This window comes from Halobacteriovorax sp. HLS, from assembly GCF_004006665.1.
GTDB lineage: Bacteria > Bdellovibrionota > Bacteriovoracia > Bacteriovoracales > Bacteriovoracaceae > Halobacteriovorax.
This window is the reverse complement of record NZ_QOCL01000016.1, coordinates 55,923-171,265: the sequence shown is the minus strand read 5'-3', so window position 1 is coordinate 171,265 and position 115,343 is coordinate 55,923. Positions and strand designations below refer to the sequence as shown.

Genomic DNA, 115,343 nt, shown 5'->3' with positions numbered 1-115,343 from the left:
TCCTACTCATATTTTAAAGAATGGAAATTTCGACTCTAACGGATTTCTTATACACCTAGAGATGTTACTCTATTCCATTAAAATTATGAAATGCGAAGTTTCTCAAGTTCCGTTCAAATTAGAAAAGAGAGCTTCAGGTGATTCCAAAGCTCTCAGTTTTAAAAATATTTTAGATATTTGTATAGGCCTGATAATTCTCAAAAAAAAATACTAAAACTATCTCGCATCTCTAGCGCAACCAATTGTCCCACCACGTCCCAGAGCAACTACGTTCTGTCCAGTACTACATCTCTTAGTTGTAAATGTAGTTCTACAATTAGAACTAATGCAAATCTTAGAGCCAGAAACACTTCCTGAACCGTTATTTAGTGAACTATTTCTCCCATATGCTGTGATGTATGAACCTTTTATCCATGCATTTGAATAAACATTTGCACAAAGACCATTTTGTGAACAATCCTTTAACTGATAAGTCGCAGAATAAGACGGATTAATCTGTGTTAATGTAATTCTATTCGTACTTTGTGTATACGCTGTAGATAGTTGAGCAACACCTGTTATTGTACAAGTCTGAGGCATATTTACACCGTTTACAAAAACAGCATTACAAACAGCTTTCTTAATGGAGTCATAAGTATCACCTGTCGATGACAACGAATCAATATAGCCAGCGATCGCAGATGCAGTATCTTCAGAGTTTGCCATTGTCGAAGCAATTGCCCAGTTAACCCACTCTTTTGTTACAAATTCCGTGCTAGTTAAGGCTCCAGCTAAAGCTAATGAATTATATCTCTTTGTCGTATTAATCTTACCTTCAAATATTCTTACCGTTTGACCTGAGCTAACTGATCTAATTTCTCCAGCTGCAGATGTATTTCCATTGGCACCAACACTTAAACCACTCTTAACCGCGAGAAAACCATCTCCCGGCTGGGGAGCGTAGGCTTGACCGATAGAGGCAGAATTTTTAATTTGGGCATGTCCATCAGCGGACATAGGAGCAATTCCAGAACCTACTGAGATACTATTATTAACTCTAAGTGTCCCTGCTGGTCCCATATTAGCTGTAGTTGTGCCTATTACAGCAGCTCTTTCTATAGTTATATCTCCACTATTTACTGAGGGAGTCGTTGCTGGACCATTTCCTATTGCCACAGAAGTCTTAACTCTTACTGTACCATCTCCAGCTGGCTGGGCTATTCCATCACCTACCGCGATTGAAGTTTTAACACCTAGTTCCCCGTCATTAGGCGGAACAGGGGCTCCATCACCAATAGCGGCACTATTTTTCACACTCAACTCTCCAGGCAACCCTGTTGCAAGAACACCGATACCAACAGATCCTTCCACAGAAAGGTTATTTGTACCTGGAACACCATTTAAATCAGCAAGAGCAAAAGGTGCTGTACCACTAATAATTCCCACACTACCATTTGAGGCCGCTCCAGCACCTGCTACATTCTTAATGTAAAGAGAACCACCTACAGTTAGGGCCGGTTCAGTTGAATTATCCCCAGTATAAGCGGGCATATTTGGAGGCCTAACGACAGCTGCCGTAGGTTCTGCAAATCTTCTTGTAATAGAAGCATTTCTACAGTGGGTCCCTTCGAAAGACCCTCCCATAGAAGTACAACTCTCTATAAGGTAAGAAGATTGATCTGACTTACAATCATCAACTGCATTACCTGCAGCATTCATTTGAACTGTTACTAGAACACGTTTACGAAGAGAGTTCCCACCATAGGTAACAACCTTGGCCTTGGTATCATCAGCTGCTGTTCCAGCAGTATTTGTTACTCTAATTATATATAAATCAACAACGGCTTGCCCAATATTTCTCGTTACACCATTTTCATCTACAGTTGTTTGAGTTGGCGCTGCACCATCAGTATATTGGCCAGGGTTACCTGGATCAGGAGCAACATATCCAACAAGCTGCATTCTATCTAATAGAAAGCTAGATGAACCAGTTCCATACTTTGACCCTGCTACGAAAGCATCATTTCCGTTATTTCTCTTTATAGAAGGAATTGCATCACCAAAACTATAACCACCTAGAGTTTGCTGACAAGATGCTTGATCCTGTAAAATTCTTCTTATGTGACCTAAAGCTTCATTTACCTCAGCATCCTGCTGAATCTTCTTAGATCCCTTGGTTGCTGTATTCATTACTTGCATTAAGCCAAGCGAAATCACACTCAACATACCTGCTGCGACCATGACTTCAACTAAGGTAAAACCTTTTGAACCGAGTAACTTTCTCATTTTCATAATTTATCCTTCAGGGATTTAAAATTTATCTCATAATTATAACTCAATTCTTTCTATTTCTACTTTTGGGAACATTTTTCTCTTTCAACACATTGAAACTACTTAATAATTCAAAAGAGCATAAAGCACCTTAATAACTCGATAGTGACTTAAAAATTTGCCGATTTGGGTATAAGTCAAAATTCATGTAGAATTTCAACCATATGATGATCAATAAATATTTCGCTATTTACATATTCTTAGTATTTTCCAGTGCTCCCATTTTGGCAAACTCTGCTACGAAAGTTAAGCTCCAAGCATGTGACCTATGGCTAGATGAACCCAACCAAAGGTTCTTAGAGGCCATGAAGATAAAAGACGATAGTCTAAACAAACTGGCAAATATGCGAGTCTTCTATAAGGTCTCTGATCAGCTTCTCGCTAAGCTTAATGAAAAAGGTATCAAAGAAGGTGGTGGAGCGATTGATCAATGGGCAACGGAATCTGATGTCAACGAAAGCAATCAAAAAGAAATTCTAGAGAAGTGGAGAAAACAGTTTTTCTTTTCAACTCTTCTACCGAGTTACTCTACACTTGGGGAAGTGCAAAAGGCCCTTATTAATAACTCACTAGTTGAAATAAACAATAAGGTCTTTCCACAAGAAATAAAAAGACAGTATGAGAAATACTTCTTACAAGCAAAAGATCTGAGCTACTCACTCATAGATTCTCAAAAATTTGACGAAAGTACATCAAAAATTTTGAAAGGAAGAATTGCCCTTGTTCAACTTAATTGGTTCACCCAAGTATCAGGAACACAGTACGAACAAGACCCTTCTCTTTATCTAAATACAGACATTCAGTTTAACCCCAAATACAATATCGTCTCTATAGGACTTTCTAGTGCTAGACATATTGATGGTGACACAATAATTGGAAAGTTTATTCAACAACTTGCTCAAGCGATTGATCCTTGCAGATGGTCTATATACTATGGAGATAGAAAATACCCATACGAGAAAGTCCTTTCTTGTTTGCGTGGTAAAGACTCTATCCAAGCTGCAAAGAGAGACGACTCCCAAATAGAGAAATTTCTAAAAGAAAAAAAGATTACAAAGGAACAAGTGAATACATTAAAAAAGTACCCGCTTTGTAATTCTGCCTTCTATCCTCAAGGAACTTTACAAAGAGAGCAAGTAAATATTGCTTTTTCAGACTGGTTCAGTGCGGAAGCTGTTGCACAGGCCAGCGGAATATCCAAACACTTCAGAGAAGATTTATGTATCGTTGAAACAAATAAACTCTACCATGCTTTTCCTCAAAACTTTGAACGACTTGTAAGGATTTATTTTGCAAACCCTAAGGTTAGTGAGCTTGTAGGTATTAAGGAAAATAAGAAAATAAAATATTGTAAACTATAACCTGAGACCTTTAAATAAAGTTGACGTGCTCAGGTGGCTTTTTTAATTCCCATAAAAACTTATTAACAGAGTCAGGTCTACAAAAAGGCATACATTTACAAACGTTCAACTCATTTTGAATATAGCTTAGAACTTTTTTCTTTCTCTCACTATTCCACATTGTTTCAAAACTATCTGCTAGAACATTCCCATAGCAATGCCTCTTATCTCCAATAAAGGGCCCACAAGAGTAAACATCACCTCTTGCATCTATTTCCAGCATGAACTCTCCAGACAAGCACTGCTTATAATCTCTTTTAAATGTGTTTGAAAAGTTTGTCATTCTTAGAATGAACATAAAATCATCGTCATTCAGAGATTCTAGCTTTTGCAGTCTTGCTAGAACTTTATCCCTATCTTGAATAACATCATTAAACTTTGTTCCAGGATGTTTTAAAAATGGCTTTATAGACAAATATGATACTCCAATTTCTTTTAATCTCTTTGCTAAGAGCTCTATTTCATTTTTATTTTGATCTAGGAGAACACACTGCACACCAATAGTAATAGAAGATTTCAATTCTTCTTTAGTATCAACTAAAAGTTGTAGATTATTCATAACGACTTCGAAATCTTTTTTAGAAGTTCCATGGATATCTCCATAAGAATCTTCTGAACCCGCATTTAAACTAATTCTAATCCAGCTTAAGTTAGTTACTAAAGACTTAACATTCGACTTTGATATTAATCTACCATTTGTATTCATCGCGATATCTATACCACTTGCGCGAGTGTACTCTATCATCTCAACACTATCTTTATTAAGCAGGGGCTCTCCATCTCCTGCAAAGAAAATAGATTTCACCCTATGCTCTTTCCATTCATCTACCAATGATAAATACTGGAGTTTAGGAAAGTATATTGGTTCAAACTCTTTATAGTGATAGACACAAAAGTTACACTTATGATTGCAAAGGCTCGATGGAGAAAAAGCTATATAGATAGGGAAGATATCTTCACCCAATTGCCATTCTTGCACTCTATCAAGATGGTGCAACATTTTATTACCATCTAACTGTAAATTAGAAGTTTTACTCACAACTCTCCCTCAAACTAAAAAAATTAACTCAACTTAACTCTATCATAGATTTACCATAGTCAAGGAGACATCAAAAAAAATCAGTGGTTACATGAATGGGTAAGGAACTACTGGCAATAACTTGATTTATAAATAGTGTTGCCTAAAAAGGCGGTAATCTCACCTCTATTATCTACTTCACTAATCCTAAGGTCGTGTTTCTCGCCAGTACTAAACTCCAACATTAGTGATGAATCTAGGATTTTATAGGTTCCAATATTACTTGGTTTCAATGAAACAGTTTCCTGTATACTTCTGCTTGATTTGTCCCATATCGTCATTCGCCCTTCAAGAAGTCGAATAACATCTCTAGAGGAGTGAAGACTGCAGTAGAATGTAGCGACTTTTAACTTCCCCCTAAATTTCTCGAGGTTGCTCAGACTTTGGCTCGATTCAAGAGCTTCTTTACTAGATAGTTGACGATAAAGGTAAACATTAGCAATTAAGCTAACTTGTAATAGTATTAGTAGTATAACTTTGCTCATAAGTTATATTGTATATGTGAAGTGATTTATTACCAACTATTTAAATTCAATTATGCACGATTCGAAAAAGTGGTGTAAAATACAGCTTAATACAAAGACTAAAAAGAGAAAAACAATGACTGTCAAAAAGAGTAAGAAAACACAATCGTCATCTATTTTATACTTTTTCCTAATCGCAATGATTTTTGGTAATTTTGCGATGCTCTACCTACTTCATAAGAAATTCTTAGTTTTAGAAGATACTCTTGTCACTCATGAAGAAACGATAGACTTTCTAAAAAATAAGAAGGTAGACACTTATGAAGTCCCTTCTAATTCTGAAACTCCTGATAATCGTAAATTAGATGAGGCTAACTATACGACCATCCCTCTTAAAGAAAGACTTAAGTTTTCAAACTTTTTCTTCTGTTCAGAAGAAGAGGAAAAAACTGTAATGAAATTCTCTCCGGCTGGATTTATTAAGATATGGCCAAATACTCTAAAAGATCCGATGATAGCGATTCATAAGCCTAATAGCGATTCAGGGTATTTTTCAATTCGTGGAAATGAAGTAAAAATCCAACACATGGAAGACGGTGTTTCTAAAGAGTTCACTGCGAAAGAAATTGAAGTTGATAAAAATAAAATGATTGTAGCGCTTACAATTGAAAATCAAAATTTTTCAATACTAAAGTGTCCGCCAATTTACAATGGCCTAGACTAACGAAGTAATTCTTTCACATTTTCTTCGATAGAGGACGATAACTCTATCGAAGAGCAATTAGATTTCATTATTAGTATAATAGCATTTCGAATTCTGGATATTAAAATCCTAAAATTTAGTAGATAGTCTTTAATATTATTTTCTATAAAGTACTCTATAATCATTGGAAGCCCTACTCCAATAATCATGTGATACCACATAAATTGAAATGCTTTTACTTTGGAAATTTTATACTTTTTAGGTTTTTCAAAACTCCCCCTAAAGCCAAAAATAACCTTCGTGTTCGAGGCAACTGAAATATTATTTCTAAGAGCGCTTATCGGAAGAAGATACTTCTTAGAATAGTGCTGTCTTGTAAAATCATATATTGCATCTTTGTCTAATCCAAAAAGACCATCGTAATCTTGTCGTTTTTCAACTCCTAACCTTAGAGGGTATGGATATAGACCCCCCTTGCTATCTACAATCGGAGAATCGTCTGAGATAATATCAACGTCATACTTTTTCAACAAATGAAGCAAGGTCGTGCTCTTCCCTCCCTTAGAGGGTAGAATTAAAATATAATTCGTCTTATCATATACAAATGCACATGCATGAATTTTATGAAAACCAATACTATCTAGATACTTTCCTGAACGAGACTGAATAATTAAGAATATTAATTCATAAACCAAATCTTGATTTTTAGAAAATAAAGTAAAAGTTCTATTCTTATAATCCAAAACCGTTGTGGCCTTAGAATAATAATCATTATACCTAATCCCATCCGAATCATAAGTCATAGAATTGGCAGATTGTTTTACAGGATAGAGATTCTTGGGAATTTTTCCATGTGGCTCCTCTTCAATCCAGCTAATAGCAAGGCCCTGACTTCCCTCCAGTCTATCAACCAGAAAATAGCTAAAGTCACTTCTAACTTTTTTATAAAGCTCTTCGTTTAAGCCTTCGACGGAAATATTAAAGCCATGAATATTTATTAAAATCTTAGTTCTTTCTTGCATTAGGTAGAATTATACCTGAAATCATGCCTAAGGAGAAACCCAAATGAATAACAACTATAACTAAGCAAGAATACACACATTCACTTAAATTTCTAACTTCTTTTAATTTTAAAAGTGTAAAAATACTTAATAAGAAATGTAAGACAACCAATAGAGAAAAACTTATTGGAGAATAGACTAACGTAACAGGAGTGATTAATCCGCATAAAATAGGTATTAGAAAAAAGAAGTGATAATTTCGCCTACTCTTTAAAATAATTTTCGTTCGTGCACATCCGGCCCTTAAGTGCAGCTTAAACAACTCCCACACCTTGACCCTTCGATAGTGAAAAACATAGAGATCAGGGAAATAGTAAAGAGATTGTCCAGAAACAGCTAATCTATTTAACAAGTCACATTCTTCTGCCCTCATTATCTTTTCATCGAAGTAATATTGCAAAGGACCAAGAGCGGCTCGTTTTACCCACAAGTTACAAAGAGTCAAATCAAGCTCTGTTGCTTTTAGGTTCATACTTGTATTTCTATTATGGCGTCTATAGGTTGCGCCTGTGACAAAGGGTGAACTCAATACAGAACTTACTAACTCCTGAGCTCTCCCCTCTTCTGAACGAGGTTGATCTGGTCCACCAAAGACATCAGGACAGTGCTCTTGAATAATCTCCTGTGAGTAACTAAAGTAATCTTTATTTGGAATGATGTCGTCATCTAAGAACAACACATACTCTGCTTCTGAATGAGAAATCAAAAGATTACGGCTCACTCCTGGCATTAGTTTAGTAGCTACTTCAACTATCTTTATAGGTAGTTTTCTTTGGAAGGACCTAACGAGTTCCATTGTTTCATGATCTTCAGAATGAACAATGATATAAATATTTTTAAGATTTTGCAGAGGGGCTATATTATCAAAATAACTTAATAGCTTGCTAAATAGCTCGTGTCTAAAGTAGGAAGCACAAAGTATATCGTATTGTGGATTAATCATTTTTTATAAAATCCAAGACAACCGTTTCTAGATTCTTAAGCTCTTCAGTATTTCTATAGTAAAAAACCATTCTTTCATTAGGATAAATACTCTTTTCACAAGGGGTAGGACCATAGAGAGCAATCGTTCTCTTGCCAAGAATATTAGCAACATGAAGACCAAGGCTATCTAACGTAATGATAGTTTCACATTTTGCAATCCAAGAAATATATTCATTTATGCTATCAAACCCTTCTTGCCAAGAGACAGAGGAAGATTCATTAATTGCATCATACCAACTAGTCCAATACTCTTTTGGTAGAATCTTTTGAGGCCACTTAGGTCCTGCCTTCCAATTGAGCCCATATTTATAAATTGGGGACGTCTTAAGTTTTGAATTAATTCTAAGTTCGCTCAACTCAGTTTTTATATTAAAGTATTCATAAAACTTCTGCTCAATGGAATAATCATCAAGAATTGGAAATTGAACTACGCTACTACTGTCATGCCCAATTTTTCGAATCGTACTGCTCGAAGTAAATCCGTATACATTGCCACCTTCTATTGAGTAACCTTTTTCAAGATTTAAAACTATGTCGTACGAAGACTTGTCAATAATATCCTGTCCAATTATCTTCAAACCAATTTCTTTATCAAAGACATCAAAAAGCTCGAGTGCTTTATGATCAGTTAACCAATCAATGCTCCACATATTGGAAGGAAATCCACTGCAAACAATTGGAATAGTCCTTAAAACGTCTCCAAGACTACAAATTTCTCCACTAACTTGCTCAGCAAATGTTTCACTATGACCTGTTTTGATAATTAATATTTTTTCCACACCTAATTATAGTTGAATAGTCTAACGGTTGCATTAAGATTTATAGCGTTGATCTTTGACACAAGTTGTCCAGAATCTTATAATGCTTAAATGCTACAACAAGTTACTCTTCCAGAAAATTACAACTATATTGGAGTCTTCCTCACACTAGGTTGCAACTTGAGCTGTAGCTACTGTATTAATCATACTGTAGGACTTAATCAGAGAAGAAAACACCTTACTGGTGAGCAATGGTCTGAAGCCTTAAATAGATTAAGCTCTAGAGAAGATCTTCCTATCTCCCTTCAGGGCGGAGAACCTACAATACATCGAGACTTTTATAAAATTATTAATTCTATTTCTCCTAGCACTCGGATTGATCTTCTAACCAACATTCAATTTGATCCACAGACTTTCATGAACAATATTTCTAAAGATAAGTTCGATAGAGATCTTCCATATCCGGCAATTAGAGTTAGTTACCATCCAGAGACGATGGATTTAGACGAGACAATTAACAAAGTAAAAATCCTTCATGACTCAGGTTATTCAATAGGTCTTTTTTGTGTTGATCACCCAGAATCTTCGGCCGATATTTCTCTGGCACAGGATCAATGTAGTAAAAACGGCCTCTTTTTTAAACTTAAAGAGTTTCTAGGTACACACAATGGAAAAGAATATGGTCAATATCATTACCCAAATGGTGTTTTTAAAGATGAAAATAATTTACAGACAGTAAGTTGTAAAACTTCTGAGCTTCTTATTTCTCCAGAAGGATATGTCTTCAGATGTCATCATGATCTTTACAATAAGAAGTCTCCAATTGGTGATATACTCTCGGATAGATTTCAAATTAAAAACGACTTTTCAGTCTGTAATTACTTCGGTCAATGCAATCCATGCGATGTAAAGCTCAAAAACAACAGGTTTCAAAGCTTTGGTCATTGCTCAGTTGAGATTAAGAATATTTAACACTGTTTCATTTACTCGGACACTTAAACCCCAAATATTAAGAGTTACTAAAAGGTAACCTTAATTTATTTTTTTCACTAAACTCATACCAATATTTTGTCGATTTACTAATATAACCCTTAATTGGTAACAAAATGCTCTACCTTTATGAAGAACTAGAAAAAACAACAAATACTGGATGCTGGCAAGTTGATCTAGTAACCAATGAGCTTTTTTGGTCCCCTCAAACTTATAGAATACATGGAATTGAAATTGGCGAGAAAATGGATGTTGACTCAGCAATAAATCACTACCATCCGGAAGATAGAAGTAAAATAACCGAATTATTCAATAATCTAGTTCAAAACCTTGAAGAATTTAGAGCTATCCTTAGAATTATTGATAATAATGGAAATGTAAAATACGTTGAATCTTATGGAAAACCTCTATTCACAGATAATAAATTAACTGCTGTTTTTGGTACGTTCAAAGATGTAACAAAAGAAGTTTCAATCGTAAGCTCAAAAAGAAGTATTTCCAATGAGTTTTTTAAATATAAGCAATCTCTTGAGAATTTTTTCATTGTGGCCCATACCGACAAGAGCGGTGTCATTACTCATGTAAATGATAAGTTCTGTGAAATATCCAAATATTCGAGAGAAGAAATCATAGGAAAAACTCACCGTTTAATCTCTTCAGGACTTCATCCTAAATCATTTTATCATGAGCTATGGAAAAAGATCCTAAAGGGAGAGATTTGGACAGGACAATTTTGTAATAAGGCAAAAGATGGTAAGCTCTACTGGGTCGAAACCTTTATCTTCCCTAAATTGGATATTCATAAAAATATAACAGGATTCACTGCTCTTCGTTACGATATCACTGAAGAGAAAGAAATAGAAAAAGAGCTTGCGGCCGAAAAAGAAAGAGCTTCATTTTCCGCACAACTGGCGGCAGTCGGAGAAATTTCAGCGGGAATTGCTCATGAAATAGCAAACCCACTCTCTATCATTTCAGGTCAAACAAAAATAATTCCTAGAATTATGGAAAATCCTCAAAAGTTTCAAAAATCTCTTGATTCAATTGATAAGGCATCTAAGAGAATTGAAAAAATCATTAAGGGACTTCATCACTTATCTCAAAAATCTAGAGATAACGGATTTTATAATACAAACTTATCAACAATTGTAAGTAATACTCTCGAGTTCTGTGAAGAAGCCATGAGAAGTATGCAAATTAAATTAATCTATGAGCTACCAAAAAATCAAATCGAAATTTTTTGTAATGAAACTCAAATCTCTCAAGTCTTATTAAATCTTATTAATAATGCTAAAGATGCGATCAAGGAATCTACAGTAAAAGAGAATTGGATAAAGATAGATTTTGTAGAAGATTATGAGCATGTAAAAATACACGTTATTGACTCTGGTCCTGGTATTGCGCCAGAAAATAGAGAGAAATTAACACAATCATTCTTTACAACAAAGCCAATTGGAAAAGGTACAGGCCTAGGTCTCTCATTAGTAAACCGATTTGTTAAAGAGCATAATGGAGAATTTTATTTAAATGATTCTTTTAACAATACATGCTTTACAATTATTCTTCCAAAGGCCAAAGCACAAGCAGCCTAGTTTCAGATAGTTACTCAGCTCTGTTTCATTGCCAATCCAGTTTCCCTTGGGTACTATTTTTCACATAATTTTTAGGGAGAGAAAATGAAGCTACTATTAATGCTAGCACTAATATTTAATATCAGTGCCTTCGCAAAAGAAATTAAAATATTAGACGTTTATAATAACTATGATTCAGAAACAAATGAATTTCTAATAGATGTTGACCAAGACCTAGTAATTAAAAAATTTCACAAAGATACCTATAGTGGTTCTAATTTGATTGAAAGAGAAAGCTTTGAAGTTTCAAAAGTTCTTGAAGGTGGTTTGGTTCTTGAAAGACGACAAGGTCTTGAGGCCATTAAGCTGTATGCAAAAGAATTTTCAGTACAAAATGGAGCTAAATTAGAAGTTCAGTACTTAATCAATGGAGCGACAGGAAGAAGAAACTCTCTTCATATTAAACTTGAGAAAGATTATACAGGAAATTGGATGTTATTTTCTGAAGCACAAGAAGAAATTTCTCAAATGAACGTTATAGTAAACAGGCAATTTGGGATGCTTATTGGCATAAGAGAAATCATTTTCAATTAGACAAAAGTAACTTTAAGCTTCCTTCAACTAAAGAAAAGAAGGAAGCCTGATCAATCGCTTTTTCTGTGTTATTTCTAGATGCGATAAAACACTCCCACTCTTTATTTCTTTCTATTAAGTACGCCATATATATAACGCCAGGCTCAGAACCCCCTTTATAACCTGCATACTCAACCTTATTCTTATCAATAAAAGGTGTATTATAAGAAAGTATCTTCTCTATTTCAGAACTATTCTGTTCTTTTAAAGATTTATATAAAGTACAAATCTCTTCTGCCGAGGAGAACCATTCTATCTCATTTGTATAAAGTGGTGTATCTCCCCATTTTGTAATTCCTTTAATTAACTCTTCATGACTCTTAGACTTCAGTCCTTCGAGAATTTTTAATCTCTCTGAGCGAGAACTTTTAGAGTAGTTTGCAACATCCACTTTAGAAAGAAATGCCCGAGTTCTGAACATTTCCATCGTCGAGAGAAAAGGAAAATTCTTTGGATTAGAAATATTTAGGCGACGAAGTAACTTCTCCACTTCCAATTTTCCAAGATATGCTAACAAGTGATCAGTAGCAGTATTATCTGATATTTCTATCATTTTTCTTGCAAACTGATAAAGTGTTCTCTTTTGACCACTTGGTATATTTTGCATATCACCTGATGGTAAAGATTTGAACTCATCTTTAATTTCAAGTTCATCGTCCCAGCTTGCACTAGTATTTTTAATCTTCTCACTTAAGGCCAATAGTATATAGAGCTTAAAAGTAGAGCCTAATGGAAGTTGAATATCTTCATTAAAAGAAAAAATAGAACTCTTACCCAGCTTTTTAAAAAGCATTGCATTTATTCCATCAGATTTCTCTAAAATACTCTTTAGCTCTTCTTTCGTATTTAACTCAATAGGTGGAGCAATTTCCCCCTTAAACAAAAGTCCCACTATAAGTCCTGAGTCGCTTGAAGTTGAAATACTAAATTTTAGCTTCTTTGAATGATTCGTTATTAACTGGGCCGAATGACTATCTAACAAATTTATCTCAAGTCCATTGCAGCTACCATAGCTTGTTACAATATAATCAACAACAGACTGAAACTTTTCTAGAGATATCTCTTCGATAAAAGATTTATCAAAATGTTTTTCGTAATCGAGCTTAGAATCTTTCTTTAAAATACTACATAGATATTTTGACTCTCTTTCAATATTTCCAGAAAGACTTTCTAGCCCACTAGTCCATAGACCACTTATTTTTTTTTCTGAGTCGTAGTGCAGAGTGAATTTATTATAGAAGTTCTTTGTCTTAACACTGACTTGTAATGAATCATCCTCATTCTTTTTACTTGAAACCGAAACACATTTACCGTAGCTATCCAATTGTTTATTAAAAAATGAAGTATATTTAGAAAACGGAAACCCCGCTATAAAGTCCTCACTAAAACTATTGTGATAAAACTCTTTTGTAATACTTTGATTAAAACTATCACAGACAATTTTCTCAAAGTGAGCCGATTGTGCAAATACGGATATATTTAAAAGAAAAAGCAACATAAGTTTCATAGTATTTTTCCTATCGATTCGTGAAGTCTGAGCAGTGCTACCGGCATTGGAAGTTTATCCCAATCCAAAGAGAGAATAGACTTTAAATATACATTTGCTCTTTGTTCGTTATTTTCAAATATATCTTCTCGCTGCTTTAAGACTTCAATATTTGAAGTGCAGTTTTCTCCGGCACTAACACCCTTTCCTAATGCATTAAATGCTAAACATCCAAAAGGTTTAGACTCAGGTGAGATTGAACAGCCCTTAGGGCCACTATTATAAAAAGGGCACGTATAAGTTCTTCGAAAAGAACTACCCTGACCTGTGGATATTTCATAATCGAGTCTATTATTTTTGATAACTTCATTTAGTCTAGATATGAGAGAATCATTCCACATCTCTTTATCATGTAAGTATATGTAGAGCTCAAGCGTTTGCACACCATCAGTTTGCATTGAGTTAGAAATAAACGTACAGCAACAACCTGTACATGATTGGCAATTAACACCAGAAGCTTCAAGCTCTCGCATAGAATCTATTAACACTTTTCTGCGAGTTGAATTATCAACAAGCTCTTGAGCATGTATTAATTGTGCATATAAATCTTTTGCTTTTTCAATCATTTCACTTAATTATCTTAAAAATATCAATTAGTTAAGCTCATTGGAACTTATTACAGAGTGACAAAATCTATAAATTTAAGGTAGATAGGTATGTAAAGGAGTTACAAAATGGGAATTAAAGCGATAGCGATAAGTATGGTCATAGTAATGGCACTTGTATTCATCCTCTACCGTCCAGTTAGAAATAAAGAAAAAATAAGAACAAAGCTTGAAGTTGACTACTTTGAAGCACTCAAATCTAAGTCAGAAAATGTAAAAGATGTTGGTATTTTATACTACGAGAATCTCGGGCTTAACCGCGATAGCGCTTTAGTTGAAATAGAAAAAGATTTATTAGCATAATAAAAAAGTGGCCTTAGTTAAAAAGGCCACAGGATAGATTACTTTGTTGTAAGTTTTACTTTAAGCTTAACATCATCGTGAATCAACTTATCTCCAAGTCCTTGAAAGAAACTTCCTGACTTATATTTGATATCATAATGAGTTCTATTAAATTTAATCTCAGCATCAGCAGTTACGACCTTTCCATCCTTAGAAACATTTGCTCTAAAGATCACAGGCTTTTTAATTCCTTTAATAGTTAAATCAGCAAAAACATCATAGTGTCCACCTTTTCCAAGTCTTGAATTAGTAATAACTAATTTTGCTGTTTTAAATTTGCTTGTTGAAAAGAAATCATCAGAGTGAAGGTGATTTACAAACTTTGTATTATACTCTTTCGATTCGATATCATCACAAGTGATTTTAGTCATATCAATTACAAACTCTCCTCCCTCAAGAGAATTACCATTCATAATTAAATTTCCGCTTTTAATTTCAACTTTACCGTTATGAGCTCCTGTCACCTTTGTTGCAAACCATTCAACTTTAGACTTTGAAGAGTCTACTGATAATGATGTTGCGGCAAATGATGTTGAAACAAATAAAGATAAGGCCAGTGTTTTTATGATAGTTTTCATTTTGATCTCCTTTTTAATCCACTAAAGCTTAGAATAGTAATAGATCTGATACAACTAAAATTGCCAAAGTTTACAAAGAACTGACAATTGTCTAAAGGATTCAGTTCTTTTAATATAAAACAACATGGAAAAACTACTAACTAAATTCATTTACCTTATTTTACAAGTTCTAAGGCTTACGTACAGGTTTGAATATAGAAATAGTGACGCTATAGGCCTATCGAGAAATAAGTCCGAATATAATTCTTTTATTCTTGCATCCTGGCATCAAAATATACTCTCTCTCTTACTTGGTCACACTCAGAACAAATTCGCCATGATCGTTAGTCATTCAAAAGACGGAGAATACGTCTCCAATATATGTCACTCATTTGGGCATACTCCTGTCAGAGGAAGCTCTTCGAGAGGAGCTATTAAGTCACTTATAGAGGCAATACAAAAGGTTAAAGACGGCCTGCCACTCGCAATTACAGTCGATGGACCAAGAGGTCCCATCTTTGATGTAAAACTGGGAGTTTTTGAAATTGCCAAGAAATCTCAAACCCCTATCATCCCTGTGTGCATAGTCCCTACTTCATTTTGGTCGATTAATAGTGCATGGGACAAATTCAGAATACCAAGGCCATTTAGCAAAATTATTATTCAATACGGCGAGACTATCTCCGTTGAGGAGAATACTGATAAGAACCAATACCCTCTAATGGCCGAAAAATTAAAACACTCTCTGATCGAACAAGAAGAGAAAATTGCCTCAAGCTTTACATAAATCCAGTACTTAAGTATTCTTACTACATGGAAAACTTAAAAGAAAAACTATCTTCTGAAAAAGAAGCTGCCTCGTGGAAAATCCTTGAAGAGCATCATGAAAGAGAAGCTCTTCTAATAGTAGACAAAGAACTTGACCTAATTGAAGTTGGTATTTCTATTGCCAATGATGAAGTTGCTAAAGTTAAAGATTGGCTAACCTCCCAGCAATTAATGAGACCCGATGAACAAATGGTTTTAGATTTTGCAGAAGACGATAGCATGTCCTTCGAATTTATTATTATTCAACCCTACGTTCTTGCTCAAAAGAAAGAGGAATAAAATGAAATATTTTTTTGTTATAATCTCACTACTCACTCTAACTTCATGCATGGATACAAGCGAGCCTAAAGGCCTAGGACTTAGTGTTCAAAAACTTGGAAAAATTAGTGGGTTTGCCCTAAAGCCATGTACAAAAGGAAACTGTGTGGTTTCTTTTAAAGAAAACTCTCCTGAAAAACAATATATTGAGCCCATCAAATATATCGAACCGAAGGCTAAATCTTATGAGAAGGTTATGGCCATTGTTCTAAAAGATAAGTCTTTAAATGTAATTGAAACAAAAGATAATTACATTAGAGCTAAGCAAGTTCTTTATGGAAAATTAATCTCTGACATTGAGTTTTACTTTGGCCTTAATAAATATGTTCACATGAGAATGGAAATGAGAGGAGTACCTCACGACCTTGGCAACGGAAGAAGGCTTCTTGAGAAGCTACGCTTTAAGTATCAGCAAAATGATTACTAAAGTTGTTCAAAATCTGAATTGTTTAAGTACTCGTTAGAATACTTCTTATAGCTAAGGTAGTGCTGTCCATACTGCTTTAGCTCTTTATCACTTAACTGTCTTTTCACTACCGCAGGACTTCCAACTATAAAACTTCCGGCAGGAAATACTTTTCCAGGAGGAACAAGTGAGCCAGCAGCAACGAGAGAGTTCTTTCCAATTACAGCTCCATCTAAAATAGTTGCCCCCATTCCAATCAAACAATTATCTTCAATCGTACAGGCATGCAAAGTTACACTATGGCCAACGCTCACTCCACTTCCAATATTCAAAGGCAGTTGCTCAACTACATGAAGCATACAAAGGTCCTGAATATTAGTTCCTTCACCAATAGTAATTTTATTAACGTCACCTCTAACAACAGTTCTAAACCAGAGGCTAGAACCTCTACCTAACTCAACTTGCCCAATAACGTCACAAGATGGTGCTATGAAAACATCTTTATCAATAATAGGAATGTAGTTTTTAAATCGATATAGAGGCACAATTTCTCTCGTGTTTAGATAAAAAAAAAGCTCCTTTCGGAGCTAAGTTATTACCAAGGTAATTTTGAAATATAAGCAGCAAGATCTTTAAAATCATTACCTTCTAATTTCTTTAGATATGGCATCATCACTTTATTAACACGTGCTTCACTTTTCATATCTACTAGTTGTTTTTCAATATACCAGGCCATCTGCCCACCAATCTTAGGAGCATTCTGTGATTTTTTTCCGTCACCTTTCTTTCCATGACAAACAACACACGCCTTATAAAGTTCACTTCCGTGAACTAGCTGTGGTGTATCAAGTACAACAAGCGGTCCTTCTTCAACAGCAGCTTCTTCTTCTTTAACAGGATTAAGCAGTGCCAATCTTTTTTCTTCAAGCTCTTTTAGTTCTTGAAGATGGGCCTTGTGAGAAGCTTCTTTCTTTATAATATCAAACTGCTCGTTAGAAACTGGCACATTTTTATATTTATCGAAGCTAATAGCAATTACTAGTGCAATTAAAACTACACCAAAAGTTACCAACCTAGTCATGAGATCTCCTGACTCAAAATTATCATTTACGTATGTATAAGTGAGCAAAGTATATATTATCACATCACTATTGGCAATTTGTATGCAAAGCGTAAACTACTTTTTCATCTCTTTCTCAAGTTCAGAGATACTTGAAACAACCGTCAAAAGTTTAAGATGGTCATCCGATAGAAAACCTTCTTTATTTATAAGCTTAAAGTGAGCAATCAAGTGATCAAAAAAACTGTTGTAATTAAGCAGGTAGCAAGGCTTTTTGTGGTATTTTAGCTGTGCCCAAGTCAGTATTTCACACAACTCATCCAGAGTTCCAAACCCTCCCGGAATAGCCACAAACGCATCTGACCATTCATACATAATCTCTTTTCTTCGATGCATCGAATCAACAATTTCAAACTTAGTTAGTCCATCATGGGCCACTTCCCAGTCTACTAGAGATTGTGGCATTACTCCCCAGACCTCAGATTTATTCTCAAGCATTTGATTGGCAATTGCTCCCATTACACCAATAGATGCTCCCCCATACACAAGGTTCATATCCATTGAACTTAAAGAATTTCCAAGCTCTTTGGCCATTTCTACATAATGAGCTTCTTTTCCTGCGCTAGAACCACAAAATACACAAATATTTTTCATCATCTTCCTATATTTAAATTAATTTTAATTTTTCTTTATTTATATAATGCTTAGTTAGTTTTTTATCAAAGAAGAAAAAATATTCCGTATTACCAGTTTTCCCTTTAATAGGTGAGATAATCGCATCTTTAATAAAGAGACCATTATCTAAACACCAATCGTATAGTGATTCTAATGAATCGAGTCTGGCCTTATTATCTTTAACAATTCCGCCTTTTCCAATATTCTCTTTGCCCACTTCAAATTGGGGCTTCACTAAAGCAATGATTAGTCCATCATCCTTAACAAGATTTTTAATATTAATAAGAGTCAGCTTTAAAGAAATGTAAGACAAGTCAACAACAGCAAGATCTACAAGCTCCTCAAGCTCTAGAGGAAACTTAATATTCACTCCCTCTAAATTTGTAACTCTTTTGTCCTCTCGAAGTGACTTAGCAAGCTGATCATGACCTACATCAATTGCAACAACACTGGACGCACCTTTTTTAAGTACATAATCAGTAAATCCACCTGTACATGCTCCAACATCGGCCACGGAGAGATTTTCGACATCCACACCAAACTGTATCAATGCTCCTTCAATTTTGTGAGCACCTCTTCCTACAAAGAGAACTTCTTTGCGTACTTCAAGGTCATCTTGTGAAACTAAGAATGAAGCTTTCGTTACTAATTTATTCTGGTAAAAAACCACTCCCTCTTTAACTAACTGAGCGGCCTGCGATCTAGTAGAAACAAGATTTAATTGTACTAAGACTTTATCAACTCTTTCTTTCATTTAATTTAGTGATGGAGCAATTCGAATAAGAACTTCTTGACCAGTTTTATCATCAAAGACTAGTTCCTTTTCAGTGTTAAGCTTAATTGTAAAATCATTTTGATTAATACTTTTAATAATATTCCCCCTAGAGTTGTAGATATTTCCAGTCAGGGCTATTAAGGGACTTGGACCAAAGTCATTCAAGTTTTGAACGAAGAATGCCTTAAACTCGACACCCACTCCATTTTTCATAGAGATTAAAAACTTCTCTCCATTTTCCAATCGCTTTATTTCATGAACTTCACTAACAAGGATATGTCCCTCACCAGCATCTAATGCCTTCTTATATATGATTCCTAAATTTAGAATAATCATTGAGTAGGCGCTCGACTGAACCAAAAATAGTAAGGTAAGTATAAATAGCTTTAGAATTCTTTTATTTTGCATAGAGCTAGTCTATTATCTTTCTATTGAAAACTCAAAAAGATTAAATATGAAAAAGCTAAACTTGAAGATATTGTGGCTAGGACTCGGGATAACTTATATTATCGCCATGTTTTACTTTTCTTTAAGGTATGAAAAGCCTGGAAAACCACCTTTTGAGCATTTTGATAAGATACTCCACTTTAATGCCTATCTCTTACTTATGGGTTATTTCTCACTAACCCATGAGAAAAAGAATCACTTTAAGCTTCTAATTACTTTTGTACTTATGGGTATTTCCATTGAATTTCTTCAACTAGCTTCAGGATACCGATCATTTGAACTACTTGATGTTGTAGCAAATACTGCAGGCCTAATCTGTGGCGGAATAATATCTAGAACTTATTTTCCAAATCTTATTACAAAGCTAGACTCTTTACTCTATGTTGATAACACCTGAAAATATTTTCTGAGCTTTTCCACAAAGAAAGACATTCCCCTCTTCAAACAAGACCCTAAGCTCTCCACCCATGACTTTAATACCTATCGAATCTATTTCTTTAAAGAGCTTTCTATAGGCAATCGCACTTGCTACGGCACCAGTTCCACAGGCTAAAGTCTCACCCTCAACCCCTCTTTCATAGGTTCTTAAAGCAAGCGAGCCCTCACCCTGCACTTGAACAAAGTTCGCATTACAACCATCGACAAACCTTTCATCATATCTAACACGACTTCCAAGCTTAGAGATATCAAGCTCCTTAACCGAATCAACAAAGAATACACTATGAGCAACACCTGTGTTTACAAAGAAACTAGCATTACTCTCAAGAAGATCAGAGACTTCATATCTAGACTCATCGTAAAGCTCAGTCATCTGCAACTTAACTTCTCCGGACTTTAAAACCTCACTTTCATAAACACCATTTCTTGTTTTAAAAGAAAAGCTTCTCTTGTCGAATTGAATTTTGCTAGCAAAGGTAGTTAAGGCCCTTGCGCCATTTCCGCACATTCCAACCTCTCCACCATCAGCATTTAGATAGACCATTTCAAAATCATACTTACTGCTGTCGTTAAAAAATAAAACTCCGTCAGCACCAACACCAAAGCGTCGATCACAAACCTTCTGCCACAATTGCTTATTCTTAGGATCAAAAGAATTTGTCCTATTATCCACTACAACGAAGTCGTTACCTGTTGCGCAATACTTTTCAAATGATATCTTGCTGCTCATAGTCACCTTTTTTAGAAAATTCCCAATTTACATTATAACCAGAACATTTTATATTATGAAGTCAAACCAGCAATATATGGAGCATTAGCTCAGTTGGTTAGAGCCCCCGGCTCATAACCGGGTGGTCGCAAGTTCAAATCTTGCATGCTCCACCATTTTACATTGAACGAACTAAGCTTCCTCAATGTTTGAAAAGCCTCCTCTTTAGGGGGCTTTTTCATACCTAAATCAAAGAAAGTGGTATCATAAAAAATAATATTCTAAGAATTAAAATGAATTTTCTAATTCTTTGTTTTTTACATTATTGACCACCGCTTCTAACATTTTCAAAAGAGGCATAAATTTAAAGCTAAAATAATACTTTTATTGTTTAACCTCCCTTATCAACTCTCCTAGAAACTATGTTAAAATAGCAATATGTATGAGTATTATGAACAATTCTTAGCCTTCTATAAGTCATTGGCTCCAAAATCGATTTCAACCAATAAGTTTGCTATTATCTGTTTTCTGATTATTGCTCAGCTTCTTGTGGCAATTACCGTTAAGATTGCACAATTACTAATTATGAAAGAAAAAGACCTTGAGAAACGGATTAAATACCTTTGTTGGTTTTCAACAAGTTTTATAATTGGATTAATAATTCTATTTAGTGAAAACAAATCAATAGAATTAAAAACTCTTCCTCTCTACTCGTTCATTGCTATCTTTTTCTTTGCTCTCCAAAAGGTATCAATTTACTTTTTACGTAAAAAAAAAGATATGAGTAATTAATATGTCTGATAACAAAAAAATTTTAATTCTAGAACGAACTCATGAGCAATATAAACCTCTTTGGCTTTCTGTAGTACTTTACTTCATTACCTTTAGTGTTCCTTTTCTTGCATATAATGAGAGCCTTAGGAATCAAATAGCCTTATTTATTTTTTTATTCATTATTAGTACAATTGTTTCTTTCATATTCAGTAGAAAAGTTGTTTCGATTATGTTCTGTATAGACCGAGTCCTAATTACAAATAACTGCTTCGGAAAGATCCTCAACTACGAATGTGAATATAGAGATTTTTACTTCGCAGGTAGCTACTTACTCCCAAATTATATTACTCAATTTAAAATCAAGGGAAAAAGACTTTTCTTAGCAACTCATATTTTGAAACGAACAAAAACAGGAAATGAATTAGTTTATTCATTAAAAGTAACTCAGGACAATTCCACTTTAAAATTTGATTTAAAAAGTTTTCAATCAAGGGACTTATTTCTAGCTGAGTTATCAGATTGGTTAAGAAGAAATAAGATCAAACCATCTGTAGTAAAGACTTCAGTCTCTTGAGGATGAAATAAAGAAATTAAAGAAGATAGTTAAAAAATAGAGTTTAACTCAATACTTTAAACCCAAGTCTTCGGATTGGACCTATTTATGTCTAATTCAGAAATGGTTCCTGGAGACTTTTCTTAAAATAGAAGTTAATACTTAAGGATAAGAAAATAATTTATAAGTAGCTAAGTTGAAATCGCAGAACTTTTTTACATCTGATTCTTCTACAAATCTTGAAATGTACAAGTCTTCATCGAAAGCATCATGCCACTCAAGTAAAACTGTATCATCCTTGTAAACATGTATATGAATTCCTATTTCTGGCTCAGCTAGATTCATAGCTAATTCTGATAACTTCATACACATATCATTAGTTACTGATAGGTGAACACCATCTGAGTATGGCCAAATCGTACCTGGGGCAACCTTAGTGATCTTTGTAGATTTATATTCTTCAAAGAAAGACTCTAAATGCTCGGGAGCCGCACCACCTTCAAGTAATAATACAGAGCCTTCTGGTACAAGATCATAAATGGAGCGAAATAGCTTTACGGAATCTTCAACTCCTGTCACTCTCCAGTTTTCCCCTTTCAAAAGAGATATCCCTTTTAAGTCTTCTTTTTCCGGTATTCCAAATAATCTCTTCAATAATTTCATATATAACCATAACCTCAGTTGTTTCCTCACTAAATTATTCCAAGCTTTTAACTTATTGAAAACTCATTTAAGCACTACAACTTATTCAGATAATAATCACTGAGGAAAACAACCAACTCAAGGAAAAAACAGAATTATATTAATACCTTACGACTGAGGAAGAAAAGTTCGTATAAGCGATCATATGGACCACCATTTTACATTGAACGAACTAAGCTTCCTCAATGATTGAAAAGCCTCCTTTCTAGGGGGCTTTTTTGTTTCTCAAATGAATTTCCCACTCTTTTCTTTTGTTAATCACACTAAGTTCCAGTCATTCGTTGCTATACGTTTTCATTACTAAAATATGTGAGGAGAATTAATGAGTGACTTTAGAATTGATAAACCTTTTGAAACAAGACCACCAAGACTTAAGGATCTAGTAAATGAACATATCATGGGAGATGTTTGGATCAGGGATACACCGTTTGGTCCTGTCACTGATTCACTTAAAATTGCTGAGCATTTTGATATAGAACATAAAAATATCTTAAGGGCCCTAGATAAGTGTATTGACGAACTATCCATTCAGCTCAAATTTGAGCTGAATAAAAACTTCATAGAAAACATATACTTAGGTGGCGCAAAAGGTAGAGAAAGAAAAACTAGAAAAGTTGATATTACGGAGTTTGGACTTATGCTACTTCTTTTATACATCAATACTCCAAAGGCCAGAATGATCTCAGCAGAAATACTATATCGTTTCTTTATTTTAAAAAGCTACATGACTGGCTTAAGTGAAAATCAAATTGGAGCTCTCAAAGGTTATTATCGAAAAAGGATGGAAGAATAATGCCAGCAATATATTGATCAGATAAAGTTTTTTTAATTGAAGGCTTTTTTATTTCTACTAATATTTATTCGTTACAGAATTTCGAATATAGAGGGTTGCCCCTAAGCTGCTTTTGTCGATTAGTGTAATTTATTTGATCCAAGTAGGCAGTCCAGACCTTATAGCCTCTGTCGAACTCTCCTAGAGGAGTTTTTAGAAACTCTAACATTTTCGGAATATCTTCCTTTAGTACTAAGTCCATATCTAAGTTATCTAGTTTCGTTAATACCTCTAAAGACACGGAGTTTTGTTTTTCACCTTCGTAATCTTCATAATACATTTTATCTACACTAATCAGGTCATGAAATTTACTAGCCCACACCAGAACTTCCAGCGCATTAATTTTACCATCTGACCATAGAACTAATACTTCAACAATCGCTTTCCTTTCTAGCAAAGGTACATTTTCAAATTCACTATCCATACCCATAACCTATTTTGTTTCCTCACTAAATTATCACAACATTTTAAGTTATTGAAAACTTATTTAAACAACTCGAAATTAACAGACAAATATCACTGAGGAAAATAACCTTCGTTCCAAAAAAGTAGAATTATTTTAAGTACTTATGATTGAGGAAGAAAAGTTCGTGTCAGCAACTGAATGGACCACCATTCTTCCACTACACGAACTCGTGACCAGTGGTTATAAAAAAAGCCTATTCTTCAGAGTAGGCTTTTTTGTTTCAAAAAAGAAAAACTTCCACTCAGTAGCTAACAATCTAATTACCACTTCCATGAATCCTGATACCTCATAAGTTTACTCTCTCAAGGAGAAAGCATGAGTAGCTTTAGAATAGATAAACCATTTGAATCAAGACCACCGAGACTTAAGGATTTAGTTAATCAGCATGTCATGGGAGATGTCTGGATTCGTGATACTCCCTTTGGTCCAGTTACAGATTCGCTTAAAATTGCAGAGCACTTTGATATGAAACATCACAATGTTCTTAGGGCTATTGATAAGTGTAATAAAGAACTGGGAACAGAAATCAAATTTGATTTGTGTAAAAACCTTATTGAAAACAATCACTTATCAGGTCCTAAAGGAAGAGAAAGAGAATATAGAAAGGTTGATATAACGGAGTTTGGACTCACCCTACTTCTACTCTATATCAATACACCTAAAGCAAGAAAGATCTCTGCTGAGATTCTTTATAGGTTCTTTGTTCTAAAAACATACGTTGAAGGCCTTAATGAAAGGCAAATTGGAGCCTTGAAAGGATACTATCGAAAACAAATGAAAGACTAAATATAGCAACCCCTCCTTTTGGAGGTTTTTAATTGAAGACTTTTTTATTTCTGTTAATTTTACTACTTGTTATAAGTTAAAAACTTCACTAGACACACATTCAATGACATATTTTTTATCCATAACCATAACCATAACCTATTTTGTTTCCTCAGCTCATTTAACTACTATTCTAAGTGACTAAAAACTCATTGAACATACTTAAATAGATAAGGTGAAATTGACTGAGGAAAATAACCAAAACAAAGAAAAAGTAGAATTATGTTAAGAGTTTACGAGTGAGGAAAAAAAGTTCGCGTAAGCAACGTGATGGACCACCAAAAAAAATTCCCTGTTTAATCGCAGGGGCTTTTTTGTTTTAATAGATTATAACTCTAAAGTTAAGCAAGTAGATCTACTCAACTTACCAAAAAAGACATAGCTTAATTTTAACTCCTTTAATTTAAATCAATTACTAATTTTTAAATCAGCATTACCTTGCACTGTATTTTACAGGAGGGTTTTATGGTTAAAAAAGACAAAGAGTTATTAGAAATTACAAACAACATTCACATTTTTAGGAATCAAAAAGTTATGTTTGATCGTGATCTAGCTGAACTGTACGGTGTGGAGATTAGAGCGATTAATCAAGCCGTCAAAAGAAACCAGGATCGATTTCCATCTGATTTTTGTTTCAAACTAAATTTCAGTGAGTTAGCTGAGTACAAATCACAATCTGTGATTAGTGAAGTCATAAGTACCCGAAAAGGCGTCACACCAACAGTATTTACCGAGCAAGGAGCTTATGCCCTGTCATTCGTCTTGAGATCTCCAAAAGCCGTAGAAATGGGCTTATTCATTGCGAGAGCCTTCACTTACTTAAGAAGATTCATTCTCAAAAATGAAAATTTGATGATGGAATTAAAGAATAATGATCACCTTTCAAAAACTTTTTCTAGCTTTGAGAAGCGAATTGAACAGGACCTTGTAGTCCTATATAAAAATACATCCAAGTTTGAGAAGAGATTTAATTCTCTCGAAGTTGAAATTAAGCAACTAAAGAAATTGATCAAGAAGTAGCTTTTAATGGAATATATAAAAGCCTCTATTTAAACGTAGAGGATTTTTGATATGTCTCATGCACATTTACTCAGAGCAATAGATAAATGTAATACATCTATAAAATGATTTTTATGCGCCAATTAAAGACTTCATCCGACTTTTCTTTGTGATACTACTTTCTATTTATCAATGTCTGAAATTAATACTTAGTACCATTTCCTTAAAAAAACTTAACATTAGAATTCTTTAACATACACCTCTAAAATGAAATAATAAAACCCTCTTTAAACAGGTACAAAATGAAAGTGAATAATAAGCACAAACCACTTAATAGATTCTCATTATTCTAAACATATAGGCAAAAGCGATGCCAAAATTTCATTTTAAAGACCATTTATAGCAGTATATAGTTTGCAAAACATGGAATTAACGTCAAACTAATAAGACTAGAGGTCAATAACTAGAGAGCGATATTAATTAACTCATTAAAAAACATTCTAACTATTTTTGTTTCAATATTCTTAACAATATATATCCTAACAGCAAAGGAGTCTCTAACTGCACAGTTAGTAAATTGCCTAACCATATCCAAGGATAACGAATGCTCAATAGCGCCCTCCAAAACTTCTAAATTAGACATAAAGGTTTCCCAACTAAAAGATGGTCGAATTATCAAACATAAACTCTCTAATAATAACAAAGTCATTTTTGACGTCGAATATAAAGTTGATAATGAGATGCTTAGAGAGTGTAACCACAAATTGGGAAATATAGATAAGAGCTTAGCTATATTTGGTTGCTCAGATGTTTTTGGACATGGTCTTGATCCAGAACATACCATTAGTCATCTACTAAGTGAGAAATTAAATTACTCTAAAGTTACTAATTACGGAAGACCAGGAAGTGGAACAAACTTTTTTCTTTATAAACTTGAGAAATTGATTGAAAAGGGAATTATATCTACACAAGAACAAGGGCATATATTGTATGTACTTGCTGAAGGTCACGTGTCTCGAGCTAATAATGATTTTAAGTTATATCCTTTATTTAATGCTCCTGTTTACGATTTCAATCCAAGCACTCCTAAATTTGACGGCTTCATTCAAGATAAATTCTTTTATCGAGTAATTAAGAGAGTATATAGCTCTAGAGCAATGGAGCTCATAAATTATGACCCTCTTGATTATAATCTTGAGAAAAAAGTTAAAAATACATGCAAACTACTTAATAGAGCGAAAGTACTAATTGAGCAAAACCTTAAAAATCAGAAATTCTTAGTAATCATTCACCCAAACACTGGCTATAAAGTTAGAGATAAAATCATAAACTGTATGAGTAGTATGAATATAGCTTACTTAAATCTTAATTATTCAAATTCATCTAACTTATATGAATATGAGTTCGAAATGGACGAGCATCCTACACTAGAGGCAAATCAATATATCTCTAAAGAGATATTAAAGGCTATTTCTCAATAACCAAATTCCCAATTACTAATATATCAATTCCAGTATTCATAAAGCATCTATAACTATCTTGATAACTATTTACGATTGGTTCTCCCCTGACATTAAAGGAAGTATTAATTAAAATGGGGCATTCTGTAAGTTTATAAAAAGATTCTAAAAGTTTATACAGCCTAAGGTTTTGACTGTAAGAAACAGTTTGAACTCTTGCACTACCATCAACATGAGTAACAGAGGGAATAGATTCCCTCTTACATTCTTTCACCGAAGAAACTATTTGCATATATTGGCTTGTACTATTACCTGAAAACCAATTTGAGAACTCAGTTTCAATAACGACAGGAGCAAAGGGACGAAAGGACTCTCTCTTTTTTATTTTTGAGTTCATGATTTCTTTCATTTTTGGATTTCTAGGATCACCAAGAATACTTCTATTTCCTAATGCCCTTGGGCCAAACTCTGCTCTTCCTTGTTGCCAACCGATAACCTTTGCTTGGGACAATCTTGTGGAAACAAATGCAAATAAATCTGCGTCCTCTAGCCTTCTATAGGTTACTCCTTTACCTATCAGAAATTTTTCAACTTCCTCTTCTGCATCCTGCGGACCTAACAGCGAAGACTCCATCAAGTCTGTTTTTCCTTTAGGAGTTAATTCATTATTCAGATGCATATAGTAAGCACAATATGCAGACCCAAGGCTTCCACCAGCATCACCTGGTGCAGGTTGTATCCAAAGTTCTTTAAATAACTGGCTTGCTAATATTTTTCCATTTGCGACGCAGTTCAATGCGACGCCACCTGCAAAGCAAAGAGAATCGCAATTTGTTATTTCTTTAGCATGTTCACAAATCTTAAGGATTATCTCTTCAGTAACACATTGAATAGAAGCAGCAACATCCATATAGAATTGGGTGATCTCTTGCCCTTTAGATCTCGCACTATGCTTAAACAACTCTTCAAAGGAATTGTTTATCATGCGCTCTCCAGTCATATAATCAAAATATTTAGTATTCAATTTAAAGGAGCCATCACTATAAATCTCAATTAATTCCTCTTTAATTAAATCACTATAAATTGCTCGGCCATAAGGAGCTAGCCCCATGAGTTTATACTCACCACTATTGACCTCAAATCCACAATAGAAAGTAAACGCAGAATATAGCAACCCAACAGAGTGTGGGAATGATATCTCTTTTAATACTTTAATATTATTTCCTTCCCCAATAGATATTGAAGTGGTCGTCCACTCACCTACACCATCAATTGTTATAATTGCACTTTTATCAAAAGGAGAGGGGTAATAACTACTGGCCGCATGACTAAGGTGATGCTCACTAAAGAGCATCTTCTTACTTATCTCTTTTTTAGATAAACCAGTAGTCTTCTTTAAATTTTTAATCAGAGTATTCTTTAAGAAAAGCTTCTCTTTTACCCAAAGGGGTAATGCAATAGAAAATGATTTTAGGCCTCTAGGTGCGTTAAGTAAAAATGTCTCAATAATTCTTTCAAATTTCAAAAATGGTTTATCATAGAAGCTAATATAAGAAATATCGGACAAGTCTATACCTGCAAAATCCAAGCAGAACTTTATTGAGTTCTGTGGAAAACTAGAGTCATTCTTTATTCTTGTGAAACGCTCTTCTTGAGCCGCTGCTATAATCTTCCCATCACAAATTAGAGTTGCAGCAGAATCATGATAATAAGCAGAGATCCCTAAAATATACATAGTTAAAATAATGTGTAGATAAATGGACCTACGCTAGCGGCCGGTGCAATTATTATAAAAAATCCAAACAATAATAGAACTATAACTATTGGTAACAGCCAGAATTTTTTTCTTGTAAATATAAACTCTAGTAACTCTTTCATAATAACCTTAAAATTGCTTAGTCATGCTTTCAGGTTGATGGAGCCTTTTATTCCAATTACTCTTTGTTGTTAAGTTCTTTGATATTAGTTTCCTCTTGAATTGGAGGCACAACCCTAGAGGGACAATTACTAATACATATGAAATATAGACGAATACATACGATATGAACTTTTCAAATCGAAAGTTTCTAAATAACATCTTCAAAGAATTTTTAAACTTATCAAGTAATTTCATGGATATATATTATCATGGAACACTACTTTGTTAAAAACAATGTTATCACTTCACTTCTAAATAACGGTAATCAGTCTTATCAAATGGAGAGAGTCTATTAGCATAATCTAGCTCTTCTTTGGTAACTTCTATATAACCACGCTCGTAGCTCCACCCGTAACCCCACTTATACGTGGTATCATAATTTGGTCTTCCGCCAACTCTAACTCCAAGCAACATAAGAATTCCCATCCAATCAGAAAACTCTTCTTTGACACATTCTCTGAGGCGAATATCTGCCTGTTTTCTCTGCTCACGAGTTCCCCCAATCCAATAATCTCGATCATGCCCATAACAGCACTTTAGCCACACATTTGGCTTTTCACGAGTTCCATTGGGCCAATGAGAACAACCATCTGATGTGAATTTTTTCAGGTGCTTTTTAAAATCTTTTCTTTCAGAGGTCACTACTTCACTGCGATCGATTGGTATAGTTGAGCAAGAAGTAAATAACAACAAAATGACCAATTTCTTGAACATGCTTTAACTACTCCATTGTTTCAAAGAAGTTTCCAAACGACTTAGAAACACTATTACTATGATTTACACTTCCACCACCATGTGCTCTAAGAAACAAGTAAGAAACCATTACCATACGGTGGTCTTCAGCTGTAATAATATCCCTTTGCTCACTCAGTTTTTGAGTCGGCCCAGATATACTTAGAATATCTTTACTTTCATCATAATTATAACTTACGCCAAAAGTTTGAAAAATCTTAAATAACTCTTCTAAGCGATCACTTTCTTTAAAGCGTAAAACCTTTACATTTTTAAGAAGCGAAGTCCCTTGTGCCATTGAGCATATAAAACCTAATGTTGGAACGAGATCGGGGCAATCAGAGCAGTCATGCTGTAAAGAGTTTAAAGTAACCGGCTTCTTTGCAACAACTCCTTGATCAGTGAACTCTACTGATACACCCATTTGTTGAAGCAAATTTATAAAAACACTATCAGCTTGATAAATATCAATTTCCAGACAATTTGTGATCGTAACCTCTCCACTTACGCTCGCGAGCGCTAGAGGATAAGACAAAGAGCTAAAATCCACAGGAATTACGAAATGGTCTTCTAAATTCTTAAACCTTCCAATCAAGTTTAAAGTCATTTCCCAATAACTTTTTGAAAAGTCCATTCCCTCAGCAACAATATGAGTCCTTGGAAGAACTAGTGCCAATGCCGTAGCATGTTGAGTAGTCTGACTTGCATCGACATGAATAATCTCTGGATGGTTCTCAATTGGCCCTTGAACGGTCATCCAGGCTTCATTACTACTTTCACACGTAACACCCAGTGACTTAAGGTTTTCAACAAGACCAGATATTGGCCTATGCCTCATTCTTCCTTCTGGTTCTATAATATATCTATTTTTACCGAGTGAAAGCAGCGGTATAATAAATCGTGTTGTTGTTCCACCATCTCCAGGATGAATTGTAACTGGATACTTACTACTTACTTCGCAAGCGGGGAAAGAGTTTAAAATTTTTATTGTTCCTTCACTTTCAACAATTTCTAATCCAATAAATCTCAGAATCTTAATCATTTTCTCAACATCGTGAGAAAGCGGAATATTTTCTAAAGTTATGGGACGCTCAGCAAGCGCCGCAAGAATTAACGCTCTATTTGCAAAGGACTTAGAAGCAGGAACCTTTATTCTTTTTATAAAATCTGAAGGTCTAACTTTAAATAGAGAGTTTTCTAAGTTCATCACTTTTATCCATTAAAGTTTTTTCAATCTTTTCAAAACTAATTTTTTCAATAGTTGGAGTTCCAATTTCTTCACAGAAGATGAAGTCCATTTCCGTAGAAGAGGTGCTCTTCTTATCTTTTTTTACAAGTCTCATTATATCAGAAATAGGAAATGTCTTATTTAGCCATGGACTATCTTCTAAATCTAAAGATAATAGTTCTTTCAATTCATTTAGCTCTGATAACAGATTCTTTTTTTGAAATATCCCTAAAACAATTGCGATTCCCCAGCATACAGAGATCCCATGACTTAGTGAGTAGGTTGTTTCTATAGCATGACCTAGAGTATGTCCAAAATTTAAAATTTTTCTCTGTCCCTTTTCTTTAAAATCTTCTTTAACTATCGCTTCTTTGTATAAGACACATTTTTTAATGATCTCAAGTAAAGGCTCTTCAGTTTTAATAGAATTATTTATCTCTTTGTTTAAGAAGGCGTATTTAATAATTTCACCCAATCCACTTTGAAACTCTTCCTTCGGTAATGTTTCAAGAAATTCATGAGCTATCCATATATTTTCAGGGTGGTGAAAAGCACCTATTAAATTCTTCCCGTGAGCTGAATTTATAGCGACCTTTCCACCAATACCTGCATCTACCATTGAAAGTAAGGTCGTAGGTATAGTGGACCACTTAATTCCTCTTAACAGAATCGCAGCGACCATCCCAGAGAAGTCACTCGTTGCTCCGCCACCTAATGATATTAGATGAGCGTTTCTATGAACATTCTTCGATAAAAAGAAATTAACTGCTGAGTTCAAATTCTCAAAAGTTTTTACCTTCTCTCCATCTGGCGCTTTCCAAAAAATTACTTTTTTTCCCTTAAGTTCTAATAGCGGTACTATCTTGGAGTACATTCCCCATACATTTAGATCTGCAATTAATAAAATTTGATCTGTTTCAATCTTCTCAATAGAAGAAACTAGCTTATCTATTTCACAAAACTCAATCTTACTATCCATTAATTTCTCCATCTCCATATGCTCTTTGTCTTAAGAAGTGATCTGCTAAAACACAAGTAACCATTGCCTCTACTACTGCTACTGCTCTTGGAACAATACACGGGTCATGTCTTCCCTCTTTTGCCTTTGTCCCTATTGTAGAAGTCGGTTTAAAAGTCGTCGTTAAGAAGATATTTTCTCCATTTGAAATACCTCCCTCTATTCCTCCAAAATTTTCTTTTTTAGAGGAAACCTCGCTACCTTTCATATTGGCCATTTCTTCACCAAGCCCAAAAGAAAATGATACGCAAGCACCAATTGAAAGTAAGGCCTTAGCTAAATCTGCTTTTAATTTATCAAACGCTGGCTCTCCAAGTCCTGCTGGGCAACCTTCGACTAGAACACTAATTCGCCCACCTACTGATTCTCCATTACCTTTGAGATTTAATAGGTACTTCTTAATTTCTTCATTCTTACTCGTAATTGGATAATTGTACGGAGAAATATCATCTGCTTTCAAAAGGTCTTCAAGACTAGCTTCATATGGACCCATTTTAGAAATAAATCCTCTAACAGATATCTTGGGTATCAATAAACCTGCAAAGTAGCCCGCAATAACTCTTGCAAGAGTTTCTCTTCCACTGGATCTTCCTCCACCACGATGGTCCCTAAAACCATATTTTTGCATCGTCGTTTCATCAGCGTGACCTGGCCTATATTGCGTCTTCAATTTGTCATAATCACCACTACGTTGATTCGTATTGTGAACAGTTACACAAATCGGTGTACCAAGTGTTTTTCCCTCGAAGACCCCAGAAAGTATTTCAGCGCTATCTGGCTCTTTTCGATTTGTCGTTCCGGCCACTCTTCCAGGAGCTCTCTTATCTAGTGCTTTTTGGAGATCATCTAAAGAAATATCTAGCCCAGCTGGAACACCATCAATGACCACACCAAGTGCTTTTCCATGTGATTCTCCGAATGTTACAAATGAGAAGAGTTTGCCAAATTTATTGCCACGCATATTAACCTACTAGCATAAATAGTTGTCACAAAATAAGACAACTAGTTGATTATTTATTACCCATACTATTATGCCAGAAGCTCTTATCTTTGTGGGAAAATGTTCAACAAGGGTAGAAATTTATAACTTAGGGGCGCATCATGGCCAAGAGAAAAGCACTAGAGGACATTCTTGAGATTGCCGAGGTTTTAGAAAGTATTGGCGAGCATGGTAACCATCTTGAATTATGTCAGACAGTTGGAGATACAACTCTTAGAAGCTTATCAGTTATTAAGAATATAAACCTATTTTCAAGTGATTTGGCCATTAGACCTAAGAACAAAATTAATCAGTTCAACTTTGATCCAGAACTACCAATATTTGCTAAAAATGAATTCGACAGTGTAGTCTTTCAGTGTGAAATTAAGAAAATAAATCACAGAAATCTAATTATCGCTAATATTCCGGCCCTCATGTATCTGCTCAACACCAGAGATAGTGAAAGGTATAACTTTCAAGACCTTCATTTACCCGTGATATTCAAAAATGATTCAATTATTAATTATCAGAAGAAACATCTTTTTTTTGAAGGAACATTAATAGATATTAGTGAAAATGGAATATCATTAACTGCTTACACTGATATGATTGAAGATTACAACTTTGGAGATCTTATCGTTTTTTCTACTATAAATGGTTATTCACTTACAAAAAAAATAGCTGGTCGTATTGTATATAAGAATAAGATAAAGGATGCACATGAGCAAAGTAAGTGCAAAATTGCTGTTAAATTTGACAGACCAATACCTATCAAGCAAATTCTTAAGTATCTAGAGAATCAAATCTATATTAACGCTTGAGAGAAAATGGAACATTATAGACAGCTAATTGAAATACAAAGCTTACATGACAATATATCCAAACATAAAGAAAAAATTCAATCAGAGCTATCGAGATTAGATTTTGTTTCTAAACAAAGAGATAAGAAAATATCAGAGCTTAGTTCTATCAAGAAAAGACAAGATGAAATTCACTCCCTCATTAATAGTTCAGAAAAAGATCTCTTTAAACATGAAACAGAGCTAGAAAAGGCAAAGAGTCACCTAGACCTTGCTCAAAGTGCATCTCAAATCCAGGCCCTAGAAAAAGAAATTGAATTTCAAACTCCCCTTGTAAATAGCTTACAAGAAAAGATACTCGAATTCATGCAAGAGAGTGAGGACTTAGAGGTACAAGTTATTGAGTTTGAACAATTTATAGATGGATCTCTAAACACTCTAAAAGAGTTGGAAGTTGAAGTTCAGACGGCCAATAAAATGGAAGAAAAAGAAATCAACAATTACAACGAAAGAATAAGTCTACTCATTTCAGCGTTAGATCCAAGCCTACAAAATATTTATAATTCTACACTATCTAGAACCAAGGATAGTAAAGCCTTATCATTTTTAAGAGCTCGACAGTGCTCAGCGTGTGGAACAGAGGCACCGAGTGTTCAAGTATCCGAGATAGAAAATGGCCGCTCAACAGAGCTCTGTAGCGGCTGTAATAGAATTTTAATTCCTGCTACAATTAATGCACTCTAGACTCTTTAAAAGTAGCTACTCTAGACATACATTTGTAATAAACTAAGTAAGTACAAGGCACAAAAATTAGTGTAACAAAAGTTGCAAATAATAATCCATAAGCAAAACTAATCGCCATTGGTCTAATAAAAGGATCTCCGCCCGTTGCTTCAGCAACTGGAAGTAACCCGGCAACCGTCGTAAAAGTTGTCAGCATAACAGGTCTAAACCTCGAGACACTTGCTTTTATAATGGCCTTTGTCTTATCTATTTCCGAGGCAACCTTGAGATTAATAAAGTTTACCAATACAATTGAATCGTTAACAACAACTCCGACAAGACCTACAACACCGAGCATGGCCATAAAACTTAGAGCTATCCCTTTAGCTTTAAAGGCAAGGACAACACCAATCATTCCAAGAGGAATTGCTAACATAATGATTACAGGCTGAAGAAAGCTATGAAACATAATAACTAAAATGAAAAAGATACAAAGCATCGCAATACCAAAGGATTTAAATAACTCTTGCATCGATTCTTGCGTATCTTTATTTTCTCCACCAAAAGCATAATCGACACTTGGATACTTCTCTAAGACTTTATCTAAATCTGTTCTCATTGAATTAATCACAGATAACGGTGTCGCAATTTGTTTATCCAATATTGCTGAAACGGAAAAGATTCTCTTTCTATTAAGACGACGAATAACGAAGGCCCCAGGCTCTTGTTCAAATGAAACGACCTTGGACAATGGGATTCTTCTGCCTTGATTATTAGTCAAAAATAACAGATCGAGACTCTTTATATTACTTCTCCACTGATCATCTAATAACATTTTAATTTCAATGTCCTCATCTGACTCTCTAATCTCAGATATAGCGTCACCGGCCAGAACACTTCGTAACTTAGTTGCAACTTGAGCAACAGATAGACCTAGACGGCTTGCTTGAGCATCATTAACTTTTGCGACATATTGCTTCTTACCTGTTTCAAAATCAATTTCAGTAGTAGTAACTCCGGCCTGTTTTGCGAGAAGAATTTCTACTTCTTTAGAAGCATTCTTTAGAACCTCAATAGAATCATCCATAAGTTCAATTTCAACAGGTTTTCCTTTTGGTGGTCCACCTTCAATCTTCTTAACCGATACTTCATATCCAGTAACGGCCTTTTTCGATTGAGAAACTATTGAGCTGATAATTTCATCAGTTGATCTCTCTCTTTGAGTAGGATCAGTTAAGTAAACAACTAAAGATCCATAGTGAGAACCTGTTTTAATTCCATGCTCTCCAACTAATTGTCCTACCTGGGTCTTTACCTGATCATATTCAATCCCCAGTTTCAACTCGTTCATTGCTATATTTTCTATTTTCTTCATTTCTTCATCAGTAGTATCCAGTGGAGTTCCCACTTCACCTTTAATCTGAATGAAAATTGTTCTAACATCATCGCCTGGAAAGAGTTCAAACTTCATACTCTTAGCAATAAGTCCCGAACCTATTAAACAGCACAGGAAGAAGATCATAACTCCAAACGACCTCCACCCACTCTTCATTAAAACAGTTAAGTGTTTTTCATATACTCTTAAAACAGGGTCATACCAACGTTTAGAGTTCTTATTATGTTTTTTACTCAACTTAACAAAATCAGCTAAATGTGAAGGAAGAATAAAGAAACACTCAAATAATGAAGCACCTAAACAAATGATAACCACAGCAGGAACTGGCCACAGGAACTTTCCCATGATCCCACCCATAAAGAAGAGAGCTCCAAATGCAACAATAGTAGTAAGAACTGTCGCAGTTACAGGTTGAACAGTTTCAACAGCAGCTTCTAATGCGGCCTCTTTTGGCTCCATTCCATCTTCAATCTTTTGATAAAAGTGTTCCGAAACAATTATGGAATCATCGACGAGCATTCCTAGAACAAGGATGAGTCCAAACATAGAAATTAGATTAAGAGAAACTCCCATATATTGCATAACTGCAAAAGAAACCATAAAAGCGATAGGGGCCCCTAAAGAAGTAATTACAGAAGTAGAGAAATTAAGAAATAATAGAAGACATACAAATACCAAACCTAAACCAAGCAATCCATTGTCTTTTAATACATTTAAACGACGTTTTACATAGTATGAAAGATCATCTGTATATGAATAACTCAAATGCTCATATCTCTCTTTATTCGAGAAGAACTTCTCAGTTAGCTGCTTAATCGAATCAGTTGTTTTTACAATATCAGCGGTATCCCTAATTGAGACTTGTAAAAAAATAGCTTCTTTTCCCTGAGATCTTTGCAGAGCGGTCCCTTCAACAGGCGCTCTTACAACTCTAGCAATATCACTAATATGAACTTTTTGGCCTGAATCGTTGGAGCGAACAATGACTTTTTTGATATCATCTTCATTTACAAACTCGGCAACAGTTCGAATTAATATATCGCCCTTTGGAGTTTCTATCTTACCGGCAGAAAGATTTAAATTTCTATTTTTAATAGAGTTTTTAACATCATCTATAGTAACTTCGAACCGATTCATCTTAATCAGATCTAAATAGATTCTAATATCATCTATCCTATAACCTTCTAAACTTACTAAGGATATTCGACTCTCTTTTCTTTCAAGATGATCTCTTAACTTTTTAGAAATCTCTCTTAGCTCTGAGTAGTCTCCTCCAGTAAGTGCTATTTTGATGACACCCTTGCTATTATTATTCGCACTTCTCACGACGGGTTTTTCGGCCTCTGCAGGAAGATCAGAGATAGAGTTCACGGATTGATTAATGTCATCTAGAACAGTTTGCAAATCGGAGTCTGGTTCCACCTCAATATAGACGAGAGACATACCTTCAAGCGATAGCGCATTAACATTTCTAATGCCATCAACTCCTCTTATCTCTCTTTCTATTGTAATCGTTACAAGCTTTTCAACATCTTCCGAAGTTGTTCCAGGATAAATCGTACTAATAGTAATGACATCAAACTCTACTTTAGGAAACATTTCTTTTTGTAGAGTAAAAAGAGAAATTGACCCAACAATTACAATAAGAACTGTTATGAGATTAACTACCAGTGATCGATTAATGAACCATTCAATAAGAGGTCTTATCATACTTAGCCTACTTGAAAATTGCTTTATTTAGCTTACCGTACAAAAATGCCTGTGACGCGTAGTAAGTATCTCTTCTTATTAGATATCTCACATAAGAGACCTGAGTATCAATTAGATCTTCCTCGGCCCTAATAACTTGGTCTAGATTTGCTCTACCTCTTGAATATAAACGATTATATTCTTCAAGTGTTTTTTCAGATATTTTTAATCTCTTAAGCGCAGTTTCAAGTAAACTCTCTACTTCAACGACTCTTTTTAAAAGAAAGCTCTCTTGTTGTTTCAATGTTAACAACTGCTTTCTATTAATCATTTTAGCTTTATTTAATGAGATTGAACTAGACTCCCTAGCTAAACGTTCAGTAATTGAACCCATATTCCAACTTAAAGTAAGTCCAATTGTTAATTCGTCGTCCTCATTACCCAGCGTTCCGTTAGAAATTGGGTTTCCGCTACTTTGGTAGTTATTCGCAGCGTATTTACCAGTAAGATTCAAGTTTGGATAAACTGAGTTTTTCTTTTGTAAGAAAGTACTTTCTAAATAATTGATTTGCTCAAATGTACTTTTTAAACTTTGATTATCTTCAATAACACCTTCAACTTTAGAAAGCTCACTCTCTACTTGTATCTTATAGGCTTCTACTTCCTCTTTGGAAACTTTACGATGAAGCCTCTTAGAAAGACTCTCAAGACTAGATTCTAAATTTATATTTAAACTTCTTAAGTTCTCCTTCGCGGCAAGATCTCTAGTCTGTGCACTAAAGAGATCTACTTTTTCACTAAGTCCATCTCTAACTCTTCTTTTGATCAAGTCTAATCTCTTCTGAGCTCTATCAACGGTCATCTCCTGTAGGCTGAGAAGAGCTTTATTAACTTTTACCTCTAGATACTCTGTAACAAATGTATATAGGTTACTTGCGAGCAGGGCCTCATTTGCTCTTTCTTGATAGACATAAGTCTTATCAGCGATCTCTCTATCCAATTTATCATTTCTTCCCAAGAAGTTTTTCCAAAGGTCCTGCGATAAAGTAAGAGATTGAGTAAACCCAGTATTATTCGAAGTTGAACTTAGGTTATTTTCATAGTCAGAAAGTGCATTAGAAAATACTACGCTCGTTCCACTAAAAAACTGCTTAGAAACTCCAAGTTCATATAGTTGAGAACTTGAATCACTAGGAAGCTGTGTGAGTGAGCTATTTAAATTTGAATTCACATGAGAGCTTGTAGCACTTAAAACCCATGGTTTAGATTCGAACACTAGTTCCTTAGAAACTTGATTGATTTCAAGGTCCATTCTTGCACTTTCATTATCCGAACCGGAGCTAATATATTCATTTGAAAGTTTAGATAGAGATGCTTGAGCAGTTTGCGTAAAAATAAATAAGATAGAGATATTTACTAGTAGCGTTTTCATTTAAATCCTTTGCGAATATTTTTGAAAGTTCTACCATATTGCATTAGAGATTTACAATTTCACGATAAAGTATTCACATAATTAAGCTTCATTTTTACTTCCACATAATCATTAAAATTGACTTAGTGTTTAACTTAGTGCATAAATTCAGATTCCGAGATGGGTAGGCTGTCGCCGGTGAAGTTTACTTCACGGGAGGAAAGTCCGGGCTCCACATGGCAGCGTAGCGGGTAATGCCCGTCCACCGCGAGGTGAGGACAAGTGCAACAGAAAGAATGTACAGGGGTTTGAGAGAGTAAGGGTAACTTCGGTGGGCCTTACCTTGAATCATTTATGATACCTGCTGTAGTGAAAACAGGTAAACTCTACGTGGTGCAAGCCTAAATAGGCCTGTGTTAAGGGCGGCCAGTCCATGCAGGCGGGTAAGGTGCTTGAGCCATAGAGTAATTTATGGCCTAGACGAATGACAGTTCACGACAGGACCCGGCTTATCGCCCATCTCGGTTTTTTCTATCCAATTGAATTTGCTTAAAGTTCAGTTCACCGTCTATAATCAAAGTGTGAATAGAAAAACTCCAAATAACGCCTTTTGTATTGCCGCTTGGGCACATACTTTTATTAGTCCACAAAGTGAGCGTAGGCTTTGCTGTGCAAGTAAAGAAGAGATGAATTTTGCTGGACAATATCTAGGCAAAGACTCACAAAGCACTCCAGAACTGACAAAGGAATATTCTCCAATTAGTCTTGAACAACATTGGAACTCTGATTTCTTAAAATCTATTCGCTTAAAAATGTTGGCCGGCGAAATTCCTAAAGAATGTTCTGCTTGTCATGAGAATGTAATTGGAAGCTCTAGCTATAGGGACTATTTCAACGAAGAGGTTTTTCCTGACTTAATCGACATCGCTCTTAAAAACACTGCAGAAGATGGATCAACAAATCTAAGTCCTGTTTCATTTGATTATAGATTTAACAATAAGTGCAACTTTAGTTGTCGCATGTGCGGTAACCAACTCTCCTCGAAGTGGGAAAAAGAGGTTATCGAGAATCACTTATGGTCTAGAGAAAATGAACCTTGGCTCATTCCAGAAATAAAAGAAAAGATAAAAAACTTTCAACTCCAAGTTGTTGAAAAAGAGTTTATGACGGCCATTGATAATTCTCTAATTCGAGAACTTTATTGGGCAGGAGGCGAGCCCCTCTTATGGGAAATACACTGGCAAGGAATGCAAAAACTCATCGATTCAGGACAGGCAAAAGACATTATTGTTCGCTACAACACTAATTTGTCATTAACACAATTTAAATCTCAAGATCTATTTTCAAACTTCTTGTCTCACTTTAAGAAAGTTACCATTGCGGCCAGTATTGATGCTACAGGAGAGATTGGAGAATATATTAGAACAGGACTCAATTGGAAGAAATGGCTTGAGAATTTAAAAAGAGCTAAGAGCTTTTGTGATAATAATGAAAATACTGAATTAATCATTGATCTAACTCTAACACTTCCCGGTCTCTTTGATTTAAAGTCATTGATTCTACTTAGTACAGAGTTAAGAATAAAAATCTTATCTAAACTAATCATTACCTATGATGCGAGTGTAGTACTCTCTCCTTTAGCTCTTCCTAGAAAAAGCTTTAATCAATTAATAAATGATCTTATCAAGTTTAATATTCTTCATTTAAGTGAATATAATAAAGAGCTTCTAGATTCACTAGTTGAACTAAAAAAGTGTAAAACCTATGAAGAGCAATGTCCCATAACATATAAAAAAGACTTTTATGAAGGAAGACAAAAGCAATTAAGAACAGAAAAGATAAGAAACGATAAATTCACCCTCGCTGATATATATAAGAGTAGACAAGATATCTACGACTGGTGGACCTCTTAGAAATCTAGTAAATCTCTTGCGAGATGCCGTAAAGATGGAAAGTAATAACCTAGTCCGATAGATCCTTGCGACCAATTTCTCACTTTATAGTTTCCAATCCCGAAACCTTCTTGCTTAGGCTCAAATGCATCTATCGCCAATTTAAGATAAATTGACCTCGTTAAAAACGCTACGTAATTCAGATTAATATTGAAAAGAGTCAGAACTTTATCCTCACTAGAACCAAGGGAATCATTCATATAGTTAAGAGAGTAACCATATCCTGCTCCCGCAGAGAGTGCACCTATCGGAGTATGAACAGTCAACTCTCCATTAAATAGAAAATAGTAGCTTGCTATCCATGCACTATACGTACCACCATCTCCTAGTCCTTCGCTCATCCAAGATGAAGCAGAAACAGTTGGAAAGATCGAGCCAGTAATATCCCACATTTTGTAGTCTTGTGGATGTAAAATACTTTCTAAATTAATAGAGGAAATAAATTTTGGGAAGGCCTTAGGATGTCTCTTTGTTATCATTGCTTCTTTTTCAACAACTTGACCATTTAAATTATACGAATAAGTTACCTTTGGATCTATTGATTGACTTAAACGAAACCCATTTGGAATAATATTAAAGAAAACCCCAAAACTCTTTAACCAGTTGTTATCATGATTTTCTGGAACTTCTATTTCATACTTTCTATTAAAAGATCCTTCTACAATTTTTAATGTATAGGCGTCATATAATTGTGTATTAATAATATACTTCTGCTTATTCTTTTGAATTGAAGTGTAGTAAAAATGAGTAGCTCCGTGTTTTGAAGCTATCTGGTTTAAAAAGTATCTTTGTATTTTACTAGGGTGATTATCTTTAAAATGGTTAATTCCATATTCAAACAAATCAGTCCAAATCAATTCATCATCTAGAAATTCAATTTCTAGATTTTCTCTTTTATAGCGCTCTAACATTTCTTTGGAAAAGACTTGAAATTCATTTTCAATAGGAAGCATGATAACTTTTTTCTTTTTTTCCGTATTTTCAAATTTAAAGGAGGTATAAGCAAACAAAGGTGAATGACATTTATAAAGTCCTCCAGAAATCCCATCTAAAGAAAGTCCTACTCCTCCAAAAATAGTTCCTGCTGGATATAGTAGCATTATAAGAGATGTGGGTAATATAGATTGGTCCCAATTTAAAGAGCATTTATACTCTTTAGAGATAATTTTTTTATTATAACGAAACTCTATTTTATGTGTCTTAGCTCTTTTCGCTTCATAGAAAAAAGGGGTTACACCAATAAGTTTCTCGTCATTGTAGACCTGAACCCCTCGAGGAGATGAGTCAATGGGAATAACATTCTTTGGAGATCGTAGAGTGCCGCAACTTACTAAGAAGAAAAGAACTAAATAGAAAGAAAGTTTCTTCATTCAATAAATGCCCTTACACCAAAGTGATCGGACAGATTTTCTTTTTTATTGTTTATAAGAATCTTATTCTCTCTTGTTATCCCATGATAACGAATGTCTACATTCTTACTAAAGATATGATCAATTAAAATATCTTTTGTCGTTACAGGGTTATGTGAATTAGAAGAGCAATAAGTACATGCAGGGTCTTCATCTATAAACGTATTTTCAAATTGACTATCAAGAATTTGCTGACAATTTTCTTCCCAGTCTGGCTCAAGGCTTCCCGTAGCAAAGGCACAGTTAAAGTCACCCATCAAAATTCTCTTTCCCTCACTCGATGAGGTATTATTTATTAACCTCTCAATTTGCTTGCTATTTTCTTCTTGCCAGCTCTCAAACTTTCCAGCGTATGCAACCGAGTCTGCAAGATTAGCGCTTAAGTGAGTACAATTTAATTCAACAGACTCAATAGTTGCCACAAGAGCGGCCCTTTTATTCAATGTCGATATATCTGATAAATCAATAATTGATTTATTATTCATTTTCTTTCTCGATAGCAACAGAAGTCCATCTCCACCTCCATAAGCAAACATAGAAGCTCCTTTAAATGGATTTAATACTTGTGTGATTGCTCCTAAGCTAGACTTACCTACTTGGGCCAATAAAGCATTTGCACATACTCTATTATCATTCTTTAATTTTTCCATTGATTCTCCACAAGTGTTTAAAACACATTGTGTGAAATCATCCCCATCTTTACCTTTACATTCTTTCAAAGTGCATGAAACAAACTTCCCTTTGCCAAAGAGGTTTTTTATTTTACAAGTTGGTTTACGCTTAGAGCGAACTTGTTTAATTTCAGAGAAATGAGAGTAAGGGTACACAGATTTTAACTCTTTAATTATTCTATCTCTATCTTCTTGTGTCCATACTTCTTGCAAACAAAGAACGTCGCTCTTATTAACTTTTAAGTCATTTATTATCAGAGGTAGCCTCTCTTCAGCGAGCGGTACATATGTATGAGCAAGTCCAGTATTAAATGTTTCAATGCTCAATTGTGCATAAGAACTAAAAGAGAGAAGAATTAAAATAAGAAGTTTCATAGTTTTCCTAATTGGATATGCGTAATGCTTTAATTGACGCCGTTGAGAAATTTGTTTTATTTATATCTGAAGATCTAAAAGTATAATCATCTAAATTAATCCCTAAATCACCAAGACGATCTTTAGAAAGTTCGAGAATATAGTTTTTAATTTTATATTTAGTAATTGTCGTCTTAAATGATTTCAATTCCTTTGTAGATATACTCATCTTTTTTACAGGATATTGTTTCAAAGTCTTATCTTCGCTACTAAGAATAAAAGTTGGTAGCTCAACCTGACCTTGCAACCACTCTTTATCGCTCTTTACATAACCTAAGATTTTCTTTCTATCTTTTACAATTATTCGTAGCAACTCTAGTTCGAATTTTTCTTTTGCAACACTTTCCTTAACAGGAATGATATGTGCTAAGTTTTGATTATAAGAAATACAGTCTTTAGAAATTGGACAAAGTAGGCAGTCGGCTTTGCGAGCTTGGCAATAGACACGTCCTAAGTCCATCAAAGCTTCGTTTATCTTTCTTGCATTACCATTACGCATTTGCGGAAGGATCTCTTTATTCGAAAATCTTTCATAAATATCTTTTTGAAGTTTTACGCCTTTAATAGTTTTGATCCCATAAAAACGAGCAATTACTCTCTCTAAATTCGCATCTAAGGCGAGCGCTCTTTTATTGCCACCAATTGCAAGGATTGCATTTGCTGTATAATCTCCTATTCCTTTAATCTTTTTTAGTTCATTAAAATCAAGAGGAATCTCACCATTGAAATTTGTCTGAATCTCTTTTGCCGCGTTTAAAAGGTTTCTTGCTCTTCTATAGTAGCCCAGGCCTTTCCATGCGATACAAACTTCGTCTTCAGAAGCTTTCGAGAGGGTTTTTAAGTCAGGAAATTTCTTTAAAAAACTTTCTATATGATTACTAACAGTCGAAACAGTTGTTTGTTGCAACATAATTTCTGAGACGAGAGTAAGGTACAGAGACCTATTCTTTCTCCAGATCAAATGAGAATGTTGGGATTGCGACCATTTCTGTAGTTTTGTAAGCATAGTCATACTTACTAAAAACAATCATTATTTGCAATATTGACCTATAGCATTATCAACAAAACCATGCATACTTTTCATAGTATAGGTCCCTGAATCACCGCCATAGATTTTCGCAGATATAGAGTGTAAAAAATCTCTAAGCTCAATAGAGAATTCATCTTTATCAGTAAGAATATAAACAGACTTCGCTCTTGAGTCCTGAATCCACTGCATCAGCTTTTTTTGGTTATTTAATCCATAGTTTTGGCAAACACTATCAAGAGAACCTGCCTGCTTCTTCGATGTGTCGAAAATATGTATATCTACCTTTGTTCCACAACTTGTTCGAATTTTAGATGCAAGAGACCTACGTTCACAGTAGGCAGGGTCTGCATTAAAGTCAATCGAGCGCATGCTAGAACTTGTATCTATCCAAAACTCTACTCCTGATGGCTTCCCCTCTTTCATTGCTTTTCCGCAATAAATATCGAAATAATTATCTTTATCACAATTAATTAGGTTCACATCTTCTGCATTAATCATTTTCATAGGGTTTGGTTGTGCTGATTCTTTTCCAGCTCCAGAATCGCCTTCAATAAAACCAACTTGAGGATTAAAACATCCATCACCCATTGGTACGCACTCTGTTTCTAGTGCAGTCTGCGAAAGAAGTTGTTTTGAAAAAGAAATATCTGTAGATAATTTTTTAATAATAAGAGCTGAGCTCTCTGGGGAAATAAAAAAGAAATGGACTTCCTTAGGAATGGCCCACGCAACATTGATTGAAAATAATAATACAAGAATAAACTTTATCAAATAGTCATTCCTTTTTGACGGAAAAATCTAAAGAGGTCATTACCAAGATCTACGATCAAATCTCTACCTTCCATATCTAAATTTAAGAAGTCGCTCATGTATGCTCTCTGTCTCGGAGAAAGTTGTTCTAGCTTTTCTTTTATTGTTAACTCTCTACCACCCTCAGTTTCAAATGGTATATTTTGAGTTCTTCCACCTACTTTTATCTTGGCAGTCACATTCTTTTTCGCACTTCCTGCGCCTAAAGCATCAGAAAATGTTTCTTCAAACGAACCTTCAGTAGCGTTAGTAGAAACTGGGCCAGAAGCTTCACTAGCAGGGACTGGATCACTTGGACCAACATCAGCAAGGCCACCTTCTTCTTTGTAGAACTTTACCAATCTAATGAAATGATCGGAGTAATCCTCTTCTACGAAGTCAATTATCTCATGCAGCGGTATATTTAGCTTTGCGGTAATCTTTGCAATTAATTGTGGGTTTAAATCAGATGTTTTCTGGGCCAAGAACCTACTCATTGTAGAAACACCAACTCCCGTTAGTTCGGCCAATTCTTTTTGCGACAAGGCCCCACGTACTTGCATATACTTACGGACCACACCTAGGTATTCTGCAATTTTGTCTTTATTGAAATTGTCCATCTTGATCTCCAAGCTACTGATTATACGTTTTCTCGTATTAATTTTACTCTCGCGAGTTGTTGTAATTACTATCGGTCGTGCAAATAAATTCCTTAATGCAATTTTATTACTTGACGCAAATAGTCAATTGCACTACTATTGATTTATGCAACGCAACAACGTTGCAAACAACACAGGCTCAGGGGAACGTAACATGAAAACTCTAACTCAATTTTTTAATCCTTTAATGAATGAGGCCCAAGAAGACGCACAGTATGAAGTTATTGAAAATATGACTCTAGATACTAAAGAATTCAAGGGGTTGAGTATTTCAGGTTCTCTCTTCTCTCTCACTACCTTTAAGAATGTTTCCTTTGAGTCCTGTGTCTTTTATGGGTCAAAAATTGAGAATTGCAAGTTCATCAACTGTAAATTCATCAATTGCGACTTCCAATTTTCAAGTGTTTCGCACAGCAATTTTACTGGGACTCACTTTGTTAATTGCAATTGGGACTTTAGTCCAATTAGAAAGAGTGAGTTTAACTTCTCTCATCTTGACGCAAAAACAGTATATTACGCATCAAATGAGGACAATTTTTTAAGTTCTTGTATTAGCAACGTAGATCAAAGCTGGGAGCAAGCAATTGCAGCAGAGGAAGCTGTAGTACCACTAAAACAAGAGCAAACTGCAACCTTTACTGAACTTTTGGAGAACTTTCTCTTCGGTAAACAAGCAGCTTAATAAAATTAATTACTTAGCAACGAATATTCTTCAAAATGCCTCAAGGATATATTCGCTAAAAACATATCATTTAAAGATCGAGGCAATTTTCTAATCTAGTCACTGATAGATGGACCTATCAACTAGACAAATCTTTGGCCTACCGACTGATCTGGCACTCTCCGGAGTGCCAGAGCACATCTAAGAATAGGTCCTTCATTATATAAAGGAAACTGAGATGAAAGAACTTATAGCATCACTACTACTCTCATTCTTTATAGCTGAAACAGCACAAGCAGTTATTGTTGAATATATCGAACTCGACAATATACAATCACACCTTAAATCTATTGAATCTGACCTAGAATAATGGCTCTTTTAACTTAACTATCTAATTACACGTCAGGCCCTAAATATTCTCTTTAATTCGCAAAGTAGAGATAACTCCCTAAATAAATTAGATAACACCTATTTCCCACCTCGGGATAAATTTATCCCACTAAAATAATTTGATAGCACGTTAACGGAGGAAGAGTTGATGAGCAAACAAGATCAATTAGAAATTTTGTTTGATCAATATAGAGATGAACTAGATCAAGTCTATAATGATTGCATGCAAACAGGTCAGTTTTACGCTGGCGAATTCAATAACCACCTGGCCGTCATTTGGAAATCTGCAAAAGAAGATGGAATGGAACAATATGACTTTGAAGAGATTGTTCAAGATGTCGTGAACGAATATATCGATCACATCTTCTACCCCTTTCCAACATCAATGGCAGCGTAATAGAAAAATTATTACCACTTCGCTTGAATGAGCGAGTGGTTTTTTTTAGTTCTTTCTGTAGAAACAACCTACTGATTCATTATTTCTTCTTGAAGAGTTTAAAACCATGTAACCAACTTCGACTGCATTTCTAAGTCCGATTAAACTATCTCTTAATTCAGCATTTTTATAAAAGCGCTGAATCTCATCATACAACTCACTAAACATAGCATCAGCTCTTTTAAGTCGATGAGAAGTTCTAGTTAATCCAACATAGTTCCACATAGTTTGCTTAAGAGTTAGCCAATCTTGGGCAACAAGTGCAACGTCGGCTTCGAGATGTCCTTTTCGCCAATCTTGGATTTTATACCCATCATAGTGATTAAAAGTATCGATTCTTTTTAAAATATCTTCTGCAGCTATATATCCCCAAGTCAGTCCTTCAAGTAAAGAAGTCGAAGCTAGCCTATTTGCTCCATGAAGACCTGTACAGGCAACTTCTCCAACAGCATATAAACCTTCTAAATTAGTCCTTCCTTTCAAGTCAGTCTTAACTCCACCACATGTATAATGAGCGGCGGGAACAACCGGGATAGGCTCTTTAGTTATATCAACATTCTTTTCAAGACAGTGCTTATAAATTGTAGGGAACCTCTCTTTTATCCATTCGCTATCTTTATGTGTGATATCTAAATAAACGCAGTCGTGCCTTGTTTCAATTATTTCATCTGCAATCGCTCTAGAAACGACATCTCTTGGCGCAAGCTCTCGATCTGGATGATACTTCTCCATAAACGCGACGCCATTTGAATTAACAAGAATTCCTCCCTCACCTCTAACGGCTTCAGAGATTAGAAATCTTCTATGTGAAGAGGAATCAAAGAATGTTGTTGGATGAAATTGAATAAACTCCATATTAGTAAGAACCGCTCCTGCCCTCTTGGCCATTGCATGTCCATCACCTCTTGCGCCTTCCGAGTTCGAATGATGTAGGTATAAACCACCAACACCACCAGTTGCCAAGATTGTAAATTTCGATATGATTTTTGCAACTTCTCTAGTTTCTTGATTAAGAGCATACAGTCCAACAACATTATTATCTTCATATCTTTGCTGAAGCGTGACACCGTGATGCATTGGAGTCAAGAGATCTATCGCAGTATGTTTTGTAAGGATATGAACATTAGGAAATCTATTCTTATCTTTTAACATATTAATAAGAGAGATCTGAATTGACTTCCCTGTGAAATCTCCTTGATACAAAATTCGATCAATAGAGTGCGCGGCTTCTCTAGTATACAAGAGTTCACCAGAATCATCTCGAGCAAATTCAGTATTTGCTTCTTCTAATAAAACTTCTTTTAGAATATCTCCAGAACGATCTTTTAATATTTCGGCGGCCAATAAATTAGATGTATAAGCAGATGCTTTAGAAATATCATTAATTAAATCTTTATCTTGAGTATCAGAATAAATAATTCCACCCTGGGCCCAATATGTATTAGATAAATTCGGGTCTGCCTCACGTGTAAGTATTCCTACCTTCATTCCAGTCTTTGCCAACTTAGCAGCGGCAGTAAGTCCAGAAATTCCACAACCAATTATTGTGACATCGAATTTATATTCCATAATTAATCTCTTTGATATTTAAGTGACAAGTCTACACTTGGAGCACCATATGTGATTGACCCAACACTAATTGCATCTAGTCCTTCTATTAAATAACTTTCAAGAGAACTAAGATTAATTCCTCCGGATGCTTCATAAGTGACACCATTTTTCTTTAGAGAGATAGCTTCTTTAATTTGTTCAGGAGTAAAGTTATCTAACATTAAATGATTTACGCCTAAATCAAATGCGATTTTCAGCTCATCAATATCATGAATTTCAACTTCGATTGGTGTGTAGAACCCATTCATATTTCTAAAATATTCAACGGCTTGTTTAACTCCCCCAAAGAAAGATTTATGATTATCTTTAACCATCCAGACATCACTTTGTCCTAGACGATGATTAAAGCCACCACCTTGCTTAACAGAGTATTTCTCAAGACCTCTTAAGCCTGGAGTTGTTTTTCTCGTGTCGAGAATTTTTATTCCCCGCTTTGCCGCAAGGGTTGCAAATTTATTTGTAAAGGTTGCTATTGAAGAAGATCTTTGTAAAAGATTTAAAGCTATTCTTTCACCAGTTAGAGCGAGTGAAAACGGAAGTGTAAAGTTAATCTGAGAAAGATCTGACTTAGAAAATTGCTTACCTTCATACTCTTTAAATATATTCCAATCTAATTGTGCTCCGAGGTAGTTAAAGGCCGCGACAAAGTATGGGAGACCACTGAGGATCATATCATCTTTAATTTTTAGAGAACAACTAACAAGTTCATCTGGTAGTTGCGAAATATAAGAATGATTTCGTGAGAGATCGTCTTCACTGAAAAAATATTCCATATCTTTAAGAATTGATTTTTCAAATAAGTTTTGACTCATAAATACTCCTTAAGTTCTATCTTCATATCTCTTAAGAAACAATAAGTTAAGCCTAATACTCAATTTTGAGATGAGGGAAACCAAGCCTACGTAATTTCTATAACTTAGCCTTAAGCTTTAACGAGTAGCTTTGCTCTTTAACTAAGAATGAAGACCTTTAGACTAACGTTTATCATTCTCACTTCCAGTCTGCTGTTTGCTTTAAACCTGTCACAAACTCGTCATTATACACCTCAAAGAATTTCCCCCTTTATTAAGTCTCATCTTTTTGAAATGAAGAAGATTCAAACTCAAGAAAACTTTTCACTTACAAGGGCGTTCATAATTGGAGATAAGAGGAGCTTAAAAAAGAAACAAAAACAAAACTTTTCAATTTTACAAATTAACCATCTCTTTACTCCAAGTGGAATACATTTTAGTTCATTTTTTATTTTCTTCATTCCTCTAATTAGATTACTAAAAAGAAAGAATAAGATATTTCTCTCAGCACTTTTAGAGCTTTCCCTATGCTTAATGCCCTTTGGACTCAATCAACTGTATTCTTTAAAAAGAATTTCCCTATTAAGAATTTCGAACTTCTTTCTAAAAAGAACAAACTTAGAAATAGACTTTTTCTATATATTTCTTGTCTCTTTTTTTTTTGATTTTCTATTTGGAACCTATAGATACTCTCCATTGAGCTTTACCTTTAGTTTCTTATTTATTGGAGTACTACTCTCTACTCCCAAATCGAGCTTTATACTTATATCCTTCTTTATCGCAAACTTAATCATCACCTTTTTCTTTCACACCCAATTAAATATTTTAGGATTTATCCTAGGCTTTCTTATTACAACCGTATTTTCTCTAATTTTTCCATTTATGTTTCTAAGCTATTGGCCAAGTGCCCTAGTCGGAATAGATCTTTGCTCTCCATTCTTATGGATGATAAAATTTTTTGTTAATATCTCATCGATCGTTTCGAGATACTCTCCTAGCGTAGAGCTCGATTTTTTTGGATTTATATTACTGCTCATATTTTCAATAAATAGAAAGTTTTCAATTTTAATTCTTACAATTTTAATTTCAAGTAGCAGGATTTATAACGTCCCAGAAAATAGGATTAGAACAAAAGCAACAGTAGATACTAAAGATCATAGAAGGTGGACTTTTTACAAAGATAAACAAATTTTTAAAGATAAAGAGCAAACATGCTATAGGAAGATTATTCTCGATGGTCACAAGATTACTTGCCGACAAGTTAAGAAATAAAAAAGGGCACTTAATGTGCCCTTTCTCTAGTATGAAAGTAATTTTTTGAGTTGATTATAGACATCATCGATCTGAGGAAGAACATAGTCTTCAGAAGTAGGACAATAAGGAACATGAGTATCTTTAGCAGCGACTCTTAAAACAGGCGCATCTAAAGCCTCAAAACACTCTTCATTAACTCTTGCTGTAATTTCTCCAGCAAACCCAGAGGTCTTAGTTTCTTCGTGAGCAATAAGAAGCCTATTCGTTTTAGAAAGAGATTCTTTAATTGCATCCATATCAAAAGGAGCAAGAGTTCTTAAATCGATAACCTCAACAGAGAACCCTTCACTGTCTAGTCTTTTTGCAGCTTCGATAGATTTTTGAACCAGAGCTCCCCAAGCGACTACAGTTGCATCTGTTCCTTCTCGAGCTATTCTAGCCTTACCAAATGGAATCATATACTCAGAACCTGTATCAGCAGTTCTATTGTACCCTTGATAGTAAAGGTGCTTATGTTCTAAGAACATAACTGGATCATCTGCACGAATTGCAGTTCTTAATAATCCTGCCGCATCGGCTGCATTTGATGGGTATGCAACACAAATACCTGGAATATGAGTAAAGAGAGATTCTCCACATTGTGAGTGGTACATAGCACCACCTCTTAAGTATCCACCAATTGGGACTCTAACAACCATTGGACACTTGAAGTCTCCACCAGAGCGGTAACGAGTTGTCGCCATTTCATTTTTTAATTGCATATATGCAGTCCAGATATAATCGAAGAACTGAATTTCAACAACCGGCTTAATACCTCTCATGGCCATACCAATAGCACGACCAATGATATTTGCTTCAGCTAGTGCCGAGTTAAATACCTGTCCTTCTTTAGAAGCTCTTTGAACTCCTGAAGAAACCTTAAAAACACCACCCTTACCTTTTAGATCTGGGTTATCGAGTTTTTCTAATTGTGAGAAATCTGCCACGTCTTCACCAAACATTCTAAGTAGAGGGTTTGATGAGAACTCGCTCTTTAGAACAGCGTTTATTGCTCCGGCCATTGGAATATCGTCATTACCTTCAAGTAAAGGCGTAGTATCAAACTCAGATGAAGCAATATTTACGTCTTCAGAAAATAGATGCTTTAAAGAGTCTTCAGGCTTCGGCCACTCTGTTGCAATTGCCTTTGTCATCGCTTCTCTAACTTCTGCAGAAACTTCTTTTAAAAGTGCATCGATCTCTTCTCTTGTCATCATTCCTGTTTTAATTAAAGTCTCAGGGTAAGAAACAAAACAATCGATTTTCTTTTCCTCTTCAAGCTCTTCAGTCGTTCTATACATTGATTGATCATCAGACAAAGAATGAGAGTAAGGTCTTGTTACATGAGAGTGAACAAGTGCTGGACCTTTTTTCTTTCTAATATGCTCTACTGCTTCAACGAAAGCAGCGTAAGATTCAATTGGACAGTTACCGTTACATTCAATAACTTTTAGACTTGGAAAGTCTTTCATTGCCTTAGAGATTGATCCACCCGGAGTTTGAACAAAAGTAGGCGTCGAAATTGCGTAACCATTGTCTTCAACATGAAATAAAACTGGTAGCTTATTAACACACGCAGTTGTCATTCCTTCCCAAAACTCTCCTTGAGAAGTTGTTCCATCACCACAAGATGTGTAGACAACTTCATCATCATGAAAGTCCATCCCTTCTAAAGTCTCACCACTAGCCGCAAGATTAGTGAGGTACTCTCCAGCTTCTGCGACACCACATGCCTGTAGAAACTGAGTTCCAGTACAAGATGATTTTGTAACAATATTTAAATTAACATTTCCCCAATGAGCAGGCATTTGTCTTCCATGAGAAGCTGTATCACCAACATTTCCATTTGCCTGACAAAGCATTTCATATGGAGTTACACCTAGACCCGTACAAAGAGCTCTATCTCTGTAATAAGGAATAAACCAATCGTACTTAGGCTTCATTGCTTTGGCCGCAGCAGAAAGAACCGCTTCGTGTCCAGCACCAGAAATTTGAAAGAATGCCTTAGACTGTTTTTTCATTGAAATTTCTGCATCATCTAATTTTCTAGATACAAAAATATTTCTTAAAAGAGCGACTAGATCTTCTTTTTTTAACTTATATTTTTTCGCTAATTTTAATTTTTCTTCACCAGAAAGTACTTTTAATTTCTTAGAACTCATTTCTTTTGGTCCCTTTGTTTTATCGAGCATTACAACTCCTCACTGGGTCTCCCAGCAATATTAAAAAATTCTAGCAAACACTACCTAAAAGAAGATAGAATGTCTAAAATAACGCGACATTAAGTTTTGTAAGTATTTGATTTTATGAATAGTTAGAAGCCGTAACTAGCACTGAGTGCAAAGCGCCTATCTTCTTTTCCTCGAAATTCGTTAGTGGTTGTATCAACAGCATATGTTGTGAGGTCAAACTCTAGAGTCTGTGACTTTATTCCTAGTCCTCCAGATCCCCAACCATCTCCATATCCGAACCTAAAAAAGAACTTTCTTGCGATATCAAACTCTGCCCCAAAGGTAATTTTCCTATTAGTTGAAACTCCGCTATGAAGACCGGTTATATCCTTATAATTTGTCTCCAAATGAAGCCTAACTACTTTTCCAATTTGTGGCGTAATTGAAAAACCAACATCTACAGAATTCACAACATCTGTTGGCGCTCCATTAGTACTTCCGACAGAAAATTTTTGTTGAAAAGCATTATTCATCTTAGCAGAGAATGTAGGAAGAAATTTGATCGGTAAAGTTAATTTCGTTCCCGCTACTACAATTAGGGCCGATCCCTTTTTTGTATCATCATCTCTAATAGCAAATTCAATATTTGCATCTCTTTCACCTTGAACTTCATTTCGATTTAAGTAAGTGGCCGAAGCTCCTACTTTAAAGACTCCTCCAAATAAAGAAAGGTTTAAAGCGGCATATGGTCCGTGGTCTCTTCTATCTGCATACTCAAAAAGAGCATCCTCTGCTGTTCCAATTGTCGATCTTGTTCTCTTAGAAAAAAGGTAACCTAAACTGAAATAGCGTGTCGTAAAATTTGGTAAGAAATTAAATCTCTGATGATTGATAGAGCCTTTATTCTCAAGCAGCATCTTTCTTTGACCGTTTAAGGAAAATGCATCCATTGCATTTCCCATAATCTTAGTCATATTACCGCCTGTCGCATTTGAAATAAGACCCTTATTAACTTCAAAATGAAAATTACTAATGTGAAAGTGAGTCTTTCTAACTGTTCCTAAACCTGCCGGATTATAGTAAACAGCTGAAGCATCGTCGGCCTTTGAAACATATGCATTACCGATTGCGAGTGCTCGTGCGGAAGTTGCCAATTCAGGAAATATGGCGTCTTCAAAATCTATCGAAAAGACATTCAAGCTCAAAGTCATTGCCGATAAAGTAAATAGAGTCTTTAGACATCTTATACTATTCATCAACTTATTTTAGCAGAGGCGATGCGGCATTCGAATGGGGAAAGAAGTGTGCCCTAAAGTGAATTACTTTCAAGAGTAATTTACTCAAGTTCTATAATTTATCGAATTTATATATCCTCCCAAAGGAATTTGGGAGGATTTTAGAAGGTATAATTATCTAGTTTTTCTACCTGGGAATCTGTGACCAAGATTACCAAGGTATTTTCCATTGATATTCTTAATGGCCTCAATTCTGCTTTCAGCAAGTACATCTGTTGCCTTATTTACAGGAATATTCTGTTCTTGAGAAATTGCAAAAACCTGAAGAGTAGTATCGTAAATTGTATCTACCATTCTTGAAGACTTATCATCAGACCAGCCTTCAAATTCAATAGAAACGTTCATTAATCCACCAGCATTGATTAAATAATCAGGAGCATAAAGAATTCCTTTTTCTTTTAGGATTTCACCATGGCGATCTTCAGCTAATTGGTTATTAGCAGCACCTGCTACAACCTTGCACTTTAATCTATTGATTGTATCGTCATTAATTGTTGCACCTAGAGCACATGGAGCATAGATATCGCAATCAACATCATAAATATCATTCACGCCAACAACTTCAATCGATGGAACAGTTTCTTTTAAAAGCTCTAAGTTTGATTCACTGATGTCACACACTTTAACATGTGCACCCGCTTCTACAAGATAGCTTGCTAAGTATCTTCCAACAGAACCAGCTCCTTGAATTGCAACAGTCTTACCTTTTGGAGATCTATCTCCCCACACCTGCATACAACATGCTTCAATTCCTCTGAATACACCTTTAGCTGTATACGGAGATGGGTTACCTGATCCACCATGAACCTGAGCAACACCACAAACATTACTTGTTTCAGTAAATACGTGTTCAATATCTTCAACTCCAATATTCACATCTTCTGCTGTGATATATCTTCCGTTTAATGATTCTAAAAATCTACCGTATGATCTAAATAGAGCTTCAGACTTATCTGTTTTTGGATCTCCAATAATAACAGCTTTACCACCACCTAGATTTAATCCAGATACAGCTGCTTTATAAGTCATTCCCTTAGACAGTCTTAGTACATCATTTATAGCTTCTTCTTCAGATGCATAAGGCCACATTCTCGTACCACCTAATGCTGGTCCAAGTGTAGTATTATGGATTGCAACAATTGCCTTTAGATTACAGCTTGGATCGCTAAAGAAAATTACCTCTTCGTGTCCGTCTTTATATAATCTTTCAAAGCTCATCATTTTTTGGCTCCCTTGTGTGAGATCTAAGTATTTCATTTCATGAACCGATATGGTTCACATACATGTTAAAATTTGACGAAACTATAGTCATTAAAGGATGAAATTCGTATGCACACTGTGTCACTCGTAGAACTTGCTGAGGACGGGGAAACTCTATCAGAAAATGTATTAACTTTTGAAGTTGCTGAGGGTCAAGTCCTCTGGGAATCTCTTGAATTACAAGGACATGAGCTACCTAGTGGTTGTCTCGCAGGCTCTTGTGGCTCTTGTAGAATCAATGTCATTGAGGGGGAAGAAAACCTATCAAAACTAAGTGTTATTGAAAAAGATACTATTGACCACTTAAACGAATCATATTTAGAGACCCATGGTAAAGACTGGATTGAAGGCAAAAACTTAAGACTATCGTGCCGCTCTAAAGTATTTGGGGATATAAAAATTCACGTACTAAAGAAGTAAACTCTAGAGTTCTAGAGTTTTCATCTTTGATTCAATAGTGAGAAAATCTTCTTCGTCTTTCCAAGATTCAGTGAAAAGAATTTCACCATCTAAAATATTCAAAGAAAGTTTATATACACCATCAAGGTAACTTATCTCTATTTTATCCTTTGTTATGGTTCCCACTCTTTGATTACGATAAAATAATTCACTATCCACAATATCAAAACTTGATGGTGGATAACTTGCTTGAATATCTGCGCAAATATAGCCGCCATCTAAAATCATAAATCGACTATTCGTTTTCTTTAGCTGTAGGAAAACCTCTTGGCACTTCCCACTGTTTCGGTCCGATTCATAAAAACCCGTTGCGCTCCACTTTCCAGTGAATCCCGCAACGGTTGATATTGAAAAAAGTATTGTTAAAAAGATTTTCATTATTGGTTTCTCTTAAATCTTCTTATACGGGCATTAATATCATCGGCACTATCAACAGCGGTGTCCCAAGCAGTATAGATTTGTTTTTTTACACCTGCTCTCAAATCCCCTGCAACATATAATCGATCAATATTAGTCTCACCCTTTTCATTAGTTATTACAAAACCTCTATTATCGACTTCTGCACCTAGAGACTTCGCCAACTCGTTGTAAACAATCATTCCAAGAGAGACAAAGCTCATTTGAACATCAATTACTCCGTCTCCCATAACTTCGAAAGACTCAAGCTTTCCTGCCTTAGTATCGCCATTAATTCCAAGAATTTCTCCCTCGTAAACTTCGATACCATACTTTTCAATTAGGGCACTCACTTCTTCATCAAACTCTGGAGTCTCACCATTTGTAAATATTTTCATTGCCGGTGGTTGATACCTCTCATACAACATCGCTGCAACCCAACCAGCACCATTTCCGTGACCTATAATTCCAGTTTCTTTTCCATAAATATGATGTCCATCACATCTAAGGCAGTAGTCTATGGACTGATTATTTGCATATGGAAATACTGGTGCCATCTCACCTTGAATCATAGGCTGAACGTCCATAACTCCAGTAGCAATAATGACGTAATTGGCCTTATATAGTTCCTCTTTATTATCTTTTAGAATAAAGAGATCTCCTTCCTTTTTAATTTCAGTAATTCCCTTATTCTTCATCCAATGAAACTTATCTTTAAGTTCACTTTCTTCAGACAACCAAGTTAATGATTCTCTATTAGGTTGTTCAATACCTTTTTTATACTCTAAGTGCCCAGGCATGTTCTCGACCTTAGTCACCCACATTGCTCTAGATTTTTTCTTATCTTTTCCCGTTCCTGGAAATAGAATAGTTTCATCATTATTTAAAACAGATCTTAAGGCGGCCATTGTTCCCGCTGAACCTCCTCCAATAATTGCTACGTCATATATTTTTTCACTCATAATTAGCTCCTTAAAAACATAATAGATTATAGCTCAAAATCTAGGAAATAGATTTGAGCTATATCATTATAATAACAATTTATCGGTAGTTTTGCTTATACAGCAGGAGTCTTTGAGGTACTAGATTGGTCAGAAATAGCTTCACCAGCATCCTCATCATGAGCATTTGCGGCGTCACGTCTAGAAAAGAAGTGCTTCTCGCCGTCTACATCTTGAATTCGAACTTCTCTAATCTCATAGTCTTGAACTTTTTTCAGCTCAAAAGAGAGACCTTCCCAAACAATAATTTGTCCTTCTTCAGGAAAATTATTACCCAGCATATCTAAAATGAATCCCGATACGGTTGAATAGTTGTCATTTAAAGGAATCTTTATACTAAATTCATTATAGAGATCTCTTAAAGAAAGGGAGCCTTCAATATAAATTCCAGACTCAAGATCACTTTCTTGATATTCTTTATTGATTGAATCTTCTTCCTCATCGTGCTCATCTTGAATCTCTCCAAAAATTTCTTCAACGATATCTTCAAGAGTGATAATTCCAACAACAAGTCCATTCTCATCTTTAACTAGAGCAAGGTGAACTTTCTTTCTATTCATATGATCAAAGACTGCTTGAATCTTCATATGCTCATATACGAAAAAAGGTGTTTTTAAATGATTTTCAATTTTAAATGAATCCCTATGATCAGGGTCAAGGAAAACAAGTTCTTTTACATGAAGAAAGCCTTTCATATTTTCAAGCTCATCTTCACAAACGGGGAATCTCGAGTGGGCATCGGCTTCGACGACACTTAAGACTTCTTTATAGTTCATTGTCGTTTTAAGATACTTGATTTTTTGCCTAGGAATCATAATATCTTTAACTTTAATTTTAGGGAAATCTAAAACAGAGTGAAGAAGGTCAACCTGTTTAGAGTCTATCGTATTTTCTTTTTCTGCTTTTTGAACCATGTACTCAATATCTAATTTCGTAATTAGTCGACCTGTTAATTCAGCATTCTCACCCAAGAATGTTGTAATGAACCAAACGATACTTTTAATAATTGGAAAGAGAACAATATACCAACTTTGAAGAAATCTAATTGTAGGTACAGCTAAAGTTTCAGCATGAGTTCTGGCAAAAGTTTTTGGAATAATTTCACCAAAAATTAGAATTACAAAAGTTGTAATACCAACGGCAATACCAATTGAATCACTAGAGAAAACACGGGCCGTGATAGTTGTCATCAGTGACGAAGCAAAAATATTAACAACGTTATTTCCAACTAAGATAGTAGTCAGTAGCTCATTAGGCCTTTCAACCATAAAGTTTAAAGCATTGGCCTTTGCTCCACCGGCCTCAATTATTTGTCGCGCTCTATCAATATTAATGGACATTAAAACAGCTTCTGAACCAGAGAAAATACCGGAAAAAAGAAAGCAGGCCACAAGAGCGACTATTTCATAGGTCTCAATCATGACAACGGTCCTGTTAATAAATGAAAGGGTAAAGGGTCTGTGGAGTCGTTCGGACTGGCCTCAATACTATGGCCGCGAAATGGAGGTTCTATTTCATAGTTCCTGGTTAAGTTAATATCTCTATGCATTATCAATTAAATGCCTTTATATAATACAATGCATTGTTATTAAAGTCTATAATGCATGTAAAATCAATCTTTTATTAGTGGTGTTCTAATTGCTCTCCGCCAAAATCGTGGTCAGAGTAGACAATTCTATCGTTCATCTCATGATTAAAGCCATACAACTCTTCCATATTGGTCAAATTTCTAAAAATCGTATTACATTTATAACAAATCGCTACCTTAGCAAGTTTTCTAAAGAGAAATAAGTCCAGTGCGTAAAGAACAATAAAAGAGATTCCGTAGGTCCAAATAGATAGAATTGCGGCTATCACAAAGAGGGCCACACCAATCTTTCTATTAAAGTCCTTTTGAGAGTAAAAGTCTTTTCTTTGACAACAAGGACAATCCTTAAGAATCCCCTTAGCGTGATTCTCATCAAAAGTGACATTCATCTCATTTGAGCAAACATCGCAAATTGCCTTATGGGCATCAACATCTGGGTGAATATGGATTCCTGATCCACATTCTGAACATGTTAAAGTGACTTCCATCATATCAGTAATCCGTATTTAAATAATAAGTATGCCGAAACTAACTCTCCGACAAAAACAAAGATTGTCATAGCGTATAGAACACCTGTCGCGCTTTGAGTAGATCTAATCACTACTAATTTCCACGTAAAAATGCTCATTACAAGGATGACAACATAGCCCCAAACAACACGCATCGTCAACATCATCCAGTTAAAGGCGTAGCCTCCACCTAGCTGAGTAAACTCTTGAAAGAATGCCCAATTTTTAGAGATCTCAAGCCCCGACCACGTAATTTTAATAGCAAGTATAGTCCAAAGAACTAGCACCGCAACCTTAAGTGGGTTTTCACTTAGCCTTGGAACTACTAAGTAATAATGCCCTAGCGTCATCGCATAAACGATAATTCCAAGAATCACAGATGAGGAAACTCCAAAGAGAAACATTGGCCCCCATCCATTTTGGAACTTTAAAAGAAGGAGTAATAAGGTCGCATTATGAATAATAAAGAGCACCCACATAAAAAGAGATTTCTCATCCTTATGAAAGAGTCGTATGAGTAGAAAGCAAATGGCCGCAATATAGTACTTTATTGAAAAGGGATCGCTAAATGTTCCATATGTTAAGTGGATAATTGTGGCGACTAAAGTAGAGCCCAGACAAACGCTATTAATCAAACCCTGAAACCCAGCACCTGTCATTTTAGAGTCAGCAACCCAAGTAAATAGTCCTACACCTAAGGCAAGAGTTAAAAAAAAGAACTCGGCGACATTTACTATTTCTGCACCCATATTTTCTCCAAGAAACCAGCATCTAAATGCTTCTTTAAATAATCAAGTAAATCATCAATTATCTCGTAATTTACCGCAGGCAACCGATCTTTGTAAGCTAAACTTTTTGACTTAAAAGTAAAATCAAACCAATCACCATTAAGTGGCACTAATTCTTGTCCATTAGCAAAGTGGACAAACAGACACACAGATCTATCTTTATACTCATAGCTTACAATCTTAAATTGCTCAAGATGAGTAATATCAATCTGTGACTCTTCTTTAAGCTCTCTTTTACACGCACTTATTGGAAGTTCACCATCCTCAATCTTTCCTCCAGGAAACTCTAAAAGACCATTTAGAGGTCCATTTTCACTTCTTTGTTGCATCCACAGCTTGCAGCCAAGCTCAGATACATCTTTAACAAGAATAATTATTGAAACAGGTATAATCACTTCGATTCCTAGAATAAATTACGTGATCTTTTCTAGCAAAAATAGAAAGTGACTACAAGTCTTGAGAATTTGACACGAATGGTCTATAAGCAACCCATGAGAAAGCTTCCTTTTAAAGAAAGATCCCTATTGTTTGCACCTATGGAAGGCGTTACCGACGAGCCTTATCGAATTGCCATTGATCGTGCTTTTCCTGAGTGGGATTACCTGTGTACGGATTTTCTTAGAGTACCGACAGTAGGAAAGTTTTCAAATGAAAAAATACTATCTCACTATGGCCATAAAGTTTTGGCCAACTCTCAGCTGAGAAAAAAGACAGGATTTCAAATTCTGACGAGCTATAGGGCCCAAACTGAAGACACTGTAAAAAAGATTGAAGCTATTAATGAAATAACTCACCTTGACCTCAACCTAGGTTGTCCATCTAAAAAAGTTAATGCTCATAAAGGTGGAGCCTACTTATTAAGTGAAATGAAAGAGCTCAGAGAGATCATTCAAATTATTAGAAAGAACTATTCTAAAACATTTACTGTAAAAATTAGAATTGGATATAAGAATACTGATAAGTTCTTTGACTCCTTAAAACTTTTTGAAGATGAAGGTGTCGATGCCATAACAATTCATGGACGAACTCGTGATGAGCTATATCGTGGAATAGCAAACTGGGACTACATAAAGAAGGCGGTCCAAAGTGTTTCAATTCCAGTCATAGGCAACGGTGATGTTTGGACATTAAGGGATATTGATAGAATGTTTACTCAAGTTGGATGCGACTCTATCATGCTTGGTAGAGGAGCTTTAAAAACACCTTGGTTAGCAACTTTATATAATCAGTATCGTGATAACTATGATGAGCTAGATGACGATTTCTTGCTTGAAGAAAGAAAGAAGTATTTACAAAATTATTTTGATGAACTTGAACGAGAATATAAGAAAGTGCAAACAAAGCAGGTTAATGTTCTTAATCGCTTTAAGTCTTTTTCAAGATACTTATTTGATGATTTTCAAAATGGCGATGCAGTCAGATCAAGCTTTCAAAGAGCAGAGTCGTTAGACCATTTTAAAGATCTACTCTACGGAATCTAGCTTTTTTTCAAGCTGTCTTAATCTTAAGTAATAAATCAGTTCGAAATATGCAGACCCTGCAAGAGTTAAGATAAACCATCCTTTTGAACTAAGAAAATAAGAGAAGAAACTAATCAGAATCGGAGGCAAAGAGCGAAGAAAAACATTTTTCCAATAGCTCTCACTAAATGATCCCAGAAAGTCATCTAACCTAAAAATGAATTTCAAAAAACTAAACTTATACTTTTTAAGAAGAATTCTTTCTCTGAGTGTTGGGGCCTTTATAGTAAAGTTCCAACAAAATCCCAAAATAATAAAGTTTAAAGAAGAATAATTTAGACTCACTCCCCAAAGCAAAGTAGTCAGAATAATAAGAGCAATCAAGTAGGTTAATAAGTATTTATTGTTTTCATTTAAAGTCATTGAAATCATTATAACAGAGAAATTCTTGCTATCTCTCATTTTTTTTTACTCCCCCTTATAATCTAAGAATCAATCCATTGGAGGAATAATGAAGAAACTAATCGCCCTAGGCGTAATCGTTCTATCTATGAACGCAAATGCAGCGTGTACTGAAGACTTTAATAAAGGACTCAGCGAATTTGACTTCGCAATGACATATTTCAACACTGGAGCAAGCTCTTACCAGCTAGCTGTAGATGAATCTCGTGGACAGGGAAGAAGATCAGTAATCTGCTCTCATCTACTAAAGTCTACAACAGGTTTTGATGTAGCAAAGAGCTCTTTCACAAACTGTGGTTCCGCTTTTAATTCTGCCATCAGTAGCTGTTCTGGACAATCAAGTGATATCGCTAGAGAAAATGCTGGTGTTTGCGCTGAAAACACTGAAGTTGCGACTAATAATTATCAACAAGTCGCTCTAACTTTAAAAAGAACATGTTTTATTGCAGCTGAGTCGGGAAATATTATACTCCCAAAAATTCAAGAAATATAAGAGTGATACTTAGAGCTTACTCACAAGGTACGCTCTAAGTTAATTTAACTCACACGCTTCGCTATCTTTATATTTAGTATTAATCAGGTTAAACCTATTTTCTATTGTTGGATGCGTACTAAACAACTCTAAAGCTTCCGAATTATCGACCTTTAAATCTTTGTATTTTTCAATTTCTTTCACATAAAACTCAAATGACTTTATAAAGCACTTAGGACTAATTTTATTTTCAACAAGTCTATCTATTGCATACAAATCAGCTTCTACCTCAAGCTCTCTTGATAACTTTAAAGATACTAGCGTAAATGCAATATTACTCATAGACTCTGCAATCCCTGTCATATCACCTATTAATAACAGTGAAAAAATATTTAATGATATTGCTGATGTTATAGATGCTGCTAAATGTCTCTTTTCCAAATGTCCTAATTCATGAAAAAATATAGGTAATAAGAGCTTAGTACTATCTACCTTTTCTACAAGTTCATCTGTAAAGACCATAGTGTTACCCGCTAAAGCAAAAGCATTAGCTCCAAGCTTATTTCCTTTCCTAAAGCGAATGCGTATTCCTGAAGGACCATACTTATAGAAGTACTTGCTAATTTCTTCTTTTCTTTGTTCACTCAAATTACTTTTTGAAAGTTCTGATTCGTCTAGTTTTTTTAGAATAAAGTCATCAGCATCTGCAAGTACGTGAGGAGGAAGAGAGTCAGCTACTTTTTGACTATAAAAAGGAGCTCCAAACCTAACAAATAAGAACAAGAATAAAATAGATAAAATGGCTAAAATTGTAACGATGTACTTGTTAGATTCGATCCAATAGATAAAATGAGATGTTTGACTCACCAAAGTCTTTAAATCTTCTGCGGCCATCACTTGTGAAGACACTTCAACAATAGCACCATCATCAAGCTCTATTCTAATAGGCAGCTTTCCCATCGGAGCTTCACATAGGTACTCACTTTTGGCGTAGTCTTTCTTATAATTATTTCCAATGAGTGTTAATCGCTCTTCAAAGATTTCAATTTGAATAGCTTCACTCTTAGAGACTTGTCCTCTAAAAAGCTTTCCCTCATAAGTACTCATAGGCCAATTTCAAAATCAAAATCTAAAACATCGCCTAATTCTTCCCCAAGCGCACTTTCTTTATCTGAAGCAACGGCTTGTACGTCATCGAGAGGACCTATTTTAATAGATTTGGATTCAGTCTTTATTCTTAACATTCTTATAACAGTCCACGGATAGAAAATACCGAATGTGACTGCAGTTACGATTGCATTAACAAAAACTGTTATAGCAAAGGTAGAGTGTTTCAAATCATTTTTCATTTCTCCTCCCTCTAAAGAGAGTCTATTCCAAACAAATGAGAAAATTAAAAATGGAAACTTTGTAAAAATATAAAAGAAAGAAAAATAGAGTAGAATCGCTGCTAAAACTATAAATAATGATGCTGCTCCCCCAATACCAGAAAGCATGGCAATACCTATAGGTATTGAAAGGGCCACAAGACTACTCAGTACGAATGGTATTATTACTCCCTTAGTAACTTGTTTACGTGAAGTATCTAGAACTACTTTTGATCCGCCATAGTAAATATTATTATAAAAGAAATTTAAATAAGCATTTAAGATACTAGAGCTCATTATGATTAAGTATAAAAAGTTTAATAGATAGAGTCCTCCAACAACTGCTGAAGTAAAACTGTCATTTTCATCAATCTTTAAACCTTTGTTTGTTAAATTTCCTGATAGGTATAAGAAAATTAATGCCCCAATTGAAACGATCATTGGAAAGGAAAAGTATTTTATAAAGAGCTTATAGCCTTCAGATACCTTGGCCCTAAGATGGAACTTTATATTGTTATAACTTGTGTTATTCACATTAAATTTTAATGACTTAATAATAATAAATGGAACAAGAAGGAAGACTATAAGAGCATCAAATATAGCAACAACAGGATGTATGGCCCAAGAAATAACGTAACTACCAAAGATCAATAGAGCTATAATACGACCAAGTAGTATTGACTTTGCTTTAGCATGATAATCAAAGCGAGAACCTCGAAACCCAGTTGAGTTAAATAGGTACTTTCTCGCTCTCACCTTTGCCCATGGGCCATAAATACCAAGAGTGATAATTGTAAGAACTAAATTCACAATCCATATTTTAAAGAATGAGACACCATCACCATCAAAAGTCATTCTCTCAAATTCAATTTCATTAATACGAGTACTCTCATCCAAAGTTTCTGTAGATTCCATAATTACCTTTAAAAATAAATTTCAATTATAATCGGAATATGTTTACAAAACTTTACTATAGAAATCTTTAGTCAAAACTAAGTGGGCATCAACTTTAGGCACAATTAGCATAACTAATAAAAAAGGCCCACAAAGTGGGCCTTAGTATTATAAGAATTTTACTTAGTATTACTTTGCAACACCAATTGCCTTAGTCTCACGAACAACAGTTATTTTAATTGTTCCAGGATATGACATTTCTTCTTCAATTTTCTTAGCGATATCTCTAGAGAGCATTACAGTTTGCTCATCGCTTACAGAGTTATTTTCAACAATAACCCTAACTTCTCTACCACCAGAAATCGCGTACGACTTAGAAACACCTTCAAAGCTATTTACGATATCTTCAATATCAGTAAGACGAGATACATAAGACTCCATCATAGCTTTTCTAGCACCTGGTCTCGCTCCTGAAAGCGCGTCACCTGCTGCTACAATATGAGCTAAAACTGACTCTGGTTTTTCGTCATCGTGATGCGCTCTAATTGCATGTACAATATCTGGAGACTCTCCAAATTTCTTCGCAAAGTCAGCACCAGTTACAGCGTGAGATCCTTCTGCAGAAGCATCTAGAACTTTACCGATATCATGTAATAGTCCCGCTCTTCTTGCTTGTTTTACATTCATTCCCATTTCAGCGGCCATAGCTCCACAAATAAATGCAGCTTCAATAGCATGTTGATATTGGTTTTGAGTATATGAAGTTCTCCAGTTTAGAGCACCTACAAGCTTTAAAATTTCAGGGTGAATTCCGTGAACTCCAATTTCCATTTGAGCTTTTTCACCAAGAGATAGAAGTTGTTTTTCCATTTCAGCTTTTGACTTATCATGGAACTCTTCGATTTTCGCTGGGTGAATACGCCCATCTGAAATTAGCTTTAAAATTGTTTGACGTGCAATTTCTCTTCTTACAACGTTAAAAGAAGAAATAACTACAACCTCAGGAGTATCATCAATAATTAAATCAACGCCACAGATTTGCTCAAAGGCACGAATATTACGACCTTCTCTACCAATTAGCCTTCCTTTTACATCATCAGAAGGAAGTTCAACTGTAGATATTGTTTTCTCAGCAACATGCTCTCCAGCAAATCTTTGAATAGCAATTCCCACAATTCTCTTAGCCTTCTCTTCCGCAGTATCCTTCGCCTCTTCTTCTAAACGTACTAATCGTTTAGAGAAATCAACTTTAGCATCTTCTTCCATAATAGAGAGAAGCTCTTCTTTAGCTTGCTCTTCAGTAAGCTTAGCAACTTCAGATAGCTTTACAGCAATCTCTTCTTGCTTGGCCTTAAAACGACCTCTTTCTTCATCGGCCGCTCTTCTTGCCTTTTCAATCTCAGCTTCTTTATCAGCAAGACGCGCTTTTTCTTTATCGATATTTTCGATTTTTGTATCAAGCTTTGCTTCTTTTTGAGCAACTTCTTTTTCTTGCTCTTTCATTTCTCTTTGTCTAGCGCTGATTTCTTTATCTAGATTTTGCTTTTCTTCTCTAGCGATATCTTTAGCTTCTTTTCTAGCCTTATAAGCTATATCTTTTGCCTTTTCTTTCGCTTCTTCGATGATTTCATCACCCTTTGCTTTTCTCTCATTCGCTTCTTTAGTTGCTTGAGCGTTTCTTATTACAAAACCAACTCCAGCCCCAATAATCAGAAAAAGAACGGATGCAAGAACAACTTCCATACCCATCTTACTATCTCCTTATGTATGTTAAATCTCAATAATCTCTTCATCAGTAACTATCCAATTCATAAAGCAATCATGCTCGCTCATTGGTAACTCACTAAAAATTTGATCACTAAGGCCTAAACCAATTGTTAAAATATTTTTTCTTTCTAAATACTTATCGTAGTAACCCTTACCACGACCTAATCTTTCCCCCTTGGTGCCAAAAGCTAATCCAGGTACTAGTATTAGATCAGGTATAACTTCCAAGGCGTTCTTATTCGGACCAAGGATATCAACTCCAAAATATCTAGAATTCTCTAGCTCTTGAAACGATGACATTTTAAAAACCATTTCTCCTGCATCATTGACACAAGGAAATGCCGATCTATCTTTGTATTCACTCAATGACGAGATGATATTTACTTCATCACTCATCGGAGCAAATAAACCAATTACTTTTTTACTGGAAGAGAATTTAAGGGATTCCAAAAGAGATATAAAATGTCGAGCACAGCGCTCTTCTTTTAATATTTTAAGATCATTATCAATATTTGCTAATGACTGCTTAATCTTTTTTCTTAGCTGTGACTTTTTCAAAAGTCTCACCACACCTTCAAACGAGAAGAGTCGAATTACATCATCGAGGGAGAAACTTCTTCTATAAATTGAAGTGCATCACGAGCTGTCGTATGCAATTTATTTATATTCGCTTCAAAATCTCTCTCATTAGATAGTTTTTCATTAGCAATCTGTAGTGCTGTTAATGTGGCAATTTGGCCATTATCTAGATGAGGAGCTTTCTGTCTTATCTGTTCCGCCAAAGCGCGTACAAATTGCACAGTTTCAAGAGCGCTAACACTCTCTTCCTCTTCATTAGGAGTAAACTTAATTCTATATCCTAATACTTCGAATTCTTTATCTTCTCTTATTCTTTCCATTGTTTAAATCTTAACCTTAAAGGGTATGCCAGTCAATCGCCAAGCGCCTTACTCAAGATTTAAAAGAGCATTTAAATACTCATCTAGGTTGAAAATATTTAAATCTTCAACATGCTCACCAACGCCAATGTACGTAATTGGTACTTTTAATTTATCCACAATGCCAATTGCTGAACCAGCTTTTGAAGAACCATCACACTTTGTAAAAATCAATCCATTCAGACTAAGCGCATTATTAAACTCTTCGGCCTGGCGGATTGCATTTTGACCCGTTATGGCATCAATCACTAAGAGAGTTTGATGTGGAGCATTTTCATCCAGCTTCTTCAGGACTTCCTTGCTCTTTGTAAGCTCTTCCATAAGGTTTCCCTTAGTGTGAAGTCTTCCTGCTGTATCTAAAATACAGTAATCTGCACCAGAATTAAGGGCCTGTTGTAGCGCATCGTATCCAACTCCACTTGGGTTAGCACCCTCTTTGGCGCGAATCATCTGGGCACCGGCCCTCTCACACCAAACCTGTAACTGATCAACGGCTGCGGCCCTAAACGTATCACAAGCACCAACAACAACCTTGGCACCCTGTCCAGTCAGCTTTGTGGCAAGCTTTCCAATTGTAGTTGTCTTACCTGCTCCATTGACGCCTACAATCATTATAACTTTCGTCTTGCCGCGCTTACTTTCATCAAATTGATAAAGGTCTGTATCTACATCGTTTTGGACATTACTCATTTTCGAAGAAAGAAAGCTTTTCAAAAATAATTTAAATTCCGACTCTCCAAAGCCTTCTTTTTTTGACTCAGACTCTAGGGCCTCAATAAGCTCTGCGGCAATAGTTGGCCCAATATCTGCTCCATAAAGAAGCTCTTCGACTTCCTCTAAAGTTTCATCATCTAGTGTCTTTCCGGTAAATATATTACCAATTTTTCCCCAAACCTCAGAGCTAGACTTTGACAGTCCTTTCTTAAGTCTATCTTTCCAACTAATAGTTGGGACCGCTTCAACAACGGGAGCAAGCTCTTCTTTTTTGCTTTCTACTGGATCAGCTTTTTGTTCAATAACTGGAGAATCAACTCTCTCTGATTCAACAGCTTTATCACTTGGCACTTTTGACTTAGTGGTTCCTAGCTGTAAAAGAGCAAGAATAAGGACAGTTAATACAAGTCCTAGGCCAAAGACATCACCTTCATTAACAGTATTAGTTAGACCAAGGCTCATATATAGAGATTGAAGTAAGTTTATAATACTATTCATCATTTTCCTCTTGTAAGTTTTGTAAGGTCATTGATATGTCATAGCTAATCGAAAATCAACTATTAACGCAGATGCTCAAGAAGAGAAAAGTAGAATGCATACGCAGGCCCGTAAAAACAAACTTTTAAATCTATTTAAACTTCAACAATATATAAGAGACTTCTTTCTAAGCGAAGAATTTCTCGATGTGTTAACACCTCCAATGGTTGAAAATCCTGGCATGGAGACTCATATCCACCCCTTTAGAGTTCACAGTGCTAGAGATAAGAAAAACTTGGACAAATACCTACACACTTCTCCAGAGTTTCATATGAAGGAATTATTAAGTGAGGGTTTTGAGAAAGTATTCACGATATCTTATTGCTTTAGAGATGAGCCAAACTCTACTCACCATAGAGCGCAATTTCTTATGTTGGAATGGTATAGAACAGAATCTTTTTACACTGACATAATGAGTGATGTCGAAAACCTTGTTAAGTATTGTGCACAACGATTTTCAAAAGAAAATCCTCTAATCAAAAATACTCTTAAAAACTTTACTCCTATTAGAATGACGATTCAGGAACTTTTTTTACAGGAGCTAGGAATCGATATTCTAAAATACTTGGATAAAGATGACCTTTCTACACTCATTCGTACAAAGTTTAAAAATGTTCCTGTTCCCAGTGAAAAAGAGCACCATCTTCTATCGTGGGATGATTACTACTTTTTACTTTTTTTAAATGAAGTTGAACCACGGCTAAAGAACATTCCATTCATACTACTTTATGAATTTCCACATCATTTAAGTGCTCTTTCTACTATTAAAGAGAATGAGCCTAGAGTATGTGAAAGATTTGAAGTTTACTGTCATGGTGTTGAATTATGTAATTGTTTTAATGAATTAACAGATCTTGCAATTCAAAAGCAGAGATTTTCTGAACAAGCCGCCTTAAAAAAAGAACTCTACGACTATTCTCTTCCAACACCAAATGAGTTCTACTCAACTTTGGATAAAGGCCTCCCTAAGGCCAGCGGAATAGCCTTAGGTGTTGAGCGACTACTTATGGCAATCACTCAAGAAGAAAACCCTTTTTACTTTTGATTATTCACATTGAAAAGTGTGTGTAGCTTTATCATCACTTCAGACTTCACATGCTGAACTGGAACATACATGGCCCACTTCTTATGTTTTTCTCTTGAAGTAGAAACTCTAACTTTGTTATCAAAAGTCGACGGATACTTTTTGGCAACCTCAGCAGAAAAGACAGCATACCAATTATAGAAGTCTTCCATCTTCTTATATGTAAGTTCATCCAAAATTTCTAAGGTTTGTTCAGTAATAATTCTCTTTAAAGTATAAAAATTACTTTTTTCAAGAGATTCTTTACTGATACTTTTATCTAAGAATGTTGAGAGATAATATTGTACAAACTCTATTGTTTCGTCAGTAATCGGAGCATCGGTATTCTCTCTCCCTGCATAAGTTCCATCTAAGACAAGAGCTCTATAAACACCTTCACGACTTCCCCCTTGAGACATAACGTTCATCCATCTTGCAACTTCATTTTCATTTGGATCAGTCATTCGAGTGGCCTTGTATATCTGATAGATGAAAGATAGATTTGCTTTTTCTAACTTTTCTTTTGATATCTTCGTCTTTGAAGTTTTTAATTCTGGTCTAATATTTTTAGCATCTTTAGATACTGTTGGTATGGCCGGAAGAAGAATAGTTTCTTCAACCTCACCAAATATTTTAACTGCAATATCTTCACCTAAATACTTTTCAACATACGGTCTTATTGAATCCGCTATACCTGCATAAGCTGTATTTGAAATCACGAGTGAAAGAAGAAGTACACTAACTGTTCTTTTCATATTTATCCTTGTTCTAATATAATATTTTTTAATTCTGTCCAATCATTAAATAATTCAATCATTTTCTTTTGGGTTAGAGGTAGCATCTTCTCGACGAGTTCTGGATTATCTTTCCAATTTTCTCCAATCAAATCTATCGCTTGAGTGACTGAAGAAATCGACGAGTTCATATCATGGACAAGTTTAGATTTATCTTTACTCATAGTGCCTTCTTGATTCTGTCTGTAATACGATAAAATGAACTATTCGAAATTTTCAGGACACTCAATGTTTGCCTAACTTTTTGATCATTCTCTTCAAAGAGAGTATTTACACAATCTTCCTCTACAGCATCCATAAAAGCTTTCAACCCATTGTGCCTTATAAATTCGAGTTGCTTATTTGTCAGAACCCCTTCTCGAATTGAGAGTTCCTCAGTTTGAGAATCCAAATCGGAACCATTAGAACCTTGAATAATTCCACTTATATGGATAGGTAGGTCCTCTTTTGAGATCACTCCATGACACTTTGATTGCAAGACCTCGATGACTTTTTTTAATTCTCGTATATTTCCTGGCCAGCTATAATTTTCCAAAATATTTTTAACTTCACTTGAGAGAACAATTCTTCTCTTTCCCTGACCAAGTAAATGTTTTATTAATAGAGGAATATCCCCTTTTCGTTCAACTAAATTAGGTAGCGTTACATTGAATCCTTCAATTCGAAAGTACAAATCTTCTCTAAAACGTCCATCTTTGACCATTTGCTCTAAGTCTTCACATGTAGCACTCATCAGTCTAAAGTTAGACTTTCTCTCTTTCTCACTTCCTAGAGGGTAAAACGTTTTTTCATCAATGGCCTTTAATAGTTTCTTTTGAGTAGAGATCGGCATTGTAGCAATTTCATCTAAAAATAAAGTGCCACCGTCTGCCAGTTCCAACTTACCCTTTTTAGAAGTTTCTGCTCCAGAGAAAGCACCTTTTTCATATCCAAAAAGTTCAGACTCTAAGAGATTTTCAGGTATTTCAGAACAATTTAAATGAATAAACTTATCCATAGATTCAAAAAGAATTTCGTGAATGAGTTTAGAGATTAGAGTTTTCCCTGTTCCCGTTTCACCTTTAATAAATATTGGTTTATCACTACCAATAATTTCATTAATTACTTGTAAGCTTTTTATAAACTTCTCATTTTGAGTTATATACTTCTTGGAAAAAAAATTTCGAAGCTTACTCTCACTTTTTAAAACCCTATATTTTCTCAAAACAAGCAGTAGAGATTCTTTATCAAATGGTTTTGAAAGATAGTCATCACAACCTAACTCATAGGCCTTCTCAATATACTCATCTTCCTCTCTTCCAGATAGAACAACAGCATAAGCATTACTGCCAGTCGCATGTTGGATAACTTTTAATCCTGCCAATTCAGTCTCTAAATCTAAATCAATCCACGCTATATCGAATTTTTCTTTAGAAAGTAAATCTATTGCCTCTTTCGAATTATTAGTTTCACGAACTAATCCATATTCTTTCAAGTGAGTAACAAGGTTGAGTCTTGCGAGATCATCATCTTCTAGCACAAGGAAGTTAAGTATTTTTTTACTCATTTAAGTCCTTAAAATTAAAATGAAATTGTAATTTAAATTGTACCAATTCAAGTAGATTTAGGAGTATAAATGTAAATCTATTCCCCATTTAAAAGAACTCTTTAGCAATACGATCAAGTTTTCAATAAGTTAACTATATAATCGCCTTTAATTGTTGGCAAAAATAGTCAATTTTTTTTTACAAAATAGGCAGATTTTTCCACTTAACACTCTGGAATTAAAGTGATTTTGAATCTTCCTAAATATCCGCCTTAAAAGTGTCGATAATAAGATCATGAAAAACTTAAGGAAAATACTCACATTTTTACTTTTATTAACCCTTACAGCTTGTATGCCGGATAGCTTAACCAAGTTTAAGGAAGCTCCAACCAAGAAGACTCAGGATACGACTTCTAGTGGTGGTAGCGGGGATACCGGAAACATTCCGCCAACCTCAACTTGTGTTCCAGGCACTGATCCTCTATGTACTTCGCCAGGACCGATATCTTATCCTCAGAATAATTATGAATTCTTGATGCCGGGAGATGTTGGTGATATTGAAACTATTACAGCGATCTTCCCTTCCAGGATTGCTGAGCAAGAAGAATATATTAGTGTAGCTGTAGATGACTCTGATTTTTCAACGAAAACAGGTTTCTTATTGGACGTGATAACAGGGGATCTACTTAGTAGTCCTTCTGTCTTCTTACCGAAAACACCATTTGTTTTTACAGCAACCTACTCAACTACAGAGCTCCTAAGTGATGAAGTATCTTCAACAACTGTTACATTTACTCAAGCTACTGATCTAGAGAAGATTTCTATTCCAACAAAAGTTGGCCAAAAACTAATTCTTGAATTAGATGACGTTTCACTATTTTCATCTCAAACAGGTTTTAATTATATTTCGACAGCAAGTGGTGCTACCGGAACAATTTCATATATAGATACTGAAAACAAAGAAGTTCATGTTGATATTGTTCTCAATGGTGGCGCTGGTACATTTGAAATTGATAATGAAGTAGATAATAGCTCTGCTTTCTTTTCTCCTCGAACTATCGTTAAAAAAGTTTACTTAGCATTTGATAGATCTAATGCTATTCAAACTGCTTTAATTCCAAAAGTAACAGGAAAGAGCCCACTCTCAACTGCTGAAGAGTTATCGTTAACATACTCAATTTTTCCTTCGCTGCCTTCTGGTTTAAGTTTTGACAAGTCAAACGGAACAATAGGAACTCTTAGAGGATATCAAATTCTTGATGACGGAACATATACTTTAGTTGAAGGTAGTCGAACAGTAACAGGTGTTGGAACGTTATTTCTTTCTCAGTTACAAGTCGGATCTGCAGTACTTATCAATGGTGAATTTCATGAAATTGAATCCATTGCATCAAATACAGAATTTAAAACATTTTCTCCACTTGGTTCTACAACTTCTGTGTCATCAATTAACAAACTCATAAAAGGAAGTCTTGTTCTTACTAACGGTAGTTCAGTAATTAATGGGTTTGGGTCTGACTTTGCAACAGAGATCGTTCCTACGAAAGGTCTTTATGTAGATGCTGTAGGAACTTTCACTGGTCTTGTAAACACCCTAGTAACAGTTGTGGATGCAACAACTCTAAATCTGCCTGCAGCATTTGCTGGAACGGCCCTAACGATTCCAGAACTTAAAGCGGCTACATATACAATTAGTGCAAAAAACATTCTAAATAAATCGATCAGTAAAAATATTGAATTTGGTCTATTAGACACGGTTCAACCTAAAACTATTGGTGATATTATTTACACATCTTCAGTTAGTGACGATCTTGTTGTTTCAATGTCTGCCACTAATAGTTTCTCAGTTGGGCAGTACATCTCTAATAAGTATGGAACAATTGCAAGAATTAAATACATTAAAGGAGATGATCTTTTTGTAACTTTAAATCAACTTGGTAGTATCTGTACAAATCCTATCTATACAACATCTGGAACATGTACAGCAAGTGGAGCCTCGTGGGTAAGTATTAGCTTCAATACGGGAGATGAAATTGACAACTCTCCTTCGTTCTTTTCTTCAGAAGCGACTGTAGCAAAGAATGTCACACGTCTTTTCCCGATAAGTTCAAATACAGTAACACTTACTCCTACTATTGTTCCTACATCACTTGGAGCAGCTGAGCTAGCTAGTCTTACTTATACAATAAGTCCTGACATATCTTCTGGACAAGGGTTCTGTTCGAACACAACTTATACAAATCAATTTGACTGTGAATCCAACGCAGGAGTTTGGTCACAAGGTCTAACTTTCAATACTTCAACAGGAGTTATTTCAGGTGTTATCTCTCAAGAAATAGCCGAGTCAACTTTCACAGTAACAGTTGAAAACTTAGTTGGTAGAGTTACTTCATCTCAAATTGTTATTGCTTCTAACGAGGCACCTTCTGGACTTGCTATTTCTAAGAATGTTCTACTACACGTTCCAAGTAACTCTGCTTTCGAGATTGGAGACGCCATCACTTCAAATAATGGTGCGCTAGGAACAATCACAGGTAAGTTTAGAATAAATAATTCAAATGCAGAAAAAGGAACGTACGAGTTTGAATTCTTAGAAGTAAGTGTTGCCAATGGAACATTTGAGCCATTTGATGATCTAGACAATCTACCTCTTTTTGGAGCTCAAAAAACTTATATCCTTGGAAGCGGTGTTTACAATTACAATGTAAAAGTGAAGGTTGCTACAAATACTGATAGCTTCAAAGATCCTGAATATACAGACTACGTTAAGCATCAAAGTTTACTACAAATAGGTGGAGTAGATAGAGCGCATATTAAGTATAACGATGAAGTAAATGATACGCTTTACCTAGTGGCCTTTGATTCCGCGACATACGCTGCTAACCTAGAGCCTCAGTATCTAACGACAGGAAATGTTTTAACAGCTCCAAATATTACAGGGACTCCTTCGGCGACAGTTTCCATTATTGAATCAAATAATATCATCTTAAACACTGATAGTGCTCCTACCGGACTTGTTTCAAACTTTTCTAAAGGTCATGACATTACTTCCACTGGAGACGCTGGCATTGGTATGCTTCACAAGTATATTTCTAGTGGTGGAAACTTCTACTCTTACGTTAGCGTAACAGAGGGTATCTTTTCTACAGGAGCAGATATCCAAGCAACATCTCCTTTTTCTGCTTCAACTGCAACAATTGGCACAGTAGCATCTGAAGCTGCTGTTTACTTCTACAGACAGGTACCAGGAACTATAGAGCTTAATCTATACAATACTGATAATGAAACACTTATCGAACTTGATAAGGCCTTGCCTGCCGGTCTAAGTGCAACACTTGAAAGTGGAAGTATTGTAAGAATATCTGGAACTCCTACGGGTCCAAGTGATAAAGAAAAATTCACCCTAACTGCGACTAATCCTTTTGGGTCAACGAAGTATGAATTCTTTATCAAGGTTTACGATCATATAAACTTAATAGATAAAACAAATTCTGTTTCATATATCCTACATAAGACAGGCAAAGGAAACGGAAGAAAACCATGCAGTGTTACTGAAGAGCAAATGCTATATGGAGATTCAGCTGTTAAAGATATTTCGTGCTTCTTAGATGCTGGAGAAGAAGAACTTCATTGGAATGGTGTTAAACTTGAATTTCAAATGGGTGAAAATCTATGTCAATTTGTAGAGGAAACCCCTCCTGCATTTTGGAGTTTCTCTCCTGGTTCTTCGAGCACAGAACTAGGGATTACAATTTATGAACACACTGGGTATGCCTCTTGTACATCTGGTGCACCTGTTGACTTATACACAACTGATGCAGGAGGAACAACAGCACTCTCAACTGTAGCAGACCCTAGAATTCTTATTCCAATAACTGAACCAAAGAATCTGTGCATGTTTAACTATGATGAGCAAAATGATGACACAGAACTTCCTAAATGTGATATTGCTGAATTTCCTAAGAGGTTAATTGGTTGGTCAGCAACAACATTTGAATGTAGAAATAGTGGTTCCACTGCAACACTTGATGCTAACGCTGTAGACTGCGTTGAAAATAACGGAACATGTGCAGGTCACGCTAGTGCACCAGCTGTAATGCTTACTCAAACAGAGTGTGTTGGAGATGGTGGAGCTTGGACATTTAATGGTTCGCATAATGATGCTACAGCTGGAGGAGTAAATGTTCCAGCAGTAGGAGCTTGTATAGCAGGATCAAACCTTGACCAAGGGACTTTTGATTGTGGTGGAGAGACAAACAAATGTCTTGCAGGGCCTAGAACATCTAGTACTACTATATCAGAGCAAGACGTACTTGATGGAGTGACTACAATCAATCACAATATGACAGGAATCCCTTTAAAGGTTTCACTACCTATTGATTATACTAACAACTACGATGGATCAACCATCGCGACTAATACGTGGTTCTCAAACTACTTTACTGCATGTGGGGCAGATGCCTACAAGCCAGACACGATAAGTATGCAAACATCAATTGATGCTTCAACTCAGACAAATAGTTATTTAGGTCTAGGGGCGAGATCTATGTATCAATTTGTTTGTAAATCTGGAACAGGTACAATTAAGGCGAGAATCAGAATGATTGTAAGAGACTTTGATAGAGACTTCAAAGTTAAATTCGGCTATTGCGCAAATTCTAGTTATACAAATAAAACGGACTGTGAAGACCCTGCTCTTGGAAATACTACTTGGACAGCATCAGGGATTGATTACTACAATCCGGACACTGTGGCAGGAGCACCAATTTCGACAGATCCAAGACACTTTCTTATCAATAGTCAGCTAGACGGCTTTGGCGTAGGCTACAATACTTATAGCAATGGTCAATCCTATATCGGTGGTGGTTATACTTGTGGAACAGTAGGAAATACGATTAACCCTACTTTTCCAAATGGTAGACCTCACCCTGAGCAAAGTCTCTAGTTTAGAGTAACGACTCGACCAACCAAATCATAGTCTAAAACTTCGGTGATCTCGACTTTAACGAGATCACCTTCTTTTAGGCCTTCTATTTCACTTTCATTAATAATTACTTTTCCGTCAATATCTGGCGCTTGTCCAACATGTCTTCCCTGAATTAACAATTCAGTTTCTTCATGCTGTCCTTCGATTAAAACATCAATAACCTTACCAAGATATTCTTGATTTAGCTCTCTAACGATTTCTCTTTGAGTCTCAAATAGTTCATCAAATCTTTCTTCAATGACTTCTTGAGGTACTTTATCTCTTAGCTTATAGGCCGGAGTCCCTTCCTCATCCGAATATCTAAAAATTCCTAAGTGGTTAAACTTTGCTTTTTTAACCCCCTCCAGTAGAGTTTGAAAGTCTTCTTCCGACTCTCCAGGGAACCCGACAATAATAGAAGTTCTTAAAACAATTCCAGGGTTTTTATCACGGAGCCTTTCTATTCTTTCCATGATTTTTTCGCCTGTAATTTTTCTATTCATTCTCTTTAAAACATTTGAAGAGAAGTGCTGAACAGGCATATCAAGATAGCTACAAATCTTCTTACTTCTTGCCATCTGTGCAATAACTTCATCAGTTAATTCATCAGGATAGAAATAAAATAAACGTATCCAATCTATTCCTTCAACATTTTCCAACCCAGTAAGAAGTTCTGCTAGGTTATTGTTTTCATCAAGATCAACACCGTAGTCAGAAAGGTCTTGAGAAATAAGATTTAACTCTCTAACTCCAGATTCCGCCAATTTCTTTGCTTCAGTAACAAGTGACTCAACACTTCTTGATCTTAATCTACCTCTGAGAGTCGGAATTATACAGAAAGTACAATTTCTATTACAGCCTTCAGAAATTTTTAGCCACGCTGTATAGAAAGGAGATGTATTTAACCTTGGATCAAACTCAGTATGAATGAACATAGGAATTTCAACAAACGACTTCTTTTCAAGCTTTCCACTTTCTAGCGCTTTTAAAAGAGGTACTATCTTATTATATTCACCAGTACCAATGAACATATCAACTTCTGGAAGAGACTGTTCAAGTTGATCAGAATACCTTTGGGCCATACAGCCGGAAACAACTAAGGCCTTACAATTTCCATGCTCAGTATCTTTATAATCAGCAAGATCCAGTATCGTATCAATTGACTCTTGTTTAGCCGCTTCAACAAATGAACAAGTATTAACTACTATTACTTCTGCTTCAACAGGTTCAGGAACAACTTTAAAACCATCAAGGCCCATATATCCAAGCATTACTTGGGAGTCTACTAGGTTTTTAGAACACCCTAGAGAAGTAAAAAATACTGTTCTATTTTCAAACTTTGTCGTTTGCATACACTTTCCTGATTATTTTAAATATTGTGGACTTTGTATTACAGTTTCATCCAAATTTCAAAGGGTTGTGTAATATTTCTCCTCTTTAATACATTGATTTTTTTTCAAGACCACCATAGACTTAACCTATGGAAAATAAAAGGTTATTGCTTAAAATTCTTCTATTACTTTTGTGCTCTTCTTGTGGAACTACATTGCTTGTACCTCCTCATGAGAACTTTCTAAACTTAACTGGCTCTAGAGAGTTAAACGAATCAGATTTACTTGCGAATAAGTACCACAGAGCAAATAGACTTCTGAGCGAAGGCTTTAAAAATGATGCCTGCGCTGACTTTGAGGAATTATCTAAAATTAAGGCCTTTCCTTTAAAAGAAATTTCATTCATAAAAGCTCTAGAGTCGTGTGACTGGACTGCTGAAAAATATATTGAAACATGGAAAACATATGAGATCTCACCGTGGTTAAAGCAACAATACCTAGAAGCATCTCTTAGAGTTTCAAAAAATAAGAATATAAAGTTTTGGGAATCAAGACATAATTATGAATTATCATTTTATCCGAAAATAAAAAATGAAAGAGAGGCCTATCTTAGAAAGGCATTAGAAATTGCAGAAAATGAACAAATTGCTGAGCTTATAGAGGAATATAATACAAGACTATTAGAAATTTCCCCTCGGTTTATAGTTGCACCAAAAAATGAAGAATTATTTTCAATCGGTAGAGATTACGAACGGGCTTCTGAATACAAGAAGGCCATCGAGACCTATGAGTCAATACTACGAAACACAGAAATATCAATAGATGTAAAAATCGATTCCTGGCATAGAATTACAAGGGCATTTAAGAACATGAGAAGAAAGGACTTGGCCCATAGTTCTACCTACTCTCTTGTTAAATGGATTGAAAAAAATAAGTCACTTTTTCAAGATAATTATAACCACTCACTTATCGAAGCGCGCACGAGATGGGCTAGATCAGCATGGACACAAGGAGAACTGAGACTTGCAACAAAGATAATCAACAATAGTATAAAGCTAAATATTTCAACTCAGGAGCAAAATGCTTTTAGTTACTACTTACTTGCAAGCATTGCAAAAGAAGAAAAGAAGCTAAAGTCCGCCCTCTACCTCCTTGAGAAGTCTAGAGAAATTGCGACAGGAGAATTAAAAGAAAAAGTTCTATGGCAAATTGCTTGGCTTCAATATAAGAATAAAAACTACTCTACCTCTTCTCAAAACTTCATAGAACTACACAAAGAAAATTCTGATATTTCTCAATACACTTATTGGGCAGCCAAGTCCCTCTCAAGGGAAAAGAAATCAAAAGAATCTCTAGAGTATTTCGAAAAAACAATAGAGATTGCCCCTCTTGGTTTTTACGGACTTATGGCCAAGAAGAAAATTGGGATCACAATACAATTTGAAAATAAACTTATTGAACCTTCTAGCGATTCTCTCTATACGTGGTTAATTCGTCTTGGTGAATACGAAAATAGTAAAAAGTATCTTGATCAATTTGTTGTATCGGCTAGAGGCAATGACAAGTTAGACCTCTTAGCGAAGATGACAGAGTCGGGTCACTACTCGGGAGCACTTAGAACATTCTTCAATATGGGATCATCTCAACGTGATGAAGTTGAACTTAATTATACAAGCTATATTTATCCAAAGCCTGTTATTAACTCAAAGTATCTGAATAAGAATATAGATATAAATTTAGTCTACTCTATAATCAGACAAGAATCTGCATTTAACAAAGATGCGAGAAGTTTTGCTGATGCATTTGGACTAATGCAAATAATCCCTCAACGGGCCAAAAGACTAGCGGCAATCCACAGACTTCCATACAAGAAGCAGGATGACCTCTACAGTGTAGAACTTAATACAGGACTTGGGAGTCATTATCTGAGTGACCTAGTGAGATTTTTTAATGAATTACCCTTCGCAATTGGGTCATATAATGCTGGGGAATCAGTTATGAAGAACTGGATAAAATCACGTTATGATGGTGATATTGAAGTATTTATTGAAGATGTACCTTACCGGGAAACTAAGAAGTATATAAAGCTAGTACTAAGAAATTTAGAAATTTATAAAGCACTACCTATTCAAGAAAGTAAGTTTATCGATTAACCTTAGTATTCTTTGGGATCTTAAAATCAAAATGAGTTTTCAAAAACTTTGGTGATTTATCAATATTCGAAAGGATAAGGTTTTTTACTTTTTTATCTGTCTGAGTCATCTCAATTTTAGTTAACTGTTCAAATAGAAAATCATTTTTACTGAAGTGAAGGTTAGCAAAAATAATTCCTAAATCCTTTTGCGCGTTTTTAGAAAAACTAACTTTGTAAGTAAGTTTATCTTTCTTTATAGTGTAGTACTTATTTGACTTGAGTCCTTTACGTAACATATCTAAGAACTTAGTAAGTCCATTTTTCGAGCTTTGCTGAATACTTACTTGCCCCGCCTCTCCCTCTATAAATGGAGGAGTGTAATACCAAGTTGTTTTGTTATTACTAACATAAATCAAACTCTCAGGGCTTTGTGTTTCGAGACGAATACTTCCTGGGTATGAATAGTCTAATGACCCTGATGATCTCTTCTCCTTGCCTGTTAGAGCACTTTTGTAAACTTGCTGAAACTTAGCACTAAATGTATCCGGTACGAATGAAGTTGCCTGAATATTTAATGAGATAAGAAAGAAAGATGTTATAAGTATTTTCATATAGATATTATACTTAATCCCTCAAAGATTTCCACTACAGAAAGCTTTGAGGGAATGAATTTTAATGTAATTGTACAGAAACTGCTTTTGAAACACCTGGCTCTTGCATAGTAACACCATAAAGAGTGTCATTAAGTTCCATTGTTTTCTTATTATGAGTAATCAAAATAAATTGAGACTCAGAGCTCATCTCTCTTAATAGCTCATTAAATCTACCAACATTGGCATCATCTAATGGTGCATCAACTTCGTCCAGGAGACAGAAAGGAGATGGTTTAACTAAGAAGATTGAGAAAATAAGAGAAACGGCAGTCATGGCCTTTTCTCCACCTGACATCAGGTTAATATTCTGCATTTTCTTACCAGGTGGTTTTGCAATAATATCAACACCACATTCAGCATCATCAATATCACCTGTTATCTTTAACATGGCCTCACCACCACCAAATATAATAGGGAATACTTTTCTAAAGCGAACATCTACTTCTTCAAAAGCAATTTTAAATCTTTCTTTTGATTTTTCATCAATATGATTAATAGCAGTTTCAAGATCATCTAGAGATTGCTTAAGCTCCACTTCTTGTACTCTTAAAAAGTCAAAACGAAGTTTTTGTCTATCATAGTCTTCAATGGCCTGCCAGTTAATCTCCCCTAATCTAGAGTAGTCCTGCTTATAATTCTTAAGCTTAACCGCACACTCTTTAAGGTCTTGACCGTATCTTCTATGGAATTCATAAGCTTGCTTTTCAACAACCTGTAGTCCAGATTCAGTTTCCATGAAGTACATTTGCTGAACATCAAGTAACTCAGAATGGTCTTCTTCACTATACTCAAGAAAACCACCAATCGCATCACGAAGATCAATTTGATACTTTTCGAAAATATTTTTTACAACTTCTACTTCTTCATTTTGCCATTGGGCCAACTTGAGTTCGTATTCAGTTATTTCCTTATCATTCTTATTAACTTTCTTAGTAAGTTCTTTAACTTCATCTTCTCTTTCTTGCATTGCAAATAGAAGCTGTGTTAAATCATCTTTCATAATATTAAGAACATCATCCTTATCAGTTAACTCTGAAGCCATATTCTGATTAGATGTTTCAAGTTCATCAATACTATTATTTGTTAACTCTATTTCTTCATTATACTTTTCAATAAGTTCTTCGTTAGACGAAATTCTATTGGTCTGTTTTTCCATCTGAAGCTTAATATCTTCAATTTGAGACTCAAAGCTATTTACTCGCTCTTTAAAAGTATTGATCTCTACTTGTTTTTCCATATAAGACTCTCTTTCAGTCTCATAGGTCGATTTAAAGTCTACTAATTCATCATTTAACTCTTCATATCTTGAAGTCTTGTCTTCAAGGTCTTCACATAGAAGGGCCTTCTTTTTAGAAATAGAGTCTTCGCTTTCAAGTAGATCAAGTCTTGCTTTAGATATTTCACTCTTTCTGTTTTGAAGAATATCAAGCCTAGCATTTCCTGTTTCCATTCCAGCAAGCTTAGACTCAAGGGCAGAATTCTTAGATGCAAAATCAGATTTAGACTCAGATAATTGATTTCTAAGAAGTTCTAACTCATCTCTTTTATCTTCAAGAGATTGAGAACTATCGTTACACTTAGACTCAAGTGCAGCCACTTCAACTTCAAGAACCTCTAAATTCTTTTCCAATTCTAAAATTTGGTTATTTCTCTCAACAATTCCCTGCCCTTCACTTGAACCAGACATTGTTAAGATCTTTCCATTACCTACATTTCTAACAAGTGTTTTTCCATTTGAAGAACTTATTGCTTTAAATTTAATAGAATCTGAAACACCATTAAATGTCTCGGCCGTTAGACTATTTGAAATAAAGTAACCATCAAAAAATGGAGTAAGCTTGGCCCTGTATTCTTCAGGTAGGTTAAGTAATTCGTGTACTGGAGTAATATCTCCACCAGTAGCAACTTTTAATCTCTCAATCGACTCCTCAGAAGTCATATCTCCATTTTTATTAGGAGATAAAAATTCAAGCGCTTTATCATCGTTGGTCTTACACCATTCTAAGATTGGAGCAAACTCATCTTCTGTGCTTACAAGAGTGTCCATAAAGTCACTAAGAAGATTTTGAACTGCTTTAGCGTGAACTTCATCACATTGAATCAGGTTTCCAAGTAATTGATATTTTTCATTATCAACACCTTCAAGAAAGTTTGCAGCACCTTCCCTAACACCATCCATTGCAGCAGATATCTCTTTTAAGGAAGATAACTTAGATTCGGTTGTGATTAATATCTTACTTTTTTCTTTTAACTCAAGTTCAAGAGATTTATTCTCAGAGATTAATTTTTCAATAACTTCTTTTAATTCTGATTCCTTTAATGAAAGCTCATCACTAAGTGCTTGAGCTGCATGAACGGCATCTCTTTCATCAGCAATTTGAGTTGAAACTCCAGAGTATTGTTTTTCTAATACCTCTATTTCTTCAGTAATATCTTCAAGGTTTCCAGCAAACTCTTCTAGTTTAGAAGAGTTTTGAAATTCAGATTGCTCAAGAGAAGTAAGCTCTGACTTCTTTTCCTCTATTGATATTTTCAGAGAATCAACTTGTTCAGCCTTAAGTTCAAGCTGCTCTTTCATCATCTCTAATTTTTCTTCTAATTCTTCAAAGTTACATGATTCTTCATTTCTTGTCTGAAGCTCTTCTAGCGAAGTCTTAAGGTTTTGAATCTTAGTCTCTCTCTCTACAAGTTCCTCTTTAAGCTCATCCATTTCTTTTTGACGAGTTTCGATAAGGGCTTCTTTATCTGTAAGATTTTTACAAAGGTTAACAAACCTTTCTTCTGAAGTTGCAAGTTGAGTAGATAGCTCATTTCTTTCTTTTTGAAGAATCTCGATCTTTTCTGCTTGCTCTTCTTTTTTAAATCTCTCCTCTTCAAGAGAGATTTCTAGACTATTCTTTCTAGTCGACCAAGTTTCAACTTCGATTACTTTTTCATTTAAAATAGTTCTACCATCTCTCAAATCCTTAAGTAGATCGTAGGCCTTATGAGCATTTACAACAATATCATTTCTTTTAATCTTCTCTTTAAGAGATCTTGCTTTTTCTGCTCTCTCAGCTTGCTTTTGCAGGGCCTTTAAATTCTTTTCTATTTCAGACTGTAAATCTTGAAGTCTATTTAAATTTAGCTGAGTTTGTTCAATTTTTTTAAGTGATTCTTTTTTTCTAAGTTTAAACTTTGTAATACCAGCAACATCTTCAATCATCGAGCGACGCTCTTCAGGCTTAGCTTGAACAAGTCTATTGATTTCACCTTGTGCGATAATCGAATATGATTTTGCTCCGGCACCTGTATCCATGAAAACTTCTTGAATATCTCTAAGTCTGGCAGGAATATTATTAATTCTATATTCAGTTTCACCATTTCTATAAAGTTTACGAGTTAGCTGTATTTCGCTAGGGCTAGAAACTTTGTTACCGATATGAATATGCTTTCCACCCTCGTTACCAAGAACTAAAGTAGCTTCAGCAAATCCACCTGGATTGTATTTAGATGAACCAGCAAAAATAAGATCTTTCATGGATTTACCACGAAGATGCTTAGCTGACTGCTCACCCATTACCCAAAACAAGGCATCAACAATATTTGATTTTCCACAACCGTTTGGTCCTACAATTCCTGTAATTCCATCATCGAAATGTATAGTCGTGCGATCTTTAAAGGATTTAAATCCCTGTATTACTAGTCTCTTCAATTTCACAAGCTGGTCCTTTGCTTGAATCTGTGTGTTTGTGTGTGCTAAATTTACCATTAATAGAGGGAATTCGTACACGATTAATTGTGAAATGTAAGATGATGTGAGGCCAGAGGACAATGAATTTTCAGGTAATTATAACTCTAATAACGAAAACTAAATGATACTACTTTTTTCGCTTAGCAAAAGAGCCTCTATGACACACTGTCAAAACCTCCGGAAGAGGTGTTCCATCGGAGAACTGGCCACTTGTCTTTTGCACTAAGTTTTTTGATGAATCAAGATACAGAGATACATTCATCTTTATCTTATCATTAAAATCAGGAAGGTCTCCCGTCATATAAAGACTAAGCTCTTCATTGATACACTTGGCTCTATATTTTAAATTAGAAACCCCATCCATGGGGGAAGAGTTAAGAGAGCGCAGCTTTCCATCAACAATCCATCGACCTTCTATTTCATTCATATCTTTAAAAATATAGCTTGTTACACCATTAGACACTTCATGCTGAAGCTCAAGCTGTGAGACTTCTCCCATACTTGTCTGACAAAAGTAGAGCCCATCTAAATTAGGACAAGCAAGTATTGTCATGCAAGAAAGCAAAAGTGTAGAAGCAATAATTAATTTCATTAGTTAAGTATAGGGAGATATATACTGATGTGACAATTACTTTTTACAAAGAGATTTATCTAGCTCACACACACGTCCAAGGTACCTTTTGTAAAAAATTGGGTTTCCTTTATTATATATTGCATACTTTTGACAAGATTCTACGATAGGAGCTTGGGCCGAATCACAACTTTCCTTATAAAAGGACATCGCCTTAGCCAAGTTCTTTACTTCTATACTTTGAGCGTATCGATAACAACCTAAAGAACTCTTTAATTCACAGGCCTTCATAAAAGAAGGAAATTCCTCTTTTCCTTCCTTTTGTTCTACTTCTCCAAGGATAAGACAACCTTTTGGGTCTTGATTCTTACAAGAGATCTCAGACCACTTTCTGGCCTCTTTAATATTTGCTAAAAAGAGATAATCTTTTGCAACCAATGCGCAATTTTGATCATTTTTTTCCGTACATAATTTAATTCTAGAAGTAATTCTAGAATTAAGTTCTTTTAAATATATTTTTTGATGTTCTAGCTCTTCTTTCTTTAGCTCTTTTTCCGAACTTCTTACTACCCTTGAAAAGTAAGACTCTTTCTCTCTTAGAAAATCACAAGATGCCTTATCTTTTAATACACATGCCTTTTTCAGCTTTTCAAGCCCCAGTAAGAACTCGGATTGTTTGAATTTCTTTTTAGATAAAGCAAGACATCCTTTAGCAAATTCATAGTCACAAGAGAAATCTAAAAACTTCTCCTCCTCCATTTTCTGCTTTAGTTTCTTATTTATTTTATAAAGAGCGTAACAAGACTTTCCATCTTTAAATTCACAACCTTTTTCAAAAAATTGAATTGGCCGAACTTGATCTCCTTTAAGTGAATATCCATAGGCGACATCAAAACAAGAATTTGCCTTCCCTTGAGAACACTGAAGTTCAAGAGTTTTAATCTCTAAAGAGAAAGTCAGATTAATGAGTATTGTAAAGATTAAACTAAGCAATTTTTGTCCTTTAATTATTGTTATATATTACAAAAAAAAAGAGCTTCTATAAAGAAGCTCTCAAAGTTAGGACATTTTTTCTTCGTTATTCAACAAAAATTGCCATCGGAACACCAAAGGCTTCTCCACCAAAGGCCTGTCTAAGAGTTCTCACATACTTTGGAATATCTTGATCCGATGTTATTTGTGGAAAAACATGCTTTTTATAAACTGAGACATTCCACTGGGTAGGTGTCCCCCATTTATAATTAGGGAATTCCTTCCCGTGCTTCTTTATCATTTTAGTCTTTGTGTCCCAGCTAGTTGGTAAGAATGCTTTTAAGTCGTTAGGAGGGTTCATATAAAAACCTTTTAGATCAACGATTACAGTATGCCCAGTGACAGCACTTCTAATTGGACATGCAGAAGGCGTACTTTCTTTTTGATCATTAGTTAAACATTCAATATGTTTAAATTGCCTTTCTATATTTTCATCCCATGCGTTTAGCTTTGCTGGATCAATTGCCAAAAATCTACTTGCACTTTCATTTCGAAGCTCTTCTCTTGCAATTCTTAGATTACGAACACCTTCTTTTAAGTGATCGTAACTAAGGGCCATATTGGCCTTATAGCCCTTTCTAAGTTTTCCAATATTCTCATATGATTTACTATTAACTTTCTTTACCCACTTATATGAAGGTACACCTTCTATCTCACCTCTAAAGAATCCATCAATCCCATAGAGCTTTCCGATGTCTTTAGAAAGCTTTAAACTTCCTTCAATGTTATAGGAAACAAGGTAGTTTAAGTAGTGCATACCAAAATGTAGAGAACTTAGAGCAATATACCTTTCGGCCTCACCTAAGTTTCTATATCTTATATCTTCAAAGTCATCTTTGAATGACTTCTTACCTGAGCTTGCTTTATTATCCCAAACCATTGGCTTTTCAGAGAAATCAATAGTCTCAATTCTATTGGCAGCAGTTGCCATTGCTTCATAGACTTCATTACCAACAAAGTCTTGAAATTTCTCTGTTCCTGATTTAGTTACTTTAAGGAAGCTCTTATCATCATCAAATTGAGTAACAATTTTTCCATTTTTAGCTAGATACGGCTCAGTCATATATTCAAATCCAGCTTCCCAATGCTCCATTGGAAGATAAACTCTCATATTTGAAGCTACTATTTTAACTTGATTTCTTAAATACGAGTGAGTAATTTTCTCTTTCTCTACAAGAGGAATCATACGATAGATTAAACCTCTAAAGGGCTTTAACATTACAAGCTGTGTACCTAGGAACTTTGCATCTGCAGGCATATCGTCTAGCTTCGGCTCTAGCTCTGATATCAACTTTGCAATCTTATCAGCACTATCAGCATTAATAATTTTCTCAACCATTCCTTTATACTCTGTGCTCATTAGAGATAAATCGATGGCATTAAAGTTAGCAACCTTTCTCGAGTTATGTCTTTTTTGAGCTTGCTTGATTAACTTTGGCATTTGCGACGATTTTTTCCACTTAAATGATGTAGACCATTTTGAGGCGTCAGGATAGTTTGCGTTTGCCGCTAAGGTCATAGAGAGAAGAGCCGCAAGGCCTACCATTTTTTTAAGATGCATTAAATTCGTCCTTGTTATACACTTATTTAAAGAGCACTAAACTAGTTTAGTTTTGCTTTCAAATTATCACCTATATTTCTAAATAAATAAATAGGGAATCATTATCTTTAAATACTAATGTACCAAAACAAAAAACGCTTTCAGATCATTTTCTCTTTATGCTTGTTCTTGATTCCATTGTTGGTCTTACTACCAAATTTAAGTGACTTAAAAGTTCTTGTTTCAATGACTGAACTAGTAGATCAAAAACTTCCTAGTTCTAAAAATTTCAGGGAATTACGTAAAGAATTTGGCTTTAAGAATTCACTATTTTACATAATAAGTCCTAAGGACGAGCAATGGAACTCTTTAGACAAGCAAAAATCTTATCAGTGGATTAACAGTCAAAAACGAAAGAACTTCGATATAGATGAAATAATCTCTCCATTTAGTTTCTACACTCCTACATTTGAAGATAAGGAATATCTTTTCTATTACAAGCTCATAAAACCCGACTTACTCGATCAAGATTATGCAAAAGAGCTCACCAGGTTTTCTTCAACACCTTGGAACAACATTATCAGTTCGAGAGACGGAGCGAACTATTCATTTGAGATTAGTTTAAAGGACGCTGATAAAGAAAATCGATTTGGTTCCTTTAAGCCCTCAGCTATTCAAAACTTAATAGAGAATGAGAATAGGGAGTTACAGCAAAGTTTCGATATTCATATGGCAGGAACTTCAATATATACATATTATGCAATTCAAGGTGTTAAACATAACTTCAAACTTAATATTCTCTTTCTATTAATTATCATTTTTTCGTTTCGATTCTTTTTTGGAACTTTTAAAAGTGGACTTCTTTTATGTGCCTCATTCATTTGGGTTGGTGTAGTTGTTCACGGAATTATGGCATCCCTTGGAATCCCGATAGAGATTCTCTCTTCTGGTCTTTTTATAATGATTGCTGTTGCTTCAATAGAAGATTACTTTTTCATTCTACATGAAAATTTAAAAGGCCTATCGCTAAAGGAGACTTTTAAGAAACTTAAAAGACCAAGCTTCTTCACTTCTTTCACAACGATACTTGGCTTTGGAAGCTTGTACTTTACAGATATAGACATTATTGCAAGATTTGGAATAATGGCGGCCACAGGTGCTCTTCTTGAATGGGTCGCCATCTTCTTCATTTTGCCAGGTTTTTTAAATTTATTTAACGTCAATTCATTGGTAGAGAGTCAAAAGTCAAAATTTATAACAAGTAAAAAATGGAATAGTTTCATCAACCTCATTACTCCTAATCGCTACTTAGGCTACTTTAGTTTTTTACTCTATCCACTTTCTTTCTATATATTAATAACACTTTCAGTTTCAGACTCGCCTCTTTCTCTTTTTCCTAAAGATCATATAATAAATAGAGATTTTGAAGTCCTAAAACAAACTCGAGGTTGGGAAGGTGAAGCATCACTTATCTTCAACAAGGAACAATCTCGCTCTACCCAACAAATGATACTCAAAGAGATTAAAAAGAACGATAACATAGCTCACATTGAAGACTATTATTCTGTAGAAGACTTTCTCGTAAAGGATATTCCGAAGTTATATCAAGCAGCAGTGATTAATGATTTCAAGCAATCCCCTTTAGCAGATCGATATCTTTCAAAAGAAGGCAACACCAGACATATAATTCTATTTAAGGAAACTCAATTTGATATCTTCAAAAAGACGAAAGAAGGTATTGAAAGAATATGTTCTGACAAATGTAAACTAGTAGGAGAAGTCGTTTCATATGTTGAGTTCATGGATAAGATTCCATTAGCATTCTTTAGAAGCCTAGCTCTGTCTCTTTTATTAGTTTGCCTAGTTATATTATTCTTCGCCTATAGGTTTCGCTTTCCAACACCACTGTCTTTTGTTCTTTCAAGTCTCTGTGGTCCGTCTCTGTTACTGATCCTTATGTGGATTTTCAATATTAAGATAAACTTTCTAAGTTGTGTCTTCATTACCATGATGGTCGGAGTAACAGGCGATAATGCTATCCAATTTCTCTTTGCTCATGAAAATGGTTCAACAGATGGAATCAGTTATCATGAAAAATGTGCTTTTCAGATGGGACTACTTCTTAGCTCTCTATGTCTAATATTCTCGTTAAGCTACTTTGCACCACCGAGACAATTCGGTCCTATTCTTTGCGTGGGATTTCTCTTTTCATTGTTTGGAGATATTTGTTTAGCTAAAGGTTTTTTGAAAAAAAAGAGTGAGGCTTAAACACTGTCGGGTGGTATCTAGTGACTACAAGCTTGAAGACAATGATTGCCAATATGTATCCTGAAACAATGTCAAAGAGATGATGTTGATGAACAAAAACTACAGACATTGATATTAGGATTAACCAGAGCCACAAGATAAAATGAAAAACTTTATTTCTGGTTTGCTCAATCATTGTCCATATGGAAATCGACGAATAAGTTATATGCAAGCTTGGAAATAAATTATGAGGTTGATCAATTTCAAACATGGCCCTATATATCGACTCATATCCTGGAACTTCTTGACGGACAAAGCCTAAATTCCCAGGAAAGAAGTAGAATATAACTCCCGCAGCGAGTGCTCCAGCAACAATTCCTAAACAGTATCCCTTAATAGCGCTAACGTCTTTAATGACAAAAGCCGAGATTAAAAATAATAAGTTGAGTGATAAATAAGGGTAGATCATCCACGGAATAAGAGGAATATCTAGTTCCCAGTCAGTGTATAATGAGTACCTAGTTACGGCCGTTGTTGCCATACTATTACAAAACCCATAAATAACAGTAAATGCGACTGTTGCAACTATTCCATAGATAGCAATATACTTGAGTCTTTTAGTATCTGGTATTGAAAAAATCTTGTCCACTTTTCTCTCTAAAATTAGTTATTTAAAATACTAGCATAGAATTAAGCTGCAAAAAAAAAGTTCTTTCTACCCTCTTTAAACGAACTAAGTTTAAATGGTATTATTATTCGAGACAGATTCTTCTTGGAGCTTCATATTAACAGAGAACTTATTTCCCAAAAACGTAGTGATGTTCCTGCAGAACTATTAAAAAGACCTGATATGAAAGTTCTTTATCTATTAGCTCTCTTTGATTGGGCAGTTATTTTTAGTTGCTCTTGGCTAATGCTCCAAACGTCATACTTTTTCTATCCTTTATGGATTCTTATTATTGCAGGAAGAATTCACGGTCTTGGAGTCATTGTACACGATCTTACACATATTAATTTTCAAAAAAAGTCCTTTGCTTTAAGGGGACTTGAACTTCTCACAGGGTACCCTATAGGTACGACAATAAATGCTATGGCCTATCATCACTTGCGCCATCATAGAAATACCCTAATGGAGAACGACCCTTACTTTAATTATAATAAGAAATGCAGCGGTTTCGAGCAATTTATCCTAACTTTTAAAAAAGGACCTCTCTTTGTTCCTTTTTGGTATGTAAGAAGTTTAATTGGTACTATGGCGTACTATATTCCTACGATGAGGACAAGCTATGCCAGAATCTTTTTACAAGATGTATCTATGAAAGACTTAAATACAAATGAAGAAGTTATCAAATGTTGTAAAGAGGATCGCTATTTATTATTATTTTTAATTGGTTTAATCTTTTTTGCTTCTCAATTTACTATTATTATATACTCATTTCTAATCGCCCTACCTGTCGCAGGAGTTCTTTGTATATATAGACTTCTTATTGAGCATGAGTATGATATTGTTGACGATAGAAGTGTTTACACAATTATTGAATGTAGCTTTGATCATCACTTAAGCTTTTTGGACAGAATCCTCTTTGGTCCTCATGGTATTGGATATCATTGCATGCATCACTTACATCCCAATGTAGGAATACATCATTTAAAAAAACTTTACCATTGGTACAAATCAAACAGTCCAAAGTATATTCAACAAAGTAATAAAAATATTTCAAACATTGAGCAAAGAAACTATGAAAAGAAATATGCTTAACAGGAAACTACATGAGTTATAAATCTACTTATCTTGGAAAAGATATATCAATACCGAACAAGCTAAATATAGTTATTGCTCTTATCTCTATTGCCGTCGTGCTCACTCTTCTATGGGGAGCCACTCATACTACACACTGGTATATTAAGATAATATGCTTTATCGCATTCGGTTTTATCGGTAACACTGTTTTTGGACTCCTACATGAAAGTGTTCATTCAAGTTTTAATACGAATAAAACTGTAAACTATGTTTTCGGAAATATATTTGCGGCACTATTTCCGACCGGATTTTCTTTTCAAAAGAGTTGCCACCTAAACCATCATAGACAAAACAGAACGGACTATGAAATGTTCGAAGCATATCACGAAAAAGACAGCTACTTTCTAAAAACTGTAATGCTCTATTTTATTCTAACTGGTGTTTACTGGATAAGCCCTCCTGTAGGAGCAATTTGGCTTATGATAAACCCCAAAAGCTTATTCAACAGTGGATGGAGCGGTAAAGACAATTATCAAAGAGGAAGAATGGGTGGTGCAGGAATGCTACGCCACTTAAAAGAACAATCGCCTAGTGATATTAGAAAAATGAGAGTAGAAGTACTATTTTCAATCATTTTTCAGGTTTCAATTTTTTATCTACTAGATCTAACAATTGTTGGTTGGATAATTTGCTACCTAGGGTTTGCGACGCAATGGTCGGCACTACAGTACGCAGATCATGCTTACTCTCCAAGAGATATTAGAAACGGAGCATGGAACCTTAGAGTCTCTAAAATTACTCAATGGTTTTATCTCAACTACCATCATCACCTAGCTCACCATCAACATCCTCATGTTCCATGGAAACATCTTGCAAAATTTGTTGATTTTGACAAAGAAAGACCAACATTCTGGTCCATCTATCTAAAAATGTGGAGAGGACTTGTAAAGATCAAAGAACAGTCCCCTAACCCTATAGACAAGAGTTTTGAGTCACTAATAGATAGTGACCCGTTTAAGAGCTAAAGCGCTAGATCAAGGACAAACCAAGCGTTAACAATATGAAGGCCATAGCAAATTATTACAGCTATGTAAGTGAGTAGGTTTACATACTTCCACTCTGGCTCATTTGAAGCAAAATAAATCTTATGCTTTTGCTCCCCTCTTATTTTCAAGAACCAGCATGCGAAAATTATTTCAAACCCAACAGAAATAATAAGTGAATACATAAACACCATGGACATTAAAGTTGGTCTCGATATTTCAATTGGCCAAAACATTTTAAATAATATTATTAGCCCCAGAAAATGAAATATATCATGAGCAATTCCATATCTTGGAGACCAGTTAAACCACTTATAGATCATTACTAATTCTAGAACACCTCTGATCCAGAAGCTTACGAGGTGAAACATATATACATATTTCATTCCAGAATCTACAGGCCAAATTAAAAATGAAATAGGAAGAAAAAACCAGGTTCCAATAGTATAAGAGAGCCACAAACTCTTAGGTAAGGAAATCTCACCACCCACTGTGTTCTTACTATTTTGTCTTTTTTTAAAATAAATTGCCAAAAAAACCAACAGAATTGGAATTATTGTAAATATTGCTAAATTCATTAAGTTTCTCCTTACTCTATAATAGTAAAGTTCCTATTGGATAATCAATTTAATAGATAGTAGAATAGTTGATAACGCAACGGTTAGGAAGGAATATATGGAATTAAGAGCTAATGAGCCTATTCAACAGGCAACTCTATCAGAAAGCTTTACTAAATGGTTAAACTCACGAGGCAATAAGATTAAGCTGATCATTCTTTTTATTCTGATCACTTACCTTGTACTTGGTGTAACTGTATTGGGCTTTAACAGATCCCCAATGCAAATCTTAATCACAACACTTTCATGCGCAATAATTGAAGTATTTCTAGGCTATGTCTTTAAAAAGAAATTCTTCTTCCCTTTGGCCGGAATAATTACAAGCTGTTCACTAAGCCTTCTATTAAATTACTCTCACGATTATTATATTTTATTAATCCCTGTTTTTTTTGCAATTGGTTCAAAATATATTTTCACATTTAATTCTAAGCATATATATAATCCGGCACAAATTGCAGTGACATTATCACTCTTATTCTTTGGTGACGTTATAACCTCTTCACCTGCCTATCAATGGAATGGTATAGCATCCATGTCCATATTTATGGGGATGTTAGGTGTTTTTATTATACTACCTGGAGTAAAAAGAACTCCTCTCGTTCTTTCATTTCTAACTGTATTTACTGCTCAAACTTTTTTAAGAGGCATGATAATGAAACATCATCTTCCTTTTGAAACTCTTTTTTTAGGAACACTTACCTCACCGGCATTTCTTTTATTTACGTTTTTCATGATTACAGATCCCGCAACAAGTCCAGCTGATAAGAAGGGACAAATAAAGGTCGGGGCAACGATTGCAATACTAGATTTAATTTTTCACATCGGACAAAGTTACTATACATTCTTCTACGCCGCTTTCACTCTGCAGACTTACAAATTAATAAAAGTTCATTATAAAAGTTCAAAAGACTATGGCCTAAAAAAGTATTTCACTAAATTCTTTATTGAATCTAAGTATTATTACAGACCTTTACTTCTAGCGATTATCTGGATCATTGCAGCCTTGATTTATAAGAATATTATATTTGAGCGAGTTGTTATAAAGAATATAACCTTCAAGATGACAGAAATATCGAAAGACTACTCTGGCATTAATCCTCAAATGGGAGATACTTTAACTCGCGTCGATGAGAGAATTCATCATATTGCTAAGTGGGTGTTGAGTGTTGGGGACGCAGTTGGCTCAGGTGATATAAATAATGATGGACTGGTAGACCTCTTTTTCACTGCTCCACTCAAGTCGGATCACGACAGAAACTCATTATTTATTAACGAAGGAAACTTTAAGTTTAGAAGAGTTATAATACCTGCCTTAGAGCAAAGAACTATTGAAATTGAAAAGTATGGCCTTCCTTCCAATGCTATTTTCATTGACTTTGATAACGATGGAGATCAAGACCTCTTTATTACGTATGCTTTTGGAACTCCACTATTATTGGAAAATCAATTAGTAGAAAAAGGAAAGGTAGAGTTTAATGATATTACAAATAAAAGTGGTCTTGGAAATTACACGAACTCTATTAGTGCTATCTTTTTCGACATTAACAATGATGGGCAGCTTGATTTAATCATTGGAAATGTTTGGCCAAAGAATCTACCTAACTATGATCAACCAACACAACTTAATCTCTTTAAGCTTCCAGAGAAAGAGTTTCCAAAAGATGAGAGAATGTTTAACTTTATGCACTCCAGTTGGCATCAATCTGACAATGGTGGTTTAAATGACATTTACCTTCAAAAAAACAAGAAGTTCATAAAACAAGACTCTAAGAAATGGGGCCTTAATGGTACGTACTGGTCCCTAGCCTTAGGTGCCAGTGATTTCAACAATGACGGTTTTACGGATTTATACATAGCAAATGATTTTGGACCTGATGAATTTTACTTAAACCAGAGCGGAAAATATTTTAAATCCATAAAGGGAAAAATATTTGGAGAAATTGGTCTTGATACATATAAAGGAATGAATGTTACTTTAGGAGATTTTGACGGAAATCTTAAGCAAGATATTCATATTTCTAATGTACATCACGCAATGCAAGCTGAAGGTTCGATGCTTTGGATGAATATGGGAAATGATGAATTCGGTACACCTAAATTTAAAGACAGAGCAACTGAGCTTGGAATCCTCAACGAGAACAGATTTGGTTGGGGTGCAAGTGCCGCAGACTTCAACAACGACGGACTACTAGATATGGCACAAGCAAATGGAATGGTAGATGATACTGTTGATAAAATAAAAGAAAGCTGTCCAGATTATTGGTATGTTAATGAAAAAATTGCCAGGTCTGCTCCACATATTCACACTATGGCCAACAAATGGGGAGATATTAGAGGGTATTGTATTTTTGGAAAAGAAAAAAATAGACTCTATATTAACAAAGGTACAAAGAAGGGAACTCGCTTTGTAGATGTAGCAGGTCTCATTGGTATGGATAAAGAAACAAATTCAAGAGGGGTATCTGCAACAGACTTGAATAATGATGGATCAATGGACTTAGTTATCACTCACCAATTTCAAGGACCAACAATATATCGTAACCAACCACTTCAGAAAAAGAATTGGATTTCTTTTAAACTCCAAGGTAACGGAACAACTTGTAATAGAGACGCTATAAACACAAGAGTGACAGTTTCAAGTGGTGACAAGGTCCTGATGCGCGAAGTATTTTCTGTGAATGGATTCTCTTCACAATCTGACAGAAGACTACACTTTGGACTTGGAGATACAACCTCTCCTATTTCAGTCGCTGTCAAATGGTGTAACGGTGAATCAGAGACATTTGCAGTAACGCAACTCAACAAGTACTACAAGATAATTCAAAATGGAAAAATTTCTATTGCAAAACTATAATGGATAACACTTGCTACAAAGAATAATATGGCTTCTAAATAGAAGCCTCTATATTCAATTCGAAAGGGAATCTAATCAACTTGAAGAAACGCAAAGGCGTGTCTTGAAGGATATCTTAGAGTCAAACAGAAGTACTCTTAATTCACGCAAAAAGAAACTAACAAACGATAGCTATGAAGAATTCAAAAAAGAATTTCCGCCTACAAATTATAGTGATTGGAAAGAACTAGTTGAGCTAGAGAGAGATAAGAATCCATCTACTTTATGCGAAGATATAAAAAGGTTTCAAGGAACTAGTGGCTCAACAGAATCGATTAAATGGATTCCATATAATTCCAAAATTCTAAATGAATTTGATCAGGCATCTTCAGCCTGGATTTATAATCTAGGTAACTTATACCCAGGAATTTTAAAAGGAAAACACTATTGGTCCCTTTCTTGGGTTCCTGATAATTTAAAAGAAAGTACTACATCTGACGATAAGGAGTTACTACCATTTTGGAAAAAGCATCTTATGTCCAAAGTAATGGTACCAAACCCAAAGGTTGTAAACTGCAAAACAAGCCAAGACTGTTTCTTTACAACTCTAGTAGAATTAATCGCGACGCAAGAACTAAGTCTCATATCAGTTTGGTCACCGACCTTTGCTATCAATCTAATTAATATGTTAATTGAATACAAAGAAACCATTTACAAGTGTTTTCAAAATAAGTCATGGCAACCATATAGAACTGATCTAGAATGGCTAAAGTTTCCAGAATCCAAAAGAAATATGACTTTTTTGCTAAATCTTAATGAAGGTAATATTGCTAATATCACGAAAGAAATTTGGCCAAATCTTACCTTGATCAGTTGCTGGGATACTTCAACTTCTAAAATTTGGGCCGATAAACTACAAGAGTATTTTAAACACTGCTCAATTCAAGGAAAGGGAATTTGGGCAACAGAAGCAGTCATAACCATTCCCATAAATGGAAAGTACCCTCTTGCTTACAGAAGTCATTTCTATGAATTTGAATGTATTAAAACCAATGAAATAATTCCTAGTTGGGGACTTAAAGAAGGAATGAAAGTCTCTCCAGTTATCACGACTGGAAATGGCATTTATCGATACAAAATCGAAGATATTTTAGTGGTTAGTGGGTATCTTGAGTCTGTTCCATGTTTTAAATTTATAGGAAGAAAAAATACTATCGATATGGTTGGAGAAAAAATTGATTCAGAGTCAGCTTTAATTATATGCAAAAAATTTAATGCCTCAACTCTTCTTGCAATTAAGAACTCAAAAAAGCCGTATTACATATTATTAACAGATAATCACTCTACGAAACAAGAAGATGTAGAAAGTACTCTTAGAACGTATTATCACTACAACCTAGCACGTGATCTAAATCAGATTGGAAAAGTACAACTCCTCCATAGCACAGATCCTTTAGATATCTACTACAAGATATGCGATAGTAAATCCTCAATTAAAGGAAATATTAAAATTGAACCTTTGAAGTTATTAGAAAATATAGATCAAATAGAATATCTGGAAAACCTATGTCGAAACTAAAACATGAAGATGGTCAGCTTAAAGAAAATTGGTATATAGCTTGTCTATCAAAAGAGCTCAAAAAAAAGCCTTTTAAAGTTAAAATTTATGATGAGCTAATAGTACTTTTCAGAACTGATAAAGGCGTAAGTGCACAACCAGATAGATGTCTTCATAGGTACACAAATTTATCTGATGGCCAAATTAAAGACAATTGTATTCGTTGCCCTTATCATGGTTGGACTTATGATAAAGATGGAAATGTTATTGATATTCCTTCAGAGGGCCCACATAGAGATAATAAAGTCATACACAAGAATCAAACCTACAGCTGCATAGAACAAGATGGAGCCATATGGATATGGATGGGAAAGGAAGCGCCAACGACTTCACCACCTTGGAGATTTCCTAAAACTTCTGAAAATGGCTGGATTAACTATTTCATGGTCACTGACTTCGAAAACAATGTCACACATCTAGCTGAAAACTTTATGGATGTTCCACACACCGTTTATGTTCATAAAAATTGGTTTCGAAATAAATCTTTTACAAAAGTTCCTTTCACCGTTGATGTAAAAGACGCAAGAGTACTTGTAACATACGAACAGGAAAAAGATGAAATTGGTGTTCTTACGAAAATGATACTAAATCCATACAAAAAGCCAATGCACCACACTGATGAATTTATTTACCCAAATATCACAAGAGTCGACTATATGTATGGCAATGACCATGGCTTCATAATCAATAGCCAAATTACACCTGTAAGTGATTATCAATCAAGAGTGTATACCTATATCGCTTATAAGATTGTTTTTGGAGGTCATATTCTTAAGCCTTTTATTAATTTCTATACTAGAAAAGTAATTGAACAGGATGTTGAAATCATGGCAAATCAAGGACCTAATCTAAAACACTTCAATGATCACACTTTCCGCTCCACTGATGCTGATGAAGTACATATTGCAATAGAACGCTTAAGAAAACTTGGCGTAAATGACCAGAAAAAAGTTTTCGAACAATCGTATCAAAAGAAAAAAGAGTTTTGGATTTGACTTACTTTAGAGAATTTCTGCAGGATTATGATTCTATATCTATTGCAGTCGCACAAGACAACGAAGATATTCTTAGTTTTTTTCATTCACTTGAAATGAATCAACAAAAGAGTAATATATCGTATGACCGCTCCCCGGATTTCTTTGAATTCCTACGACTCGTGTCACCTCTATACTATGTCCTACTACTAAAAGATAAAAATGGATCAATTAAAGGTGTTGGAACTCTTATCGTTAAAGAGTCCTATATAGATGGAAAACCTGCTCAGGTTTGTTATTTGGGAGATTTAAGAGTCTCTACACTAAAGATGACAGTATACTGGAGAAAATTTTATTCAGACCTGATACGAAAATTCTCGCAAATTAAAGAGTTCGAAAACTGTAAGATAAACTACACCGCAATTTTAGATCAAAATACCATTGCCAAAAAAACTCTTATTAATAATAAAAATTCGTACCAATACTCGTCTTTATCTAGATACTCTATGATCAATATACTTGCCCCTTCCATTCTCTTTAACAGTACATATGTAGCTGCAAGGGAAGAACTCTCTACAGAAGTCATAGAGTTCATGGATTATTCACAAAGGTCAAATTTCTTAGGAATAACAAAGGAAGAAATTAAGTACAGAAAAGACAACTGGAAGGGATTTAGAGACAATGTCATTGTTGTTCGCAACAGGGATCGAGAAATCATTGCTGCGTCTGCATTATGGTCTCCATATTATGCGAAGAAGATTAAAGTATCTAGTTTTTCAAAATTAATAAGTTTATTTTATAAATTTTCTAAATTTCCTAGCTCCTGCCCAGAGCTTAATTCTTCATTAAGGCCACTCTACTTAACAACATTGAGCTTTCATCCAAAATTACAAGATAAAGACAAAACCCTGGCCCTGAAAGCACTGATCAATTTTAGTCTAAAAAGTGAAGTCTTTAAAGATTATCACTTTTTAACACTTACAGAATCGAGACAAGTAAATTTCCAAAAAGCCTATCGGTTTTGTTATTATCAAAGAACTCATGCAACCCTCTACGAAGTGACAGATAGAAGCCTACATAGGAATAAATTAACTGATATTGCTGAATCTCTCTTTATAGAAATAGCTCTCATATAGTATTTACAGCTACATAGGCACTGATGATTTTACATTTCATTTGTAATCGAAACATTCAATTGATAGAATTTGTAGGGAAATGGAGCATTAGTGAACAAACCTGTAGTCTACAAAATTCTTAAAATCTCAGAGCTACAAAACTCTCAACAAGAAGAGATGTATAGCTTATTTGAACGTTACTATAATGATGTAAATTTTGAAATGTTCAAACAAGATCTTCAAGAAAAGACTCATATTTTCATGCTCTACAATCTTGAAGATGAAATTATTGGTTTTTCAACTATTTTCAGAAAAAGTATTTCAAAAGATAATAAAAATCAGTACACCGCTCTTTTTTCTGGCGATACAGTTATAAGGGAAGATTACTGGGGAACGAAAGCTCTACAAAAAGCATTCTTCTTTTTTATAGTTCAATCGAAAGTACTATCTGGGAAAAAACCTCTTTACTGGTTTCTGCAAAGTAAAGGCTTTAAAACCTATCTCATGATGAGAAGAAATTTTGAATTTTCTTACCCTCAACATGCAAAACAAACTCCAAAAAACATTCAAATCATTCTTCAAGACTTTTATAGTGATAAATATAAAGATGCATTTAAACCTAAGTCAGGACTGATTCAATTCAACGATTCCAAAGGAGCTGCAAAGGCAGAGGTATGCAGCCCTAACAGGCATGACTTATTAAATGAAGACATACAATTCTTCATAAAGAGAAATCCTAATTTCCATTTAGGGGATGAGCTGGCTTGCGTAACAGAAATTTGCTACTCTGACTTTGCAAAGCATATTCCTAAATACTTTTTGAAAGTTCCACTACTCTCAAAATTCTTTAAAAATAAAGAGTTTAGCTCAAAGTATAATTAAGCTTAGTCGTCTCAAGGAAGAGAAATTAGATGCATGTAACTTTTATCAGACCCTCAATGACAGATCATAATGCAAAAGATGCATTAGAACCTCTAGCAATAGCTATGTTAGCTTCATACAGTCCTGAAGGAACAGAGCATTCCTTTTACGATAACCGTATTGAACCAATACCCTACGACACTCCAACAGACCTTGTTGCAATAACGGTTGAAACATATACAGCAAGAAGAGCGTATCAAATTGCTCTTGAATACAAAAAAAGAGGGGTGCCGATTGTTATGGGAGGATATCACGTTACTTTTCTTCCCGACGAAGCATTACAGTATTGTGACAGTGTGGTTATTGGAGATGCAGAAGAAACATGGCCTCAACTAATAAGTGATGCAAAGAATGGAAGACTCAAAGAGCGCTATATTACTACAAACACAAAACCACTTTGCGGAATTAGGCCCGATAGAACTATCTTTAAAGGAAAAAAGTATGGCCCAATTCACATGGTTCAATATGGACGGGGGTGTCGGTATAATTGCGACTTTTGCTCTATAAAAACATTTTATAAAGACTATCTAGGACAAAGACCTGTTCACGACGTAATCGCAGAGATTGAAAAATTAAAATATAAGCAACTTTTCATAGTTGATGATAATATTTTTAGTTACAAGAAACAGGCCATCGAATTCTTCAAGGCACTTATACCTTTAAATATTCGATGGTCTGGGCAAGTAAGTATTGATGTTACAAATGATCCAGAATTAATGAAACTTATGCGCGACAGTGGTTGTATGTCTGTAGTGGTAGGTTTTGAATCATTAGATATTCAAAGCTTAAATAAAATGAGAAAAGGTTGGAATCTCAGATATGGTGGTTACGAAAAGGCCATCAAAACATTTCGAGATCATGGGATTATGATTTACGGAACTTTTGTTCATGGTTATGATACTGACACTTTAGACACATTCAAAACCAACCTCGAATTTTCAATTGAAAATAAGTTTTTCTTAGCGAATTTCAACCCACTCACTCCAACCCCAGGAGCAGCTCTCTACAATAGATTAAAGAATGAAGGTCGACTTATAAATGACCCTTGGTGGTTAGATCCTGAATATCAATACGGTCACGCACATTTTCACCCAAAGAATTATACAGCTAAAGAACTCACAGATGGCTGTTATTGGGCCCGTACAGAATTTAATAAATATAGTAATATATTTAAAAGAGCAGTTGATATTAAAAGTAATTTTTCTAGCATTTATCATGCGGGAACATTTCTTGCTGCAAATATTGTTACAAGACATGAGATTAGAAAAAAACATGGAAGCTATCTTAGTGATAGGAATAGTCCATTAATCATTAACTCACAGACAATGGGCGAATTGTGAAAATAACTTTTATTAAGCCAAGAATTGGAAGACAAGAAGACTCATTCTATATTGATGAAGGTAGAATGGAGCCTCTTCAGCTTGCCGTGCTAGCAGGAATGACACCTGATGAACATGAAGTTACAGTCTTTGATGATAGATTTGAAGAAATTGATTATGATCTAAAAACGGACCTTGTAGGAATTACAGTTGAAACCTATACAGCACGTAGGGCCTATGAAATAGCAACTGAATATAGAAAAAGAGGTATTCCTGTTGTAATGGGTGGCATGCATGTGACCTTATTACCTGAAGAAGCTAGTCAATACTGTGACTCGATAGTAACTGGAGATGCTGGTTGGATATGGGCCAAGGTCTTAGAAGACTTTAAAGAATATAAAAAATTAAGAAAGCATTATAAATCTATTGTGGGAGCCCCACAAGCGAATGAATTCGCTCCAGACAGATCTGTTTACGACTCAAAAAAATATTTAAATGTAGGACTAATTCAGTTTGGTCGAGGGTGCAAATTTGCTTGCAGCTTCTGTGCTATCTCTTCTTACTTTAAAAAACAACAATTCACCAGAGATCTTGATAAAGTTCTCGATGAATTAAAAACTATGAAACAACATATAATTTTCTTTGTTGATGATAATATTTGTGCAGATTTTGAAGCGTTAAAAGAGCTATGTCGAAAACTAATTCCTCTAAAAATAAGGTGGGTATCTCAAGGCTCAATGGACATGAGTAAAGATCCTGAATTAATGGAATTACTAGTTAAAAGTGGATGTATGGGAAATGTTATTGGATTTGAAACGATAAATCCAAACAACGCCAAACAACTAAGAAAAGCGCCTAATTCATTTAGAAAAGACTTTAACAAGTACGATAAAGAAGTTGAAATAATTAGAAATTTTGGTCTACAGACATGGGCTGCATTTACCCTTGGATACGACCATGACACTCTTGAATCTATAATGGACACTGTTGACTATGCCATTGATAAGAAGTTTTGTTTTGCTGCTTTCAATATTCTTGTCCCCTACCCGGGAACACCTATGTACAAAAAGCTTCAGGAAGAAAATAGACTTCTTTACGATGGAAAATGGTGGCTGCACCCAGAATACCGCTTTAATCACTGCTCATTTAAGCCTAAGCAAATGACACCTGACCAACTCACAGAAATTTCTTTTAAATGTAAAGAAAGATGGAATTCTTGGTCTTCAATATTTAAGCGATATTTTGACTTAAAAACACACATGAGAAATCCAGTAAAGTCTCTTATTTATTGGAAGTATAACCCTGTTTATAGTAGCGAGAATTTTAATAAACAGGATATGTACTTTGGTCTTTTTAATCACAGAAAAGAGAATGAAATTATACATAAGAATCAAGATCTTCTTTTAAATCCTGATCTTAATAATATAAATGAATTAACCCCAATCTTCAAAAATCACAATTTTACTACTGAAGATAATATTGACCAAACCTTTGAATACGATGGCCCTAAAACTGCTTCCATATAAGGCTGATTTGTACACTCTCTTATGTATGAGTTTGTGTACATTTCTTCTTTATACACCATTCTTTGTCGAACTGTCTCTTGCCGAGTCTATTCCTTGGATTCTACTTAGCTGTATTGTAAACTTCATTTGCAACCTTATTAATCATAATCATGCCCACGTCGCAACCTTTGGTCCTAAAAGTTTGAATATATTCTTTGATTTTTGGTTAACAATAAACAGAGGCGCTTCCGCAATATTTATCAAAGTTATTCACAATATAAATCATCATAAGTACGAAGGTTCAGAAGATGATTGGTTTTCACCGAGTAACGAAGGATATGGACCTATTCCCCTTCGTCCTTTTGTTTACATAAGAAAAACAATATCGAGATTTAGAATAGGTGCAAAATCTCTATATACATCAATGGGAGAGAAATTTAATTTCCAACGACGAGTTGAGAATTTTCTCTTAGTTGTAATTATACTTCTTGCACTTTTTTTAGACTGGCAAAAGTTTATATTTTACGTTCTAATTCCTTGGTACTTCGGAAATATGTTTTTGGTTCTAACTAATCTTATATTTCATAAAAACACAGACCCTAGCAATCGTTATACTCTAAGTAATAATTATATAAATCCATTTGAGAATTTGATTTTCTTAAACGGTGGCTATCACACGGCTCATCATTACAATCCAAACATTCACTGGAGCTTGTTAAAAAAATTTCACGATAGGAAAATTAAGAGTAATATAGATAAGAAATTTATTAAATCTTCAATGTTTGGGCATTTAATTCATGAGTATTTTAGAGTGTAAATTATTATGAATAGAGATGAATTATTTAAATTTTATCCAGAATCTTGGTATCCACTGTGTCTGTCAAGTGAACTCAAAAAGGGGCAATCTAAGCTAATCAAAGCTTTCGATAATACTCTACTTGTCTTCAGATCAAAGACGAATAAAGTTGGTGCCATAAAAAGGTTCTGTCCTCACATGGGTACTGACCTTAATAGAGCAAAGATAATAGAAGATGGGCCTCTATGTCCTTTTCACTTTAGACAATTTAATAATCATGGGAAATGCACTACCATTTTTGGAAGTGATGAAATTCCAACAAATGCACATACGATCTCGTTAAGTATAAAAGAAGAAGTTGGCATTATTTTTGGATATCTTGGTAGTAAGGTGAAATTTGACTTTCCAATCTTTTCAAGACTAGAGGATCAAAATCTTTACACCTCTTCAAGTGTGGCCAATTATGAACTTAAAACCCCCTATCAAGCTTTACTATTCAATGGATTTGATACCCACCACCTTGATTGTATTCACAGTAGAACGATAAGCGAGGATGTAATAATCGATTCTAATAATTCATTCCACTTAAGTGCTGACTACGCAATGAAAGTTCTTCCTAATAGTTTATATGATAAATTCATTCGTCTTATCAATACAAAGGAAAATGTTGTTCGCCTTGATTGTTATGGAGGAAACTTTCTATCAATAACACTTAAGGACACACGGGACAATATTCTTATAACTTCGCTCCCTATAGATCAGAACAACTCTCGTATTTTTCTAACAAGTATCTCTAATCCTGAAAAAAGGCTTCACAAGAAGCTATTTCAAAAGCTCAGATTAGAGTTAACGACTTTTTTAGGTATTGAATTTTTAAAACCTGATATTGAAATCATTGAAGGCATGCAACCTAAGTATAGGGGACTTTATGCCAAACACGACAGTAGTGTAATTAAGTTTTGGCAGTATTGGGATAAATTACCAAGAGATAAGGAATTTCAAAACTCACTCTTTAACTAAATTTTTTTTGATAAATATTCTATAAGAAAGATAACCAAGTCCAAGCCCTGTTGGTATATCAAGAATATGATGCTGATGAACGAGCACGACCGAAGCGCAAATCAACATTAACCATACTGAAGTAAAAAGAACAACTCCCTTACTAAATGCATTTTCGAAATTAATAGCAAACAGTCCAATTGAGGCATACACAACATGCATTGATGGTAACAGGTTATGAGGTTTGTCTATCTTATAAAGAATATCGTAAAGAACTTGAAAGTATTCATGTACTTCAGGTCTAGGAAACCCAAGTTTTGCCGGAAAGATAATAAAAATTGGAGCAGCGACAACAACTGAAAAGATCATCGCCTTTGCATATTGTTTCATCGTTTCTTTTGAGAGAAGAAACAAAACACTACATAGTAGAATATCCAAACTTCTATAGGCCAACATCATTAATGGGATATGAGGAATCGACAATTCCCAATCAAAATAAAGCTTATAATGGTTTTGCTGTAGTGATGCGTAGTGATTGCATAAACCATAAACTATAACAAAAGTAGTCATGGCCAAAGACTGCCAAAGACAATAGCTTATAAAGGTGGCTTTATCTGGTACTTTAATCACAGTTGGTAATCTTTATCTAAATTAATCACATTCTTTAAGTTATTATAATTTTCAGGAAGAATTCTTTCATATCTAAAAGATAGTTTCTTCTTTTGCTGTAAGTAGTGCACTACTTCAATAGGAAATAGAACTTTAGAGGAATCAATATCTTTAGAGAAGGTAGCAATAAGTTTTAACAGTAATGCAGTACAGCCATTTCTTCTAAATGAGTAACTCCCAGGAATACTCGGATCCTTTATCCAGCTCTTTAGTGCTTTCTTTAAATCATTTCTTTGCTCTAAAGTTGTTGGGAATATATAGCGATCAATATATCTCTTTTCGACTTTAGTGTAATCTCTGACATAGTTTTCCCATTTATCAACAACAGGTAAAACAGTATAGCCTCCATAATAGGCCTTGAGATTATCCAGCGCATACTCATTAAAATCAGCAATAAAACTTACTCCTAAATCTTCATCAGACGTTTTACCAGAACCTACAAAGCGAATAAAAACATGACCAAACCATTGATAATATATACTTCCAGATTGAACATAAATAAGCTCAACTCCAGAAAAAGAAAAATCTTCGCTTAGAACCTTCTTTGATCTCTTCGATATATCATTAAGAAATTTCTCATGACTAGTATTGAATTTTTCTTCAGCAGCAGGGTCAGTTTCTTTTGAACAAGAAATCATGATAAATAATAGGATAAAAAATAAATATGTAGCTTTGGTCATGCTATAATTTTACATTATTATGAGCATCAATAAAGCAAAAGAATTTAGAAATCTATTTCCCATGAAAAGAAATATTGCAATTGCAGTAGTGAGCTATAGCTTGGCCACAACATTTCTATATATGGCAAATATTAATCAAAATTCTATACTCATACTACCCTGGGCATTATGCTTTGCCCTCACGGGTAATACAATATTCTCATTGCTACATGAATCAGTTCATGGAACATTTTGTAAAAATAAATTTATCAATAATACTTTCGGAAGAGTTAGTGCTGCTTTCTTTCCAACGTCATTTACTCTTCAACAAATTTTTCATCTAGGGCATCACAAGAGAAATCGAACAGATGCTGAGCTATTTGATCAGTACTACCCTAAAGATAGTAAATTCATGAAGAAATTTATTATCTATACACTTTTGACAGGCTTCTATTGGCCTAGCTCGCCACTTGCAAATATTATCTTCCTTCTATGTCCTTGGTTATTTAACAATGATTTCTTTAGAAAAAATGATTTAATGAAGAAAGCTGGTTTTGATGACATGCTAAGTGGATTGGACAGAAAGAGTGCTCCACAAAATCTTATGCGTCTAGAAATACTCTTTTCTATAAGTATCCAGGCGGCTCTCATTTACACTCTTTCATTATCATTTAAGACTTGGATTATTTGCTACTGGAGCTTTGCTGTCATATGGTCCAGCTTGCAGTATACCGACCACGCTTGGAGCAAAAGAGATGTTCGAAACGGAGCGTGGAATCTAAAAGTCTCATTGCCCGTTCATATGATCTGGCTCAACTACCACTACCATCTCAACCATCATCGTGATCCAAATATCTCTTGGCTTTACTTACCAAGACTTACTAGAAGTAGTGACGCCAATCCAAGCTTTTGGAGTATCTATTTTAAACTCTGGAAAGGTCCAACACCAGTGTCAGAAGTAAACCCCAGCTGTGATCTTGAATTCGAAAAAGAAATCTTCGAAGAGACTTTAATTAATGACTTTAGAAAAAAATAGTATAAGTTGTTGATAGTATTAGAAAATGGTCGGAGTGATAGGATTTGAACCTACGACCCCCTGCTCCCAAAGCAGGTGCGCTACCCCTGCGCTACACTCCGACATAAACAATTAGGTTCAAATTTTATAAGGCCTATGAATCAATTTGGCAATTTCTTTCTTTGAAAAATTTCAGTGCACTTTTACAGGCCTTTGATCGATGAGAGTTCTCATGCTTCCATTCAGGCACCTGGGCCACTGTCTGGTCCTCAAAAGGCCCTAATCCGTGAAATATAGGGTCATAACCAAAGCCGTGCTCTCCAAGATACTCTCGCCCAATCTTTCCTTGGAGCCTCCCCTCAAAAAAGAAAATTTCTTGAGGGTTCAAGTAAAAGCAAAGAACACATGTAAAATTTGCATCTCTATTATCAATATTTTTCATTTTTTCTAGTAAAAGCAATGCTCTATCTTTATCAGTTAGTCCATCTCCTCCAAAACGCGCAGAGTGAATACCTAACTCATTTGGAATAGCCGCAACATTTAAACCTGAATCATCAGACAGCACTGGAAGCTGAAATCTATCATAATAGGCTTTGGCCTTAAGAAATGCATTTTCATTATAAGAAACACCATTTTCTTCAACTTCAAGCTTTTCGCTGGCCGCACTAACTTCAAGAATATTAGGATCTAAGAGTTCAGAAAATTCTTGGGCCTTATGAGTATTTCCAGATGCTAGAATAAATTTCATATTAACCTAGAACTTTTTCTTGCTCAGTGAAAACAACTTTAAGCGACTCAGTCGCGCAGTCGATAATTGCATTTAACTGTTCACGTGAAAAAGCCTCACCCTCCGCAGTTCCCTGAACTTCTATAAATTTACCAGATTTTGTCATGACAATATTCATATCTGTTTCGCAAGTTGAATCTTCTTCGTAATTTAAATCAGCAATAACTTTTCCTTGCGAGTTAATACCAACGCTCAAAGCTGCCAGGGGTTCTTTAATTGGATTAGTATCCAGAAGCCCATCCTTCATTAATTTCTTTATGGCCATTTCAAGTGCTACGTACGCTCCAGAAATGGAAGTCGTTCTTGTTCCACCATCAGCTACTAGAACATCACAATCAATCTGTATTGATCTTTCGCCAAGTTTTTCCATATCAATGACAGCTCTAAGACTTCTCCCAATGAGACGTTGAATCTCCTGAGTTCTACCGCTCACCTTATCTCTTTCTCGTCTATTACGAGTATGAGTTGAAGACGGAAGCATTGAATATTCAGCAGTAACCCAACCTTGACCTTTATTTAGCAAAAATCTTGGCACACTCTCTTCTACAGAAGCAGTGATATGTACTTTTGTATTACCAAATTCAGCAATGACACTACCCGCCGCGTAAGGATTAATTCCTGGTGTAAACTTAATCTCTCTAGGTTGTGTTCTTTCAATAATTGACATGTTGTTGGCCCCTTTATATTAATTTTGTATAAAATAATTTAACTTTTTAACGAAGCTTTGAAAAGCTATGGAAAATATTAATGTCTCTTGAAGTTATCCATTTTCATAGCCCTCAATGTGACTCAACACAAACTCAAATACTAGAGTACCTAAGAGCAAATTCCACAACAAAACCACTGCTTTTCTCTTCTTCTTTTCAAACACTTGGTCGAGGCAGGCAAGGAAATACATGGCAAAGCGCTTCCAATTCTCTAGCGCTAAGTTTTACAGTTAAGCCTAATGAAGTTCTAACTTTAACTTCATTAGAACTAGGCGTATTAATTTGTGACTTCTTAAGTCTGTATAAGCTTCAACTCAAGTGGCCTAATGACATCCTCACTCATGATTTATTCAAATGTGGAGGTATTCTATGTCAAACATATTCAGAGAAAATTGTTGCAGGACTTGGTCTAAATCTTGGTCAATCAGAAAAAATAGAAAAGTGTGAAGAATTTAAATTTGGACGTTCTTCAATAACAAATAAATCTCTAAGCAATGAGGAAATTAAAAACATATCTCTAGAACTATATGAATATATTTTAAGTAATAGAATCTCTTCTATTGAAGTTATTAAGAAATGGAATGATAAATGTGCTCACATGAATAAAAATGTGCTTATAAAAGATGATACATTTCATTTGGAAGGAGTTTTTAAAGGTATTGGAAGCAGTGGAGAAGCCCTTATAGAAGACAAAGGGCTTATTCAAAAAGCATACTCAGGTTCAATTTATCTAATCTAGCTTTCTAAGCTATCAGAAATATCTTTAATTTCTTTTTTTATTAAATTCTCAGCAAGATCAGGAATTACTTCCCATGCAACCTGCTCAATCTTATCTTTACAGAATTTTTTAACAAGCTCTTCTAAAATTGGTGTGAGTGATTCTTTTACTTGTGCAACAATTTCATCCGAATCAAAATCAAGCTTTTCAATAGGGATATTCTTTGTTTCAGCTACATGATAGCTTTCTTTTTCAGAATCGATTTCATTTTCGAGATCAGAAAAGATTTGATCTACTTCCTCTTCTTCTAGATCATCTAAATCATCAATATCAGAAATATTCTCACTCGGACTTAGTTGTGTTACATCTTCGATTGAAACAACATTAGAAGAATCACTCTCACCGTCTTCATCTACGGCCCAGAATTCATCTCCATCAATCTCTTCTTCAATTGATAGCACATTTTCAGTACTTTCATTAAAGTCAGTTGGCATTTGAAAAGAAGGATCTGTAGCATCTAGATCTTCATCATCATCAAGGTCAAGTTCTTCAAACTCGCTAGTTCCAAACTCTGGATAAACTAAATCACTCTCATCAGGAAGATTCTCCTCAAGAGATTGTTCGACATTATCAGATTCAATCTTAGGAGGAAAAATTCCAAATTTCTTTTCTTCACCAATTACATCTGGAACTTCGATTCCCCAACTATTCATTTCTTCAGATAGGGCATTTTTGGCAGTATCAGTATCAAATTCAGCACTTGTCGGTTTTTGATCAACTTCTTCAAGACTTGAGCTAGAAATATCATCAGGCTTTGGTGAGTCTACAACCCAATCAGAACCAATTTCTTGCTCTTCTTCGATCTCATCATTACCAAAGTCTTGTTGGATTTCCACTTCAGCGAAATCATCTTCTAAAGTAGCATCACTATTTTCAATAAGAGCTCTACACTTTTGAATGAATTTTTCACTTTCAAAAGGTTTTACAATTTTATCTTCAATACCCGAATCTGAAAGTTGTTGATCATCAACAGTATCAAATGTACCGAGCATTGCTAGTACAGAAACATCTGAACTTAATTTTTTAATTTCTTGTCCAAGTTCGTAACCTGATTTTGAGTCAGATAAATTAAAATCTAATAGAACTAATTTAAATGTATCTGATTCTAATTGAGAAACAAGCTCTTTATGTGACAAACACTCGACTAATTCATAGTCAGTATTTGCTAAAGTGATTGCTATAACTTTTTGAATTGTAAGACTGTCATCTGCGACTAATATTTTTTCTGCCATAAAAATATTGTCACCTATAATGGGCCGGTAAGCAACTGATTATTCTATTAAAACTGGAGAAAAATAGTCGACTGATTATCTAAGTTTCCTCGCTGATTGGCCAGTTCGTTAATTTTATCAATTTTTGTTCCATCATTTGTGTCTGCTACTTCAATTATATGTTTAATCTCATCATTGCTTAGTCTTGAATATGCACCATCAGTCATGAGAACAAATAGATCACCAGGAATTACTTTGTGCTCTAAAACATTAAGATGAAGATCGTCAAATAGACCAAACCCGCTCATAGGAGTTGTTCTAAATTGTATTTCGTAAGAGTCTTCACTAAGGGCTTCTAAAGAGTCTGGGTGAACAATTCTCTTTAAAACACCCCTACGAAAGATATAGCCGCAACAATTACCAGTAGAAGCAAAGGTTAGAATAGAGTCTGCTAGACTAGCAGCTATACACGATGCTCCTCCTCTTGAAGAAAGGTCTTTTTGTTGATTTTCTTTTTTTAGATTTGCATGCGCTAGATGCATCGAATTTACTAGAGCATTTCCCTCAATTAAATATTTATGACTATAGTAGAAAGGAAATGTTGAATCAGGGTCCCCTCCAATTTTAGTATAAAACTTTAAAATTGATTCCTTTAATTGAGCTACGGCCTTGTCACCAATATTTGAACCACCGAAGCCATCAAAAATTAAATAGAGCTTATTTTTTAAATCAACAACTGCGTCATCTTCATTAATTTGTAAATACGGACCCTGATTAGTATGAACACTGTAACTTTTTAATTTTACCACTTTCACTCCAAATAGTTTTTGAGTTTATCTGTAGCTTTTTGATAATATTCACTATCAGATGGAGATATTTGTTGAACTTCTTGAAATTTCTCTTTTGCTTCATTAAAAAGACTTAACGATTCTGCAATAATGGCCTCTCTGAAAACCTTACGTGATCTGGTATATAGAGTTGTTCTAATTGCATCCATTTCATTTAATGCCTCTCTATGAGTTGGGTCAAAACTCAATATTTTATTATACGTCTCATACGAGCCCTTGAGATCTTGGCCTTCACTTAAAGAGCGTGCCTTTCCAAGAAGAGGCTGAATAACATTATTCAAATTCTCTTTTGATTCTTTAAGCATTTTTGTTGCTTCTTTTACTAGATCAGCATCCATGCCCTGAAGTCTCAAAAAAGTTTCCAGTTTGAGCGTCGCTCTATGCCAATCACCTTTTGTGTAATAAGTTTTCCCAGGCTCGAGTTCTTTAATTTGTCGCTTTCTTTCCGCTTCCCTTGCAGCTTTTTCAACAGCAATACGATCTATTTCTTTTTTCCACTCATCCAACTCTAGTTTTAGCTGTGGAACATCAAAGTTTTCAGGGTCAAGGCTTAAGATCTCTTGAAATAGAGATCTTGCTAGAGCTTCTTGTCTCTCCTTAGTTGCTTCTTTAGCTTTGACAACTAACTTAGCAACCTTTGCGAGTAGAACTTTCTTTCTAATTTCTTCTCTTCGCTTTCTTTCTAGTTCTTCAATTCGGGCCAAATTAGTCTTAGCGACATTATATAACTGATTAGAGTTCTTATATTCAGGAATGACTTGCTTAAGCTTATCAATTTCAAAAATTGCCTGTTCATACTTTCCAGTTTCAATTAATTCTTTTGCAAGTTGATACTGAGCATCTACAAATTCTAATTGCTCAGGTTTAAGCTTGATTTCCGGAGTTGAAAGGGCCTTTTTTGGACCAGCTTCAATCTTTGCGTTCTTTTCTTTATTTTTTTTACTTACTTCAGTTGCAGGATCAGGAGCAAGAAAGACAATCGCTAATAATATTCCTACGACACCATAAATTAATTTCTTTCTTTGAACAGGATCTTTTAGTGCGGCTTTAGAAAATAGAGGAACAGGTCCAACGGACTCAGTTTCTCCAAAAGTTCCACCTTCCGTAAATTCGAAGTCTTCCACGTCTCCTTCATAATCTTCAGAGACTTCTACTACTTCTTCAACTTCAACACTCTGATTTTCCTCTACGGGCATCAAACGATCTTTTTCTTTATCTAAGAAGTCTGAGCCAACATGGAAAGTAAAAGTAGTTGAACCGATGATAAATTCATCCGAATTGGTTAATACTGTTTGATTAATTCTCTCACCATTGAGAATGGTTCCATTCCCTGATTGAAGATCTTCCAATATACAAGTTATATTATTCTTCTTTAATTTTGCATGCGTCGAAGAAACTTCGGGGTCGTTAAGAACAATGTGACATTTTGCAGGGTCACGTCCTATGATGACTTCAGTCTCTTCAATATTATATTTGTCATAAGGTGCAAACTCTCCAAAAAGCTCTAACGCAAATGATGCAAAAGACTGCAAGACTTGGGTCTTATCATCTTCCTCATAATCATCATCTAGTCCATAGTCATCTTCATAACCATCATCAGCATACTCATCAGAATATTGATCTGCTTCACCATCAATTTGTTCTCCGAAGCTTTCAGTTCCATCATTGTCTTCAGGAAACTCGACTTCATCATTTTGACCTGAAAAAAACGATGTTGCTTCACCAATTTGAGAGCTTCCTCCAGCATTAGTAACAGGATCTAAATCATCTACATCCTCATTTTCGTTATCTAGATCTAGAGGATCTTCCTGTATCGCTTCTTCAGATGAAACAGCAATAGTTTCAGTGAAGACATCTTCTCCCTCCACAGCTTCTTCTGCTATATTTTCTTCTACTATTTCTTCGTTAGCTTCTTCTTTCGCTGGTATGGATAAATTCGTAACAAAACAGGTTAGAGCAAAAGGTCCTATCATTATCATATCACCAGAATTAATCTCTGATTCTGTAACAGTTTTTCCATTTATATTAAGTGGACTATACTCTGATACCTGTCTAATTTTCCACTTATTCTGATTAAACTCAAGAACAGCATGTTCTCTAGAGACCATTTTATCATCAAGGTGAACATGACACTCAGAAGAGCGTCCAATCAAGAAGCTTAGTCCCTGACCAGCAATTGTTAATTCGCTAGTTAAGTCAAAGTCTTCATACGGAATATTATTTTTAGAAACACTTAACTTCATCCGCCCTCA

112 protein-coding genes, 2 tRNA genes and 1 other RNA gene (2 of these 115 cut by a window edge) are annotated in these 115,343 nt (G+C 34.9%); 46 read left to right on the top strand and 69 right to left on the bottom strand.

Going from position 1 to position 115,343, the window contains the following annotated elements:
- Positions 1-214, top strand: the final stretch of a protein-coding gene (locus tag DPQ89_RS18210) for a glycosyltransferase family 2 protein (protein ID WP_127718478.1). 500 nt of this gene lie to the left of the window's left edge; only the last 214 of its 714 coding nucleotides appear in the window; its start codon lies beyond the left edge, outside the window; its stop codon occupies positions 212-214.
- A gap of 2 nt (positions 215-216) precedes the next feature.
- Here DPQ89_RS18210 and DPQ89_RS18205 read toward each other — a convergent pair whose 3' ends face one another.
- Positions 217-2,271: a prepilin-type N-terminal cleavage/methylation domain-containing protein gene (locus DPQ89_RS18205; protein ID WP_127718477.1), complete on the bottom strand. Its 2,055-nt coding sequence runs from the start codon at positions 2,269-2,271 to the stop codon at positions 217-219.
- Between the two features lie 203 nt (positions 2,272-2,474).
- Here DPQ89_RS18205 and DPQ89_RS18200 point away from each other — a divergent pair, with 203 nt between their 5' ends.
- A complete protein-coding gene (locus tag DPQ89_RS18200) occupies positions 2,475-3,671 on the top strand; it encodes a hypothetical protein (protein WP_127718476.1) in 1,197 nt (398 codons plus the stop codon).
- Positions 3,672-3,681: 10 nt separating this feature from the next.
- Here the strand turns inward: DPQ89_RS18200 and DPQ89_RS18195 are convergent, their stop codons facing one another.
- On the bottom strand, positions 3,682-4,749 hold the full coding sequence (locus tag DPQ89_RS18195; RefSeq protein WP_127718475.1) for a radical SAM/SPASM domain-containing protein: 1,068 nt from the start codon (positions 4,747-4,749) through the stop codon (positions 3,682-3,684).
- A 107-nt stretch (positions 4,750-4,856) separates the two neighbouring features.
- Positions 4,857-5,273 (bottom strand): hypothetical protein, encoded by a 417-nt coding sequence (locus tag DPQ89_RS18190; protein ID WP_127718474.1) that lies wholly within the window; start codon positions 5,271-5,273, stop codon positions 4,857-4,859.
- A gap of 52 nt (positions 5,274-5,325) precedes the next feature.
- Between DPQ89_RS18190 and DPQ89_RS18185 the strand changes: the two genes are divergently transcribed.
- On the top strand, positions 5,326-5,976 hold the full coding sequence (locus DPQ89_RS18185) for a hypothetical protein (protein WP_164848533.1): 651 nt from the start codon (positions 5,326-5,328) through the stop codon (positions 5,974-5,976).
- On the opposite strand, the gene DPQ89_RS18180 is transcribed toward DPQ89_RS18185, so the two are convergent.
- Genes DPQ89_RS18180 through DPQ89_RS18170 form a run of 3 tightly spaced genes read right to left on the bottom strand, consistent with a single transcriptional unit; the run spans position 5,973 to position 8,779 of the window.
- On the bottom strand, positions 5,973-6,977 hold the full coding sequence (locus DPQ89_RS18180; RefSeq protein ID WP_127718472.1) for a hypothetical protein: 1,005 nt from the start codon (positions 6,975-6,977) through the stop codon (positions 5,973-5,975). The two genes, DPQ89_RS18185 and DPQ89_RS18180, sit on opposite strands and share 4 nt — an antisense overlap.
- Complete coding sequence (locus tag DPQ89_RS18175) at positions 6,961-7,959, bottom strand: glycosyltransferase (protein ID WP_127718471.1); 999 nt, start codon at positions 7,957-7,959, stop codon at positions 6,961-6,963. Before DPQ89_RS18175 ends, DPQ89_RS18180 begins: the two co-directional genes overlap by 17 nt.
- Positions 7,952-8,779, bottom strand: a complete 828-nt coding sequence (locus DPQ89_RS18170) for a glycosyltransferase family 9 protein (protein WP_127718470.1) — start codon at positions 8,777-8,779, stop codon at positions 7,952-7,954. The genes DPQ89_RS18175 and DPQ89_RS18170 overlap by 8 nt, the downstream gene beginning before the upstream one ends.
- Before the next feature lie 90 nt (positions 8,780-8,869).
- Here DPQ89_RS18170 and DPQ89_RS18165 point away from each other — a divergent pair, with 90 nt between their 5' ends.
- The 3 genes from DPQ89_RS18165 (at position 8,870) to DPQ89_RS18155 (ending at position 11,913) form a co-directional block, all read left to right on the top strand.
- Positions 8,870-9,730, top strand: coding sequence for a radical SAM protein (locus DPQ89_RS18165; RefSeq protein ID WP_127718469.1), 861 nt, complete (start codon positions 8,870-8,872; stop codon positions 9,728-9,730).
- A gap of 134 nt (positions 9,731-9,864) precedes the next feature.
- Positions 9,865-11,340, top strand: a complete 1,476-nt coding sequence (locus DPQ89_RS18160; RefSeq protein ID WP_127718468.1) for a PAS domain S-box protein — start codon at positions 9,865-9,867, stop codon at positions 11,338-11,340.
- A gap of 84 nt (positions 11,341-11,424) precedes the next feature.
- Entirely contained in the window at positions 11,425-11,913 is a 489-nt protein-coding gene (locus DPQ89_RS18155) for a hypothetical protein (RefSeq protein ID WP_127718467.1), read from the top strand.
- Here the strand turns inward: DPQ89_RS18155 and DPQ89_RS18150 are convergent.
- Both DPQ89_RS18150 and DPQ89_RS18145 read right to left on the bottom strand, forming a co-directional pair.
- Positions 11,906-13,459, bottom strand: coding sequence for a serine hydrolase (locus DPQ89_RS18150; RefSeq protein WP_127718466.1), 1,554 nt, complete (start codon positions 13,457-13,459; stop codon positions 11,906-11,908). The two genes, DPQ89_RS18155 and DPQ89_RS18150, sit on opposite strands and share 8 nt — an antisense overlap.
- Entirely contained in the window at positions 13,456-14,064 is a 609-nt protein-coding gene (locus tag DPQ89_RS18145; RefSeq protein WP_127718465.1) for a hypothetical protein, read from the bottom strand. Before DPQ89_RS18145 ends, DPQ89_RS18150 begins: the two co-directional genes overlap by 4 nt.
- Before the next feature lie 108 nt (positions 14,065-14,172).
- On the opposite strand from DPQ89_RS18145, the gene DPQ89_RS18140 reads away from it, so the two are divergent.
- Positions 14,173-14,406, top strand: coding sequence for a hypothetical protein (locus DPQ89_RS18140; RefSeq protein WP_127718464.1), 234 nt, complete (start codon positions 14,173-14,175; stop codon positions 14,404-14,406).
- Between the two features lie 38 nt (positions 14,407-14,444).
- Here the strand turns inward: DPQ89_RS18140 and DPQ89_RS18135 are convergent, their stop codons facing one another.
- The gene (locus DPQ89_RS18135) at positions 14,445-15,023 is read right to left on the bottom strand and encodes a YceI family protein (protein ID WP_127718463.1); all 579 of its coding nucleotides are present in this window, start codon (positions 15,021-15,023) and stop codon (positions 14,445-14,447) included.
- A 124-nt stretch (positions 15,024-15,147) separates the two neighbouring features.
- On the opposite strand from DPQ89_RS18135, the gene DPQ89_RS18130 reads away from it, so the two are divergent.
- From DPQ89_RS18130 to DPQ89_RS18120, 3 genes are read left to right on the top strand one after another with little or no spacing between them, the layout of a single operon-like run.
- Positions 15,148-15,789, top strand: coding sequence for a lysophospholipid acyltransferase family protein (locus tag DPQ89_RS18130; protein ID WP_127718462.1), 642 nt, complete (start codon positions 15,148-15,150; stop codon positions 15,787-15,789).
- A gap of 26 nt (positions 15,790-15,815) precedes the next feature.
- On the top strand, positions 15,816-16,109 hold the full coding sequence (locus DPQ89_RS18125) for a DUF2288 family protein (protein WP_127718461.1): 294 nt from the start codon (positions 15,816-15,818) through the stop codon (positions 16,107-16,109).
- Position 16,110: 1 nt separating this feature from the next.
- Positions 16,111-16,575 carry a DUF1499 domain-containing protein gene (locus tag DPQ89_RS18120; protein ID WP_127718460.1) on the top strand — a complete coding sequence of 155 codons (465 nt, stop codon included), beginning with the start codon at positions 16,111-16,113 and terminating at the stop codon, positions 16,573-16,575.
- Here the strand turns inward: DPQ89_RS18120 and DPQ89_RS18115 are convergent.
- The 5 genes from DPQ89_RS18115 to DPQ89_RS18095 form a co-directional block, all read right to left on the bottom strand.
- A complete protein-coding gene (locus tag DPQ89_RS18115) occupies positions 16,572-17,099 on the bottom strand; it encodes a gamma carbonic anhydrase family protein (protein WP_127718459.1) in 528 nt (175 codons plus the stop codon). The genes DPQ89_RS18120 and DPQ89_RS18115 overlap by 4 nt on opposite strands.
- A 50-nt stretch (positions 17,100-17,149) precedes the next feature.
- A complete protein-coding gene (locus DPQ89_RS18110) occupies positions 17,150-17,635 on the bottom strand; it encodes a c-type cytochrome (protein WP_127718458.1) in 486 nt (161 codons plus the stop codon).
- A gap of 96 nt (positions 17,636-17,731) precedes the next feature.
- Complete coding sequence (locus tag DPQ89_RS18105; RefSeq protein ID WP_127718457.1) at positions 17,732-18,268, bottom strand: TIGR00730 family Rossman fold protein; 537 nt, start codon at positions 18,266-18,268, stop codon at positions 17,732-17,734.
- Between the two features lie 13 nt (positions 18,269-18,281).
- Positions 18,282-19,043 (bottom strand): TlyA family RNA methyltransferase, encoded by a 762-nt coding sequence (locus DPQ89_RS18100; protein ID WP_127718456.1) that lies wholly within the window; start codon positions 19,041-19,043, stop codon positions 18,282-18,284.
- On the bottom strand, positions 19,044-19,472 hold the full coding sequence (locus tag DPQ89_RS18095; RefSeq protein ID WP_127718455.1) for a hypothetical protein: 429 nt from the start codon (positions 19,470-19,472) through the stop codon (positions 19,044-19,046). It lies immediately after the preceding gene.
- A 46-nt stretch (positions 19,473-19,518) separates the two neighbouring features.
- On the opposite strand from DPQ89_RS18095, the gene DPQ89_RS18090 reads away from it, so the two are divergent.
- A complete protein-coding gene (locus tag DPQ89_RS18090) occupies positions 19,519-19,908 on the top strand; it encodes a VanZ family protein (RefSeq protein WP_241558882.1) in 390 nt (129 codons plus the stop codon).
- On the opposite strand, the gene dapF is transcribed toward DPQ89_RS18090, so the two are convergent.
- Positions 19,885-20,679, bottom strand: a complete 795-nt coding sequence (gene dapF / locus DPQ89_RS18085; RefSeq protein ID WP_127718453.1) for a diaminopimelate epimerase — start codon at positions 20,677-20,679, stop codon at positions 19,885-19,887. The genes DPQ89_RS18090 and dapF overlap by 24 nt on opposite strands.
- Before the next feature lie 78 nt (positions 20,680-20,757).
- Here dapF and DPQ89_RS18080 point away from each other — a divergent pair.
- The 3 genes from DPQ89_RS18080 (at position 20,758) to DPQ89_RS18070 (ending at position 22,006) form a co-directional block, all read left to right on the top strand.
- Positions 20,758-20,834, top strand: a tRNA-Ile gene (locus DPQ89_RS18080).
- 262 nt (positions 20,835-21,096) lie between these two features.
- On the top strand, positions 21,097-21,450 hold the full coding sequence (locus DPQ89_RS18075) for a hypothetical protein (protein ID WP_127718452.1): 354 nt from the start codon (positions 21,097-21,099) through the stop codon (positions 21,448-21,450).
- 1 nt (position 21,451) lies between these two features.
- Positions 21,452-22,006, top strand: coding sequence for a hypothetical protein (locus DPQ89_RS18070; protein ID WP_127718451.1), 555 nt, complete (start codon positions 21,452-21,454; stop codon positions 22,004-22,006).
- 141 nt (positions 22,007-22,147) lie between these two features.
- Here the strand turns inward: DPQ89_RS18070 and DPQ89_RS18065 are convergent, their stop codons facing one another.
- Positions 22,148-22,648, bottom strand: coding sequence for a hypothetical protein (locus DPQ89_RS18065; protein ID WP_127718450.1), 501 nt, complete (start codon positions 22,646-22,648; stop codon positions 22,148-22,150).
- Between the two features lie 361 nt (positions 22,649-23,009).
- Between DPQ89_RS18065 and DPQ89_RS18060 the strand changes: the two genes are divergently transcribed.
- Positions 23,010-23,480: a Rha family transcriptional regulator gene (locus tag DPQ89_RS18060; protein WP_127718449.1), complete on the top strand. Its 471-nt coding sequence runs from the start codon at positions 23,010-23,012 to the stop codon at positions 23,478-23,480.
- Positions 23,481-23,544: 64 nt separating this feature from the next.
- On the opposite strand, the gene DPQ89_RS18055 is transcribed toward DPQ89_RS18060, so the two are convergent.
- Positions 23,545-23,943: a hypothetical protein gene (locus DPQ89_RS18055; RefSeq protein ID WP_127718448.1), complete on the bottom strand. Its 399-nt coding sequence runs from the start codon at positions 23,941-23,943 to the stop codon at positions 23,545-23,547.
- A 357-nt stretch (positions 23,944-24,300) separates the two neighbouring features.
- Here DPQ89_RS18055 and DPQ89_RS18050 point away from each other — a divergent pair, with 357 nt between their 5' ends.
- Positions 24,301-24,771: a Rha family transcriptional regulator gene (locus DPQ89_RS18050; RefSeq protein WP_127718447.1), complete on the top strand. Its 471-nt coding sequence runs from the start codon at positions 24,301-24,303 to the stop codon at positions 24,769-24,771.
- A gap of 504 nt (positions 24,772-25,275) precedes the next feature.
- Positions 25,276-25,830 (top strand): ORF6N domain-containing protein, encoded by a 555-nt coding sequence (locus DPQ89_RS18045; RefSeq protein WP_127718446.1) that lies wholly within the window; start codon positions 25,276-25,278, stop codon positions 25,828-25,830.
- A 442-nt stretch (positions 25,831-26,272) separates the two neighbouring features.
- Here DPQ89_RS18045 and DPQ89_RS18040 read toward each other — a convergent pair whose 3' ends face one another.
- Positions 26,273-26,452, bottom strand: coding sequence for a hypothetical protein (locus tag DPQ89_RS18040; RefSeq protein WP_127718445.1), 180 nt, complete (start codon positions 26,450-26,452; stop codon positions 26,273-26,275).
- Positions 26,453-26,573: 121 nt separating this feature from the next.
- Here DPQ89_RS18040 and DPQ89_RS18035 point away from each other — a divergent pair, with 121 nt between their 5' ends.
- On the top strand, positions 26,574-27,290 hold the full coding sequence (locus DPQ89_RS18035) for a hypothetical protein (RefSeq protein ID WP_127718444.1): 717 nt from the start codon (positions 26,574-26,576) through the stop codon (positions 27,288-27,290).
- On the opposite strand, the gene DPQ89_RS18030 is transcribed toward DPQ89_RS18035, so the two are convergent.
- The 6 genes from DPQ89_RS18030 to aroC form a co-directional block, all read right to left on the bottom strand.
- Positions 27,277-29,004, bottom strand: a complete 1,728-nt coding sequence (locus DPQ89_RS18030) for a carbamoyltransferase (protein ID WP_127718443.1) — start codon at positions 29,002-29,004, stop codon at positions 27,277-27,279. The genes DPQ89_RS18035 and DPQ89_RS18030 overlap by 14 nt on opposite strands.
- Before the next feature lie 2 nt (positions 29,005-29,006).
- Positions 29,007-29,147 carry a DUF5989 family protein gene (locus tag DPQ89_RS18855; RefSeq protein WP_370351303.1) on the bottom strand — a complete coding sequence of 47 codons (141 nt, stop codon included), beginning with the start codon at positions 29,145-29,147 and terminating at the stop codon, positions 29,007-29,009.
- A 280-nt stretch (positions 29,148-29,427) separates the two neighbouring features.
- Entirely contained in the window at positions 29,428-29,901 is a 474-nt protein-coding gene (locus DPQ89_RS18025) for a hypothetical protein (RefSeq protein ID WP_127718442.1), read from the bottom strand.
- 7 nt (positions 29,902-29,908) lie between these two features.
- Entirely contained in the window at positions 29,909-31,126 is a 1,218-nt protein-coding gene (locus DPQ89_RS18020) for a hypothetical protein (protein ID WP_127718441.1), read from the bottom strand.
- Complete coding sequence (locus tag DPQ89_RS18015) at positions 31,101-32,126, bottom strand: 3-dehydroquinate synthase family protein (RefSeq protein ID WP_164848532.1); 1,026 nt, start codon at positions 32,124-32,126, stop codon at positions 31,101-31,103. The genes DPQ89_RS18020 and DPQ89_RS18015 overlap by 26 nt, the downstream gene beginning before the upstream one ends.
- Positions 32,119-33,126, bottom strand: a complete 1,008-nt coding sequence (gene aroC / locus DPQ89_RS18010) for a chorismate synthase (protein ID WP_127718439.1) — start codon at positions 33,124-33,126, stop codon at positions 32,119-32,121. The genes DPQ89_RS18015 and aroC overlap by 8 nt, the downstream gene beginning before the upstream one ends.
- A 140-nt stretch (positions 33,127-33,266) precedes the next feature.
- Here aroC and DPQ89_RS18005 point away from each other — a divergent pair, with 140 nt between their 5' ends.
- Positions 33,267-33,965, top strand: a complete 699-nt coding sequence (locus DPQ89_RS18005; RefSeq protein ID WP_127718438.1) for a PilZ domain-containing protein — start codon at positions 33,267-33,269, stop codon at positions 33,963-33,965.
- Between the two features lie 6 nt (positions 33,966-33,971).
- The gene (locus DPQ89_RS18000; RefSeq protein WP_127718437.1) at positions 33,972-34,688 is read left to right on the top strand and encodes a zinc ribbon domain-containing protein; all 717 of its coding nucleotides are present in this window, start codon (positions 33,972-33,974) and stop codon (positions 34,686-34,688) included.
- Here the strand turns inward: DPQ89_RS18000 and DPQ89_RS17995 are convergent.
- Positions 34,675-37,773 (bottom strand): efflux RND transporter permease subunit, encoded by a 3,099-nt coding sequence (locus DPQ89_RS17995; RefSeq protein ID WP_127718436.1) that lies wholly within the window; start codon positions 37,771-37,773, stop codon positions 34,675-34,677. The two genes, DPQ89_RS18000 and DPQ89_RS17995, sit on opposite strands and share 14 nt — an antisense overlap.
- Before the next feature lie 7 nt (positions 37,774-37,780).
- Positions 37,781-39,184 carry a TolC family protein gene (locus tag DPQ89_RS17990; protein ID WP_127718435.1) on the bottom strand — a complete coding sequence of 468 codons (1,404 nt, stop codon included), beginning with the start codon at positions 39,182-39,184 and terminating at the stop codon, positions 37,781-37,783.
- A gap of 155 nt (positions 39,185-39,339) precedes the next feature.
- Here DPQ89_RS17990 and rnpB point away from each other — a divergent pair.
- Positions 39,340-39,691, top strand: an RNA gene (gene rnpB / locus DPQ89_RS17985) — RNase P RNA component class A.
- A 53-nt stretch (positions 39,692-39,744) separates the two neighbouring features.
- Positions 39,745-41,076 (top strand): twitch domain-containing radical SAM protein, encoded by a 1,332-nt coding sequence (locus DPQ89_RS17980; RefSeq protein WP_164848530.1) that lies wholly within the window; start codon positions 39,745-39,747, stop codon positions 41,074-41,076.
- On the opposite strand, the gene DPQ89_RS17975 is transcribed toward DPQ89_RS17980, so the two are convergent.
- From DPQ89_RS17975 to DPQ89_RS17955, 5 genes are read right to left on the bottom strand one after another with little or no spacing between them, the layout of a single operon-like run.
- The gene (locus DPQ89_RS17975) at positions 41,073-42,485 is read right to left on the bottom strand and encodes a hypothetical protein (RefSeq protein ID WP_127718433.1); all 1,413 of its coding nucleotides are present in this window, start codon (positions 42,483-42,485) and stop codon (positions 41,073-41,075) included. The two genes, DPQ89_RS17980 and DPQ89_RS17975, sit on opposite strands and share 4 nt — an antisense overlap.
- Positions 42,482-43,570, bottom strand: a complete 1,089-nt coding sequence (locus DPQ89_RS17970; protein ID WP_127718432.1) for an endonuclease/exonuclease/phosphatase family protein — start codon at positions 43,568-43,570, stop codon at positions 42,482-42,484. Before DPQ89_RS17970 ends, DPQ89_RS17975 begins: the two co-directional genes overlap by 4 nt.
- Positions 43,571-43,577: 7 nt before the next feature.
- A complete protein-coding gene (locus tag DPQ89_RS17965; protein ID WP_164848529.1) occupies positions 43,578-44,615 on the bottom strand; it encodes an A/G-specific adenine glycosylase in 1,038 nt (345 codons plus the stop codon).
- A gap of 24 nt (positions 44,616-44,639) precedes the next feature.
- A complete protein-coding gene (locus tag DPQ89_RS17960) occupies positions 44,640-45,410 on the bottom strand; it encodes a hypothetical protein (RefSeq protein ID WP_127718430.1) in 771 nt (256 codons plus the stop codon).
- The gene (locus DPQ89_RS17955; protein ID WP_127718429.1) at positions 45,407-46,048 is read right to left on the bottom strand and encodes a helix-turn-helix domain-containing protein; all 642 of its coding nucleotides are present in this window, start codon (positions 46,046-46,048) and stop codon (positions 45,407-45,409) included. The genes DPQ89_RS17960 and DPQ89_RS17955 overlap by 4 nt, the downstream gene beginning before the upstream one ends.
- 193 nt (positions 46,049-46,241) lie before the next feature.
- On the opposite strand from DPQ89_RS17955, the gene DPQ89_RS17950 reads away from it, so the two are divergent.
- The 3 genes from DPQ89_RS17950 (at position 46,242) to DPQ89_RS17945 (ending at position 47,535) form a co-directional block, all read left to right on the top strand.
- The gene (locus DPQ89_RS17950) at positions 46,242-46,769 is read left to right on the top strand and encodes a pentapeptide repeat-containing protein (RefSeq protein WP_164848528.1); all 528 of its coding nucleotides are present in this window, start codon (positions 46,242-46,244) and stop codon (positions 46,767-46,769) included.
- A gap of 217 nt (positions 46,770-46,986) precedes the next feature.
- Positions 46,987-47,118 (top strand): hypothetical protein, encoded by a 132-nt coding sequence (locus DPQ89_RS18775; RefSeq protein WP_255411361.1) that lies wholly within the window; start codon positions 46,987-46,989, stop codon positions 47,116-47,118.
- Between the two features lie 168 nt (positions 47,119-47,286).
- The gene (locus DPQ89_RS17945; protein ID WP_127718427.1) at positions 47,287-47,535 is read left to right on the top strand and encodes a hypothetical protein; all 249 of its coding nucleotides are present in this window, start codon (positions 47,287-47,289) and stop codon (positions 47,533-47,535) included.
- Positions 47,536-47,580: 45 nt separating this feature from the next.
- Here DPQ89_RS17945 and DPQ89_RS17940 read toward each other — a convergent pair whose 3' ends face one another.
- Positions 47,581-49,143, bottom strand: a complete 1,563-nt coding sequence (locus tag DPQ89_RS17940; protein WP_127718426.1) for an L-aspartate oxidase — start codon at positions 49,141-49,143, stop codon at positions 47,581-47,583.
- A 2-nt stretch (positions 49,144-49,145) separates the two neighbouring features.
- Entirely contained in the window at positions 49,146-49,997 is an 852-nt protein-coding gene (nadC, locus tag DPQ89_RS17935) for a carboxylating nicotinate-nucleotide diphosphorylase (protein ID WP_127718425.1), read from the bottom strand.
- Positions 49,998-50,270: 273 nt separating this feature from the next.
- Between nadC and DPQ89_RS17930 the strand changes: the two genes are divergently transcribed.
- Positions 50,271-51,248, top strand: coding sequence for a hypothetical protein (locus DPQ89_RS17930; protein WP_127718424.1), 978 nt, complete (start codon positions 50,271-50,273; stop codon positions 51,246-51,248).
- Between the two features lie 26 nt (positions 51,249-51,274).
- Here DPQ89_RS17930 and DPQ89_RS17925 read toward each other — a convergent pair whose 3' ends face one another.
- From DPQ89_RS17925 to DPQ89_RS17915, 3 genes are all read right to left on the bottom strand, one after another.
- Complete coding sequence (locus tag DPQ89_RS17925; protein WP_127718423.1) at positions 51,275-53,461, bottom strand: thiamine pyrophosphate-dependent enzyme; 2,187 nt, start codon at positions 53,459-53,461, stop codon at positions 51,275-51,277.
- A gap of 122 nt (positions 53,462-53,583) precedes the next feature.
- Positions 53,584-54,696 carry a hypothetical protein gene (locus tag DPQ89_RS17920; RefSeq protein WP_127718422.1) on the bottom strand — a complete coding sequence of 371 codons (1,113 nt, stop codon included), beginning with the start codon at positions 54,694-54,696 and terminating at the stop codon, positions 53,584-53,586.
- A 153-nt stretch (positions 54,697-54,849) separates the two neighbouring features.
- Positions 54,850-55,956 carry a Glu/Leu/Phe/Val dehydrogenase dimerization domain-containing protein gene (locus DPQ89_RS17915; protein WP_206611194.1) on the bottom strand — a complete coding sequence of 369 codons (1,107 nt, stop codon included), beginning with the start codon at positions 55,954-55,956 and terminating at the stop codon, positions 54,850-54,852.
- 108 nt (positions 55,957-56,064) lie between these two features.
- Between DPQ89_RS17915 and DPQ89_RS17910 the strand changes: the two genes are divergently transcribed.
- Positions 56,065-56,415, top strand: a complete 351-nt coding sequence (locus DPQ89_RS17910; protein WP_127718421.1) for a 2Fe-2S iron-sulfur cluster-binding protein — start codon at positions 56,065-56,067, stop codon at positions 56,413-56,415.
- A gap of 3 nt (positions 56,416-56,418) precedes the next feature.
- Here the strand turns inward: DPQ89_RS17910 and DPQ89_RS17905 are convergent, their stop codons facing one another.
- From DPQ89_RS17905 to DPQ89_RS17880, 6 genes are all read right to left on the bottom strand, one after another.
- Positions 56,419-56,832 carry a hypothetical protein gene (locus tag DPQ89_RS17905; RefSeq protein ID WP_127718420.1) on the bottom strand — a complete coding sequence of 138 codons (414 nt, stop codon included), beginning with the start codon at positions 56,830-56,832 and terminating at the stop codon, positions 56,419-56,421.
- Complete coding sequence (locus DPQ89_RS17900; protein ID WP_127718419.1) at positions 56,832-57,812, bottom strand: NAD(P)/FAD-dependent oxidoreductase; 981 nt, start codon at positions 57,810-57,812, stop codon at positions 56,832-56,834. The genes DPQ89_RS17905 and DPQ89_RS17900 overlap by 1 nt, the downstream gene beginning before the upstream one ends.
- 95 nt (positions 57,813-57,907) lie before the next feature.
- Positions 57,908-59,272, bottom strand: a complete 1,365-nt coding sequence (locus DPQ89_RS17895) for a hemolysin family protein (protein WP_127718418.1) — start codon at positions 59,270-59,272, stop codon at positions 57,908-57,910.
- 202 nt (positions 59,273-59,474) lie between these two features.
- The gene (locus DPQ89_RS17890) at positions 59,475-59,930 is read right to left on the bottom strand and encodes a hypothetical protein (RefSeq protein WP_127718417.1); all 456 of its coding nucleotides are present in this window, start codon (positions 59,928-59,930) and stop codon (positions 59,475-59,477) included.
- Positions 59,927-60,697 carry a hypothetical protein gene (locus DPQ89_RS17885; protein WP_127718416.1) on the bottom strand — a complete coding sequence of 257 codons (771 nt, stop codon included), beginning with the start codon at positions 60,695-60,697 and terminating at the stop codon, positions 59,927-59,929. Before DPQ89_RS17885 ends, DPQ89_RS17890 begins: the two co-directional genes overlap by 4 nt.
- The gene (locus DPQ89_RS17880; RefSeq protein WP_127718415.1) at positions 60,682-61,131 is read right to left on the bottom strand and encodes an NUDIX domain-containing protein; all 450 of its coding nucleotides are present in this window, start codon (positions 61,129-61,131) and stop codon (positions 60,682-60,684) included. The genes DPQ89_RS17885 and DPQ89_RS17880 overlap by 16 nt, the downstream gene beginning before the upstream one ends.
- Before the next feature lie 96 nt (positions 61,132-61,227).
- On the opposite strand from DPQ89_RS17880, the gene DPQ89_RS17875 reads away from it, so the two are divergent.
- A complete protein-coding gene (locus DPQ89_RS17875) occupies positions 61,228-62,217 on the top strand; it encodes a tRNA-dihydrouridine synthase (protein WP_164848526.1) in 990 nt (329 codons plus the stop codon).
- Here the strand turns inward: DPQ89_RS17875 and DPQ89_RS17870 are convergent.
- Positions 62,200-62,658 (bottom strand): hypothetical protein, encoded by a 459-nt coding sequence (locus tag DPQ89_RS17870; protein WP_127718413.1) that lies wholly within the window; start codon positions 62,656-62,658, stop codon positions 62,200-62,202. The genes DPQ89_RS17875 and DPQ89_RS17870 overlap by 18 nt on opposite strands.
- A 49-nt stretch (positions 62,659-62,707) precedes the next feature.
- Here DPQ89_RS17870 and DPQ89_RS17865 point away from each other — a divergent pair, with 49 nt between their 5' ends.
- On the top strand, positions 62,708-63,151 hold the full coding sequence (locus tag DPQ89_RS17865) for a hypothetical protein (protein WP_127718412.1): 444 nt from the start codon (positions 62,708-62,710) through the stop codon (positions 63,149-63,151).
- A 39-nt stretch (positions 63,152-63,190) separates the two neighbouring features.
- Here DPQ89_RS17865 and DPQ89_RS17860 read toward each other — a convergent pair whose 3' ends face one another.
- The 6 genes from DPQ89_RS17860 to ftsY form a co-directional block, all read right to left on the bottom strand.
- On the bottom strand, positions 63,191-64,237 hold the full coding sequence (locus DPQ89_RS17860) for a M48 family metallopeptidase (RefSeq protein WP_127718411.1): 1,047 nt from the start codon (positions 64,235-64,237) through the stop codon (positions 63,191-63,193).
- A complete protein-coding gene (locus DPQ89_RS17855; protein WP_127718410.1) occupies positions 64,234-65,412 on the bottom strand; it encodes a YjgN family protein in 1,179 nt (392 codons plus the stop codon). Before DPQ89_RS17855 ends, DPQ89_RS17860 begins: the two co-directional genes overlap by 4 nt.
- A 168-nt stretch (positions 65,413-65,580) precedes the next feature.
- Positions 65,581-67,134 carry a ribonuclease Y gene (gene rny, locus DPQ89_RS17850; RefSeq protein ID WP_164848548.1) on the bottom strand — a complete coding sequence of 518 codons (1,554 nt, stop codon included), beginning with the start codon at positions 67,132-67,134 and terminating at the stop codon, positions 65,581-65,583.
- Between the two features lie 27 nt (positions 67,135-67,161).
- Entirely contained in the window at positions 67,162-67,716 is a 555-nt protein-coding gene (locus DPQ89_RS17845; RefSeq protein WP_164848524.1) for a 5-formyltetrahydrofolate cyclo-ligase, read from the bottom strand.
- A gap of 35 nt (positions 67,717-67,751) precedes the next feature.
- Entirely contained in the window at positions 67,752-68,057 is a 306-nt protein-coding gene (zapA, locus tag DPQ89_RS17840; RefSeq protein WP_127718407.1) for a cell division protein ZapA, read from the bottom strand.
- A gap of 48 nt (positions 68,058-68,105) precedes the next feature.
- Positions 68,106-69,308: a signal recognition particle-docking protein FtsY gene (gene ftsY / locus DPQ89_RS17835; RefSeq protein WP_164848522.1), complete on the bottom strand. Its 1,203-nt coding sequence runs from the start codon at positions 69,306-69,308 to the stop codon at positions 68,106-68,108.
- Positions 69,309-69,402: 94 nt separating this feature from the next.
- Between ftsY and DPQ89_RS17830 the strand changes: the two genes are divergently transcribed.
- Positions 69,403-70,392 (top strand): amino acid--tRNA ligase-related protein, encoded by a 990-nt coding sequence (locus tag DPQ89_RS17830; RefSeq protein ID WP_127718405.1) that lies wholly within the window; start codon positions 69,403-69,405, stop codon positions 70,390-70,392.
- On the opposite strand, the gene DPQ89_RS17825 is transcribed toward DPQ89_RS17830, so the two are convergent.
- Genes DPQ89_RS17825 through DPQ89_RS17815 form a run of 3 tightly spaced genes read right to left on the bottom strand, consistent with a single transcriptional unit; the run spans position 70,383 to position 72,750 of the window.
- A complete protein-coding gene (locus DPQ89_RS17825) occupies positions 70,383-71,165 on the bottom strand; it encodes a hypothetical protein (RefSeq protein WP_127718404.1) in 783 nt (260 codons plus the stop codon). The two genes, DPQ89_RS17830 and DPQ89_RS17825, sit on opposite strands and share 10 nt — an antisense overlap.
- Positions 71,166-71,167: 2 nt before the next feature.
- Positions 71,168-71,368, bottom strand: a complete 201-nt coding sequence (locus DPQ89_RS17820; RefSeq protein ID WP_127718403.1) for a hypothetical protein — start codon at positions 71,366-71,368, stop codon at positions 71,168-71,170.
- On the bottom strand, positions 71,365-72,750 hold the full coding sequence (locus tag DPQ89_RS17815; protein ID WP_127718402.1) for a sigma-54 dependent transcriptional regulator: 1,386 nt from the start codon (positions 72,748-72,750) through the stop codon (positions 71,365-71,367). Before DPQ89_RS17815 ends, DPQ89_RS17820 begins: the two co-directional genes overlap by 4 nt.
- A gap of 274 nt (positions 72,751-73,024) precedes the next feature.
- Between DPQ89_RS17815 and DPQ89_RS17810 the strand changes: the two genes are divergently transcribed.
- The gene (locus DPQ89_RS17810; protein WP_127718401.1) at positions 73,025-77,674 is read left to right on the top strand and encodes a hypothetical protein; all 4,650 of its coding nucleotides are present in this window, start codon (positions 73,025-73,027) and stop codon (positions 77,672-77,674) included.
- Here the strand turns inward: DPQ89_RS17810 and rimO are convergent.
- A complete protein-coding gene (rimO, locus tag DPQ89_RS17805) occupies positions 77,671-79,047 on the bottom strand; it encodes a 30S ribosomal protein S12 methylthiotransferase RimO (RefSeq protein WP_127718400.1) in 1,377 nt (458 codons plus the stop codon). The genes DPQ89_RS17810 and rimO overlap by 4 nt on opposite strands.
- A 128-nt stretch (positions 79,048-79,175) precedes the next feature.
- On the opposite strand from rimO, the gene DPQ89_RS17800 reads away from it, so the two are divergent.
- Positions 79,176-81,179: a lytic transglycosylase domain-containing protein gene (locus DPQ89_RS17800; protein ID WP_127718399.1), complete on the top strand. Its 2,004-nt coding sequence runs from the start codon at positions 79,176-79,178 to the stop codon at positions 81,177-81,179.
- Here the strand turns inward: DPQ89_RS17800 and DPQ89_RS17795 are convergent.
- The 5 genes from DPQ89_RS17795 to DPQ89_RS17775 form a co-directional block, all read right to left on the bottom strand.
- Positions 81,169-81,771, bottom strand: coding sequence for an outer membrane lipoprotein carrier protein LolA (locus DPQ89_RS17795; RefSeq protein ID WP_127718398.1), 603 nt, complete (start codon positions 81,769-81,771; stop codon positions 81,169-81,171). The genes DPQ89_RS17800 and DPQ89_RS17795 overlap by 11 nt on opposite strands.
- Before the next feature lie 61 nt (positions 81,772-81,832).
- Complete coding sequence (gene smc / locus DPQ89_RS17790; RefSeq protein WP_164848521.1) at positions 81,833-85,513, bottom strand: chromosome segregation protein SMC; 3,681 nt, start codon at positions 85,511-85,513, stop codon at positions 81,833-81,835.
- 160 nt (positions 85,514-85,673) lie between these two features.
- Positions 85,674-86,138 carry a hypothetical protein gene (locus DPQ89_RS17785; RefSeq protein ID WP_127718396.1) on the bottom strand — a complete coding sequence of 155 codons (465 nt, stop codon included), beginning with the start codon at positions 86,136-86,138 and terminating at the stop codon, positions 85,674-85,676.
- A gap of 36 nt (positions 86,139-86,174) precedes the next feature.
- A complete protein-coding gene (locus DPQ89_RS17780; protein WP_127718395.1) occupies positions 86,175-87,110 on the bottom strand; it encodes a hypothetical protein in 936 nt (311 codons plus the stop codon).
- Between the two features lie 85 nt (positions 87,111-87,195).
- Positions 87,196-88,710 carry a hypothetical protein gene (locus DPQ89_RS17775; protein ID WP_127718394.1) on the bottom strand — a complete coding sequence of 505 codons (1,515 nt, stop codon included), beginning with the start codon at positions 88,708-88,710 and terminating at the stop codon, positions 87,196-87,198.
- 180 nt (positions 88,711-88,890) lie between these two features.
- Here DPQ89_RS17775 and DPQ89_RS17770 point away from each other — a divergent pair, with 180 nt between their 5' ends.
- Positions 88,891-90,957 carry an MMPL family transporter gene (locus DPQ89_RS17770; RefSeq protein WP_164848519.1) on the top strand — a complete coding sequence of 689 codons (2,067 nt, stop codon included), beginning with the start codon at positions 88,891-88,893 and terminating at the stop codon, positions 90,955-90,957.
- Here DPQ89_RS17770 and DPQ89_RS17765 read toward each other — a convergent pair.
- Positions 90,923-91,585: a phosphatase PAP2 family protein gene (locus DPQ89_RS17765; protein WP_127718392.1), complete on the bottom strand. Its 663-nt coding sequence runs from the start codon at positions 91,583-91,585 to the stop codon at positions 90,923-90,925. The two genes, DPQ89_RS17770 and DPQ89_RS17765, sit on opposite strands and share 35 nt — an antisense overlap.
- 123 nt (positions 91,586-91,708) lie before the next feature.
- Between DPQ89_RS17765 and DPQ89_RS17760 the strand changes: the two genes are divergently transcribed.
- The gene (locus tag DPQ89_RS17760; protein WP_127718391.1) at positions 91,709-92,695 is read left to right on the top strand and encodes a fatty acid desaturase; all 987 of its coding nucleotides are present in this window, start codon (positions 91,709-91,711) and stop codon (positions 92,693-92,695) included.
- A gap of 11 nt (positions 92,696-92,706) precedes the next feature.
- Positions 92,707-93,702: a fatty acid desaturase gene (locus DPQ89_RS17755; protein WP_127718390.1), complete on the top strand. Its 996-nt coding sequence runs from the start codon at positions 92,707-92,709 to the stop codon at positions 93,700-93,702.
- Here DPQ89_RS17755 and DPQ89_RS17750 read toward each other — a convergent pair.
- Positions 93,699-94,298 (bottom strand): hypothetical protein, encoded by a 600-nt coding sequence (locus DPQ89_RS17750; RefSeq protein ID WP_127718389.1) that lies wholly within the window; start codon positions 94,296-94,298, stop codon positions 93,699-93,701. The genes DPQ89_RS17755 and DPQ89_RS17750 overlap by 4 nt on opposite strands.
- A 97-nt stretch (positions 94,299-94,395) precedes the next feature.
- Between DPQ89_RS17750 and DPQ89_RS17745 the strand changes: the two genes are divergently transcribed.
- The 9 genes from DPQ89_RS17745 to DPQ89_RS17705 all read left to right on the top strand — a co-directional run bounded on the left by DPQ89_RS17745 (position 94,396) and on the right by DPQ89_RS17705 (position 106,438).
- Positions 94,396-97,191, top strand: a complete 2,796-nt coding sequence (locus DPQ89_RS17745; protein WP_127718388.1) for an FG-GAP-like repeat-containing protein — start codon at positions 94,396-94,398, stop codon at positions 97,189-97,191.
- Positions 97,192-97,201: 10 nt separating this feature from the next.
- Positions 97,202-98,749: a GH3 auxin-responsive promoter family protein gene (locus DPQ89_RS17740; RefSeq protein WP_127718387.1), complete on the top strand. Its 1,548-nt coding sequence runs from the start codon at positions 97,202-97,204 to the stop codon at positions 98,747-98,749.
- Positions 98,737-99,783, top strand: a complete 1,047-nt coding sequence (locus DPQ89_RS17735; protein ID WP_127718386.1) for an aromatic ring-hydroxylating dioxygenase subunit alpha — start codon at positions 98,737-98,739, stop codon at positions 99,781-99,783. The genes DPQ89_RS17740 and DPQ89_RS17735 overlap by 13 nt, the downstream gene beginning before the upstream one ends.
- Complete coding sequence (locus DPQ89_RS17730; protein ID WP_127718385.1) at positions 99,780-100,898, top strand: hypothetical protein; 1,119 nt, start codon at positions 99,780-99,782, stop codon at positions 100,896-100,898. Before DPQ89_RS17735 ends, DPQ89_RS17730 begins: the two co-directional genes overlap by 4 nt.
- A gap of 90 nt (positions 100,899-100,988) precedes the next feature.
- On the top strand, positions 100,989-101,759 hold the full coding sequence (locus DPQ89_RS17725) for a hypothetical protein (RefSeq protein ID WP_127718384.1): 771 nt from the start codon (positions 100,989-100,991) through the stop codon (positions 101,757-101,759).
- A 29-nt stretch (positions 101,760-101,788) separates the two neighbouring features.
- Positions 101,789-103,138: a B12-binding domain-containing radical SAM protein gene (locus DPQ89_RS17720; protein WP_127718383.1), complete on the top strand. Its 1,350-nt coding sequence runs from the start codon at positions 101,789-101,791 to the stop codon at positions 103,136-103,138.
- A complete protein-coding gene (locus tag DPQ89_RS17715) occupies positions 103,135-104,643 on the top strand; it encodes a B12-binding domain-containing radical SAM protein (RefSeq protein WP_127718382.1) in 1,509 nt (502 codons plus the stop codon). The genes DPQ89_RS17720 and DPQ89_RS17715 overlap by 4 nt, the downstream gene beginning before the upstream one ends.
- 25 nt (positions 104,644-104,668) lie before the next feature.
- Positions 104,669-105,439 (top strand): fatty acid desaturase, encoded by a 771-nt coding sequence (locus DPQ89_RS17710; RefSeq protein ID WP_164848517.1) that lies wholly within the window; start codon positions 104,669-104,671, stop codon positions 105,437-105,439.
- A 6-nt stretch (positions 105,440-105,445) separates the two neighbouring features.
- Positions 105,446-106,438, top strand: coding sequence for a Rieske 2Fe-2S domain-containing protein (locus DPQ89_RS17705; protein ID WP_127718380.1), 993 nt, complete (start codon positions 105,446-105,448; stop codon positions 106,436-106,438).
- Here the strand turns inward: DPQ89_RS17705 and DPQ89_RS17700 are convergent.
- On the bottom strand, positions 106,424-106,987 hold the full coding sequence (locus DPQ89_RS17700) for a phosphatase PAP2 family protein (RefSeq protein ID WP_127718379.1): 564 nt from the start codon (positions 106,985-106,987) through the stop codon (positions 106,424-106,426). The two genes, DPQ89_RS17705 and DPQ89_RS17700, sit on opposite strands and share 15 nt — an antisense overlap.
- Before the next feature lie 56 nt (positions 106,988-107,043).
- Positions 107,044-107,724 carry a DUF4105 domain-containing protein gene (locus tag DPQ89_RS17695; RefSeq protein ID WP_164848516.1) on the bottom strand — a complete coding sequence of 227 codons (681 nt, stop codon included), beginning with the start codon at positions 107,722-107,724 and terminating at the stop codon, positions 107,044-107,046.
- Between the two features lie 61 nt (positions 107,725-107,785).
- Here DPQ89_RS17695 and DPQ89_RS17690 point away from each other — a divergent pair, with 61 nt between their 5' ends.
- On the top strand, positions 107,786-108,781 hold the full coding sequence (locus DPQ89_RS17690) for a fatty acid desaturase (protein ID WP_127718377.1): 996 nt from the start codon (positions 107,786-107,788) through the stop codon (positions 108,779-108,781).
- 26 nt (positions 108,782-108,807) lie between these two features.
- Here the strand turns inward: DPQ89_RS17690 and DPQ89_RS17685 are convergent.
- The 3 genes from DPQ89_RS17685 to rph all read right to left on the bottom strand — a co-directional run bounded on the left by DPQ89_RS17685 (position 108,808) and on the right by rph (position 110,214).
- Positions 108,808-108,882 (bottom strand) — tRNA-Pro (locus DPQ89_RS17685).
- A 32-nt stretch (positions 108,883-108,914) separates the two neighbouring features.
- On the bottom strand, positions 108,915-109,508 hold the full coding sequence (locus tag DPQ89_RS17680; RefSeq protein ID WP_127718376.1) for a non-canonical purine NTP pyrophosphatase: 594 nt from the start codon (positions 109,506-109,508) through the stop codon (positions 108,915-108,917).
- A 1-nt stretch (position 109,509) separates the two neighbouring features.
- Positions 109,510-110,214 carry a ribonuclease PH gene (rph, locus tag DPQ89_RS17675; RefSeq protein WP_127718375.1) on the bottom strand — a complete coding sequence of 235 codons (705 nt, stop codon included), beginning with the start codon at positions 110,212-110,214 and terminating at the stop codon, positions 109,510-109,512.
- An 80-nt stretch (positions 110,215-110,294) separates the two neighbouring features.
- On the opposite strand from rph, the gene DPQ89_RS17670 reads away from it, so the two are divergent.
- A complete protein-coding gene (locus DPQ89_RS17670) occupies positions 110,295-110,993 on the top strand; it encodes a biotin--[acetyl-CoA-carboxylase] ligase (protein WP_127718374.1) in 699 nt (232 codons plus the stop codon).
- On the opposite strand, the gene DPQ89_RS17665 is transcribed toward DPQ89_RS17670, so the two are convergent.
- The 4 genes in view from DPQ89_RS17665 to DPQ89_RS17650 are tightly spaced (at most 47 nt apart) and all read right to left on the bottom strand, a layout consistent with a single transcriptional unit that may run on beyond the window.
- A complete protein-coding gene (locus tag DPQ89_RS17665) occupies positions 110,990-112,264 on the bottom strand; it encodes a response regulator (RefSeq protein ID WP_127718373.1) in 1,275 nt (424 codons plus the stop codon). The two genes, DPQ89_RS17670 and DPQ89_RS17665, sit on opposite strands and share 4 nt — an antisense overlap.
- A 47-nt stretch (positions 112,265-112,311) precedes the next feature.
- On the bottom strand, positions 112,312-113,052 hold the full coding sequence (locus DPQ89_RS17660; protein WP_127718372.1) for a PP2C family serine/threonine-protein phosphatase: 741 nt from the start codon (positions 113,050-113,052) through the stop codon (positions 112,312-112,314).
- Positions 113,053-113,054: 2 nt separating this feature from the next.
- Positions 113,055-115,334: an FHA domain-containing protein gene (locus DPQ89_RS17655; protein WP_127718371.1), complete on the bottom strand. Its 2,280-nt coding sequence runs from the start codon at positions 115,332-115,334 to the stop codon at positions 113,055-113,057.
- Positions 115,315-115,343, bottom strand: the 3' end of a protein-coding gene (locus tag DPQ89_RS17650; protein WP_127718370.1) for an FHA domain-containing protein. Its footprint extends 958 nt past the window's final position; only the last 29 of its 987 coding nucleotides appear in the window; its start codon lies beyond the right edge, outside the window — the gene reads right to left on this strand; it ends in the stop codon at positions 115,315-115,317. The genes DPQ89_RS17655 and DPQ89_RS17650 overlap by 20 nt, the downstream gene beginning before the upstream one ends.

Coding starts and splice junctions, on each gene's coding strand:
- DPQ89_RS18120 (WP_127718460.1), top strand. CDS start 16,111: ATGAAATATTTTTTTGTTATAATCTCACTACTCACTCTAACTTCATGC.
- DPQ89_RS17965 (WP_164848529.1), bottom strand. CDS start 44,615: ATGCTTACAAAACTACAGAAATGGTCGCAATCCCAACATTCTCATTTG.
- DPQ89_RS18175 (WP_127718471.1), bottom strand. CDS start 7,959: ATGATTAATCCACAATACGATATACTTTGTGCTTCCTACTTTAGACAC.
- DPQ89_RS18150 (WP_127718466.1), bottom strand. CDS start 13,459: ATGAAACTTATGTTGCTTTTTCTTTTAAATATATCCGTATTTGCACAA.
- DPQ89_RS17825 (WP_127718404.1), bottom strand. CDS start 71,165: ATGAAAAGAACAGTTAGTGTACTTCTTCTTTCACTCGTGATTTCAAAT.
- DPQ89_RS18040 (WP_127718445.1), bottom strand. CDS start 26,452: ATGTCTAATTTAGAAGTTTTGGAGGGCGCTATTGAGCATTCGTTATCC.
- zapA (WP_127718407.1), bottom strand. CDS start 68,057: ATGGAAAGAATAAGAGAAGATAAAGAATTCGAAGTATTAGGATATAGA.
- DPQ89_RS17820 (WP_127718403.1), bottom strand. CDS start 71,368: ATGAGTAAAGATAAATCTAAACTTGTCCATGATATGAACTCGTCGATT.
- DPQ89_RS17680 (WP_127718376.1), bottom strand. CDS start 109,508: ATGAAATTTATTCTAGCATCTGGAAATACTCATAAGGCCCAAGAATTT.
- DPQ89_RS17665 (WP_127718373.1), bottom strand. CDS start 112,264: ATGGCAGAAAAAATATTAGTCGCAGATGACAGTCTTACAATTCAAAAA.
- DPQ89_RS18135 (WP_127718463.1), bottom strand. CDS start 15,023: ATGAAAACTATCATAAAAACACTGGCCTTATCTTTATTTGTTTCAACA.
- DPQ89_RS18205 (WP_127718477.1), bottom strand. CDS start 2,271: ATGAAAATGAGAAAGTTACTCGGTTCAAAAGGTTTTACCTTAGTTGAA.
- DPQ89_RS18055 (WP_127718448.1), bottom strand. CDS start 23,943: ATGGATAGTGAATTTGAAAATGTACCTTTGCTAGAAAGGAAAGCGATT.
- DPQ89_RS17735 (WP_127718386.1), top strand. CDS start 98,737: ATGTCGAAACTAAAACATGAAGATGGTCAGCTTAAAGAAAATTGGTAT.
- DPQ89_RS17815 (WP_127718402.1), bottom strand. CDS start 72,750: ATGAGTAAAAAAATACTTAACTTCCTTGTGCTAGAAGATGATGATCTC.
- DPQ89_RS17795 (WP_127718398.1), bottom strand. CDS start 81,771: ATGAAAATACTTATAACATCTTTCTTTCTTATCTCATTAAATATTCAG.
- DPQ89_RS17855 (WP_127718410.1), bottom strand. CDS start 65,412: ATGGAATCTACAGAAACTTTGGATGAGAGTACTCGTATTAATGAAATT.
- DPQ89_RS17710 (WP_164848517.1), top strand. CDS start 104,669: ATGAGTTTGTGTACATTTCTTCTTTATACACCATTCTTTGTCGAACTG.
- DPQ89_RS18090 (WP_241558882.1), top strand. CDS start 19,519: ATGAAAAAGCTAAACTTGAAGATATTGTGGCTAGGACTCGGGATAACT.
- DPQ89_RS17875 (WP_164848526.1), top strand. CDS start 61,228: ATGAGAAAGCTTCCTTTTAAAGAAAGATCCCTATTGTTTGCACCTATG.
- nadC (WP_127718425.1), bottom strand. CDS start 49,997: ATGAGTCAAAACTTATTTGAAAAATCAATTCTTAAAGATATGGAATAT.
- DPQ89_RS18200 (WP_127718476.1), top strand. CDS start 2,475: ATGATGATCAATAAATATTTCGCTATTTACATATTCTTAGTATTTTCC.
- DPQ89_RS18155 (WP_127718467.1), top strand. CDS start 11,425: ATGAAGCTACTATTAATGCTAGCACTAATATTTAATATCAGTGCCTTC.
- DPQ89_RS17900 (WP_127718419.1), bottom strand. CDS start 57,812: ATGAGTGAAAAAATATATGACGTAGCAATTATTGGAGGAGGTTCAGCG.
- rny (WP_164848548.1), bottom strand. CDS start 67,134: ATGGAAGTTGTTCTTGCATCCGTTCTTTTTCTGATTATTGGGGCTGGA.
- DPQ89_RS18105 (WP_127718457.1), bottom strand. CDS start 18,268: ATGAAAAATATTTGTGTATTTTGTGGTTCTAGCGCAGGAAAAGAAGCT.
- aroC (WP_127718439.1), bottom strand. CDS start 33,126: ATGCGTGGCAATAAATTTGGCAAACTCTTCTCATTTGTAACATTCGGA.
- DPQ89_RS18015 (WP_164848532.1), bottom strand. CDS start 32,126: ATGGATAGTAAGATTGAGTTTTGTGAAATAGATAAGCTAGTTTCTTCT.
- DPQ89_RS18125 (WP_127718461.1), top strand. CDS start 15,816: ATGGAAAACTTAAAAGAAAAACTATCTTCTGAAAAAGAAGCTGCCTCG.
- DPQ89_RS18165 (WP_127718469.1), top strand. CDS start 8,870: ATGCTACAACAAGTTACTCTTCCAGAAAATTACAACTATATTGGAGTC.
- DPQ89_RS17940 (WP_127718426.1), bottom strand. CDS start 49,143: ATGGAATATAAATTCGATGTCACAATAATTGGTTGTGGAATTTCTGGA.
- DPQ89_RS17705 (WP_127718380.1), top strand. CDS start 105,446: ATGAATAGAGATGAATTATTTAAATTTTATCCAGAATCTTGGTATCCA.
- DPQ89_RS18025 (WP_127718442.1), bottom strand. CDS start 29,901: ATGTTCAAGAAATTGGTCATTTTGTTGTTATTTACTTCTTGCTCAACT.
- DPQ89_RS17920 (WP_127718422.1), bottom strand. CDS start 54,696: ATGAATAGTATAAGATGTCTAAAGACTCTATTTACTTTATCGGCAATG.
- DPQ89_RS17745 (WP_127718388.1), top strand. CDS start 94,396: ATGGAATTAAGAGCTAATGAGCCTATTCAACAGGCAACTCTATCAGAA.
- DPQ89_RS18045 (WP_127718446.1), top strand. CDS start 25,276: ATGGTTAAAAAAGACAAAGAGTTATTAGAAATTACAAACAACATTCAC.
- DPQ89_RS18030 (WP_127718443.1), bottom strand. CDS start 29,004: ATGTATATTTTAGGGATCTCTGCTTATTATCATGATTCTGCTGCAACT.
- DPQ89_RS17870 (WP_127718413.1), bottom strand. CDS start 62,658: ATGAGAGATAGCAAGAATTTCTCTGTTATAATGATTTCAATGACTTTA.
- DPQ89_RS17775 (WP_127718394.1), bottom strand. CDS start 88,710: ATGCATCTTAAAAAAATGGTAGGCCTTGCGGCTCTTCTCTCTATGACC.
- DPQ89_RS18130 (WP_127718462.1), top strand. CDS start 15,148: ATGGAAAAACTACTAACTAAATTCATTTACCTTATTTTACAAGTTCTA.
- rimO (WP_127718400.1), bottom strand. CDS start 79,047: ATGCAAACGACAAAGTTTGAAAATAGAACAGTATTTTTTACTTCTCTA.
- DPQ89_RS17890 (WP_127718417.1), bottom strand. CDS start 59,930: ATGATGGAAGTCACTTTAACATGTTCAGAATGTGGATCAGGAATCCAT.
- DPQ89_RS17905 (WP_127718420.1), bottom strand. CDS start 56,832: ATGAAAATCTTTTTAACAATACTTTTTTCAATATCAACCGTTGCGGGA.
- DPQ89_RS18050 (WP_127718447.1), top strand. CDS start 24,301: ATGAGTAGCTTTAGAATAGATAAACCATTTGAATCAAGACCACCGAGA.
- DPQ89_RS17945 (WP_127718427.1), top strand. CDS start 47,287: ATGAGCAAACAAGATCAATTAGAAATTTTGTTTGATCAATATAGAGAT.
- DPQ89_RS17885 (WP_127718416.1), bottom strand. CDS start 60,697: ATGGGTGCAGAAATAGTAAATGTCGCCGAGTTCTTTTTTTTAACTCTT.
- DPQ89_RS17655 (WP_127718371.1), bottom strand. CDS start 115,334: ATGAAGTTAAGTGTTTCTAAAAATAATATTCCGTATGAAGACTTTGAC.
- DPQ89_RS18070 (WP_127718451.1), top strand. CDS start 21,452: ATGTCTGATAACAAAAAAATTTTAATTCTAGAACGAACTCATGAGCAA.
- DPQ89_RS17810 (WP_127718401.1), top strand. CDS start 73,025: ATGAAAAACTTAAGGAAAATACTCACATTTTTACTTTTATTAACCCTT.
- DPQ89_RS17785 (WP_127718396.1), bottom strand. CDS start 86,138: ATGAAATTAATTATTGCTTCTACACTTTTGCTTTCTTGCATGACAATA.
- DPQ89_RS18020 (WP_127718441.1), bottom strand. CDS start 31,126: ATGAACTTAGAAAACTCTCTATTTAAAGTTAGACCTTCAGATTTTATA.
- DPQ89_RS17995 (WP_127718436.1), bottom strand. CDS start 37,773: ATGATAAGACCTCTTATTGAATGGTTCATTAATCGATCACTGGTAGTT.
- DPQ89_RS18775 (WP_255411361.1), top strand. CDS start 46,987: ATGAAAGAACTTATAGCATCACTACTACTCTCATTCTTTATAGCTGAA.
- DPQ89_RS18005 (WP_127718438.1), top strand. CDS start 33,267: ATGGCCAAGAGAAAAGCACTAGAGGACATTCTTGAGATTGCCGAGGTT.
- DPQ89_RS18110 (WP_127718458.1), bottom strand. CDS start 17,635: ATGACTAGGTTGGTAACTTTTGGTGTAGTTTTAATTGCACTAGTAATT.
- DPQ89_RS17750 (WP_127718389.1), bottom strand. CDS start 94,298: ATGAATTTAGCAATATTTACAATAATTCCAATTCTGTTGGTTTTTTTG.
- rph (WP_127718375.1), bottom strand. CDS start 110,214: ATGTCAATTATTGAAAGAACACAACCTAGAGAGATTAAGTTTACACCA.
- DPQ89_RS17955 (WP_127718429.1), bottom strand. CDS start 46,048: ATGGACAATTTCAATAAAGACAAAATTGCAGAATACCTAGGTGTGGTC.
- DPQ89_RS17720 (WP_127718383.1), top strand. CDS start 101,789: ATGCATGTAACTTTTATCAGACCCTCAATGACAGATCATAATGCAAAA.
- DPQ89_RS18075 (WP_127718452.1), top strand. CDS start 21,097: ATGTATGAGTATTATGAACAATTCTTAGCCTTCTATAAGTCATTGGCT.
- DPQ89_RS17975 (WP_127718433.1), bottom strand. CDS start 42,485: ATGAAGAAACTTTCTTTCTATTTAGTTCTTTTCTTCTTAGTAAGTTGC.
- DPQ89_RS17930 (WP_127718424.1), top strand. CDS start 50,271: ATGAAGAAGATTCAAACTCAAGAAAACTTTTCACTTACAAGGGCGTTC.
- DPQ89_RS17895 (WP_127718418.1), bottom strand. CDS start 59,272: ATGATTGAGACCTATGAAATAGTCGCTCTTGTGGCCTGCTTTCTTTTT.
- DPQ89_RS17915 (WP_206611194.1), bottom strand. CDS start 55,956: ATGATGAGCTTTGAAAGATTATATAAAGACGGACACGAAGAGGTAATT.
- DPQ89_RS18145 (WP_127718465.1), bottom strand. CDS start 14,064: ATGATTGAAAAAGCAAAAGATTTATATGCACAATTAATACATGCTCAA.
- DPQ89_RS17950 (WP_164848528.1), top strand. CDS start 46,242: ATGAAAACTCTAACTCAATTTTTTAATCCTTTAATGAATGAGGCCCAA.
- DPQ89_RS18100 (WP_127718456.1), bottom strand. CDS start 19,043: ATGAAAGAAAGAGTTGATAAAGTCTTAGTACAATTAAATCTTGTTTCT.
- DPQ89_RS17970 (WP_127718432.1), bottom strand. CDS start 43,570: ATGAAACTTCTTATTTTAATTCTTCTCTCTTTTAGTTCTTATGCACAA.
- DPQ89_RS17695 (WP_164848516.1), bottom strand. CDS start 107,724: ATGATTTCTTGTTCAAAAGAAACTGACCCTGCTGCTGAAGAAAAATTC.
- DPQ89_RS18190 (WP_127718474.1), bottom strand. CDS start 5,273: ATGAGCAAAGTTATACTACTAATACTATTACAAGTTAGCTTAATTGCT.
- ftsY (WP_164848522.1), bottom strand. CDS start 69,308: ATGAATAGTATTATAAACTTACTTCAATCTCTATATATGAGCCTTGGT.
- DPQ89_RS18180 (WP_127718472.1), bottom strand. CDS start 6,977: ATGCAAGAAAGAACTAAGATTTTAATAAATATTCATGGCTTTAATATT.
- DPQ89_RS18185 (WP_164848533.1), top strand. CDS start 5,326: ATGCACGATTCGAAAAAGTGGTGTAAAATACAGCTTAATACAAAGACT.
- DPQ89_RS17700 (WP_127718379.1), bottom strand. CDS start 106,987: ATGACTACTTTTGTTATAGTTTATGGTTTATGCAATCACTACGCATCA.
- DPQ89_RS17990 (WP_127718435.1), bottom strand. CDS start 39,184: ATGAAAACGCTACTAGTAAATATCTCTATCTTATTTATTTTTACGCAA.
- DPQ89_RS18060 (WP_127718449.1), top strand. CDS start 23,010: ATGAGTGACTTTAGAATTGATAAACCTTTTGAAACAAGACCACCAAGA.
- DPQ89_RS17690 (WP_127718377.1), top strand. CDS start 107,786: ATGAGCATCAATAAAGCAAAAGAATTTAGAAATCTATTTCCCATGAAA.
- DPQ89_RS18095 (WP_127718455.1), bottom strand. CDS start 19,472: ATGCAAAATAAAAGAATTCTAAAGCTATTTATACTTACCTTACTATTT.
- DPQ89_RS17670 (WP_127718374.1), top strand. CDS start 110,295: ATGTCTCTTGAAGTTATCCATTTTCATAGCCCTCAATGTGACTCAACA.
- DPQ89_RS17865 (WP_127718412.1), top strand. CDS start 62,708: ATGAAGAAACTAATCGCCCTAGGCGTAATCGTTCTATCTATGAACGCA.
- DPQ89_RS17925 (WP_127718423.1), bottom strand. CDS start 53,461: ATGCTCGATAAAACAAAGGGACCAAAAGAAATGAGTTCTAAGAAATTA.
- DPQ89_RS17830 (WP_127718405.1), top strand. CDS start 69,403: ATGCATACGCAGGCCCGTAAAAACAAACTTTTAAATCTATTTAAACTT.
- DPQ89_RS17800 (WP_127718399.1), top strand. CDS start 79,176: ATGGAAAATAAAAGGTTATTGCTTAAAATTCTTCTATTACTTTTGTGC.
- DPQ89_RS18065 (WP_127718450.1), bottom strand. CDS start 22,648: ATGAAATTATTGAAGAGATTATTTGGAATACCGGAAAAAGAAGACTTA.
- dapF (WP_127718453.1), bottom strand. CDS start 20,679: ATGAGCAGCAAGATATCATTTGAAAAGTATTGCGCAACAGGTAACGAC.
- DPQ89_RS18000 (WP_127718437.1), top strand. CDS start 33,972: ATGGAACATTATAGACAGCTAATTGAAATACAAAGCTTACATGACAAT.
- DPQ89_RS17910 (WP_127718421.1), top strand. CDS start 56,065: ATGCACACTGTGTCACTCGTAGAACTTGCTGAGGACGGGGAAACTCTA.
- DPQ89_RS17755 (WP_127718390.1), top strand. CDS start 92,707: ATGAGTTATAAATCTACTTATCTTGGAAAAGATATATCAATACCGAAC.
- DPQ89_RS18160 (WP_127718468.1), top strand. CDS start 9,865: ATGCTCTACCTTTATGAAGAACTAGAAAAAACAACAAATACTGGATGC.
- DPQ89_RS18855 (WP_370351303.1), bottom strand. CDS start 29,147: ATGAAAGAGTTACTAGAGTTTATATTTACAAGAAAAAAATTCTGGCTG.
- DPQ89_RS17860 (WP_127718411.1), bottom strand. CDS start 64,237: ATGAGTACTTATGAGGGAAAGCTTTTTAGAGGACAAGTCTCTAAGAGT.
- DPQ89_RS18140 (WP_127718464.1), top strand. CDS start 14,173: ATGGGAATTAAAGCGATAGCGATAAGTATGGTCATAGTAATGGCACTT.